This window comes from Acidobacteriota bacterium (assembly GCA_016196065.1).
In the GTDB taxonomy this organism is placed as follows: Bacteria; Acidobacteriota; Terriglobia; order Terriglobales; family Acidobacteriaceae; genus Acidiflorens.
The window spans coordinates 1-115343 of record JACPYL010000012.1; the positions used below are offsets into that span (position 1 = coordinate 1).

A 115343-nucleotide genomic window follows, 5' to 3' on the forward strand; every position below is an offset into this window, starting at 1 on the left:
GTTGCGGGACTTAACCCAACACCTCACGGCACGAGCTGACGACAGCCATGCAGCACCTATATAACAGTCCTTGCGGAACTCTTCATTTCTGAAGATGTCCATTACATTTCGAGCCTGGGTAAGGTTCTTCGCGTTGCATCGAATTAAACCACATGCTCCACTGCTTGTGCGGGCCCCCGTCAATTCTTTTGAGTTTCAGCCTTGCGACCGTACTCCCCAGGCGGATTGCTTATCGCGTTAGCTGCGGCACGATCGGATTGGGTACCGATCACACCAAGCAATCATCGTTTAGGGCTAGGACTACCAGGGTATCTAATCCTGTTTGCTCCCCTAGCTTTCGCGCCTCAGCGTCAGTAGTGGTCCAGTGCGCCGCTTTCGCCACAGGTGTTCCTCCCGATATCTACGCATTTCACCGCTACACCGGGAATTCCACGCACCTCTCCCACCCTCCAGCACGGCAGTTTCGCCTGCAGGCTCTGAGTTAAGCCCAGAGGTTTCACAGGTGACTTACCGTACCGCCTACGCGCCCTTTACGCCCAATAATTCCGAACAACGCTCGCACCCTCTGTATTACCGCGGCTGCTGGCACAGAGTTAGCCGGTGCTTCTTCCACCGGTACCATCATTATTTTCCCGGTCGAAAGGAGTTTACACCCCAAGGGGCTTCATCCTCCACGCGGCGTTGCTGCGTCAGGGTTTCCCCCATTGCGCAAAATTCCCCACTGCTGCCTCCCGTAGGAGTCTGGACCGTGTTTCAGTTCCAGTGTGTCCGTGCGCCCTCTCAGGCCGGATACCGATCTTCGCCTTGGTAAGCCATTACCTTACCAACTAGCTAATCAGCCGCGACCCCCTCCAAAAGCGGATTTCTCCTTTGATCTTTCGATATTATGCGGTATTAGCCTCGGTTTCCCGAGGTTATCCCCCACTCAAGGGTAGGTAGTCACGTGTTACTCACCCGGTCGCCACTGTACTCATGGATTGCTCCACTTTCTCGTTCGACTTGCATGTGTTAGGCACGCCGCCAGCGTTGATTCTGAGCCAAGATCAAACTCTCGTTTGAAACCTGACGTCGATCTGGGTAGATCGACCACCTCCGCCCAGCTGAGGGCAGAGGTCTATTTTGTGAGTACGCTCAGACTTTAGCCCGAACATTTCATTCTCACGACTGGCACGTTCAACCTTATTGTCAAAGACCGAATCGCTTTCCGCCTAAGCGGTGCGCTTTCTGGTCCGCACCAGACTCCCACTAGGAGAATCTCGTACGTCCTCGAAACCTGTTAACCCTATCGTGTCGCAACCAACACTGTCAACCCTTTGAAATCACAGGATTTCCACCTGTTATCCACAGCAGGGAGCGTCTAAACCGGCGAGAAAAACTCAAGCGCGGGATACTCGAAACGACAGCGCAGCTACACTCTTCCGCTTGTTGATGGCGTTGCGTTTTCGGCACGCGCCAAAACGGAAGAAGGTCAATACTAAAAAGATCGCTTGGAGGTTCTGCTTTTCGCGAAACCCTTCAGGAACCTTGTTCCCGAATGCGGACTCCGAAGAAAGGGAGTCAATTAGAGGCTTTCAGAGTTTGATGCCACAGTTCGCTGCAAGGATGCAGACAAACCTAGACACTTGTTCACTTGTCCTCGACTTCAAAAGTTATACCAGAACGATAGTAGTTGTGCAAGGGGGAATCTAAGGAGTCAATCTGAGGGCAAAGGTGAGAGGGCAGATTGCAGAGTTAAAAGACCTTTTCACCCCTCGTCCCGGAGGACACACTTTCGCGGAACACACTGCTCCACGATGTTCACCTCTGCAATCTGACCTCTCACCTCCGCCCTCGCTATTTTGCGGTAGCTATAATCGAATCTGCCCGTGATCTCCGTCCTCCAACTCGGCCGCATCGACTACGCCGCCGGACTGCGCATCCAGCAGGAACTGGTCGAACTCCGTAAAGCCGGACGTATCGGCGACGTGCTGCTCCTCCTCGAACACACGCCCGTCATCACCCTGGGACGCAACGCAAAAACCACGAACATCCTGCTGTCGACCGAGCAGCTCGCCTTGCGCGGAGTCGAAGTCTTCGAATGCGACCGCGGCGGCGACGTCACCTTTCACGGCCCCGGACAACTCGTCGGCTACCCGATTTTCGATCTCCGCGGATACATCAGCTCGCAGGAAATCAGGTCTCAGGTGTCAGGTCTTAGCTCTCAGGAAAAGCCCGCCCGCAAAACCATGGGCGCGATCGACTACGTTCGCTGCCTGGAAGAAGTCTTAATTCGAACCTGCGCGGATTTTTCCATCGCCACGAAGCGCGTGGCAGGACTGACCGGCGTCTGGACCGAAGGGGATGATGTGGCTGATGTGGGGACAGGTCTTCGACCTGTCCAGGACAGGTCAGAGACCTGTCCCCACACAGCCACAGAAGCCAAGATCGCCGCCATCGGCATCCACATCTCGCGCTCCGTCACATCGCACGGCTTCGCGCTGAACGTCAACACTGACCTCAGCTACTTCAGTCTGATCGTCCCGTGCGGAATCACATCGAAGCCGGTGACTTCAATGCAAAAGCAACTAGGCCAAACGGTTATGCTTGCGGAAGTCTCAAGATCCCTTGCAGCCAGTTTCGGCATTGTGTTCACCCGGAAAATCCGGGAAGTGCAGACTATCGAGGCACTCCACGAAAGAGCGGTCGGTACGCCACTGATCTTTCCGACCAACCTACGCCAGCTTCACGCTCACTCCGAAGAAGACTCCTGCGTGTGACGCTCGTAACGTTAATCCTGCCTCTTCGCATTCTGCTTTTCTGAGTTGAACGCATAATTGAGTCGCAATCTTTCGTACCGTCAGATGATCTTCTCTCGACTCAAAGCGCTTGCCCTTCTAATGCTTGCCCTCCATTCAGCGACTCACGCTGTGGCACAACCGCAGCGCGCCGCAAACGTGTTAGACCAACAACTACTGAGCGCCGCCGACGACATGAGCGTCGCGGGTGTGCGTGACTCGCTTGAGAACGGCGCTCATATCGAAGCCCGGGGGCGAAACGGTTCGACCGCGTTGATCCTCGCAACAGAGCGAGGATCGGCGGATATAGTAAAACTCCTGCTCGATAGAGGTGCCAATGCCAATGCCCGAGATCGAAGTGGCGATACTGCGTTGGTTGAAGCTGCGAGAAGCGGGAACAATGAGCTGCTAGAGCTTCTTCTCAAGGTCTCGGATTCGCGAAACAAGAATCTCGCCCTCTTCGCGGCCGCGACGGGTGGGCCCGTAGTCATTGTCATGGAGGACCAACCCGCCGGCGCTCTGGTCACCGGGCCCCCCATGGAAGCCCCCTGGATCAAGACCAACAGGCTTCTCCTTGAAAGTGGGGCCGATCTCGAGACCCGCGATCCGTTACAGGGGACGCCCCTCATGGTAGCCGCCTCCCACGGGCAAACGGACATTTTTGAGTTCTTACTGAACAGAGGCGCCAGCATTCACGCTAGGGACAAGTACGGCAACACGGCGTTGATCTTGGCGGCGTGCGAGTGCGCCGCAGCAACGATGAATAGCACATACGACATCGTGAAAATGCTGCTGATTAAAGGCGCCAACCCAAATGCCCAAGCGAACGATGGCACAACCGCGCTAATGAATGCAGCGGGCGGCTTCGGCGGTTCAGCGATTGTGGAACTACTGCTCAACAGCGGAGCCGATCCAGCGGCGAAGAACAAAAAGGGAAATACAGCCCTGAGCCTCGCCATCAAAGCCAATCAGCCAGACAAAATTGAAATATTGAAGCGAGTGGCTGCGCACCGTCATTGAGGAACTAGTCGTCAACGCCTAGATCACTAGCTCGCCTCTCCCCTCTCGCGTTACCATCGTCTGTCGCCAAAAGCGCTTCTTACGACGATGGCCCCAAAGAAGAAAGCCCGCTCAGCCGCCCGGAAGCCCAAAGCCCGCAGCCCGCAGCCCGCGGCTCGCAGCTCCCTCCGCACCTACTCCATCCCCGACCACCGCCTGGAAAAGCCCGCCTTCACCCTGCGCCAGGTCCGCGTCGGCGACCAGGTCCGCTACGAAGTCGAAAGCCGCGATCTTTCTCAGAAGGATCTCTCCAAACCCGCGCCTCCACTGCGCGAATCGAAATATTTGAGCAAGCAGCAGCTCATCGAAATCTATCGCTGGATGCTCCTCAACCGCCGCATGGAGTCCGCCCTCGAAGCGCTCTACAAACAGAGCAAAGTTGTCGGCGGCGTCTACTTCGGTCTCGGACAGGAAGCCTGCTCCTGCGCCTCCGCTTTCGCTCTTCAGAAAGATGACTGGCTCGCGCCCATGATTCGCAATCAGGGATCGGTGCTGGTGCGCGGATTTTCGCCGCGCGACATCATGATGCAGTACATGGCAAAAGCGGGATCGCCTACTAAGGGACGCGACGCCTCCACTCACTTCGGCGATCACGAGACACGAAATGTCGTCTCGCCGATCTCAACTCTCGGCGACCTGATCCCCGTGCTCGCGGGCGTTGCGCTGGGTGCGCGCATGCAAGGCAGGAACCTCGCCGTCATGACTTACATCGGCGATGGAGGGCAATCCACCGGCGTTACCTACGAAGGCCTGAACTTCGCCGCCGTGCAGGATCTCGGACTTGTGCTCATCGTCGAAAGCAACATGTGGGCTTACTCCACGCCATCGAACATGCAGTTCCGCGTAGAAGACCTCGCCGAGCGTGCGATAGCCTACGGCATTCCCGGCATCATCGTCGACGGCACCGACGCCTGCCAGGTCTACGACGCCTGCCACGAAGCCTGTGAACGCGCCCGCCGCGGCGAAGGCCCCACGCTGATCGAAGCCAAGATGATGCGCATGAAAGGCCACGCCATCCACGACGCGGCGGAGTATGTCCCGAAGCCGCTGTTTGAATACTGGAAGAAACGCGATCCGATCGCGCGGCTAGAGAACTATCTCGTCAATACGAAGAAGTGGCTGACTGCGGATGCCAATCAAAAACTAATCGCCGAAGTAGAAGCGCAACTCGAAGCCGACCGCGAATTCGCCGTGAACTCTCCGATGCCGACACCCGAATCCGCCGCCCCCGGCGCCTACTGCGAAAACGGCTGCCACGAGATCAAACCGAAGTACGCGATGCCGAAGGTGCGCGGCGGCAAGAATGTGGGTCTGAAGAATTCCGACGCAGCGGTGCATTTGAAGTAAAAGCCTGACCCATCTGATTCGCTTCTACCGTTTGAGAACTGTCATCTTAGGAACTGTCGCCTTGTAGAACTGTCACCTTAAGAACTGTCATCCTGAACGAAGTGAAGGACCTGTTTTCTTGTGCAGCGAAGGAAAGCAGATCCTTCACTTCGTTCAGGATGACAGCTCTCAAAAGGCTACCCACGGTCCTTCGATGCTATCCTGCTGCCCATGATTCGCCTGCAACCGCTTCTCGCACTTGTTTTACTAACCACTGCCCTTGCCCAGCCCCCCACCTTCAAATACATCCGCATCGGCAGCCCCACCGACGTCACCACCAAAGCCACCGCTGGATACGCTCTCCTCGGCGGCGGTGAAGACCTCGACGAAGCATTCAAGTTTCTCTGCGACAAAAGTGGCGGCGGAGACTTTCTCGTCGTCCGCGCCGCCGGCGAGGACGCCTACAACGACTACATCAACAAGCTCTGCAAGCTGAATTCTGTCGCCACCCTCATCATTCCCGACCGCGACTCCACCTCCGATCCCAAAATCGTCGACATCATCCATCACGCCGAAGCCGTCTTCATTGCCGGAGGCGATCAGGCCCGCTACATCAATTGGTGGATGGGCACTCCCGTACAGGACGCTCTCAACGCTCACATCGCCGCCGGCAAGCCGATCGGTGGAACCAGCGCCGGCCTGGCCGTGATGGGCCAGTACATCTATTCCGCGCAAGGTGACGCCCCCGATGATGACGGCCTTCAGTCCAGTCAGGCGATGCTCAATCCGTTCATGCCGCGGGTCACCGTGCGCCGTGACTTCGTCAAGATCGACCTCTTGCAGAACACGCTCACCGACACTCACTTTGCCAAACGTGACCGTATGGGACGCACGCTCACCTTCCTTGCCCGCATTATGAAAGACGGGTGGTCTCCTGCCCCGCGCGAAATCGCCATCGACGAAAAGAGCGCCGTCCTGGTTGAACGCAACGGCAAAGCCCGCGTGATTGGCTCCGGCAAGGGTGCCTATTTCCTCTCCGTCCCCCGCGGAGGCCCCGACGTCTGCCGCGAAAACACCCCGCTCACATTTAAGGACATCGCCGTCTATCGCGGCCCGGCCGGATCATCCTTCAACCTGAAGGACTGGACCGGCAAGGGTGGTCTCGCCTATTCCCTCTCAGTTGTAGATGGAAAGATTCAGAGCACCCAAAAAAGTGGTGAGGTCTATTAGCCCGATAGCCCGATTCACACCATCGAAAAAACAGGACGCTCCAGCCATGTTTTTAGCTTGACCCCGCACCTTGCCTCTGAGAGACTTCGGCTGCTTTCGGGGTACTGGAAAAGAAGCCGTGTCCGCGATGGACAACCTCCCCGGCCAATTCGCTTTTTTTCCCTGATCGAAAACTTGGATCGAAATTGCCATCAACGCCTCCCGCTTACGGGTGTGTTGTGTTGTGGCTTTTTCCACTTTCTTCTTTCGTGAGCACGCCTCCAAAGCAGCGGCGCACCGAACCTGGGTCCTGCCCGCGATTCGCAGTTCTTGTTATTACAGACGATACGGATACCTGGAGATCTGCTTTGGAGGCGAGAATGAGATTCCCACTCAATTTTCATATCCCGAACTTGGCCCGGCGCGCGGGCATCAACGCGGCAACTCTCCTGGTTCTCCTGATCACTGGAGTCCTTTGGGCCCAGACCGGCACATCCAACATCCGCGGCATCATCACGGACGCTCAGGGACGGGTCGTCGCTGGGGCAACCGTCACCATCACTGACAATCAGACTGGATTTTCCCGCGATACCAAGACCGGCAGTCAAGGCGAGTATCAGTTTCTACAACTGCCGCCTGCGGTGTATGCCGTGTCGGTAGCCGCCACCGGATTTGCAACCCTGAAAGAGGAAGGCGTCCGGCTCATGGTGGACACTCCCGCAACCCTCAACCTCACCGTTGCGGTGCAGGGCCAGTCCGTAATTGTCGACGTGGAAGGCACAGCACCCCTGGTCAACACGACGGATGCAACTCTGGGCCATGCCTTCGGCACCGAGAAATTGGAGAACTTGCCTTTCGAAGGTCGCGATCCAGTCGGCATTCTGAGCCTGCAGCCCGGAGTGGTCTTTATCGCTCCCAAAGGGCAAGTCAGCGAACTGCAAGACAGCCGCGGCGGGTCCGTGAATGGCGCGCGCAGCGACCAGACCAATGTGACCCTCGACGGTATCGACAATAACGACCAACTCCAGGGATTTGCCTTTCAGGGAGCGGTCCGTTCGACGCTGGACTCTCTACAGGAGTTCAGAGTGACCACCAGCAACTCCAACGCCGATGCCGGCCGCTCATCTGGAGCGCAGGTGAGCCTGATTACCAAGAGTGGTACTAACCACCTCCACGGCTCAGCCTACGCATATAACCGCTCCAAGATCGGAGAAGCCAACGATTGGTTCAATAAAAAAGCGCAGCTTGGTTCAGGCCTTCCCAACGTGCCACCGCATCTTGTCCGCAACACGTTCGGCGCAACTTTTGGCGGCCCGATCGTAAAAGATCGTCTCTTCTTCTTCCTCGCCTACGAAGGCCAAAGAACCCGAGAGAACCAGCAAATCACGCGTGTCGTCCCCAGCGATGATCTACGCAATGGGATCGTGAGCTACGTTTGCGACGCGGCCGATCCCAATTGTCCATCCAACGGCATTTTCACATTGCAAGCGTCTGATTTGGCACAGCTCGATCCAAACTGCAGCACGCCGGTCCCAGGATTTCCCAATGGGACCTGCCCGTTGGGTCCGGGAGCCAATTCTGCCGTAATGGAAATCTTTCAAAAATATCCTGAGCCCAATACGGATTCTGTTGGCGACGGCCTGAACTTTCGAGGCTTCACCTTCTCGGGTCCCGCGCCTGGAAAAACCGACACCTACATCGCCAAGATTGATCTCAACCTGACGAGAAATGGCAACCACCGGTTGTTCGTGCGTGGCGGCTTGAACAACGATCACGGTCCGCTGGCCAAGGAGAGCGTTTCGCAAACCGGTGACGCCGGACCCGAATTTCCCGGGATGCCGACCAACCTCGTGGGAACCAACAACTCCAAAGGTCTGACGGTCGGATACACGGCGCTCCTGCGCAACAACCTCATCAACAATTTCCGCTACGGCTTCATCCGCCAGGGAACCAGTGAAGCGGGGCTGAAAGACAGTCACTTCGTTCAGTTCCGTGGCCTGGACAACATCCAGGGATTCGACACCTCCCTCAACACTCACGTACCGGTACAAAATTTCGTCGATGACATCACCTGGACGAAAGGAAAACACAACCTGCAGTTCGGCGGAAATTACCGGAGAATCGACAACGTTCGTTCATCTAATTCCACGTCGTTCTTTACTGCGACCACCAATGTGTCGTGGTTGGATAACGCAGCCATCGCCAATACCGGATCCAGCTTGGATCCAGGCGCTCTGCAATTCGCCGATCTTGGTTTTCCGGCCGTGGCCGAGAGTTTCTCCAGTTCCTACGACTCCCCCGTGGCAGCGCTAGCCGGACTTGTCACCGAAGTGGACGCAAACTACAACCTCACCAAAACTCTCGCTTCTCTGCCCGAAGGCGCCTTCGTGCCGCGGCATTTCCGGTCCAATGAGTTCGAGCTCTACGGACAGGACACCTGGCGCGTGACTTCCAACTTTACTTTGACGTTCGGCCTACGCTACACCCTGCTGCAGCCTCCCTACGAGACGACCGGCACCCAGGTCGCCCCCAACGTGAGCCTGAATGACTGGTTTAATAAGCGCGGCCAGGCCATGCTCGCCGGTCAAACCTATAACCCCCTCGTGCAGTTCGATCTCTCAGGACAGGCCAACGGAGGAAAGCCCTATTGGGATTGGGACTACAAGAACTTTGCACCCCGCATTGCCTTCGCCTGGTCGCCCAGCGCCGATAGCGGCTTCTTGCGCAAGATGTTCGGAGGTCCCGGTAAGACTTCCATTCGCGGCGGTTACGGCATTTACTACGATCACTTCGGGGAAGGCATCACAAACAGCTTTGATCGTCAGGGATCATTCGGCTTAACGACAGCCATATCAAACCCGGCAGCAATCCAGAACGTAGACACCACTGCGCGGTTCAGCGAGTTGCTCACCATTCCCACGGTAAGCGCACAGACAACCGACGACTGTCCTGTATCGCCGTGCTCGATCGTGGCGCCCCCGCCGACGGGAAGTTTCCCGGTCACCCCGCCGACGACCGCGTTTGCGATCACCTGGGGACTGGACGACAAACTCAAGACTCCCTATTCGCACGTAATCGATTTCTCCCTCACGCGCGAACTGCCTCGCGGCTTCGTGGTGGAGGCCTCCTACGTCGGACGTATGGCTCACCGTCTCCTGCAGGAAGAAGACTTGGCCATGCCTTTGGATATCGTGGACCCCGCGTCGAAGACGGATTACTTCTCTGCAGCCACGCAGCTTGCCAAGGCCACCAATGCCGGCACCGATATCAGCGCCCTCGCTCCTATTCCTTATTGGGAGAATTTGTTCCCGGGAGCTGCCGGAAACCTCGGATTTGGGCCTCCGGGTGACATAAATAACTTAGGCTGCGCTCCAGGTAACAATGTTAACGCGGCCAATTACACCGCGACTCAGGCGATGTACGACATGTATTCCTGTTTCACGGGGAACGAAACCACCGGTCTGTTTGTTGCCGACTTGCTCTGTTTACCCGCCTGTTCCCAACTACCCGGACAGCCGGTTGGCGGACAGCCTTTTAACTATTTCGACAATCAGTGGTCGTCACTCTACGCGTGGCGAAGCGTCGGAAACAGCAACTATCACGCCGCCCAATTCAGCCTGCGCCATGCCATGACGCACGGGCTGCAGTTTGATCTCAACTACACCTTCTCCAAGTCCATCGACGTAGGATCGAATGCGGAGCGTATCAACCAGTTCGAGGGTGGCGGCTTCGCCAGCCAGATTATCAACTCCTGGTCCCCCAAGCAGCTGCGTGCCGTCTCGGATTTCGACACCCGTCACCAGATCAACGCCAACTGGGTTTATGAGCTTCCCTTCGGCCGCGGTAAATCCTACGCCTCCGGAATCGGTCGCGTAGCCAACGCCATCGTTGGCGGATGGCAATTCTCCGGATTAATGCGCTGGAGCAGTGGCTTGCCCTTCACTGTCGGCTCTGGACTTGGTTTCTGGCCCACCAACTGGGAACTGACTTCCTCCGCGGTCATGGACGGCCCCCGTCCCAAGACCGGCACCTACATGAAAGACGGCAACCCCAACGTGTTCAAGGACCGCGATACCGCGAATCAATCTTTCCGTTTCGCGTATCCGGGTGAGTCCGGAATGCGAAACCTGTTGCGCGGCCCCGGTATTTTCGGAATCGATACCGGACTTGGCAAATCCTGGAAGATCACCGAGTCGCAAGCGGTGAAGTTCTCCTGGGAAGTCTTCAACGCCACCAACTCGGTCCGCTTCGACGCTGCCAGTGCAAACCTGTCGAAAGCGAACAGCAGCTCATTTGGTAACTACATCCAGACCCTGAGTCAGAAGCGCGTCATGCAGTTCTCACTGCGTTACAGCTTCTAATTCACAACGTGCATTTTTGGAAGGCGGCCCCATCCACAGGGCCGCGTTCTTTTTTTGTCCCGAGGTCATCCCTGTTAGGTCAAATCAATCCCTAAAGTCATTCCACTTCCAACTTCGTTTCAAATTCAATCTCAACTCTTGACGCAGACCCTCGCCTCTGACAAACTTCCCGCTGGCTTTCGCAACACGGAGCATTCAAATACCTGCTCAACCAAATCCCGTTTCTTGTCCGCTCCGTTCGTCTCCCCTCATTGACGTCGGCAAACTAGCCTCCGGTCTGTGATCTTGGATTGCTGCTTCTGATCCGCCCCGGTATCCCACTTTCATTTCGTGGCAACGCACGGTGGCAGCGCTCTTTTTGCAACATCAGAAAAATATTTCCGAATTAGTCTTTCCGATTTCGGAAGGAGAAAAACATCATGGCCTTCTCTAAGAATCTGCCCCGGATTATTTTGTTTCTCGCTTTGTCCTCCCTCGTCTTCGCGCAATCTCCGCAAGGACGCATTTCGGGCCGCGTTACCGATGCGACTGGAGCCGTCGTCTCCGGCGCCAAGGTCACCATCCTCAACACTGCAACCGGCATCACCCGCGTCGTCACGACTTCGGCCGGAGACTATTCCGCGCCCAATCTGGACCCCGGCAATTACACCGTCACTGTCGAAGCCACCGGCTTCAAGAAGACGATGAGCGCTCCACTCGTCCTGGAAGTTTCCCGCGACGTCCGCGCGGATCTCCAGCTTCAGCCCGGTGCCGTGACCGAAACCATGACCGTCACAGCTGAAGGCACACTCGCCGATACCACCGACACCACGCTCAATGGCGTCCTGTCCAACAAGGCGATCATCGACTTGCCCGTCCAGGGGCGTGACTTCCAGGCTCTCCTTGAACTCCACCCCGGCGTGCAGAGAACTCCCGGCGGTGGTTTTCATTCCGTAACTTCGAACGGCAATCGCACCGACGACAACAATTACTTCATCGACGGCGCCGACGACAACGATATCTACTACGGGGACACGGTCGTAAACGGCGCTGGCATTGAGGGCACACCCGCCAGTTTCCTGCCGCTCGATTCCATCCTCGAATTCAATACTCAGGAGAGCCCTTCCGCGGACTACGGCGCGAAACCCGGTGTCGTCATGAACATCGGCCTCAAGTCCGGCACCAATGACATCCACGGCAGCGCCTACTATTTTCACCGCAACTCGGCCTTCGACGCCCGCAACTACTTCAATCCCACCGGGCCCATCTCCGCTGTTCTCATGCACCAGTTCGGCGCATCCTTCGGCGGGCCGATCAAGAAGAACAAATGGTTCTATTTCCTCAACTATGAAGGAATTCGCGACCGGATCGGAAATCCCGGAATCGTAGACAGCCCCGTCATGTCTTCTCTGGCCGAGCAACTCGGGGGCATCGCCGATGAAGATGGCGCTCCTCTCTCCGCTCTTTACAGCGTCCCCGACGCGATCGCCTACTACAGCGATCCTTTCAACGTCGCCTACTGCAACGAAAACATCGGCGGCACTTGCGCCGTGAGCCCGCTCAGCCAGTCGTTGTCCTCGCTCTTTTTGCCCAATCCCGGGTTCACGACCTGCCCACTCACCTTGGATTGCGATCCGGCCGCCATCAACTTCAATTTTAATAACAAGAATCGCGGAGACAACCTGGTCGCGAAGACCGACTACACACTGAACAACCACAACATCCTCACCGGCCGCTTTATCTACAGCAATACCAATCAGACGGAAGAAGATTTCATCGTGTTGCGTCCCGAATGGCTTTCCTCGGCGCAACCTACCACCCAGGTGTTTGGCCTGAGCCTGGCCTCCACCTTCGGTTCCGGATGGACCAACGAAGCGCGCTTCAGCTTCAACCGCTTCAGTGAAGCCATCAATCCCGCCGACCACAATGTGGATCCCCTCAAGTACGGACTCAATACCGGCGTCACGGATCCTCGCCGCTTTGGGTTCCCCCGCATCAGCCCCGGCGGCGAATTTAATTCCATGGGCGGTAATTCCAGCTGGCCGCTCTTTACCACGCCCAGCGCGACCAACATCATTTCCGACACCGCCACTTACAACCATGGACGCCACTCCATCCGTTTTGGCGGACAATACCGCTTCGGCAATGTCGACTACTTCCGTGCCGGCAACGGCCGTGGACGAATCGACTTCCGCCACCTCGACCGCTTCATCGACGGCAACGTACGCCGCTGGCGCTTCCTCTACGGCGATCCCACCCGCGAGCTCAGCCAGAAATCGTTAGGCTTCTTTGTACAGGACGACTTCCGCGTCCGCTCCAACGTTACCCTCAACCTCGGACTGCGCTACGACATCACCTATCCCATCAAGGACGCGCACAACCAGCTCGCCAACTATGTTCCTGAAGTGAACGGTCAACCCGGCGGCATCGTCCAGGTCGGCCAGGGCATCAGCTCTCCCTATCCCACCAACTACAACAACTTGTCGCCCCGCGTCGGCGTCGCCTGGGACGTGTTCGGCAAAGGCAAGACCGTGGTTCGCGCCGGATTCGGCATGATCTTCGAACAGCCCTCGATCCGCACTTTCGCCTTCAACGGCGGCGGTCTGAACCTCAATCCGAGCGGCATCCCCTATGCCGTCGACTACAGCGGCAACCTGGTGCAGCCCAAGGGAAACATCACTTCCTTCCTGCAAATATCAAGCGACTCCAGCCTCATTAACTGGTCGCCCGAGGGCCCGATCTTTCCCTCTGGTGCATCCGTCAATTTCTGCGACGTGGCCGACAACATTGCCAGCCAGTGCGATGTGTTTGGCGTAGATCAACATCTGAAAACGCCCTACGTCATGAACTGGAATTTGAACATCCAGCAGGAATTGACCAAGTCGACGCTGCTGCAGATCGCCTACGTCGCCAACCGCGGCGTCAAACTCTACAGCGTAACGGACATCAACCAAGTCAACCCTGCTCTCGACGACGGCTCCGAAGCCTTTGGCCGCCCTCTCACTACCAATTGTCCTGAGCCCGTCGGCCTGGGAAACGGAGGTCCTTGCTTCCCCTACATCGGCTTCCTCAGCTTCCTCAGCAATCACGCCAACTCGAGTTTCAATTCGCTGCAAATCACGCTGACCAAGCGTTACTCGCACGGACTGTACTTGCTCGCCGGATACACCTACGCCCACGCCATCGACACCGCGACTAGTAATTTGGCGGGCGTGCCTCCTAACAGCCTCAACTACAACTCCGAGCGCGGCAATGGCGACTACGATATGCGCCATCGCTTTACGTTGTCCGCTACCTACGATCTGCCTTCGATGAAGTCCAAATGGCAGATGCTGGAGGGCTGGCAGACCGCGACCGTCATCAACGTGCAAGGATCGTTGCCCTACACCCTCAGCGATTTCGGCGACGATATCAGCGGCACCGGGGAATTCAACGATCGCTGGAACATGTCCGGACCGCCGAAAAACATCCACTGGTCAGCAAAACAATCAATCCCTTACATTTCCGACTTCTCGACCGACGACAGCGGGAATGTAACCGGAAATCAGCAGTGTATCGATGCCGCGGGAGGGCCGACCACCGATGCCGCTCAGCAACTACTGAGCTTCGGCTGCTTCGTTTCCGGCAACACCGTGATTACACCACCTGTGTTCGGTGCACAGGGCAACATGCACCGCAACATCTTCCGCGGCCCGACCTTCACCAACGTCGATTTCTCGCTCTCGAAGATATGGAAGCTCAGCGAGCGCGTCAAAATGCAATTCCGCGGCGAAGTATTCAACATCTTCAACCACTCGAACTTCGACTACTTCACGTTAAACACCGATCTCTCCAGCCCCTTCGACGTGGGTTTGGCGAGGTTCACCCCGGATGTGGGCAATTCCAATCCGGTAATCGGCTCCGGCGGCTCAAGGCACATCCAACTCGGCTTCAAGGTCATCTGGTAGCCGGTTTCGGAGTCTCGGGAAGAGGTTTGCTAAAATCGTAGTAGTCGATGGCAGCCTCTTCCCAACTCGTTCAGATCGAACTCGGGCCACCGGTCCGCAAGCCCAAGCCAGACTGGCTGCGCGCGAAAGCGCCGGTCGGGGATAACTTTCACAATTTAAAGAAGCTGGCGCGCGGCCTTGGACTTCACACCGTCTGCGAGTCGGCCCAATGCCCGAACATCGGCGAATGTTGGAATCACAAAACCGCGACTTTCATGTTGCTCGGCGACATCTGCACCCGCCGCTGCGGATTCTGCGCCGTGCCCAAGGGGCGTCCCGAGCCGATCGATTGGGATGAGCCGCGACGGGTCGCGGAAGCCGTGGTCACTCTCGGCCTGAAGCACGCCGTCATCACCAGCGTGAATCGCGATGACGACAATGTTGGCGGCGCGAAAATCTTTGCTGAGACCATCCGCGAGATTCGTGAACTTGTTCCCGACTGCCGCGTCGAAGTCCTGATCCCCGATTTCCAGGGACTCGAAGAGCCGCTCCGTATTGTCCTCGAAGCCAAGCCCAACGTGCTCAACCACAATACCGAGTCCGTCCCTCGCCTCTATCGCGTCGTCCGCTCTGGAGCGCGCTACCAGCGCACTCTCGACCTGCTTGCCAACGCGAAGAAGTGGGATCCCGACATGGTCACCAAGAGCGGCGTCATGGTCGGCCTCGGAGAAACTACCGAAGAATTAATCGACGTCTTCCGTGACCTCGGCGCCCGTGGCGTCGATATTCTTACCGTCGGACAATATCTGCGGCCTTCAAAAGATCATCTTCCCATGGCGCGCTTCTACGCCCCCGACGAATTTGTTTTCCTCAAAGAGCAAGCTCTGAAGTTTGGCTTCAAGCACGTCGAATCCGGACCCATGGTGCGGTCCAGTTATCACGCGCACGAGCAGGCGGATGTCGCTGCCCGCTAGAACTTCGTCGCTCGTCAATCGTCGTTCGTCGTTCGCCTTTTTTTTCTGGCTGCCGTTATCGGTCCATTTGCGATTTGCAGTTCTGTCGTGCCTTTCCTTTGCGCGCTCCGTCGCAACCTCTCAAGCACCATCGCCTTTGGGTGGCGCAGCGCTTCAGCGCTGCGATCAGACGCCCTTCAATTTGCCGGCTTTAGCCGCCGAGGTTCGGCCGCGCTCACCGAGAATTGAATGGGGCTTCAGCCCCGGTGCGTGGAGCGCATGACCACCATCCTCCTCGTCCTCCTCGGCCTTTTCGCCGGACTCGTCGGCGCCCTCTCCGGCACCGGCGGCGGACTCATCCTCGCTCCCATGCTCGCTCTTTACTTCGGACTCCCCATCCACCAGGCTATCGGCACCAGCCTGGTCGCGGTCATCACCACCTCGGCTGCCAGCTCTTCAGTTCACTTGCAACGGCACACCGCCGACATCCGCCTTGGCATGACCCTCGAACTCGCTACCGCCTTCGGCGCAGCCGTCACCGCATATCTTGTCGGCTACATCAACCGCACAGCGCTGGAAATTTTGTTCGCCGCATTCCTCTTGTATGGCGCCTTCACTATCCTGCGCAAAGGCGGCAAGACCGAAGATGCGCAGGACGAACTTGTTCCCGCCAATGGCGACGCCTTGTTCCCACCCTATGAGCCAAAACGCCTTCCCCTCGGCATGGGAGCGTCGCTCGTCGCAGGCGGCCTCTCCGGACTCCTCGGCATCGGCGGCGGCCCGATCAAAGTTCCGGTGATGTATCTCTTCATGGGCGTGCCGTTGATCGTCGCGACCGCTACCTCAAATTTGATGATGGGAGTCACCGCCGCCGCGAGCGCCTTCGTCTATTACCGCCGCGGAGACATCCTTCCCGCGGTCGCCGCCCCGCTGGTCGTTGGAGTTTTCGTAGGATCGCTCACGGGAGCGCGCCTCTCGCCGCGCATTCATCACAAGTGGGTCGCGCGCCTTCTTGTCACCATCATGCTTTATCTGTCGGTTCACATGCTCGTGCACATCGTGGGGAAATTCCTGTGAACGAAAGACGCGAACCCGGATTCGATCGCGCGCTGGCCTACGTGCTCAGCATCGGCGCATACGCAGGATTTTTCGTGATGGCCGCTGGAGCAGTCGCGTACATCCTGGTCGGCGGAGTCGTTGCCGCTCGCCTCGAATTGACGGGAGTGCTGATTTTGCTGGCGACACCTGTAGTCCGCGTTTTCGTCGCCATGGTCCTGTTCTTCCGCGAACGAGATTCCCGGTACGGATGGATCTCTGCCGGAGTCCTCCTCATTCTCTTGCTGGGATCCGTCTTCGGAATCGGCGAACGCTAATCACCTGATCAATCCGTAGACACGCGGCTTGCCGCGTCTCATAGAAACTCATCCCAACTGAAATTAGCCCTTGCGGAAGATTCTCGTTACGATTCGCCGCGCACGCGCTTCAGGAACGCTTTGCCCCTGCGTTCGAACACCGCCGTCTGCTCCGCTAACACACGATCGCGTAAACTCGCTGGCTCGATCACTTCCACATTCGCGCCCAACCCGAGCACCACAAACCGCGCTTCGTCTTCATGATTGAATCGCACAACCAGCGTGATCCAGCCTTCGGCATCGGGAGTCTCGTTCGGCTGTATCTCCGCCGCCAGTTGCCACATCTTGATCCACTCCGCCGACCGTGGCTCCAGTCGCAGCGTTGCCATGTGTGTCCGCCACCCTTCCTGAAATTGCTTGGTCGACGATTCCCAATACTCTGCCAGATCAAAACCTGTCGGCCGCTCACAGGCTTGCTCGAGCACTCGTACCTCCTGAATTCTCGAAACTCGAAATGTCCGTAATCCTTTCGGAGTATTTGCCACCAGGTACCACGAACTTCCTTTCGCAACCAGCCCGAGCGGATCGACGATACGTTCCGCTGCTTCTCTCCCGCTGGGCTTGTACCGCATCGATAGCTTGCGATCCCGCGCCACTGCGTCCTGCACGATGGGCAACATCACAGGACTCTCCGTGCTTCCGCGCCATGCCGTCGTATCCACATGCAGGCGTTGACGGATCGACGCCGCCTGTTCCCGCAACGAGTCCGGAAGAGCGGCCATGAGTTTTCCGAGCGCACGCTCTGCAGCGGCCGCGAGCTTGCGGTCTCCGATCACGCGCGGTTGCGCCATCAGCAGCGCGCGCAACTCCGCTTCATCAAGTCCTGGAACCTGCGTGCGCCAACCATCGTCAAGTTTCCATCCGCCTTGCGCTCCGCGCAATGCGAACACCGGAACTTTGGCCGCACTCAGCGATTCCATGTCTCGATGCACGGTTCGTTCCGACACTTCGAGCCGTTCTGCGATTTCGCGACCGGTCAACTGGCCGTACGCTTGCAGCATCAGAAGTTCGGACAACAACCGGTCCGCTTTCATCGGGAAGGCGCTCCAAAAACTATTTTCAGGGTCACATTTCAATTATGACATTCCTTGTCATATATGACGCCTTACCCTTGCAATCGCACCTTGAGGCAACCAGCCTCGTGGGAAGGATCCAATGAAAATGACGGAACTGTTCTTAGGCGAACTCGACCGGGAGGCAGCCGTGACCCGTCGAGCACTCGAACGTGTACCCGAAGGCCGCTACGACTGGAAGCCCCATCCGAAGTCGATGGCTCTGGGAAATCTTGCGCAGCTTTGCGCATCGATGCCGTCGTGGATCCCGATGATCGTGAATCAGGACGAACTCGACATCGCGCCCGCGGATGGCAAGAAATACGAGCAGGCGAAGTTGAGTACCCGCAAGGAACTAGTTGAGGCGCATGACAAGAATGTCGCGGCTGCGCGCGAGGCGCTTTCGAAAACTGCTGACGATCATCTGATGAAGAAATGGAAGATGCTGGTGGGTGGACGGGTGGTCGATGAAAATCCGCGACACATCGTCCTGCGCGACAGTGTGTTCAATCATCTCGCGCATCATCGCGGGCAACTTACTGTCTATCTCCGACTCAACGATGCGTCGGTGCCGGAGATATACGGGCCGTCAGCAGATGAAGGAAAGTTCTAAACTTCGCTTCGAGCTCCGAGCTCCGAGCTTGAATCAACAGCCTTTCGCTCGTAGCCCGTAGCTCGTAGCTTCTCTGCGAACTCCGAGGCGCTGACAGCAGAAAACCTACCAGACTCGGCAGGCGTTCTGATTCACCATCGGCGCATCGGCTTTGCACTGATACGCTTCGCGGAATTCGGGCATGTTCGATACTGTACCGTTCACGCGATTCTTACCGGGTGAGTGCGGATCAATTGCCACCAGCATGCGCGCGATGGCTTCTGTCCGGTTCTGGCACCAGACGTTGGCCCATCCGAGGAAGAAGCGCTGCTTCGCAGTGAGGCCATCCACTGCGGGCGGCTCCTTGCCGGCGAACGAGTTCAGCATCGCCATGTAGGCGATGCGCATGCCGCCGTTGTCGGCGGTGTTCTCGCCAAGCGTCAGCTTGCCGTTCAACTTCTGATCGTCCACGGCCACGAAGCTGCCGTATTGATCTTTCACGCAATTGGTCCGCTCTTCGAATTTCTTCTTGTCGTCGGCGGTCCACCAGTCGCGCAGGTTTCCGGCGGCATCGAACTGGCTGCCCTGATCGTCGAAGCCGTGCGTGAGTTCATGACCAATCACTGCGCCAATGCCGCCAAAGTTCATGGCGTCGTCGGCTTTGTTGTCATAGAACGGCGGTTGCAAGATTCCGGCCGGGAACGTGATGTTGTTCTCGAGCGGATTGTAACTGGCGTTCACGGTCATCGGCGGATACGGCCAATCCCGCTTGTCGAGGGCAGTCTCGATCTTGTTGAGGCGGCGTTGCAGGTCATGCGCGTTGGCGCGTTGTGAATTGCCCAGCGCGTCGCCCCGCTTGATCTCCAACTTCGAATAGTCGCGCCACTTGTCGGTGTAGCCGATGCGGTTGGTGATCGCGGCCAGTTTGACCAGCGCCTGCTTCTTGGTGTCTTCGCCCATCCAGGGAAGCGACTTGATGTCATCCGACAGAGATTTCTCGAGGGCGTCGACCATGGACAGCGTGCGCGCTTTGCCTTCGGCTCCGAAAGTTTGTTGCACGTAGACTTCGCCGATTGCGTCGCCCAGATCGCCATTGGCATAACCGACGCAGCGTTTCCAGCGCGGGCGCAATTCTTTCGTGCCCTGCAGAGTCTTGCTGAAGTAATCGTAATTCTCGTTCACGAACGCACTCGACAGAACCGCCGCATTGGCGTGGACGACGTGCCAGCGCATGTAGGTCTTCCAGTCGTCGAGGGAATGAGCTTCGATGACGGTTTGCATCTGTTTGATGAAGTCAGTTTCGTCTACGTTGAGCGCATCGAATTTTGGCGCACCAACGCCGGCGAAGTAGACGTCCCAGTGAAACGCCGGGCTGAGGGCGGCAAGTTCCTGCTTGCTGATCTTGTGGTAGACCTTCTGCGGATCGCGGCGGCTGGTCTGGTCGAGAGCACCTTTGGCCAGGCCAGTTTCGATGTCCATCACAACCTTGGCCTCTGCCGCAGCTTTGTCAGGAGCATCTCCGAGCAGGATGAACATTTTCGCGACGTGCTCGACATACTTCTTGCGGAGGTCGGCGGACTTGGTGTCATCCTTGAAGTAATAGTCGCGGTCGGGCAGGCCGAGTCCGCCCTGATCCAAATCGGCGATGATCTGGCTGGCGTTCTTGAAGTCGGAACCGGAACCGAAGGAGAACAGCACATTCGCGCCTTCGCGATGCAATTGCAGGACCTGCTTCGCGAGGTCGTCCTTCGATTTCAGCGCGGCGATGTCTTTCAGATCACGCTGGAGCGGCGTCGCTCCGGCTTTTTCGATGGCACTCTCGTCCATGCAGCTACCGTAGTAGTCGCCAATTTTCTGTTCGGTCGGGGTTCGCCCCGCGGACTTGGCAGCAGCCTTCTCCAGGATGTCGCGGACGATGTACTCGCCGCGTTCCTGCAACTCATTGAACCGGCCCCAGGTGGCGCGATCCGCGGGCACCGGGTTTTGCGCCTGCCACTTGCTGCAGGCATAGGCATAAAAATCGGTGCAGGGATCGATGGTCTTATCGAGCATGTCGGCCGAGAAACGGACTTCAGCCTTGTTGGGAGCTGCAGCGCCACCTTGCGCCCAGACCGCAGGCACAAGAAGGAGACAAACAACTAAGAGTCTTGAAATTGAATTCATGGATTTCCTCAAATCGAGATGTCGACAGCAGGAGTGCACGATTAGATACGACGACGGTGCGGGAACAGTTCCCGGACAAACCATTGTAGAGGCTGGAGGGCGGATTCTGCATGCCGGCTTCTTGCTGAATTGCCTCAACCAGATGCCAGCGTCTATCAGCAGGCCAGGAACAGCAGGTCCCTCGCTTCGCTCAGGATGACAATTCGCTGAGGGGCGAGCTGTTTACCTCCGCAATCTGACCTCTTACCTCTGACCTGGTCAGAACACCTTGACGTGGAACGTCAGGTACTTCTTCGGATTCTCGCGAATTGCTTTTACCAGTTCCCGTGTTTCCACCAGCATCTGATTGCTGTTGTTATACAGGGCTGGATCCTTGAACAACATTCCTACCGACCCTTCGCCCTTCTGCAGGCGATCGGAGAGTTCAGCAAGATTGTTCATGGTGAGCTGCAGCTTGTCGGCGAATTCCTTGTCATGAGCGAATTTGCCCAAGGCGCCCTTGCCGGCGTTGATGTCGTCGGTCAGCTGCTTGACGTTGGCGATGGTCTTGTTCGCGTTGTTGTAAAGTTCTTCGTCTTTCAGCAGTTTGCCGGCTGTGCCCTTGCCTTGCTGCAGTTCATCGACGAGCAGATTCACCTTGTCGATGGCGGCGATGGCTTTCTTGTACGCTTCATCGCTCGTCAGCAGCGGACCAATGGATCCTTTCCCGCTCTGGATATCGGTCATCAATCCTTTGAACTCGCCCACCGTCTGGTTCAAGCGGTCGTAAAGTCCTGGATCATAAATCAGTTTACCGATGGATCCCTGCCCGCTCTCAACAAAGGCCACGATTCTGTCCAGGCGTTTGAGGAGCGCGTCCATGTTCTGCAACGTGCTCTGGCTGGCGCGAACGACGTCCTGAATATCCGGGTGATCGCGGGTAGCGAGAGTGTCGCCGTCGACGGCCTGCGGCCCCTTGGCAGTGTTGCTGCTGATATCGATGTAGGTCTCGCCCAACACTCCGGCGGTGGCCAGCGAGGTTACGGAATCTTTGTGCAGGTTGAACGCATACTTGGTGTTGACCTTCATCACCACTTCCACGGGTGCCAGGGCGTGGCCGGGCACCAGCCGGATGCTCTGCACATTGCCGATGTCGACGCCTTCCAGACGCACGGGCGCGCCAACGCGCAGTCCGCCTGAGTTGTCGAAATAAGAAGTAAGGGAGATCTTTTGGGTGAACACTCCGCCCGTGCCGCTCATGAGAAAAATGAGCACGCTGAGGATAATGACGGCGAACAGGACGGTGAGTCCTACCCGGAGTTGCGACCACTTGAGCTGTTTTTGGCTAGGCACGGTAGTTAGCGAAACAACAGGCTGACATCATAACAAAAGCCGCGCATATTGCATGGTCTTAAGAGCGTTCATGCCGCAGACGGGCGGAGCGTTCTCGCCAGCCCCATTGCCAGGAGGTAAGCGACCGCGCCACAGGCAAGGGTGGTGTTCAGTCCCCAATAGATCGCGATCACCATGGCCAGCACCGATCCGAGCACGCTGGAAGCCGCGTTCATCGCCCAGGCCCACTCCACCGCGTTCCCGGTTGTTTCGCCTTGTACGAGGGATTCTGCCCCGGCCAGCGCTCGCAGTCCGGTTGGGAATGGCATTCCCATCGCCAATCCTAGCGGGATCAGCAGCAGGGCGCTGATCAGCAGTTTCACGACAAAAGGCAGGCCGACCAGAGCATTCAACAACCCCGGTAGCACGACGACGTGAATACAAATCGCCGCCACCAGCAGCAAGAGAGGGATCCAAACCCTGGCCGGCTCGGTCAGCCAGCGCCTTGAGACCAGGCTTCCGCCACCGCTCGACAGCAAAAGCAGAAAGATGACGACCGTCAACGCGTAGGTGGGATGCCCGAGAAAGAGGACGAAGCGCTGGATGAACGCGATTTCAACGAGGATGAATCCCAGCCCGACGGCGACGAAATAAAGGAGCTGAATCCAACTTCCACCGGATTTTGCATGGCCACTGCCGAAGATCATGGGAAGAATGAGGAAGACGAGAACCGCCGCCAGCGAGATCAGGAACACCATGCCCAGCACGGCGACACCGAGGTTCACTTTCCAGTCGATTCCTTCGCGGAGGCCTTCGTCCCCAAAAGCCTGCTTGAGCTTGAGCGTGAAAAAGAAGAAGGGCGCGTTGTCGCTCACGGGAGCCACGTTGTACGCATAGTCTTTGGCAAACGCCCACGGATCGTTCTTTGCGATGAGTGCGGAAAACGGATTGGCTCCCGGAGCGGATGGCAGGTAGAGCGGCTCGAGGTCGCCATATTTTTCAAGGTGCCCCACGACGGCTGCTTCCTCTTCCGCGGTGAAACCGGACTTCTTTGCCAACACCACGACGGGGATACCGTCCTCGTCGAGTTCACCCTCCGACACTACGATGAAATTTCGCGCGGGATTCGCAACGCCGAGTTGATGGAGAGCTTCCATCGCAACCGAAACCACCCGCAGAGCTTCGCGCGGCTGATGAAATTCCCAGCGCGTGATGGCGATCATGCCATCCGGTTTCAGGTGCTGAAAGTATTCGCGGAATGCGTCCGCCGTATACAGGCTGTTCTCGCTGAGCGCGAACGCGCCAGCCGCAGTCGAAGCCCAGGTATCGACGAGGGTCATCTGGACGACGTCATACTGGTCTTTCGAATTGCGCACGAACGAACGGCCGTCGGTAACGTGAATGTGGACATCCGGACGCTGGTAGAGATGGTAAGAATATTCGGCATAGCGATCGCCCATCACGGTATTGGCGATGATGGGATTGATTTCGATGCCGGTTACGTTCGGACTGCCGTTAGCCACGGCGCGCAGGACGTCGACGCCGCCGCCTGGTCCGATAATCGCAAATTCGCCATGCGGCCGAAGAACGTTTGCCAATGCCGGCGGCGCGGACATCAGGTTCTTCTGCCATTCGCTGCCGGGCCAGTGATTCAGGTCGGCATTCATGATGTAGGTGGACGCGTCGGCGTCGATCACAACTGCCTTGGCGCCGCCCTGGTTATCGACTTCCACGCGGGAAATTGCGTTCCACTGCGCGAACTCCACCCACGAGCGATCGCGAAACATACCCTTCGCATAGATCACGTCGATCCATCGTCCGGCGTGATTGAAAAGAATCAGCAGCAAGAGGAGAGCAGGGACAATCGACTGCAGGTTGAAGCCGTAGAAAAACGGAAACGGCCCGTGCTTGGTGTGCTTCCGTTTCCAGACGATCGCCGCCACTCCCGAAGTCAACCCGGCGAACAGCACGGCGTTTGGGCCACCCATCCAATTGAGAATCGGGACCACCGCCAGGCAAGCTACCGCTCCTCCGAGTAAGTCCGCTCCGTAGAGGCGCGTCACGTGGCGGGTTTCGCGGGCGAAGACGACCGAGAAAATCAGCCCCGTAAAAAAGAAGGGCACGGTCGAGGACAAATAGATTGCGGTGAGGCGCAGCAAGTTCCATTGCGAAAGCTCAAGCGAGACGGGCACGTGCAGGACAATTTCCAGTGTCAAGAAAATGCTGACCGCATTGATCGTGCATAGAACGGCTGCCAGCCGCCGCGTTTCAAAGCGCGTGAGCCAGCGTCTGCGCAGGTAGGCAAACACTCCGCCGGCGCCGAGGCCGAGCAGAGCCACCGAAATCGCCAGGAATGCGAAGTGATAAAACAGCACGACCGAAAACAGACGGGTCAGCGCGAGTTCGAGCAACAACGCTGAGAAACTGGTCAGCGCGATGGCGACAAGCAGTGCGGAACTCGTGCGTTCAGGAGGAGGGGGAATTAAATTTGTGGCCATTGATCGTCGGAGGGAGGATAGCAGATCAGTTCTCAGTTCTTAGCCGTCAGTTCAGCTATTTGGGGCGAGCCCGCCTCAGCTCTCGAGAATCACGTGCGCCAGTGCCTGTTCGGAAGTATGTGTAATCGAGAGTGCAATGTTGTGCGTCCCGAGTTTCTCCGCAAACATTGCGGCCTGACCGTGAAACTGAATGGTCGGCCTTTGTCCGCGCGGCCGCACGACTTCAACATCGCGCCAGCGGACGCCATGATTCCATCCCGTGCCCAGCGCTTTCATGCCGGCTTCTTTTGCGGCGAAGCGGGCAGCATAGCTTTCGTAGCGGGTGACGTTCTTGCGCTCGCAGTAAGCGATCTCGCCCTCGGTGAAGATGCGGTGGAGAAACCGGTCTCCAAAGCGCTCGATGGATTCTCGAATGCGGTCTACTTCTGCGATGTCTACGCCGGTACCGACAATCATGGGAACCATTTTCAATTGCCGCTCCACGAGTTGGCAATTTCGATTTCTGCGACAGCTCAGAAAAGCCCGGTCGCCAGGATCGACCCGGTGCCCGTTGAGCGCCTAGTCGCGTTCCCACCGGTTGCCGACTTCCATGCGCATCCCGGCGCTCGAACCCGTCGCCCCTTCGGCTTCGCGCTTCTTCTGCCAATCGGATTCCGCCAGCACCGGAATTGCTTCGAGCTTGTTTTTCTTCAATGCCGGATTGAGCGTCGCCAATTCCTTCTGCGTGCCCTTCTGGAAGTCGGTGACGATGTCCTCCAGTTCGTGCCCCAGCGTCTCCGTGCGAGCGGCCTGGTAATCGGTGGGACGTCCCTCATAGCCGTTGATGCTGCCGTAGAGCTGTCCCAGTAACTCGCGGATGCGCTCTTCACCGGTAATCGCGCCACCTTCTTTGGTGGCAACGATCTTCGACCGCCATTCGTCACACTTCGCGCCCAGCGCAGTGAGCTGTGCCCGCAGCGGACTCTTCTCCGGCAACTTCGCCGCGCGTTCATTGGCAGCACGATGTACGCCTTCGATCGCGTCCACCGTGTAGGTCATGTGCTCGATCAGCTTGTAGACCTTCATCGTGAGATCGAATTGCGCCTTGCGGTCTTCGATCGAATACTTCGCGCGCGGATCGAGCACAACGTTAATTTTTTGGGTGTAGACGTTGTCGCCCTTCGTCATCTTCACGGTATAGGTACCCGGCAATACTCGCGGTCCCTGCGCAGCTTCGAAGAGCGCATTCGCCGCCGGTGGAACGACTGGTCCCTTGGTCCGCATCGACCAGCTTGCCCGGTTCAACCCGCGATGCTTGCTGCCCGTGATGTTGTCGACGACTTTCCCGCTCTCGTCGAGGATCTCGATTTTCAGGTCGCCGAAAATGTGGCGTCCGCGCTGGTAATAAGTAATCTGCGCTTCATTGGGACGGCTGCGGCCACTAAACATTTCGTCGCCTTCTGGCCATCCGGCATTCGCCTGGAAGTACTGGATTGCGTCCTTGCCCGGCATGAGTGCCGCTTCTTTCGACATCAAGTCTGGAGTCAATGCACGCAGCGGAGAAATATCGTCGATGATCCAGATGCCGCGTCCATGGGTAGCCAGTACCAGGTCGCTTTCGCGAGCGTGGACGACCATGTCATGAACCGGCACGGAGGCCGGGAAGTCGCTGCCTTTGTATTGCGCCCAGCGCTGGCCGCCGTCAACGGAAATCCACAGCCCAAACTCCGTTCCCAGGAATAGCAGGTTGGGATTGACCGTGTCTTCCTTGATCACGTGCGCATAGCCTTTGACTCCGCTCGCCTGTACTCCCAACGCGGTCCAGGTCTTGCCGTAGTCCGCCGTCTTGTAGGCGTACGGTTTCAGGTCGCCGAATGTGTGGCGATCGAAAGTCGCGTAGGCGGTCCCTTCCTCGAAGCGGCTGGCTTCTACGGTCGATACCCAGGAATTCTTCGGCAGATCCGTGATGTTGCCGACAACGTTCGTCCAATTCTTGGCGCCATCGCGCGTGATCTGGACGTTCCCGTCATCGGTGCCAACCCAGATGATCTGTCCACTTTTCGGCGATTCGGAAATCGAAAAAATCGTGGTGTGCATTTCCGCTGCCGAGTTGTCGATCGTGATGCCGCCCGATTCTTCCTGTTTCTGCTTTTCCGGATCGTTGGTGGTCAGGTCCGGAGAGATGCGGTCCCATGTTTGTCCATGATCGCGAGAGCGGAACAAAAATTGCCCTCCGAGGTAAATCGTGCCCTTTTCGTTCGGACTCACATGGATCGGAGAATTCCAGTTAAAGCGCAATTTCTTCTCGCCATAATTCGGCAACGGCTTGATGTTGCGGCCGTCATGCGTGTAGCGATTGACGCGTCCTATTTCCGCTCCTTGCGCCTCGGCATAGATGTAGTCGGGATCGGCGGGATCTTCGAACATCCAGAAGCCGTCGCCGCCAAACATGTTTTCCCAGCGCGAATAGGACACGCCGCCCGGATACGACGAGTCCCCCACCCACGAACTGTTGTCCTGCAACCCGCCATACACGTGGTAAGGATCGGAGTTGTCCGTGCTCACGTGGTAGAACTGCGAGACCGGCAGGTTCATCTGGTGCTTCCACAGGTTGCCGCCGTCTTCGCTGCGCCACAGTCCGCCGTCATCGCCGGCGATCACCACACTGGGGTTGTTGGGATTGATCCACACATCGTGGAAGTCGCCATGCGCTCCACCCGAAACGCGGCTGAAACTCTTGCCGCCGTCGTTGCTGAGCAGCAGGATCAGGTCAGGTTTGAAGATGCGTTTTTCATCCTTCGGATCGACGATCAAGTTCCCGAAATAAAATGGACGCCAGATCATGTAGTTGCTGGCATCCAGCCTGTTCCAGGTCGCGCCGCCATCATCCGATCGATACAGCGCGCTCTTCTTCGATTCGATATTCGCGTACACCACCTGCGGCTTCGACGGTGCGACGGCGACTGCAATTCGTCCCCAGGGCTTGGCCGGCAGGCCTTTCGCGTTGCTGTCGGTGATTTCGGTCCAGTGATCACCGCCGTCAGTCGACTTGAAGAGTCCACTGCCCGGGCCGCCGGAACGGAACGTCCAGCCCTGGCGACGGACGTCCCAGGTCGATGCATAAATCGTTTGCGGTTCGTTGACGCTGCGGCTCATCAAGCCGCAACCGGTGGACGCATTCACTCCCGCCAATACTTTCTTCCAGGACTTCCCGCCGTCGGTCGTCTTGAAAACTCCGCGTTCGTCATTGTCGTTCCATAGATGTCCGACCGCGCACACCAATACCGTGTTGCCGTCCTTGGGATCGACCAGGATCTTCGCGATGTGCTCGGTGTCCTTCAGCCCAACGTTGGTCCAGTTCTCGCCGCCGTCGGTGGATTTGTAAACGCCGTCGCCGACCGAGACGCTATTACGGGTCCACGGTTCGCCAGTTCCCACCCAGACCGTCTTCGCGTTCGACGGATCAATCGCCACTGCGCCGATCGACTGCACGGTCTCGCGGTCGAAGACCGGCTTGTAGGTCGTGCCGCCGTTCACCGACTTCCAGACTCCGCCGCTGGCTGCGCCCACGAACACCGTGATTCGGCCGTCGGCTTCCACGGCATCAATCGCGGCAATGCGGCCGCTCATGACCGCCGAGCCGATGTTGCGGGCAGGCAGGCCTGACACCGTCGCGGCGTCGAATTTGTAGCTGGGCTGGGCAACCGATACTCCTGCCAGGAGCGTCGCGCACAGAGCAGCGTAGGCAACGGACCAGATCAGCTTTGACAAAGACTGTGACCGGCAAATGCGAGCATTCATGTTCAGGAGTCCTCTTCGATGGTGAGCTTGAGCCAATATGATTTCGGTTTTCAGCATGTCGAGCGCAGGCTACTTCTTGTCCGCGGCCGGCTTGGCCGCCTTCAGCGACGCCGGTACCGCAAAATCGGCGGGATCGATGGCAGTGTTTGCTTCGACCTTTTCAACCGTGAGCGTCTGCGCGCCGGGATTGCTCTTCGTTCCAATGCTGATGGAAAAGGGATACATCACGCCGTTGACCGGCTTATACGAGCCGAAGTCGACGACTCGCTCGCGCACCGATCCGCGGATGAACTGCTGCACTTCTTTGCGGATTTCCAGGAAGGTATCCGGATCGAGATAGTAGTAAAGGATGTCGGCATTCTTCAGCGTCACCTTCAGGCGCAGCGCGTCGTCGCCGTCCACCACGTCGTGGCCGAGATACTCGACCGTGTTGCCCTTTTCTTTGTAGTCGACCATCGGATTATCGAAATCCGAGTCCAACTGCATGTCGCGGAGGTCGTCCTCTCCCATCAGTTCGGGATCTTTGTGTCCCTGAAATGGTTGGATCTGCCAGGCTGTTGACCCGTCATAGGCCTGGACCGCGGTCATGCCCTGGATCGTAAAGGTCTCGCGCACCATGTTCGGGCGCATGTTTTCCTGCATGCCCTGTGCCCGGAAACCTCCACCCAGGTCAAGCTTGCCGGTCTGGCGAAGGCTCTTGATGGCTTTGATCTTGTCGATTCCGCCTTTGGCCTGAATATTCTTGCTGATCAGTTCGTCGGCGGTTTGAGTGTAGGCAACGACACTGAGGCACGAGACAGCGAGCAGCACAATCACTGCATGACGCATGAAGCGGACTCCTGGTTTGAGGGGCTTTGGAAGACCCGGGAACGAAGACAAACTACTGTACTCGCTAGTAGACGCCTCTGCCAACAAGAGGTGAGCACAAATTGTTAGGTGGGAGTCTGGTGTTGAGAAATTCTCGGCAGGCATGTTCCGGAGGGACGACCGAAAATAGCCCGCCAGTTCACTGGCGGGTAGTATGCGTATTGCGGATTTCGAGTGCCGGAGGCACGACTGAAAATTGTGCCATCATGGCCATCGCTGGGCAGTCGTCCCGCTGGGACTCTGATTCTGGTCGCAATCTCACCCGGCGTTGAAACGCCGGGCTATTGTCGACTGTCCTTCCGGGCAACTTTTGCGGCTTCTACTCCGGCAATCGGCTGTGCCGTGCTACTCCGCTGCGGACATCGTCCGGAGAGCGCACTTCAAGCTCACGCGGGGCGGCTTCGATTTGAGCGTTTCCGCCGCGAATGAAACCTCTGACTTCGCCGGTCTTCGCATCCCGCAACATCAACACAGGATACTTGTCAGCATCCCACACGATCTGCATGGCTCCGTTTGGCAAGTCCTGCATGTGAATGTCGCTCTGGAAGTCGGTTGCCGCTGCGATTGCCCTGCGAGCCAGCTCCTGGTTCCCTGACTTCACATGCGTGCTCTGGATCGCAAACAACACTTCTGGCTTGAGCGGAACCACGAACGAGAACATTTGCAGCGAGGCATCGTCTCCTCCATCTGCAACTTCCGGTGCGCTGAAGCTCACACTGGCAACGGGATGTCCCATTGAGTCCAGCGCTTCCCAAGTGTACGCACCGGGGGTCGCCAGACTGCTGTTGGCTGGAACACGGAATGCCGGTTCCAGGATGACCTGCCCGTTCAAGATGCGCCCCCAGACTAGGAGGCCATCTCCGGAAATCCCTTGCACATCGGGTTGAATGTCACCAATCGGGCTTCCGAGGCGAAAGTTGTATTCCGAAACGTAAACGTAGTCGCTGATCCACTGCGGTGAACAGTAGCCCATGATGTCGGTATAGGCGGCTGATCCTTTCAAGTTGTTGCTGGCCGCGAACACGTCCCAACCCGGAACGCCGATAATGGCTCCCGGATAAGGATAGTTCGGATCAGGACCTCCCGCGCCGCCGCAAGGGCTGTGCGGGCGATTGAAGTTGTGCCCCTCTTCGTGCGCGAACACGGAGGCGAAACTGCCATTTGCATCCCAGCCGATTGCCGCCGGAAATCCGATCCAGCCGAGGCCGGCGATGCCGCTGCTGTAACTGGCATGGAGTGCGCCGTAGTAATAGCGGTCCGTGACGTTATCGGCGGAACGCTTCGCGGTGACTTCGTTGAGGATGGTGCTCCATACATTGATGTCGTTGGTTACGGAACTCACGCTCGAAACCATCGTGCTCCCCACGATCACGTCGATCGCGTCGGGTACGGGATGGATGCGCTTGGCAAAGTCAACCCAATCGGCCTTGGTGCGCGGCGCATTCTGCACGTTGCCGGTGTTGGCGCCGTTCTGCACAGGGACCAGCGTAACCTTCCAGGGCTTCAGGTTTTGCACGGTCGGAGTCTGCGAGAACGTGTTGTTGGTGTCGTCCGCTTCCGGTACTGCATTCGTCGGATCGACCGTGGCCACAATTTGTGTCGAAGGCAGAATCCACGTCTTGTCCACGGCCGCGTTCCATGACGCTCCCGCATTTTCCGGATCGATGCTGAGCGGCACGGACGCTGCGCTCGCCGGGATGGTGAGCGTGTGCGTCGTCGGTCCAGTCGTGAAATCCACTTTCACGTCCGGAGTCGCCGTGTTGGCCTGATTCGCTTTCACGAACACGCGAACCCATGCGCTGCGATTCTGTAATAGCGGCACGACTGGATTCGGATATTCCTGCGTCGCCTGCGTGATGTAGAGCCCTTCAATACTGAGATCGAGGGTCGCGCTTCCGTTCGTGACCGTGAAGTTGCCGGGCGAAGTTGCCGTGCCGGCAGGTGTCGTGACTGTGACTTTGCCGGTCGTCGTGGCTGCGGCCACCGTCGCCGTGACCTGGGTTGCGCTATTCACCGTAAAGCTGGCCGCTGCCTTGGCGTTGAATGCCACGGCGGTGGCTCCGCTGAAATTGGTGCCCGTAATCACCACTGCTGTCCCAACCGGCCCGCTCCCCGGATTCAATGCGGTGATGGTGGGCGCCGCCAGAATCGTGAAATTGCCGCTCGAAACCGCGCTGCCCACGGGCGTAGTGACCGTGACCTTTCCCGTCGTGGTGCCGTTCGCTACGGTTGCCGTGATCTGCGTCGCGCTATTGACCGTAAAGCTGGCGGCTGCCGTGGTGTTAAATTTCACAGCCGAAGTTCCGGTAAAGTTCGTTCCCGTGATCACGACTGACGTTCCTGCAACGCCGCTGGTCGGAGCGAAACTCGAAATCGTAGGCGTGTTGGTGATCGTGAAGTTGGTACCCGAGAGCGCGCTGCCTCCTGGGGTGGTGACGGTGATCTTTCCCGTCGTTGTGCCGTTTGCAACCACAGCCGTAATCTGCGTCGCGCTATCCACCGTGAAGCTGGCGGCCGCGACCGAATTGAACTTCACCGAAGTGGCGCCCGTGAAGTTCGTTCCCGTAATCGTGACCGAGGCTCCGGCAATTCCGCTGGTCGGATTGAAGCTGGAAATCGTCGGCGGCGTTCCAACCGTAAAGTTCGTGCTCGAGGTGCCGGTGCCCCCCGAATTGGTGACCGAAATTTTGCCGGTCGTGGAGCCGGCGGCGACCGTGGCCGTAATCTGGCTCGCGCTGTCGACGGAGAAGTTCCCCGCCGCGGTACCGTTGAATTTGACCGAGGTCGCGCCCGTAAAATTCGATCCGCTCAAGACCACGATCGTTCCCGCATCGCCGGATGTGGGCGCAAAGGTGGAGATGCTTGGGGTGGTCGGCGGTGGCGGGGTGCCATTCGACGCCGCGCTTCCGCAAGCCACCATTGCCAGCAATAGCGTTGCAGAAAGCAGTGCCAATCCCACACGCCGGGCGGGCGTCAAAACTAAGGATGCAGCTAACTCATTGTTAATAAAGGAAGAGTGGTTGGAGCGCGCAGTAATTCCCGGCTGTGTGAGCATGGAACATTGTTGGTGGTTTGGAAGGGAAGCTCAATATTGCTTGAGTGCTAAGACTTTAGGTCCAAAATGCGGCTCATCCGCGAGAATTTGGACGTACCGGCGGCTATCGAGACTGGCATCTCGCCGCCTACTCTGGGGGCAGGTCCCGCAATGCCTGCAATAGTTCCTCGACGTTCGGCAACTGGTCAATGGGATAGACCCTGACGAATGCGATCTTCCCCGATTTATCTACCACGAACGCCGCCCGCTCGCTGATTCCCGGAACGGGGGTTCCTTCGCGAAGGATGCCGAATTTTTTTGTAACCTCGCCGTGCGGATAAAAGTCGGAGCAAAGCGGGATCTTCACGGAGCCGACTTCCCGCTCCCGCCACTCTTGATGACTCGGAATGGAATCGACGCTGATGTCCAGAACCTGGGCATTGAGAGCCGCGAATTCTTTGCTGCGCGCATCGAATTCCGGCACCTGCACTGCTCAAGTCGGTGTCCAGTCCAGCGGATGAAACGTGACCACCAGGTTCTGCTTGCCCAGATAATCACGGGAACGGACCGTGATCAGCTCTTCGCCCGCGACGGCAGGCAATTCAAAATCGGGCGCGATATCTCCGGGATTCAGCGGCATGGGGATGAACGGAATTGTACTTGACGGAACCCAGTGATTGCAGAGGAAGCCGCGCGCTGGCAGAGATGAGGTTCGTAGCCCGCGGCTCGTAGCTCTTCGCGCGGCAAGATTTCGTGCAATAGAAAGGCGGCCCGGGTAGGCCGCCTCCATTGAATTTTTGTTGGGTGGTTTGTTAGACGCCTTTTACGTTCTCCGCCTGCCAGCCTTTTGGACCCTTCACGACATCAAACTGAACGGCCTGACCTTCCTGAAGGCTGCGAAAACCGTTGCTTTGGATGGCGGAGAAGTGCACAAATACGTCTTCCCCGTTCTGGCGGCTGATGAAACCATAGCCTTTGGCATCGTTAAACCACTTTACTGTTCCGTTTTCCATACTCGTGTTCGTGTTCCTTTGTGTTGAAATATGCGCTGAGTGTTCGCAGGGAAGTGCAGGCAGGTCACGCTGTAAAGCGGGGTACTGCTTACAACCGCAAAAATCAAACGCAGTGAAATTGTATCCAATTTACGCAATAGAACGCTACCAATTTTGCCCTTACTAAGGTAAGTAACAGGATATCAACGGCTTCCGGTCCGTCCCCATTGCAACTTCTGGGGGCGTCAACCATCCAAGGAGTTATGGCATTGAAGACAAAAACCAGGGCAGGCCGCTTCGCAGCGACCGCAGTTTTGATGGCCGCGGCTGTATTTTCAGCCCGCGCAGGAATCATCGACGACGTGCGCGTTCAGGTCGGAGAGAACAGCTATTCCGCCGCCGAAAGCGAACTGCGCGACTACCGCGCTCATCACGGAGTCACTCCCGAGTACGTGGAAGCCTATTCCTGGGTAGCTCGTGGTGCCGCTTCTATGAAGCAATGGAGCCAGGCTGCGAACTACGCCCGCGAAACCCGCAGCCTCTCAGAGCAACTGCTTACCAAACAAAAATTGGACGCTGAGCCTCATCTACCCATCGCCCTCGGAGCCGCCTACGAAGTGCAGGCCCAGTCGCTGGCGGAAACCGGGAAGCGCAACGAAGCGACGGCGCTGCTCCGCGGTGCCCTGGCAAAATACGGAACCACGTCGATCGCCGCCCGGCTGCAGAAAAATCTGAACCTGATTTCCTTTGTCGGACAGCCCGCTCCAGCCCTGCAGGCAACACAATTTCTGGGCGCGAAGCCTCCCACCCTGGCGTCGCTGAAAGGATCGCCTGTCCTTTTGTTTTTCTGGGCACACTGGTGTGGAGACTGCAAGGCTGAAGTCCCAATCATCGCGCGCTTGAAGCAGGAATTCGCGTCCTCCGGGCTTACCGTGATTGGTCCCACGCAACTCTACGGATACGCCGCCCAGGGCAACGACGCCACGCCTGCACAGGAAAAGAGCTACATCGAGTCCGTTCGCCAACGTTACTACGCAAGCTTGCCCGATATGCCCGTTCCTCTTAGTAAGCAGAATTTCAACACCTACGGAGCCAGCACCACGCCGACGCTCGTGATCCTGAATCGCGCGGGACAAGTGGCGATGTATCATCCGGGGGCAATGCCGTACGACGAACTGCGAGCGGCGATCGAGAAGGCGAGTCGCTGAGGAGAAATTGCAGCGGGCTATACGGAAGTCTATGGTCGTAGTAAGTAGCCAACTCGCAACCAGAAGCCAATTCGTACTCAGTGACGAAGTTGCATTCAGTGGCGAACTCGCACTCAGGGCCGAGTAGAAAGCCGAGCAAGTTCAGATCAAGCCGCGCAGCGGCGACACAGGAAAGCCCGGCATGGAAGTGCCGGGTAAGTGAATGGGCAAGACGTGAGTCCCGCCAGGGACGGCACCCTGGCCGCGACCGAAGGAGACAACCATGATCAGCAAAATGAAACTTGGCGTCACCGTCATCGCTATCTTCATATTGAGTGCATCCGCACTGGCCCAGAGCCGTAGCAGCCGGATTGGCGACGATTACGCCCGGGCCGCTCTGCGCGCCATCATTTACACAGCGCAAAGCGGGATCACCGTGCAGCGCATTTCCGCGTTCTTGAATGAAGCGGACGTAGAAGCCAGCACTCCCGCAGAGGAAGCTTCCCTCAAGGAACTCAACCGCATCCTTGGAGAGTGGATCAGGCACCCCAGCGTCGATCGCCAGAATTGCTTCCTGGCTCTCAAAGTGAACCTCAAGGCCCGTAACGGGGATACGCCCGAGGCCTGTAAGTAAGGCAAGTCGCTGCGGGGAGCAATGACCTGATTCCTGTCGACGTGCTCTTCTATTGCTTGGTCACCGGAGGCTTCGCGTCTGTCTTCGCCGGTGTTGCCGCTTCGCCCTCCTTTAGTTCCTCATTCACAACTCGGAGCTTCTGCTCTCTGGATTCTTCTTTGCCCTCGTTGATCTCAGTGATCGGGATGTAAGCCCATCCCTTCTGGAGGCGGAAATGAATTGAGTCGCCCACCTGGATCTTCTTCGTCCCACCACATTCCCCCGGCGTGCGCGAAAAAATGTGCGGAGTTTTGCCGCAATCCAAGTCGTAAGTCTTGGTCTCGGTCTGCACGGTATAGATCCGGGTGTACTTGATGCTTTTTACGGCCATGGTCGTACCGTTTGCCTGCGCGTAAGTCGTCACCGGAACTTGATTCACGGTGGTGGCAGTGATCTTCCCCTCTTCCGGGTAGGTCGGGTCTTTCTTGCCCGCGGAAGCTGTGCCCGCCAACATAGAGGCCGCCAGAATCAGTACAACTACCACACTGCGCGACCGACCGCCCCGCTCCGCGTTTTCAGACATTTTCGATCTCCTTGTGTCGCAGGCACTCCTTGGATCTGTATTACCCGGTGCTGATCAATTCGCTTTGGGTTGCGGTTTTGCTTCTTCCCGCAGGATCCGCAAGCGCTGCTCGCCCGAAGGCTCCACCGTGGTCGCGACCGGCAAATAGGCCCAGCTCTTTTCCATTCGGAAGTGGATCGAGTCTCCGATCTGCAACTTCTTGTCTCCGCCACACTCTCCCGGCGTACGAGAAAAGATCGGGTGCTTGCCACAGTCCAACTCGTAGATCTTGCTTTCCGTCGAAATCTTGTAGGTGCGGGTTCCTGTCACTTGATTGATCGCCGTACCGAATACCTTGCCCTCCTCGGGATAGGTCTTCGGGTCCTTTGCCATCGCTCCCGCCGGAAAAATCATCAACGTGAGCGCGGAAACGATCAAAGTCGCGAGTAAGTGACTGATAGGTGTTCGGGTAGGTCGCATGACATGGTCCTCCGCGTGAAATCAATGGAACAACTGGCGAGCGGGTCGGGCCTATGACGGCGAAGATCACCGCAGGCAGGATTTCCACTTCTATTATCACCCGCAAAGCAAGAAACACAGATTGGATATTTCGGTTCGAACTCGACTCGATGCTCCCGGACCAAGAAATTGATGACGATGTGTTGACACAGAGAAGAGACTAACGCAATGGCTGAGAACCACGACACAGACGTACTGGCACAAATTGTTTGAGAAGTTGAGCGACGTGATGGGGACGCTGCCTACGTCGCTCTTGAAGTTGCGAAGCAACTATTGATTCATCTGCAAACTGCCCATTTCATCTTTGATCGGCCTACCTTGCAGGACTGCCAAAGCTAGTACGAGGAGCAGTCTTAATCGCAATCGCGTTGGCCTTATCGAGAGCATCGGCGATACGGGTAAGCTCGGCAGCTATTTCAGCCAGGGTTTTTACGATGACCGCCTCTTGTCCAGGAGTCATTAAGTATTGTCCTCTTTTCTGGGGAAGGCGGGACTTGTACTAGAGCCTGTCGAGTGCCGACTTGATTACCGTTGTTCAAGGTATTGACGGTAAAGGGCAAAAAACGATTGAAGATGCACCCTAAAGAGTGCATCATATATATGGAATTGCCCGCTTAGCCGAACTGTCACCGTATGGTGTGCGTGCCCGAAAGGGATAGGCTAGCGGGTTTATTTTTTTCCACTATCTCGGCCAAATTTTCAGCATCATTTCCCGGTGTGAAATAACCCTCCGATATACCAAGTGGTCACCCTTGTTTTTCTTCAAGTATCGAGAGACCGATCCGCATACCATATCGGCTAGTTGCAGAAGATTGTTCGCCTTGGATTCGTTCGTTTTTATTTTGTGTACTAGTGGTTCCTCTCCTTTAGCATTAACGCGCTTCCCTAGATATTTCTTGAGCTCTCGCTGGAATTCCCGGTTCCCGCATCTGTCGAAAATCACAATTGCATTTTTCAGATAAGGCTTTAGATTCTCGAACAGCAAGTTAACTGCATATTTGTAAAAAGAATTCTTGTATTGGAATCCTTCGCCGTACAGTTTTGCCTTGTTGAACACGAATGACATGTAGAAATATTGAAATTTCCCTGTTTCCGTGAGAAAGCGCTCACGGACCTCGCGACAGCACGAGTTAAAGTGGAATTCGAAGTATGGATTATTTGAAAGCTCCCTCCTCAGTAGATCTATCCGCAAATCACAGGCAGTGGCTTCGTCCCTATCACTAAAAGTCACTGCCGTTACAACAAAATAAGGCGACGAATCCTGCTTTCCTTTCATGCCAGGGTCGCCGGACTCGTCGATAAAAACCAGCATTTGTGGGAGCCAAATCCGATCTGGGGAAGGCGAGGATTGTACCAGAGGGCTGGATCTTACCAAGTGGGTATCTGTGGCAATCTAACAGCCATAACCTGTAGAGGTATCTTGACCGGCACAACGGCGGAAGCACGTTAAGCATCCCGTAGGAACTTTCTAGACGCCAGACACTGCTCCGGCTGCTAGGACCGGCCCTTGAATCGCTCCCGCAGTTGGGACTTGAGAAGCTTCCCAGTAGACGTGTGCGGTAGCTCGGATACGAAGACGAACTCGTCCGGCAACTGCCACTTCGCGAACTTCTCTGCCAGGAAATTCCTCAGCTCGTCGGGAGTTACTTTCTCGCCTTCCTTGAGGACGACCAGCGCTAGCGGCCGCTCCACCCACTTCTCATGAGGTACCGCGACGACCGCGGCCTCCATCACTGCGGGATGGCCGACTATCGCGTTCTCCAGGTCGACCGAACTGATCCACTCTCCGCCGGACTTGATCAGGTCCTTAGTGCGGTCGGTGATCTTCATGTAGCCTTCGGGGTCGATCGTGACGACGTCTCCGGTTCGCAGCCAGCCGTCCTCGCACCAGCGATGGCCTTCCTCGGGAAGACTGTAGTAACTGGCGGCGATGAAGGGTCCGCGGATTTCGAGTTCGCCTTGAGTCTGGCCATCCCATGGAACTTCGCCGTGCTCTCCGGTGGCGCGAATCTCGGTAAATGGAGAAGGCAAGCCCTGGGACGCGCGCACTTGGTAAGTGCGGTCTTCCGGCCAGTCCGCCATGTGCGGTTTCAAGGTGCTCACCGTCGCAATCGGCGTGGTCTCGGTCATGCCCCACGGCTGGATGACGCGTACTCCGAATTTGTCGAAGCGCCGGAAAAGACTCTCTGGAGCAGCCGACCCAGCCACAATGATTCGTAGTCCCGGCTCAAGTTGCCAGCGCTGCGGTTGTCGTTCGAGTGCGTCAATCACGCCCAGCCAGATCGTCGGCACGCCTCCGGTCAGCGTCACGCGCTCAGACGAGAGCAAATCCAGTAAGCGCTCGGCCTGGAGGTTCGGTCCCGGAAGCACGAGTTTGCTGCCGTTCATCACCGCTGCGTGCGGCATTCCCCAGGCGTTGGCGTGGAACATCGACATGGCGGGCAGCAGGCAATCGTGTCGCGAAATGCAGAAGTTGTCAGGCAGAGAGATCGAGTAGGAGTGCAGCGCAATCGCACGGTGCGAATAGGCCACGCCTTTCGATTTTCCGGTTGTGCCCGAGGTGTAGCACATGCCGGCTGCATCGTTTTCGTCGATGTCAGGATAAACCGGATTGCCGCTGCTCTTTCCAAGAAACGTCTCGTAGTCCTCGTATCCGCGCGGCACGGCCCTTCCGCTGAACGGCACGACATAGACGCGCTCGATCTTCACCTTGTCCCGTATCTGTTCGTAAAGAGGGAGAAGCACATCGTCCACAATCAGCCATCGGTCTTCGGCATGATTGACGATGTGGGCCAGTTCATCAGGATGAAGGCGCAGATTCAGCGTGTGCAGCACGCCCCCCACGCTCGGCACTCCGAAATACGTTTCCAGGTGAGCAGAGTGATTCCACATCAGCGTCGCGACGCGATCGCCTTTCTCCAAGCCGAGAGCCTGTAAGCCCGCTGCCAGCGCCCGTGCGCGCTGGTACATCTCGCGATACGTGTAGCGATGGATGGAGTTATCGGGCCGGCTGGAAACAATTTCAACCGTGGGAAACAGTTTCCCGGCTCGCTCCAGTAATGAAGCGAGCGTGAGGGGAAACGGCATCATGGTTCCCTTCATACTTTTGTCCCCGATTCCGGAGCCTGCGCAAACTGTCGGGCATTTTACCCTGAGCTGGCAACGGGGCCACCACTACTTTGGCGGAATGGCGTATTCGGTGTGCAAATGCATTTGCCAGCGGCCGTCACGACGAAGCCAGACCGTGGAGATATTGGTTTCGCCTGACATCGTTCGGGTACCGCAAGTTGGTGCCTCGGTGGCGTGATACACCAGCGTCGCAATGTCAGGAGTCAGGAACGTGACGTGCGGATCGACAATCTTGACCGGCGCCAGCGTACATTGCGCATGGAATTTCTTGACGAAGTCGAGCACCTGATCCCGATTCCATATCTCACTCTCGACACTGATGAAGTCCGGGAGAAGCAACTTGGAAAGATCGGGGGTGTTGCCGTCGACATATGCGCGCCAGAAGGCGTTTTCCTGGGCGAGGATTGCTTCCGTCGAGTTGGTCGTTTGTGCAAGCAGTGGCATTGCTGCCAGGAGCAAGGTTGAGAACAAGAGTCGAAGCATAGTCAGATTGAATCCTCGGTAGTTGTCCGGCCAGGCGTTGGGTCAAGCGCCGCATGTGCTGGCGACGGCACTGAGGGGCTCGACGATCGAACCGACCTTCTCAGTAGAATGAACAACAGCAGTGCAAACCAATTGATGCCGATCCCCCACGCGTTGTCTTGCAACAACGCAAACTCCCAGCTGCTGCCCAGAAAAAATGCCCATCCAAAATGAACGCCGAAATTACCAGCGTGTGCGGGGCCACTCATGCTGAGAACGGTATTAACGCCGGCTGCAAACTTGTAGACAATTACAGGCGACGTAATCCAGGGAATCTGGATTGCTATCGCTGCGAGCAGTGGGCGCGTCCGCTGAGGATCGTTCACAAACGCCAAGCCGCTGACAGTCACGAATACGTATAAGCCGGCGAATACGACAAAGGCGAACTTGTGATTCGCGGAGTTAGGCAAGGACTGCAACGTCAGAACAGCGCCGGTGAATCCTCCCCCGACGGTAATCAAGATCAGCGTCAAACGCAGCCAGGTCTTCATTCGGTTGCCTTGAGCGAAAAGATGGTCCCTACTTCAGCCCCGTCACCACGTAGGCCTGCGACAGCACGCGCGTGTAGACATAGGCGTACGCCGAGCTGTCGGCTGAAAAACGGGGTGCGCCCATCGACGAGATGCCCGATGTTTCCGACCCAAAAGTCTTCCACAAATCCATCTTGCCGGTTGTGGTGTTCACTTTGTAGACCTTCGCGGTGGCCTGCTGTCCCCGGCCGGAGGCTACGTAGATGGAAGTGCCGTCGGGCGTCCAGCCGGTACTGTAATACTTGGAATCGAGGCCGGAGATTGGCTTGAGCGTGTTGTCTTCCAGGTTCCAAACCCCGAATTTTCCGTCTGGTCCCACCACCACCGTGCTGCGGCCGTCCGGCGACAGACGCACTCCGACAGTACCCTCGGGCGTGATCGGCTTCGACGTGCCATTACTCAAATCGATGATGTAGTTACGTGCGCCGTGGCCCGCTTCGATTCCGCCAGCCAGCAAGCGTTTGCCGTCGAGGAGAAACGCCACCCGGCCATAGCTGATGGAGTCGTGCGTGAGCTGGCGAGTCTCCCCAGCACCGGTCGGCACCAGACTCAGCTGCCCGCCTTTGGCGGGTTTCGTGATGACCCATTTTGCGTCCGGCGAAATCGCCATGCCGCTTCCTTCGCCGATGCGCGACGGAGGCGATCCGTCGGTGTCACGCAAGAACACGGTGTAGTTCGGCCCGCCGCCATCGCCCTCTTCGTCGAACAGGAGTTTCTTCCCGTCGCGGCTGATGTCGTTCATGATCGACCAGCCAAACCATCCCAGCTCGTGCTCTTCTTTGCCCCCCGGAGCCATTCCGCGAATTCCGATCCGCTGCTGGTTCGCCACCATCAGCGTGGTTCCGTTCTGGATGTCTTCGAGCCAGGCTCCCCCGGGAATATTGGTGATGGTCCGCTGTTTGCCGGAAAGAGTGACCGCACGCGGATTGGAATTGCTGCCGCTGCCGCTGGAGGTGAACCACACCTCATCGCCACTCGGCGACCACAGTACGCCCTGCAGTGAGGTCCAGCCGGTCGAAAGCTGTTTCTGTTTGTTGTTGTCGGAGCCGTCCGCGCGAATCACGGATACACCACCTTGATCGTCGCCATTGGTGTTGCCGTGATCGGCAAACGCAACCCACTTACCGTCTGGCGAAATCTTCGGGTGGCTGATCCAGTTGATGCTGTCAAGCAGCACCTTGCCAATGGGATATTCCAAACGCCAGTGATTGTTTTCCGGCACGTAACGCACAACCGCGAGACTGTCGCCGCTGGGAGACCAGTCCGCGTCCTGCACATTCTCGAGGATTTCGCGCGGAGGCCCTCCGCTGAGCGGAACCCGCGCCAGCGTACCGGTGCGAGCATAGCCGCCGTAGAACGTCGAGTTCATCCGGATCGCCAGTTCTCCACCCTTGGAAATAGAGAGCAATTCGGCGTCTTTCAGGTTGAGTTCGCGCGCGCCCGGATCGTCCGTGCGGGCCAGGTAAAGCTGGAAGCCACTGCCCTCCCACGAAGCGCTGTAGACGATGCTGCCATCGGGAGTAAAGCGGGCGTTGCCGATCAGGCCGGTGCGAAACGTGATCTGTTTGTACTCAGCGAGCGGAGCCTGGCCACCAGCCCTGCCCAGCCACCAACCAAGACCGAGCATGACCACGGCAAGGGCGATTCCAGCCACGAGATACAACAACTTCTTTCGATCGGGCGCCGCTGCTTCCAGCGGCGTAGCGCGTGTCGAGGTGCTAGAAACTCCCGTCAGATGTTCCAGGTCGAATGCGATGTCGCTGGCAGCATGAAAGCGCGCTTCGGGATTCTTCTCCAGGCAATGGTGCACGATGCGCTCAAGCGCTGGCGAAACATTGCGATTGGTTTCGGCGAGTTCCGGCGGCTCCTCTTTCAGGATCGCGCTCATCGTGTCGGCGGGCGACTCGCCGTGAAATGCGCGCTTGCCGGAGATCATCTCGTACAAGATCGCGCCGAAACTGAAAATGTCCGATCGCGGATCGAGCGCCTGTCCGCGTACCTGCTCGGGCGACATGTAGCCGGCTGTCCCAAGTACGACGCCAGCTTCGGTGCCATGAGTGACGGTCGCCATCGACGTATTCGAACCCGAATCGCTTTGCGTCAATTTCGCCAGGCCGAAATCGAGGATCTTCAACCGGCCGTCTTTGGTGAGGAACAGATTCTCGGGCTTCAGATCGCGGTGAACGATTCCTTTTTCGTGCGCTGCGGCGAGTCCGCGCGCCATCTGCATCGCAAAATCGAGAGCCTTGCGCACCGGAATCGCTCCGCTACGCAAGCGCTCGCGCAGAGTTTCGCCTTCGAGCAGTTCCGAGACGACGTAAGGCCGGGTCGCGCCCGCGCCAATATCCGCACCAATATCAAAGACCGCGAGAATGTTGGGATGATTTAGAGCAGCCGTCGCCAGGGCTTCCTGCTCAAAGCGGCGAAGCCGGTCCGCGTCCAGCGAAAGCGCCTGCGGCAAGACTTTGATTGCAACTTCGCGCTTAAGACGGGAGTCACGCGCGCGATACACCTCGCCCATGCCGCCCGCGCCGATCAGGGAAACGATTTCGTAGGGTCCAAGCTTGGTTCCGGGAGTCAGGTTCATCAGTGGGCCACGATTATAACCTTCAGAGCAAACAACGGAAGGGGGAGGGGTTTCACAAAAAACAAATGCGGCCCGGGCCAGCCACCCAAGCCGCATCGTTTGTCGCGAAATTCTGGATGCCGTCGAAGCTTACGCCCCGAAAATCCGGTTCAGCGCGTCCATCCTGCCTTGGAAGGGAGGATTTCGTTGGAGGCCGCAACGCCCGGGCGCCAATTCACCGAAGTGAACCGCTCTTCCCCCGATGATTCACTCTCGAGGAATCACCGGCAACGCTGAAACCAGAGTCGGCAGTGCTTCAGAATGTCCGCGCTCTGACTGCATGTACCTTGCGGGATCACGCGCATCCGCGCAAGCGCAAAGACTTCCTCGCCTGTGAAGAAACTGTGGAGGTCAGGGATTTCTTGTGGAAAGGCACAGGAAAAGTAGGGCTGTACAGCAGGTCAGAGGTAAGAGGTTGGATTGCAAATGTGAAAAACACAAGTGGCAAACGGTTTTCACCTCTACAATCTGACCTCACACCTCTGACCTCGTCTCACACTGCGTTACACTAGGCCCGATGATCGCGCATCTTCGCGGAACGCTGCTCAGCAAGCATCCCAATCAGGCGATTGTGGAAACGCACGGCGTCGGCTATGACGTCGTGATCAGCGTGCCGACATTTTCGGAGCTTCCCGCCGCCGGCGCGGAAGTCGCACTGCACATTCACACTCACGTTCGCGAAGACGCGCTCAGTCTCTACGGATTCCAGCGGCTCGCGGAGAAACATCTTTTCGAAAAGCTGCTCACCGTGAGTGGGATCGGCCCGAAGCTCGCGATCACCATCCTGAGCGGCATGCCCGCAGATGAAATGGTGGGCGCCATCCGCAGCGGAGATCTCGCGCGCCTTACGCGCATTCCCGGCATCGGCAAGAAGACCGCCGAACGCATGGTCCTCGAACTCCGCGACAAACTTCCCGCACCGACTGGAACGACCGAAGTCAGCATGACCGCCGCCAGTCCAGTAGAAGAAGACGTTCTCTCCGCCCTGGTCAATCTCGGGTATCAACGCCCCGCCGCTGAGAAGGCTCTGCAGGCAGTAACCCGCGGCAACAAAAGTACGCAGAATTTTGAAGTTCTATTCAGAGAAGTACTGGCAGGATTGTCGAAATAAGCGATACAAACGCGGCAGGCGGCTTCTCTACAGAACGCTCTACTAGTTCCCTACGAACCGCAAATACAAATCGCGATCTCCGCGGCAGTGCTCCGCCATCGCTTTTACTTTCTGCCAGGCTTCCATCTGCGATTCATCGCGCGCGCGGTCCTTCACGCGATCCCATTCGCTGAGAAATACTGCCATTTGCAGATGGTTGAAGACAGTCTTGCCGAACGGGTCAATGCCACTCAGCAGCGGGAACGCGCTGTCGCCGTTGCCCGGAACAATTGCGTGCAGCATCACCCACTCGCCGCGCTCGCCCAGATCATCTTCCAGCTTTACAACCAGAGACATAGCTCACACTCCTGCCAGATTAACCACTGGCCGAACTGTAGCAGCCTCTGCTTGGATTTTCCAAGTGTGGAGATAGGTCATGGTGGAAGGTGACAGGTATCAGGTGACAGGTGTCAGATCTAAGGCCTCAGGTTCTACGATCTCATGTCAGAAAAGCTGAGGCCCAAAACCTGAGACCTGACACCTGCCCTTTTACGCTTCTGCCATATGCGACCCGTGTTGAAAGTGATATTGCAGAATCTTCGCTGCCAGCGCCGGACTCACTCCCTTGCCCGGCGTGCCAATCGCGCGGACTACTTCTCCACGACACACAACTTCCGTTGCCGCCAGTCCAGCAATCTCGGCTGGAAGCACGAGATTGATTTCCAGCTGTGCGTTGGGTTGAAGAATTTCTTCCGCCTGGAACAGCAGTCCGGAGCGGCTGATATTTTCCGTAGTCCCTTGCAGCCAGCGCTGCTCGCCCAGCAAGCGATAGCGGAGCGGCAGATGCAGGTTGAACCGGCGTGCGCGGAACGGTGGAATCTTCTTTCCAGTCAAAACAGTGGCAGTGCTGCGGCTTGGCATGGTGGCCTCCTCGGGGATTGGCTCGGAGTCCAGAACTTCTCGAACTTTGTCCTTCAAAGCGGGAAGGCTGAACGGTTTTTGTAACAGGTTGATGCCGGCATCGAGCGTGCCATTGTGACCAATCGCATTCTCGGTGTATCCCGACATGTAGAGGACCCGGATATCTGGAAGCGCAGACGAAATGGCCACCGCCAGTTCGCGCCCATTCATTCCAGGCATGACAACATCGGTTAGGACAAGATTGATCTGTCCCTTGTGCCCTTCAACAATCTGCAGAGCGGCGGCGCCATCTTCTGCTTCGAGAATCTTGTAGCCCTGCGTTTCCAGATACTGCCGCGCCAGCCGCCGCAAGTTGATTTCATCCTCGACCAGCAGAATCGTTTCCTGCCCGCGTTGGCGACGCGGAAATCCCAGCGCTTCCTGGGCCGCAACCGCATCCTCTTTTCCGTCCACGCGCGGGAAATACGTGCGGAAGGTTGTGCCGCGGTTCGGTTGGCTTTCCACAAAAATGTACGCACCGCTCTGCTTCACAATTCCATACACCGTTGATAAACCCAGTCCCGTGCCCTTCGCGCCCTTGGTCGTGAAGAACGGTTCAAAAATGCGGGACTGCGTTTCCAGATCCATCCCCAGGCCCGTATCGCTGATCGCCAGCATCACGTAATCGCCCGCTTCAAGCGGAGCATGGGTACGCGCAAAATTTTCGTCGAGGAAAACATTCGACGTTTCGATCGTGAGCTTGCCGCCTTCCGGCATCGCGTCGCGGGCATTCACGGCCAGGTTCATGATCACCTGATCGATTTGTCCGGGATCAGCGCGCACCGCGCCAATAGTGGGCGTCGGTACCATCACCAGATCGATGTCCTCGCCGATCATGCGCGTCAGCATCTTCAGGTTTTCCGTGACCACTTCGTTCAGGTCGAGCACCTTGGGAGCCAGCATCTGCTTGCGGCTGAAGGCCAGGAGCTGCCGTGTCAAAGACGTCGCCCGCTGCGCTGCGTTGGCAATTTCCTGCGCCGGTCCGCGCAACGATAGATCCGGACCAAGCCGCTCCAGCAGAAATTCCGAATAGCCGGAAATCACCATCAACAGATTGTTGAAATCGTGCGCGATCCCACCGGCAAGCCGGCCGATGGCTTCCATCTTCTGCGCCTGACGAAGTTGCTGTTCCAGCCCTCGCCGTTCTGTGATGTCTTCCATGAATATTTGAAATGTCGGTCCAGTCCGGCCGTTAGGAATGACTCGCCCGGACATCCGGGCAAGAATGGTCGAACCGTCCGGCCGGGCCAGTTCGGTCGGAAGATTGTTGAATTCTTTCCCTGCGTGAAAGTAGTCTGCGGTCTGAAACCACTGCTGCGCGTCGACGTACAGTCCGCCCAGATGCCTGCCGACCACTTCATCCGCACTGGAAAATCCCAGCATCGCGCTTAACGCCGGGTTCGCATCCAGCAGCACGCCCAGGCTGTCGCAACGGCAAATCCCGTACGGCGCATTGGTGACGAGAGAACGAAAATTGCTCTCCGAACGCCGCAAGCTTTCCTGGGTCGCGCGCAGCGCGCCGTTGAACCAGCAGATCAGCAACGCCACGGCGAAGAACAGCACCATGTGCGCGACCGCTTTGCGGAATTCCGGCGCATTGTGGTAACCGACAAGCGAGTAGTAGGCGCTCACGGTCAGCGCGAATGAAGTAGCAGCCAGTCCGGGCTTCCAACCTCCGTACCAGGCGCTCACCATTACGGCGACGGCGAAAACAACCAGGCGGCTTTCCGCCATGTCCGATAGAAATAGAGTCGGGATCAGCGCCAGTACGGTGCTGAGGAGCGCCACGCCGTAGCGCAGAATAGGCGCACGTGCGGGAGCGATTGCGAAAGTGCGGATGAGGGGGAGCTTCATTCGCATGACCTCATAGTATGCGGGTTCGTGTTAGAGGAGCGAGTTACGCCAGTCCAGCCCGTCTTATCATCTCGCCCAAATGCCTATTGCCCGATAGGACAGCATGGCAGGCTCGACTTACAGAGAGGCAACTGGCGAATTGAACAGCCTATGCTGAGATGCCAAATTCAGAAAAATCAGTGGTACACGTTGTCATTCGTCGAACAAAGACTTGCAACTCCCGCCGGAAACCATGAAACTGACGGCGCAGCCCCGGTCAATCACCAATGAACATCGGACTTTTCGGTGGCAGCTTCGATCCCATCCATCGTGGGCATCTCGCCCTGGCGCAGGCGGCGGCGGAACGTTTTGAGCTGCGGCAGGTACTTTTCGTGCCGGCCAACGTGCCTCCCCATAAACAGAAACAACCCGTGACCGCCTTTGTCCATCGCTATGCCATGGTGGCCCTGGCGACCGCGGACCAGAAGCACTTCGTGCCCTCAATGTTGGAAGCGCCCGCAGAATTGCGCGCCCCTGGACCAACCAAAACCTCGCTGCCCGCGCCCCCCAATTACACGATCGACACCGTGCGCCGCCTGAAACAAACGCTCAAGAAAGCTGACCGCCTCTTCCTGCTGATTGGTATCGACGCGTTCCGTGACATCGCGAAATGGTATGAAGCAAGAGCCCTGCTCGCGGAGTGTGACTTCGTGGTGGCGAGCCGTCCAGGATTCTCCTTGCGCGATGTAGCGGAATCCTTGCCTGAAAGCGTACGCCCTCCCGCCGCCGTAACCAAGCCATTTCAAAAGCAAGCCGCCAGCGGAGACCTGGTCCTGCCCGGCGTCACTCTTCACTTACTCGAAGGTGTGCAGCAAAATGTCTCCGCCACGATGATTCGTGCAGCCGCTGCCCAGGGCAAGCCTCTCGGAAGATGGCTCGACCCCCGCGTAGCCGACTACGTCCGCAAGACCGGACTCTATCGCTAAGGTCAGAGTTAAGAGGTGAGGTTGCAGAGGTGCTGGGGCCACGAGCTCCCAGCGTCCTGGTCGCTCGAAGCCCGCAGCTCGCCGCCCGAAGCCCCTTCCCACGGTACAATCAATCTATCTACCTATGAAGAAAGAGACCGTTCTCAAACGCCAGGTCCACGAAGCCATTCTCGCTTGCCAGGATAAGAAAGCCGAACAAGTCAGCATCCTCGAGTTGGAAAAAGATTCCGGAGCGTTCACCGACTATTTCGTAGTCTGCAGCGGGACCAATCCCCGGCAGGTGCAGGCAATCGCCGATGCCGTCGACGAGCGCCTCGAAGGCCTCGGCATCCGTACCGCGCATAAAGAAGGCTACAAGCAGGCGGAGTGGGTGCTGCTCGACTATGTCGATTTCGTCGTCCACATTTTCACCGAGAACGCCCGCCAGTACTACGATCTGGAACGCCTGTGGAAGTCGGCCACCAAGCTGGAGCCATCGCAGTTGCTCCCCAAGCGCCGCGCCGCCGCCAAGCCATCGACGACCACGGCGGGCAAGAAGAAACGAGCCTAGATTGCCTCCTTCCAATTCACCTTCGCCCTCACCGTCGTGGGGATCGTCCTACCGGTTGATCGCGGCGGAGAAGTGGAAAGCGAAGTCGGCGGTAATGGGCAGCGCCGTCACCGAAGCGATAGTCAACTACGCCGCGCCCCAACCCGGCATGAAGATTCTCGATCTCGCCAGCGGCACCGGCGAGCCCGGCATCAGCCTGGCGCAACGAGTGGGCCCGGACGGGTCGGTAACCGCCGTCGACTTGAGCGCCGAACTTCTGGAGTTGGCCGCGCAGAGAGCGCAGAACAAGAACCTGCAAAACTTCTCTACCCAACAAGCCGACGCCCACAACTTGCCCTTCCCGGACAAGAGTTTCGATCTGGCGACCTGCCGCTTTGCCGTGATGTTTTTTGGCGACGTCAAACAAGCCCTCGCTGAACTACAGCGCGTGCTTAAGCCGGGTGCCCGTGCCTGCTTTGTCGTCTGGGGATCGTTCGAACAGCCCTACTGGCAGACGACGATGAAGATTGTGCACCGACACGTTGGGGGAGAATTGCTGCAGCCAGGTAGCGGCGACCCCTTTCGATTCTCGGCGACAAACTCGCTTTCGGAAACTCTGCGTTCGGCAGGATTCAAGGCTGTGGAAGAATCCGAGCAGAATGTCCCTTGGACCTGGCGCGGCAGCGCTGAGGAAGTCTTTGAATACGCGAGCGCCGTGGCCACCCCTTTCCGCACCATGCTCGACCGGGTTCCTGAAAAAGCGTGGGCGCGAATTTTGCCGGAAGCCCATAAGGCCATCAATCAATACCGCGTCGGAGACGAAATTCAGTTCGGAGCCAGAGTGATCTTTGCGTCCGGCAAAGCCTGACAGCGAATAAGCAATCGTCGAAGGACGAACGACGTTTTCAGGCATACAGGTCTCAGGTGCTAGGTCTTAGGCTCCAGGTTTTCCTGAGACCTAACACCTAAGGCCTGACACCTGCTTCTTTGAGTTCATGATTCAATATCGCTGCAGCAAACAGAATGAAATTAAAGATCGCATGGATCGGCAAAACCAAGGAGCCCGCCCTCCAGACTCTCACCGACCTGTACCTGAAGCGCATCGCGCACTATGCCGAATCCGCGGGCGTTGTGGCTAAAGACGAGGCCGCTATCCTGTCTCTTGCGCGCGGCGATCGTCAAAAAGAACGTCATAAGCTGATCCTGCTCGATTCGCGCGGCAAGCAGCTTTCCTCCGAGGAATTATCCGGGTTTCTGGACCGCGAACAAATCCAAGCCATCCCGTTGCTCTTCGCCATCGGAGGAGCGGACGGCTTCAGCCCAGAAGCCCGAACCCAGGCCGCTTTCACACTATCGCTAGGCAAGATGACCCTTCCCCACGAATTGGCACGTGTCGTTCTTCTGGAACAGCTTTATCGCGCCTTCACCATCCTGAAAAATCATCCCTATCACCTCGGACATTAACTACTCAGTAATCAGTCATCGCCCATCCGTCCGATTCCACGCAGCTAACAATCCTGGACCGTATGCACCTCTGGCAGGTTTCACTTCCGGGGAAGATGGCTTACAGTAGGTTTCGTCAGGCAAGCACAGTCCTGAATACTGGTAAGAAGGCCCTCCCCAATGAAAAACCCTTACGACGTACTGCGCGCAAAAGAACAGGAACTGGTGCGGGTCCGCAAAGAAATGGAAGCGCTCCGCATCGCAGCCCGGCTCCTCGGCGCCGAAGATCCGGCTGCCAACGATGAGCAGCAGATCAAAATGCGTCACGTAGTCGAAATGCCCTAATAGATTTCGATTGTCTTCCCCGTCTCACCGGAGGCGGATGGCCCCAAAAAGCCATCCGCCTTTTTTCGTCGGACTCAAGATTGATTTCCCGCGTGTGCATCTCCTGCTTGTCCCTTCGTGGTAAAAGCTTCTGCCTCAGACACTTGCCCGCAGGGTGTGGCGCAGACTCCCTCATCCGCGTAGAATTGCGAATTCGGTCCTATGTCAGACATCCGCCGCGGTCTCATCATTGTGAATACCGGACCCGGCAAAGGAAAAACCACCGCTGCCATGGGGACCGCGTTACGTGCCGTCGGCCAGGGAATGCGCGTTCTGATGCTGCAATTCCTTAAGGGCTCATGGCATTACGGAGAACTTGACGCCGTGAAAGCGTTCGGCGATAAGTTCCTGCTGAAGCAAATGGGCCGGGGCTTCGTAAAAGTAGGCGCGGAAAAGCCGGATCCCGAAGATGTACGCATGGTGGAAACAGCCTGGGCCGAAGCTGATCAGGCCATCCAATCCGGCGAGTGGGATTTGGTGGTGCTCGACGAAATCAATTACGCCATCAGCTATGGCATGCTGGACCCGGCAAAAGTAGTCGAGTCATTAAAAAAGAAGCCGGAGATGGTTCACGTAATCCTGACCGGAAGGAATGCCCATCCGACCATCGTCGAGATTGCCGACACCGTAACCGAAATGCGCCAAGTCAAACACGCCTACGAAAAAGGCGTGATGGCGCAACGGGGAATCGAATACTAGTTCCGTTTTCCAGTTCTGAGGCAAGGTGTTGGGGTGACTGAGACTGAGAACCAGCAACTGAGAACTGTTTCCAATGACTTGGTTCAAACGCCAATCCGGTGAGCTCGACACTTCGGGCGAGAAAAAAGTCCGCACCGAAGGACTGTGGGTTAAGTGCGACGAGTGCCGCCAGATCATCTGGAAGAAAGATCTCGAAGAAAACCTGAACGTCTGCCCGAAATGCGATAAGCATTTCCGCATCGACGCCCGTACCCGCCTCGCCCAGCTCCTCGACGATGATCAATACGAAGTCTTCGACAGCGACCTGGTCTCCACCGACCCCTTGAAGTTCGTCGACCTGAAAGCCTATTCCTCGCGCCTGAAGCAGGCGAAGAAGGACACCGGGCTCAAGGACGCCATCATCAACGCCCATGGCAAGCTGAATGGACGGCCGGTGATCATCAGTGCGATGGAATACGCCTTCATCGGCGGCAGCATGGGAGCGGTCGTCGGCGAAGCAATCACGCGGGCCGTCGAAAAAGCTACCGCGACGAAAACTCCGATCATCATCATCTCCGCTTCCGGCGGTGCCCGCATGATGGAAGGCGCAGTCAGCCTGATGCAGCTCGCCAAGATTTCCGCCGCGCTCGCCCGACTGGACACAGCGCGCGTCCCCTACATTTCCGTTCTCACCGACCCGACCACTGGCGGCACCACCGCCTCATTTGCCATGCTCGGCGACCTGAACGTGGCCGAACCCGGTGCGCTTATCGGCTTTGCGGGACCGCGCGTCATCGAGCAGACCATCCGCCAAAAGCTGCCGCAGGGATTTCAGCGCTCCGAATTTCTCCTCGAGCACGGCATGCTTGACGCCGTGATCCACCGTAAAAACATGAAGGCCTACATCGGACGGGCATTGGATTTCATGGCGCAAGCAGCGTAGCCAGTCGTTGGTCGATCGCCGTTCGTCCTTCGCAAACCCGGTCTCGGCAAGATCCTGCCGCTCTGCTTAATTCTCCTGCATAGCCCTTTGACCCTGTCAGGACACCTTTGGATGCGAGCGTGTCGAAGCCGCCACCCAGAGTTGATACCCTTTATCATTAGGCCTTTGACCTTGCGAACGGCCAACGGCGAGCGACCCACGACTGTGTCTTACGAAACCGCCATCGCGCAGATGTACGCGTTGGGCCACGAACTGGCCACGACGCCGTCGCACAAGTTCGACCTGGCGCACGTGCGTGTGTTGCTCGGAGCGCTCGGTCATCCGGAAAAGAAGCTCACATCCGTTCTGATCGCCGGCACCAACGGCAAAGGATCAACTTCCGCGACTCTGGCCGCGATCCTGCAAGCCTCAGGGCTGAAGACAGGCCTCTACACTTCTCCCCATCTCGTGCGGATCAACGAACGCATTCAACTCGATGGCTCGCCCATTCCGGACGACGATTTTGCGATGCTCCACGATGTCGTCGGCCGCACCGCCGAGCGGCTGGTCAGCGAAGGCGACTTGCCCTGGCATCCCAGCTTTTTCGAGATGCTGACGGCAATGGCATTCGAATATTTCTCCCGCACCAGGCCCGACATCGTCGTCCTCGAAGTCGGCATGGGCGGGCGTCTCGACGCGACTAACGTAGTTGAGCCGAAGCTGAGCATCATCACGGATATCGCGCTCGATCACCAGCAGTACCTGGGCGGCACCGTCCGCGAGATCGCCCGCGAAAAGGCCGGCATCATCCGGCCCGGCAGCGTAGTCGTGACGCTGCCCCAGATGCCGGAAGCGAACGACGTCATCGGCAACGCGATCCTCGATCAGGGCGCGCGCGCAATCAGCGCCGTCCAGTACGTACCGCCAGTTTCACCCGGCAGTTCGGAATTCTGGGCGAAGGCCAACAACGATCCCGCCGACAAACAATCCGGAACCCCTCGCTCGCGTTACCCGCTCCAGGTCATGGGACAACAGATTCTGGTGGAGTCGCCGCTGCTCGGGCGTCACCAGCTTCGCAACATTGCTCTGGCCGTGGCTTCTGCGGAGGAACTTCACAACCAGGGATTCGCACAAATCACGCCGCGTTCCATCGAACAGGGCATTCGCGACACGCGCTGGCCCGGACGCTTTCAGGTTGTCCCTGCCGCCGCCGGCTCGCCCGAGATTGTCCTCGATGTGGCCCACAATCCCGCCGGGGCATGGGCCTTGCGGTCGACGTTATCGGCTGCCTATGAAGATCGAAAAGTCACGCTGGTCTTTGGCGTGATGCGCGACAAAGCAATCTCGGAAGTCGCGGAGATTCTCTTCCCGATCGCCGACCACGTGATCCTGACCCAGGCCAACAACCCGCGCTCTGCAACCTCGGCAGAGATCCGGCAAGCCGCATCGCGTGTCGAAACCGACATTGATGAAGCGCTAGATGTACCCTCCGCACTGGCGAAAGCTCGCCAGATTGCAGGACCCGGGGGCCTGGTTGTGGTAACCGGTTCGATTTACATTGTCGGAGAAATGATGCGTACGCTGAAGCTGCGCATCTAAATTAGAAGCGCAAAGTTAAGGGACGAGCGTTTTGACCGAATTGACCACCATCGCCGAAGTAGACAAAGCGCCATCGCCCTCTGCGACCGCGCCCGCCCCGGCGCGCCCGGCCACGGACGACCGCCGTTACGGATGGCCCAGCCGCCTGCGCTCTTACTTCTATTTCAATCCCCTGATCTGGGCCTACACGCTTTTTCTCGGGACTGTCTCCCTGATCGTCTCCCTCTTCGATCGCGACGGACGCCTGCAACACAAGCTCGCGTTCCTCTGGTCGTGGCTGATCATGAAAACGATCCAGTCTCCGGTAACCGTAACTGGCATGGAGAAGGTAACCGGCACCGCGCCGCGCCTGTACGCCGCCACGCACGCGTCGGCGCTCGACATTCCGATTCTCTACGTTAATTTGCCGTTTCAGTTCCGCATCATCTTCAAAAGCGAACTGCTTGGCTACCCGTTCGTCGGATGGCATCTCCGCCGCTCCGGGCAAGTCTGCATCAACCAGCAGAATCCGGCGGCGTCTATCGGTTCCATCAAGTCCGCGCTCAAGAGCCTGCGAAATGGCGTGCCCCTCGTGATCTTCCCCGAAGGCGGACGCACTCCGAATGGAGAGATTCTCCCGTTTCTGCCCGGAGCATTTTTCCTCGCCATCAAAGCGCATGCGGACATCATCCCCATCGCGCTCGTTGGAACGTTTGATTTACTGCCGATGAACACCTATCACATCAAGAGCCGTCCGCTCGAAATGCGCGTCGGCGAACCAATCTCGACCGCCGGACTGACTCTCCGCGATATGGAAGCCGTATCCGCGAAAGTCAAAGCCGCAATCGAAGACCTTCGAGCAGCGCCTTCCCAACAACTGCCATCCTGAGCGCAGACAACACCGCCCGTCCGGAAGCGACTTGTAACTGAATGGATCGGCAGTGACCAGCGGTCAGTGAGTGTAATTGCGATGTTACGCCAACTGACATCAGACTATTGCACAAAGTCCTTGAGAATCGATTTAACCCAGTCGCGAGTCTCCTCGTCGGAACGGCCTGTAGACTGCGCAATCCATACGTCATCGTACAAAGTTCCCAAACTGCTGATTTGATCCGCGTAGTCTGAGCGAACCCACAGTGACTCAAAATCACGAATGTGCCGAAGCGGATCATCTCCGCTGTTTAGAATCTCTCTGGCAATCTGCTTCGCCACGCGCACAGCCGCCTCTCCAATCGGAATCTGAGTTAGTCCCAGTTCCTGCATCACACGGGGAAGCACTTCGGCAACCTCGAAGTAGGTAGGGTGTTCGAGAACAGCCAAGCGCCTTATCGCCTTGCCGTCAAGACCTGCTTCAAGCGCACCCAAGGCGATCTGCGGCATCTCGGCAGAAGCAATTAGATTGAGAGCGAGTCTTGCCTCGATTAGGTCTCGATCAAATGCCACGCCGCGATTTTACGCGATCTGTTGTAGTTGCTGTTAACAGGCGATTTCACCAACAACTGCCCTCAGCCGGGCCGGGTAGTTGGTGTAGTGGCGATGTTACGCCAACTAGATCGGGGCGTCCCTTCATTCACGATAGCAGTGAGGTTCGGATTCCCGACAAGAGTCGTCGGAAAATTAATTGGGGTGCCGCTGCGCACGCCTTGCTCGAAGATCATTAAAGAAGAACTTCAGGAATCGATATGTCTCAAACGTCGAGGCACACGCCAGCAACAAAGTAATAACCAAGCCGATTGTATTCCAGCCCTTCCCGACATCAGTGCGAGAATAGTCTTCAGCGATGAGGACGACGCCCCGCGCAAATGCCACGGATGCGAGCGCCATCAGTATCCCGATCACGAGTGAGAATCCAGCTTTGAAGTCCAATGCACCTACCACCCATCAATCACTCTAGATCGCCATCGCTTCGGGAACAAGATTACGTGCGGTGTACGCAGTCAATTGTTGAAATCAGGCGATTACACCACCTACGATCGGGAAACCGGCCCTGTTGAATTCGCCCTGCGCCGCACTAGAAGCATCCCAATAGTCAGGAAAGCAGCTGGCAAAACAAAACTCCCGACAACAACTCCTGATGATTGGTGATATCGCGATTCTTCGCCATCTATCATCCTGATGACGACTAGAATTGATGCTTCGCTATGCGCGGAGCTGCTCTCGCAATCGTTGTTGTCGCCTTCACCACCGCTGCCATCGTGTGGGCATCCCTACACGTAATCCGAGAGGCGGAGAAGATGCAGCGTGACGCGAAGCTGCTTCGCCGCCGCCTTCTCTTTCTCGGTACGCTCTATGTTTGCAGCGCGTCGTGGGGAGCCTTCCAAGTAGCCACCGGCAAAGAACCGCCAGTAACCCTGACCGGAGTGGCCGTCGCAGCCGTTGTAGCGTGTCTCCTGATTAGAGGCGCAGCCAAGGCGAACAGCAATCCTCGTTAGCTGCACCCTGCCTGCAGAGTGTTCTGAGTGTAATTGCGATTTATCGACAATTATCGACGCCGTTCGGTGAAGTACTCGTCCTCCCGAAAATTTGACCACCAAACCGCTCGAAGTCTCGCACCGTATGCTGCCCTTCGTTTAGGAGCAATCCATCAACCGACCTAACGTTGTAGCTTCGCTCCTTGCCGAAGTCGCTAAAAACGTTGTACTCCACTTCGACAGTGCGCCCATCCTTAGAAGAGAGCCGTTGGCGTAATTCATCCGATTGGAAGGCGTCGTAGCAATAGCTGTCCCCGAGGCGACGGTACAAGACGATCGGCTGCGAATTTCCCGACCACTCCGGCCCCACTTCTCCCCATGGCGCGTGACCATTTATCGCCACGTTCATCTGATAAGAGTGGATAGACGTTTTGTTAGTAAACAGGCGCTCGGTTGCGAATACGGAGGTCGCAAAAGCGAGGGAAAGAACAACGGGCAGTTGCCACTTACGGTACCCACGCAAGGCTCCGACCACGAGCACCGAAGCAGCGATCAGCCCCGCCATCACCAGTGCCGCCCAGATTCGAGAAGATGCCCACATACCGGGAACGTACCGCATCAAAGCAACGAGCGAGATCAGAGGCCCGATGCTAAGCGCAGCAGCTAAGGATGGTCTCCAAAGCCACACAATCCCGACGAGTGGCAGGGCACAATAGCACAAAAAATACCACATGCTTGGGGCCGCCCCGAGCGCCGACATCAGAATTAACAGGGAACCGCCAATGATGAAGAGCGGAGCACCGACTGCCCGCAGGGCTAGGGGTGATACCTCTGGCGACATAGCGCTTTCATTCTAGCTGTTGTAAACAAGCGATTACACCAACAACTGCCCGACGCCCTGCCATGTGGGTTCTTGGTGAAATCGCGATTTTTCGCCAAGTAGGGAACGTTATCGCTTTTCGCCTGCCAACCGTAAGAACATTTTGAGACGCCGGGCAATCACTATTTGTCATGACAGTGGTTTCCCTTTGGCTTGAGGAAATGGCGAACTGCGAAGGCCCCGACCTCTTCACCCACACGTTTTCCGCGCAAGGTGGACGTTCGCCAGTGAATGCCGCCGAACACGCGAGCATCGACCACGCCGTCAGCAATGTCTTCGAAAGTGGTGTAGGTCTCAATGACACCGGGCGCTGTAGCGCTGGCGAGTTTCATGACTACACCCGGACGCCGCCCGAACACGTGCTCAAGCACCTCCTCCGCCGCCCCTGCATACGTCGTATGGCCCGCAATGTAATCGGGAAATGGCGGCGTGCCTAGAAGTGGTGTCCACTCCGGGTCCGCGACCGTATTGGGGTTCCCGTCGGAATCTGCGGCTCGGATGGCCGTCACGGGACGCCACTGGCTATAAGCAAACTTTGCATCCCACGATGCAATGAATGCGTCCGCTCCGGTCAGGTTCAGAAGGGCGAACGCGCGCGCGTTTTGGGATAGCGTAAGACCGTGCGCCGCAGCCACCTGGCGTGCAGCAGGGTTCCATATTTGCGGGGCGGTCGATACCCAGAAACGAGCGAGATCCGTTTGGTCCTGAGTACGCGTGGCGCTCGTAGCGGATCCAATGTCTTTAATCTCATTGAAGTCGTGCGTGTAGCGAGGACCCCTCAAAGACGGAGGCGGGTCGGGCCGGAACTGCGAGCCTTTTCGGAGGAAGAACGGTTGGACCGTTCCCCAGCCAGGATCGAGCGCGGCGCGAAATTGCGGTGGCGTCGGATTCCAGTCGCCAGGCTGGGAACCGGGCGTGTACGGTGCGACAATCGCCTCTTCTGCGCCATCGGTAGCGCGCTTCGCTAGGATCTGGGCCGCGACTGCTTCGCCGACCGCAATGCCGTCGGTCTTCGCTGGCCCGTCAGGGATCAATGCAAGAGACGCCGCAAAAGCGGTGTCCAACGCTACTTGTTGGTCGGGGTAGAGCTTGAGGAGCGCGAAGTGCGCTGCTGCCGCTGCGGCAGCGTCAGGCGATGCTCCCTTAGGAGCGCTGAGCTTGACAGCATACGGAAGGAACTCGTCGGTGATCGAGTTCACTGCGTCAAACATTCCAGCATGAACCATCGCTAGATTGCGCGACTCGACTGGCGGGTTGAATGCTGCCGCAGCAGTCGTATTCAACGCAGTAATGTTCCAGTCGAGAACCGTGTCGGCTCGGGCAATGATCGCGCTATACAGGATCACTCCGCTCAATGCCACCAATCCAACAATTCCTCGTCTGTTTCGCGAGCCCATTGTGCCCCAATTCTTTTCCATCATAGGAATTACCTCCTCCGAGTAGGTCGAGCAATGTTAATGATCGGGTAGGCGATGCAGGAACCGGACGTGCTCCAGAAGAAAGATCCGGTCCTGTCGCCCCATGATTCGACGCGACCACTACTTTCCGATCTGCACGGATAGCGTCCTGAAGCTGAAGAACATAGTCGTCGGCCCACCAATGCCGCCCTCGCATACGGTAAATGTGTTCTTGCCCTTGACGAGCACCCCATCGGCGGGGAGGACGAGCCATTGATAGGTCGTGCTCAAAAGACCAGTGCCGCCTTTAAAGTTGACAAAAGGCGCGTCGCCAGCGCCGAAGAACAAACATGGGCCTCCGTTTACACTCAGGTTGAAGGCGGATTCAGCCGAAACTTCGTAGTCGACGCTCCAGGTCACAATCACAGGAACGATAACGCTCGGCTCGGTCACCGAGACCGTGGGGCCGATCGGGACACAGCAAGTAGCTGTAACTGTCGGGTTCGTCAGGAGTCGCGCCACCTGGGTGGGCGGAACCGCAAAGGCTGAGTTTGAACCTGCCCAAATCAGGCAGGCTAGGGTTGCAGCAAAGATCATGTTGCGCTTAATTACATGCGAAATTGGTTTCACGACATCCTCCAAGGAAATGAACTGGGGCAACGGTACCCCTCTGCAAATAGCGCTGATAGTCCTAGAATCGGACTAACCCAGTCCGATTTTCGGACTAGATCGACTGGTTGCAGTTGGAGGAACATTCCTTATGGCCAAATACCATCAGTATTGCCCAGTCGCTCGCGCTGCTGAAATCTTTGCTGACCGCTGGACCCCATTAATCATGAGGGAACTGCTGGCAGGCAGCCGTCACTTTAACGAGATTCAGCGCGGGTTGCCTGGAATCTCGCGCTCGCTTCTCGTGTCTCGACTTCGGCACCTTGAGGATGGCGGTGTCGTTGAACGGCGCGCAGGTGGCCGGCCAAACTTCACCGAGTACCTTCTCACCGAAGCGGGGATCGATCTCAGGGACGTGATCGAACACTTAGGCGCATGGGGAGTCAAATGGGCTTTCACCGAGCCTACCGCCGAGGAACTGGACCCCGCGCTCTTGCTCTGGAAGATCCATCAGCGCATTGATCGCCCGGAACTCCCACTCGGACGCACTGTTGTCCAGTTTGATCTCACCGGGCGAAAAGGGCGAAGGCTGTGGCTTATCCTGAGTCAACGAGAGGTCTCAGTTTGTTTGAAACCTCCGGGTTTTGATTCGGACTTGATCCTGCGAGCGGATGTTTCTCTGCTCTACCGCGTTTGGTTAGGTGATATCGATTATCAAGCGGCCGTTCGTCGGGGAGAAATCGTTCTGGACGGCCCACGCGAACTGGCGCGCGGACTCCCCAGGTGGTTCATGTGGAGCCCGATGGCCCACTTCGTTAGAACTCAACACTAACAGTTGCTCTGCTGGCTCAGTAGTTCTGCCAAGTTAGATCGGTAGCGATCTGCATTGGGCGACTCTCGGCGGGATCACGTATTCCAAAGTCCACTTTGATGATCGAGATGCGACGGTCTGTTCCGCTGAGGTTCGAGAATTTCTCACCCCACTGCGCCTCCCGCTCGCTGACAACTCCCGCGCTCGTCCGTCATAATTATTGGTTCTTTGGAGGCCTTATGAAGTCCCTCGGTCTATTACTCTTACTTGCAGTCCTTACTATGAACGCATATTCCCAATCCACTCCACCCACCCTCGCGGAAGCTCAGGAATTCATGAGCAAGGCTGAAGCGCAATTTGCCGAAACGTCCGAAAAGGTGCAGCGCGCCACCTGGGTGCAGGAAAACTTCATCACTTCCGACACGGAGGCCATGGCTGCGGGCGCAATCGATGAGGCCACTGCTCTCATCACTACCCTCGTCGAGCAGAGCAAGCGTTTCGACGGCCTGAACATGCCGCCCGATCTCGCCCGCAAATTCCTATTGCTCAAACTGTCGTTGACCGCCCCTGCGCCGAACGATCCCGCGCTTCGCAAAGAGATGACCACCATCGGGGTCGCGCTCGATTCCGACTACGGTAAAGGAAAGTATTGCCGCAAGAATGGCGAGTGCCTCGACATCACCGCCATCGAGCGCATCATGGCGCACAGCCGCGATCCCGAGGAGCTGAAAGAAATGTGGACCGGCTGGCACTCCATTTCTCCGCCCATGCGGACCCGTTATTCCCGCTTCGTCGATCTCTCCAATCAAGGCGCTCGCGAGATGGGATTCAAAGACGTCGGCGCACTCTGGCGCGCCGGATACGACATGCCTCCCGATGAGTTCTCCGCCGACCTCGAGCGCTTGTGGAACCAGGTCCGCCCGCTGTATTTGTCTCTGCACACATTCATTCGTGCGAAGCTGGTGGAAAAATACGGACCGAACGTGGTCCCGCCCGATGGCCCGATCCCCGCTCATCTGCTCGGCAACATCTGGGCGCAGGAGTGGGGCAACGTCTATGACCTCACGGGAGTGAAAGAAGAGAAGGGCGTCGATGTCACCGAACTCCTCAAGAAGAAAAATGTCGACGCCAAAGGCATGGTGAAGTATGGCGAAGGCTTCTTCACTTCTCTGGGCTTCGAAAAACTTCCGCCCACTTTCTGGGAGCGTTCCCTCTTCGTAAAACCCGCCGACCGGGACGTCATCTGCCACGCCAGCGCGTGGGACATCGACAGCAAAGACGATCTGCGAATCAAAATGTGCATCCAGGTCCATGGCGATGACTTCGTCGTCATCCACCACGAACTCGGCCATAACTTCTACCAGCGTGCCTACAAGAATCAGCCGCCGCTATTTCAGAACGGGGCCAACGACGGCTTCCACGAAGCGATCGGCGATGCCATCGCTTTGGCGATCACTCCCGAGTATCTCCACAAAGTCGGCCTTCTCGAAAATGTCCCTCAAGGCACGAACGATATCCCGGAACTCCTGAAGCAGGCGCTCGATCGCGTCGCCTTCCTGCCCTTCGGCCTGTTGATCGACCAATGGCGCTGGAAAGTTTTCTCTGGCGAGATCAAGCCCGCCGACTACAACAAAGGCTGGTGGGACCTCCGCCTGAAGTATCAAGGCGTTGCGCCGCCCACGCCGCGCAGCGAAGCCAACTTCGATCCCGGCGCGAAATATCACGTCGCCTCGAACACACCGTACACGCGCTACTTCCTCGCCCACATTCTGGAATTCCAGTTCTACCGCGCCTTGTGCCGCGAGTCCGGATACAACGGCCCGCTCCACAAATGCACCTTCTACGGATCCAAGCCAGCCGGAGCGAAATTCAACAAGATGCTCGAAATGGGCCAAAGCAGGCCCTGGCCCGAAGCTCTGGAAGCACTCACTGGCGAACGTCAGACCGATGCTGGAGCACTCCTCGAATACTTCGCTCCGCTGAAGAAGTGGTTGGACGAACAGAACAAGGGAAAGAAATTAGGTTGGTAACAACACAAACGGGAGGGCACGAGTTTACTCGTGCCGCTCCCCGTTTCAGATAGATTGCCCTTTAGGGCCTGCGGTCGGATTCCATCACGAGCGGAACGCCCGGGCCAGCGCCAGCACATTCCACGCCGCGGATGCGATCAACAATCCGGCCAGTGACGCTGTCACCACCGCACCTTGCCGCGTTTCCAGCAAGTCGGCGAATACGCCCGCGACAAACACAAACAGAAACACCAGTGCCGCCAGTTGAAATCCCTCGCCCGGAAAGCTGGGCGCGGCCATGCCCATCACCAGCAACACCACCGCAATTCCCAACGGAGCGATGTTGCCAAAGTAGCGTGCCCGTTTCCATCCCGCAAATACTCCGAGCGCCACCGGCAGTAGTAAGAGCATCGGAGGGCTGCCCCGAAAGATCGTCTCCACGGCGTGCCGGTACGACACTGGAGCGGCGAGCGCCCGAGGATTGAAATCCAGCCAGCGCGCATGCACAATGCCCTGCCAGAACAATGTTGGATGAAAGAAGTACGCGGCGAACACGATCGCTCCGGCCACAGCACACGCCGCGCCCCAGATGACGAGCACTGCCTGTCGCCGCACCGGAGCGACCCATAGCATCAGCAACAGTGCGAGCAACGCCAGCACTCCGAGAGAGAACTGATGTCCTGCCGCAAGCGCCAGCGATAGTCCCATCAGCAAAATACGCCGCCAGTTCCACAACACCACTTCGCGCGGAGCATACAGCGTGTGTGCGACCGCGATCCCGGTCCATATCGCTCCGAATCCGCCCCACACTCCGCCCATCTCACCCAGGCTCTGCGATCCCGCCACTCCCACGATGATCGCCGGCGAAAAGCAATAGAGCATCAGCGCGATGTATCCGCCCCCGTTGCCATATAGCCGGCGCGCAACATACCAGAGGGATCCGCCCAGCATCACGCCAAAAAACAGATAGGGAACCGCCGCCAGCACCTGCCATTGCGGTGGCCCGATCGGCCCCGAAGCCAGACGCAGCAGAAACGGCCCTCCCGCAATCAGGTAGTACAGCGGTGAGCGGTCCGAGTCATATCCATCACGCTCGCGCACATGTTCGCCCGATGACCCGCCCGTTGCCGCGTTCGAGAGCTGCGATCCCGGCGTGCCTGCCACCACGCCGTCTATCCATTGTTGCGCGCCCATGTGGATTCGTACCGCCTGCCCCGACCCCGACTCCTTATCAAGTCGCGCCTGCGCTGCCACCAGCCACAAACACTGCAACAAACACACGCCCAGCAGCGCAGCCGCCACAAATTGTGGCCTGCCAATCGCACCGGATTGAAAAAATCGCCGCATGAAGGGAGACCGAGTGTTTTACCATGTCCGGGACCATCATGGATACGCACCCTTCCCCGCCACCAGCGCCCGAGCCCGCGCAGACCGCAATCGTCGACTCGCCTCCGCCGCCAGTTCCGCAATTTATTGTTCTGGCGCGAAGAGAGAATCCTCTGTTCGCAATTTTTGTCGGCCCCCACGGCATGTACCCCGGCACGCGCTGGTTGATCTACCTTCTTCTCGGCGGAATCCTCGTAGGAGTAGTCGGCGCGATCTCGCATTTTGTCCACCGTGCGCATGACGCCTCGATCTGGTGGGGACTCGTCTCGGAAGCCGCGATCATGCTCGCCGTCATCCTTCCCGCCTTCGTGATGGCGCTCATCGAGAAGCGTCCCTTCGGCACCTTCGGCCTGCCTAAACAAAATGCCTTTCGCCGTAATTTTTGGATCGGCACTCTCTGGGGATTCGTCTCGCTCAGCGTGCTGATGATCGCCCTTCGCCTCTCCGGAGCTTTCAGTTTCGGAACCCTTTCCATCCACGGATCGCAGATCGCGAAATACGGGATCTACTACTTGATCTTCTTTCTGCTCGTTGGTTTCTTTGAGGACTTCCTCTTTCGCGGCTACTCGCAGTGGGTGTTCTCTCAGGGAATGCATTTCTGGCCAGCGGCCGCGCTACTGTCGGTAGCCTTCGGCGCTGTCCATAGTTCGAACCCCGGCGAAAGCAAAGCCGGACTCGTCGCCGCCGCCCTCATCGGATTTTTCTTCTGCCTCACCCTGCGCCGCACTGGCGACCTCTGGTGGGCCGTCGGTTTTCACATGTCGTGGGATTGGGGCGAGAGCTATTTTTATTCCGTCCCCGACAGCGGCGGCATGATGCCCGGCCATCTGCTCAACTCATCCTTCCACGGCCCCGCCTGGCTCACCGGAGGCTCCGTCGGCCCCGAAGGCAGTCTGCTCGTCTTCGCCGTGATCGTCGCTTTGTGGGTGGCGTTCGACCGGATGTATCCGGAAGTAAAGTACGCCGCCGAGCACTGACAGAATATAGAAGGTCGGCGGCACTCAAAATTCGAACACTCCGCGATGCTATCCTCTCTTCGCCATGCCTAGCCTTCGCTTCCTCGTCCTGCTCTGCGTTACCGGAATCGCCGTCGCCCAGGAGCCATTCCTCTCCACCACACATTGGACCGCGGTTCGCAACGAGTCGAGCGGCGCCGCCCCTTACGAGAATCTTCGCTACCTGACCACCCTGCATCGCGTTCCGGCAACCACAGATTTCGATCAGGCCGCGCAATTCGTCCTGCAAAAAGCGCGCGAGTACGGACTCGCTGACGCCCGCAGTGAGCAGTTCCCCATCGACGGCACAAAAACTTACGGCCTCATGCGCTCCTATCTCGGCTGGAATGTGGAAGCCGGAACCTTGTGGGAGGAGAGCCCGCAGCATCTTCTACTTGGCGATTGGAAGACCGATCCGATTCGTCTCGCCGACTACAGCCACTCTGCCGACGTCACCACCGCCCTCGTCGATGTCGGCAACGGCACTCACGAAGAGGACTACCGCGATAAAGATGTGCGCGGCAAGATCGTTCTCGCCGATGGCGTACTCGCTCGCGTGCAGGCAATGGCTGTGATCGCCCGCGGAGCTGCGGGCATCGTCAGCGACATGCCCAATCAAACCACCGCCTGGTCCGGCCTCGATCCAACTCTCGTTCGCTGGGGACACCTCGACGCGCGTCAGCCTTCCGGCTTCGCGTTCATGGTCTCGCGCCAGACCGCGCAATGTCTGCGTACCCGATTGCAGGCCGGTGAAAAAATAACCCTGAAGGCCGAAGTGAAAGCCACGGTCGGCCCCGGCCACTGGACCGTCGTCACCGCCACCATCCCCGGCTCGGATCCCGCTGCCGGAGAAATCGTCTACAGCTGTCACCTCGACCACGAGCGTCCCGGCGCCAATGACAACGGCAGCGGATGCGTCACCATTCTCGAGTCCGCGCGCGTGTTGTCCCGCCTGATTGCATCCGGCGCTCTGCCGCGTCCACGCCGCACGCTGCGTTTCGTCTGGGGACCGGAAGTCGAAGGCACGATGGCCTTCCTCGCGACGCATCCTGAAATCAAGCAGCGCCTCCGCGCCAACATTCACATGGACATGGTGGGCGGCGACTATTTCCGCAACAAGTCTGTCTTTCACGTCACCGCCACGCCCTGGTCGCTGCCCAGTTTCGTGACCGACGTCGGCGCAACATTTCTCGACACGATCCGGACCGCCGCCACCGATTACGCCGGGAGTGCCGCGAGCCCTGAAGCCGCCGTTGTCGAAACTCGCACCAGCGAACAAGGCACGCGCAACGAATTCATCGCCGACGTCACGCCGTATTCCGCGGGCAGCGATCACGACGACTACGATTCCTCCACCATCGCCGCGCCTTCGCTCTATTTGCGCGACTGGCCTGACCTCTACATTCACACCGACCACGACAGCCTCGCGCAGATCGATCCCACAAAGCTGCGGCGTGTCGCTCTGTTGGGCGCAGCATCGGGCTACGTATACGCCAGCGTCGACGCCTCACAACTTCCGAAGCTGCTCCCGTTCCTCACCGCCGCTTCTGAAACTCGCCTCGCCCGAACTTTTCAAGACGCCCAGAAGCTTGTCGATGACCCCAATCTCGGAGTCGACGCCGCATGGTACGAAGCACGCAACCTCATCAACCAGTCACTCCACCGTGAGAATGCCGCGCTGCATTCACTAGTCGATCTCGCGGGCGGAACTGCTGGCTCTGAAGCAAACAACGTCAAAGCTCTCGCGACGCAAGCAACATCATTCAACGATTGGATCGACGCTCGAGCGAAACTTCGCGGAGCCAAGGGACCAGCACCCACCGCCGCCTGGCTTCAATCACCTGACGCACATCGCATCCCCGCGCGCATCGGAGACTTCGGACCTCTCACCTATCAGAACGACAACGTCCTCCTCGCGCGTCTCGGCAAAGAACGCTATGGGAAGATCAAACTCCTCAACAGCGAAGCCACTCCTTTACTGAACGCACAAGACCAGTCCGACCTCTACGCCTATGAGATCGTAAATTTCGTGGATGGCAAGCGAACCGCTGCAGAAATCCGCGACGCCGTCTCTGCCGAATATGGGCCTTTGCTTCTGAACCTCGTGACGGACTACCTGGAAGCATGCGCCGAAGCCAAAGTGATCCAATGGAAGTGATCGCGTAGCGCCGGCTGCCCCGCGGGATGTCGTGGCGCGTCCTCGCCCCCACATCTGGCAATCGGTGCTGGCGCAACGGCGCAAGCTCTCACGCCCCACGCGGCCTTTGCCTTATACTCCGGCAATGCGGCGAAATTTCCTGATCGTTTTTTACTTGTTGATCGCGTCCTACTTTGCAGTCGATGGTGCCTTTGCCCAGCCTAGTCCCGATTGGACCGAGCCGTTCCCGCCCTTTCGCATCGCCGGAAACCTGTACTACGTAGGCAGCAAGGGCCTCGCGAACTATCTCGTCACGACTCCGCAGGGAAACATTCTCATCAACAGCGATCTCGAAGCCAATGTTCCCCTGATCCAGGCGAGCATCGAAAAACTCGGCTTCAAATTCCAGGACACAAAGATTCTGGTCATCAGTCACGCCCACTGGGACCACGATGCGGGCAGCGCGCTGCTCAAAGAGAAGACTGGCGCCACGTACATGGTGATGGACGCCGATGTGCCCGTCGTCGAGTCCGGCGGCAAATCTGACTTCGCCTATGGCAACGTTGCTGCCAACCTCTACCGTCCCGCCAAGGTCGATCGCATACTCCACGACGGCGACGAAGTTCGGTTGGGCGATACCGTTCTCGTTGCCCACCTCACGCCCGGACACACCAAGGGCTGCACGACCTGGACGATGAAAGTGATGGAAAACAAAAAGACCTATGACGTGGTGATTGTCGGAAGCCCCAACGTGAATACCGGCTACAAGCTCATCGACAACGCGGCCTACCCGCAGATCGCCGCCGATTACGAACGCTCGTTTCGAGTTTTGAAATCCCTGCCAGCCGATATCTTTCTCGGCGCCCACGGCGCCTACTTCGGACTGGAAGAAAAATATCCTCTCCTGAAAGAAGGACACGCCAATCCCTTTGTCGATCCCACAGGCTACAAGCGCTTCGTTACTGAAAAAGAAAAAGACTTTCAGACAGAATTAGCCCGGCAAAAACTAGCTGCGAAGTAGTGGGGATAGTTCTGCCGCAGCATGCGCAGGCCAGCAAGCCGACGAGCATTCCTCCGTGCTCTTCGTGTCCTCCGTGGTAAAGCCCCTAGAAGTTGAGATCGCAGCAGGCCAGCAGTTACTTCCCAATACAAAACGTCCCAAAAATTAAATGCAGGATGTCATCCGAAGTCGTCGCCCCGGTGATCTCATCCAGCGGACGCAGCGCACTATAAAGATCGAGCAGCATCATTTCGTGCGGCACTCGGGCAGTGACCGCATTCCGAGCCGCTTCGAGCGCAGCCAGCGAATCGCCCACCAGTTTCTGATGCCGCACATTGGTAAGAAATCCGCTTTCAATCTGCGGACCAGCATCTCCTCCTACCCGTCGTAAGATTGCGGCGCGTAGCTCTGGGATGCCATCGCCTGTCAGCGCCGAAGTCCGGACGCGATCCAACTGAGAACCGGAAATTGGGAACTGAGAATTGCCTTTGTCCGATTTATTCTCCACCACGATTGCCGCCCGCCCCTCCACCTGCTTCAACAGCTCGCCATCTTCCTCGGACACCGCTTGCGTCGCATCGAGTACCACCAGCACCAGGTCTGCGTCGGCCAGCGCTTCCATCGATTTGCGAATGCCGATACTCTCCGCCTCATCCAGCGCCCGCCGGATTCCCGCCGTATCCACCAGTTCCACAGGAATTCCACCGATTGCCACCGTCTCGCTCACCAGGTCGCGCGTCGTGCCCGGTTGCGCCGTAACAATCGCGCGTTCCCGCTCCACCAGCCGGTTGAACAAACTCGACTTCCCTACATTCGGACGCCCCACAATGGCCAGCGTCAACCCCTCATGCACCAGCTGTCCATACGCAAAACTCGCCGCCAGTCCTTCCAGCGGCCGCCGCACATCAGCAATCTGATCGAGGATGGTCGCGTCCGGCGCAATCGAAATATCGTCCTCGGCGAAATCAATCCCCGCTTCGAGCAGCGCAATCAGTCCGACCAGTGTGTGCTTGATCGGCTTGATGCGCTTTGACAACGATCCTTCCAGCTGCTGCGCCGCCACTTTCGCCTGAAACAGCGTCTGTGAATCAATCAGATCCCGGACCGCCTCCGCCTGCGTCAAGTCCAGCCGCCCGTTAAGAAATGCCCGCATCGTGAACTCGCCCGGCTCTGCCAATCGCGCCCCGCCAGCCAGGCAAAGCTCGACAATATGCCGCAACACCACCGGCGACCCATGCGCTGAAATTTCAACAATGTCGTCAGTCGTATAAGAGTGCGGCTTCGCAAAGTAAGTAACCACCACTTCATCGATCCGTTGCTCTTGTAGAGCGGGCGCCCCCGCCCGCTGCTGTTGGTGTTGGTGTGGCCCTTGCTGTCCGCCCCTCTTGACCTCCCCAACGGAGCCTCCACTCAGAGTCTGCGCGGAAGTAGTAATTCTGCCGGCATTTTCGCGGGCGAGGGCGCCCGCGCCACATCTCTCCGGTTCCACCAATTCTCCAAATACGGCCCGCCCCGCTTCCAGCGGATGTTTCAACCGCAGCATCGGCTCGGCAATCGCCCGTGCCGCCGGACCAGCCAGCCGGACGACACCAATCCCGCCCCGCCCGGCAGGAGTCGCAATCGCCACGATTGTGTCGTCGAGATTCACAGCAACATTCTAGCCAGTGGTGGGGACACTCAGAGGCGGCATTTGGCCTTCATCACGGGTGCGCCTCCGATACACAAAGAAGCAATACAGCGCTGGCCCGCCGAGCGGCCAGAAGACATACAGAGCAACAAACCAGAAAGCACGAGCCAGCCAGTGCGACTGGTCAAAACCGAACCAGAAATAGAGCATCGCCACCCATAACAACGCCGTGGCTGCAATCCCCGGAATCCAGACCACAGTAAACAGCGCATCAGTCAGCGGCGGCAGCTTGTTCACATTCGCAAACAACTGTGCCGCCCGCGTGCCGAAGACCGTCCCCACGAAAATCAGGTTCAGGACGGCGCAAACCGTATAAACGCGCCGCGCCCTCCGGGACAGCATCCAGCTCCTCGTGATCGGCAGGATCAGCATCGCCCGGCAGATTACCACGCTCACCGTTTGCCGGATACGATGTTGCCCGTTTGCCCGCAGCCCGTGCCGTCATTTATACTTTTCGTTTGCCTTAGGGCAGTTGATTCAATCAGGGAGCAAGGATTTTTCATGCCGAAACGTACATTTCAACCCAACCGACGCAAGCGCGTAAAGGTACACGGGTTCCGCACCCGTATGAAGACCAAGAGCGGAGCCGCTGTCCTGTCGCGTCGCCGGGCCAAGGGACGCAAACGCGTCGCCGTGAAAGCGGGTTTCCGCGAGTAGTTTCCCCCGTAGCGCGGGCCAATAAGCCCGTCTTTTGTGCAGGATTATGAGTGTGTGAGCACCGACGCTCCGAACCGGAGTGGAGAGCAACGTGTCCAGCCAGCCGAAAGCAGTGCCGGGGCAGCATTCCCCCGCACCGCCCGGTTGCTGAAACACGCCGACTTCGAACGCGTCTACAAGCAGGGTCGCCGTCATTTTTCCTCCCACATGACCGTCTTTTACTTGCGGCAAACGGAGGGTGATGCGCGTACCGGATTCACCGTCGGTCGCGTTCTCGGAGGCGCCGTGCAGCGCAATCGCATCAAGCGCCGCATGCGTGACGCCGTCCGGCAACGGCGGACGATTCTCCAGGGCCCAGTCGACATCGTCATCAACCCGAAGAAGTCGGTATTGAAAGTCGAGTTCCCGATCCTGCTCGAGGAAGTGACCCGAGCGTTCGAATTGATTGCCCGCAAGCTGGCTGAGAACACGGCAGCCCAAAAGAAGACAGTCGAGAACTAGACCTCTCTACAGAACGTATCTAGGGAGACGGGTATCGAGTGTTGCATTTCTGAATGAAGAAGTTATGAAGACACTGGCACTCTGGACGCTGCGCTCGTACAAACAGTGGATTTCACCGCTGCTGCCGCCCTCGTGCCGCTACGTGCCGACCTGTTCCGAGTACGCCATCGAAGCCGTCGACCGGTTCGGAATCCTGCGTGGTGGTTTCATCGCGATCGCGAGATTACTGCGCTGCCACCCCTTTGTAAAAGGTGGATACGACCCAGTCCCGTCGGATTCTCAACCCGGACACTGGCATCATCACGCCCTGCAAACGACGAACGACGAACGACCAGCGACGTAAAAAGAAGAGACTCTATTGGCCGACTTTCAAAATCCGCAGCAGGAACCCGGAAACGAACGCAGACTTCTCATCGTCTTTGCGCTGACCTTCCTGGTCATCATGCTGTTCCAGCCGCTCCTGAAAAAATACGCGCCGCAACCGCCTGAGCCCAAGCCGGAAGCGACCCAGCCGCAGACGGTACAGACTTCGCCGGCTCAAACTCCATCAACGACCGGAGCCGCAGCCTCAGCATCCTCGGGTAGCGCGAAACCGGCAGCTACGCCGGTCAAGCAAGCCTCCGGTGAATCCGAAACCGTCATTGAGAACGACCTCTACCGCATTGTCTTCACCAATCGCGGCGGCATGGTTAAGTCCTGGGTCCTGAAAGATTACAAGGACAAACCCGAGGGTGGACCGCTCGAACTCGTCAACAAAGTGGCCGCCGATAAGTATGGCTACCCACTTTCGTTGTGGCTCTACGACGGGGGACTGCGCGACAAGGTGAACTCTGCCCTGTTTGTCCAATCTCAAACCCAACCCATTCTGCTCGGCGAGGAGTCCGCAAAGATTAGTGTTGATGCCAAAGGGCTTCAACAGGCCAGTCATGCCATTAGCGCTCCCGCGGAGATCAGCTTCGACTTTTCTGACGGCGACATCGCCGTCCACAAGACATTCAAGTTCGATCACAGCTATGTCGTCGACGTGCAGACCTCCGTCACCCAGAAGGGCGCGGTCGTCTCCGCGTTCCCCATGTGGCCAGAAGGATTCGGCGATCAAAATACCGGCGCCAACTATGCCGCCAGCCAGATTGCCTATCAGTACAACGGCAAAGTAGAACGGCTGGCCACCGGATGGTCCCTGTTCCCGGCGATCAAGATCATCGGCGGCAACACCGTTCCCGGACCGTTTCAGTGGGCCGCCGTCTCCGATCAGTACTTCGCCGCTGTCTTCCTTCCGCAGGATCCCCAGAACGCGGCACTAGTGACTCTCCGCAGTCCGCTCGAGATTCCTCACAATCCCTCTGACCCCAGCAACAAGCAGATAGATAAAGTGGACGTATTCGGAACCGCAGTCGGTAGCCTGAAAGGCGCAACCTCCGCCCGGCTCTATGTCGGCCCGAAAGCACTGCAGGTTCTGGAAAAAGTTCCCGCACCCGGAATTACTGGTGCCGACCCGGACCTGCGCTCCATCGTCGATTTCGGCTGGCTCGGTCTGATCGCGCGCCCTCTTTTCCTTTGGCTCAAGTGGACGCACGACCACATCATCGGCAACTGGGGATGGGCGATCGTTCTGCAAACGCTCATCATCAACCTGGCTCTGCTGCCGCTTCGTCTCTCGCAGATGAAGTCGATGCTCAAGATGCAGCGCATCGCGCCGCAGATCAAAGCGATCCAGGAAAAATACAAGAAGTACACCCTGCGCGATCCGCGCAAAGCAGAGATGAACACGGAAGTCGCCGCCCTCTACAAGAAAGAAGGCGTCAACCCCGCCGGCGGATGCTTGCCCCTGCTCATCCAGATGCCTTTCCTGTTTGCCTACTACCGCATGCTGGGTGTCGCCATCGACCTCCGCCACGCGCCCTGGGGATGGGTCCACGACTTGTCCGCGCCCGACCCGCACTATATTCTGCCGATCGCCATTGTTGTGACCATGTTCTTCATGCAGCGCATCACGCCGCAAGCCGGCATGGATCCCGCGCAGCAGAAGATGATGAATTTCTTCATGCCCGTGATGCTCGGCTACATCAGCTTGAACCTGGCCGCCGGGCTCTGCCTGTATTGGTCGATGGGCAACCTGATCAGCATGGTGCAGCAGTCCGTAATGAACCGCACCGAACTCGGCCGGGAAATGCGCGAGATGATGGAGAAGCGCGCGAGAAAGAAAGAGAAATAAGCTTCTAGCTACTGGCTTCTGGCTACTGGCTTCTTGTTTCTAGCTCTTAAGCTTTGTGGCGTCACGTTCGTGGCTCTTTAGATTTCTAGCTGGGCTGTTTAGATGTGTAGCTCTGTGGCCGGTGCAGCTCTTCAAGATTTCTGGCTCTGTGGCCGGTGCAGATCTGCGAGATTTCCAGCTCTGCGGCCGGTACAGCTCTTCAGATTTCGGACTCTGCGGGCCGGTGCAGCTCTTCGGATTTCCAGCTCTGCGGCTGTGCAGGAAACAGTGCGCCAACGGCGCTCCAGCCGCGAAGCGGCGGGGCAGGAAAGCCCGGCACGGAAGTGCCGGGTAAGTTGCCGCGAGAAGGTTGAGTCCTTTTAGGGACGGCACCCGTGGTGCGACGAAAGACTCCAGCCGCGAAGCGGCGGGACAGGAAAGCCCGGCACGGAAGTGCCGGGTAGGTTGCCGCGAGAAGGTTGAGTCCCTTTAGGGACGGCACCCGTAGTGCGAGGAAAGACTCCAGCCGCGAAGCGGCGAAATATTACAGCCCACGGCGCAAGCCGTGTGTAGCAACGCGAGATTGATCGAGCCCCGAAGGGGCGAAAGAATCTGTACAGGCCGAGAGCCAACTATGCCAATCGCCGACAAAGTCGCCGCCGCCAAGAAAATTGGAGAATTCCTCCAAGCCGTCATCACTCACGGCGGATTCAAACTCAAATACCGCATCACCGTCGATCCTCCCATCGCCGAACAGCGCGAATGGGAACATCCCGAAATCCTCGTCGAATTCGCCGGACCGGATTCCGCCCTGCTCCTCGAACGGGGAGGCGAACTCCTGCGCTCCTTCGAACTGCTGGGAACGGAAATCCTTCGCTTGCAAGGCAACGAGCACGAGAAGATTTGGTTCGACTGCAAAAACTTTCGCTCGCTGCGCATTGAGGAACTCCAGATGGCCGCTCGCACCGCCGCTGAAAAAGTTCGTCATACAGGTGAGCCCTATCGCTTTTCGCCGATGTCGTCGCGCGAGCGCCGCATGGTTCACCTCGCATTGCGCGAGGAAAAAGATTTGCGCACTGAGAGCGATGGCGAAGGCGGACGCCGCTGCGTAGTCGTCTATCCCGGAGACCACAAATCCACCGCCAGGCCCGAACGACCGGAACGCCGCCGCATCTCATGAATTCTCGGTAGAGACGAGGCAAGCCTCGTCTCTACACCACGGCCTTGAACGGAAACAATCACGTTACGTAACCAAGTTGCACCCTTTGCGCGGCAGTTATTTTCTCGCCACTTGACAGCGAGAAAAATTAGCGTTCCCATAGAGCGCTCACGTTGAAAATGTTTGTCAGCATCACCGACGCGACAATTTTTTTTATGCTAGTATGCCGTTCGTCTCCGTTGTAAATTTCACCAAGGCAACCAGTGGCTGCGAAAGCAAAAGCTGTTCTGCGGTAAAGAAGAATTCACAGTTAAAGATTTCGGATTTCTCCCGGGCGCGCCCTCACCGGACACCCGAGTTTTCTTAAAAAAAATGTCTGTTTCCAGTTCCGCCATCATCCCGAATCCGTGGGTGCGCATCCTCGATGCGCTCGAAAAGAAAATCAATCGGCACTCCTACGACACCTGGCTGAAGCCGACCCGCTATAGTCATGCCAGAGATGGAGTGCTCTTCATCCGTGTTCCCACCGCTGAATTCCGTAGCGTGGGCGACAAGTACGCCGACCTCATTCAGGAAGCCATCGACAATCTCGGCCTCGAATATCAGGATGTAAAGTTCGTGACTGCCGAAGACGATCCTTCGAACACGCCGATTCGCCACAACGGCGGCCTTTCAATGTCCGGCTCCGGATCACAGCCCCAGTCTGCCTCCACTTCCTTCCAGACTCAGGCCCGCTTTGACTGGGACAGCGCCGCGCAACTGAACCCGCGCTACACTTTCGACGCTTTCGTCATTGGCAGCGGCAACCAGTTTGCCCACGCCGCCTGCCAGGCTGTCGCCGAGCGCCCGTCCAAGGCTTACAACCCGCTCTTCCTGTACGGGGGCGTTGGCATGGGCAAGACCCACCTGATGCAGGCCATCGGACACGAAGTCAAAATGCGCACGCCGCAAGCGTCCATCTGCTACGTCTCCAGCGAGAAGTTCACCAACGAGATGATCAACTCGCTGCGCTACGACAAGATGACCAGCTTCCGCGACAAGTTCCGCAACGTGGACGTCCTGCTCATCGACGACATCCAGTTCCTCGCGCAGAAGGAACGCACGCAGGAAGAGTTCTTCCACACCTTCAACGCTCTGCACGAATCCATGAAGCAGATCGTGATCGCCAGCGACCGCCCGCCAAAAGAACTGGCGGAAGTAGAAGACCGCTTGCGCAGCCGCTTCGAGTGGGGACTGATCGCCGATATCCAGCCTCCCGACCTCGAGACCAAGGTTGCCATCCTGCAAAAGAAAGCCGAGCAGGAGAAGGTCACGCTGCCGACCGAAGTCGCGCTCTTCATCGCCTCCAACATCCGCTCGAACGTTCGCGAGTTGGAAGGCGCTCTGATCCGCCTGGTCGCGCACTCGTCCTTGATCGGCGCCGAGATCACTCTGCCCTACACCCAGCAGGTGCTGAAGAATTTCATCGACTCACAAGCACGTAGAGTGACCATTGAGTCCATCCAGAAGGCCGTAGCGGAACAGTTCGGTCTGCGCCTGGTTGAGATCAAGGCAAAAAACAATTCGCGCTCGATCGTCTACCCACGGCAGATTGCGATGTACCTTTCCAAGCATCTGACCGAAGCTTCGCTCCCCGAGATCGGACGCCAGTTCGGCGGTAAGCACCACACCACCGTTCTGCACTCGGTCGACAAGATCGAAGAAGTCCGCAAAGGCGATAAAGATTTAAACAGGCTGCTCAATAAATTGACCGAGCAGTTGGGCGCATGAATCGCGGTTTCCACCAGTTTTTCCACCTAACGGTCCATTCTTCCTGCCCTCGGGCAGTGGATCGTCTGTGGAACCTGTGCCAGACTGGAACGGAACTTCGGAAACAGTCTTTTCTTAGTGTGATCTCCGGCGTCCAGCCGCCCGATTTTTCACACGAAGGGTTGTCACCGATCTGATTGCAGCAGCAGGAGGTGGACTCTTTTTCCACTTCTCCGGCCTACCTGCTGTTACTGCTGGTTTTATCGGTTATGCTTTTGATATAAGGAAGTAACAGAAGTAGCAGTCGGGAGAGTCATTATGCCGGTGGACGTAGCCCCTGTCGTGGCCACAGCGACAACGACCATGGAAATCACCATCAGCAAATTTGAGTTGCTGCGTGAGCTGACCGCAACCCAGGGCGTCGTGGAGCGCAAGACTACGATCCCCATTCTCTCCAACTACCTCTTCGAAGCCGCCGCGGACAAACTGCAACTCACCGCCACCGATCTCGACCTGAGCCTGCGCACCGCCTGTAACGCGAAAGTAAAAAAAGAAGGCGCCTGCACCATCCCCGCGCGCAAGCTTTACGACTACGTAAAACTTCTTCCCGACGCCGACATCACCATCAAACTGCTCGAGAATCACTGGGTCAGCATCCGCTGTGGACGATCCAATACGAAAATGGTCGGCATGGCGCGCTCGAATTTTCCCGCGCTGCCCGTATTTCCGACTGCCGGCGTCATCAAGATTCCGACTGCGGTCCTGCGCTCCATGATCTCCAAGACCGGATTCGCCATCGCCCATGAAGAATCGCGCTACACCCTGAACGGCGCGCTCATGGTGCTGAAGAGCGAATCGATCACCATGGTCGCGACCGACGGACATCGCTTAGCCCACATCGAGCGTGCCGGAGAAAAATTCGACGGCGTCTCCGGTGAAATGAAAACGCTCATCCCGAAAAAGGCGATGGACGAACTCAAGACTCTGCTCGACTCCACCGACGCCGAGACCATCGATTTCGCGAAAGACGAATCAACCCTGTATTTCCGCGTGGGCCAGCGCCTGCTTACCTCGCGCCAGCTCACGGGACAATTCCCCAACTACGAAGCCGTCCTGCCGAAGGAAATCACCAAGTCCATCAGCGTGCCCGGCGCCGAACTCGGAGCCGCCATCTCCCGCGTCGCCCAGTTTGCCGACGAACGCTCCCATGCCGTCCGCCTGCGCCTGGAAAAAGATGAGCTGAAACTCTCGGCATCATCCACCGACTCCGGCGAGTCGGAGGATTCCATTGAAGTCGCCTACGCCGGCGACCCCGTGACCATCGGCTTCAACGCCCAATATCTGATCGACTTCATCAAGGCCACCGGCTCCACCGAAGTAAAACTGGAATTGAAAGACGCCCAGTCCGCCGGCCAGTTCCGCCCCGCCGAAGGCGACGACTACAAGTACCGCTACATCGTCATGCCGATGCGGATCTGAGACCGTTCGACTGACATCGGATCCGGCAAGAATATCAAGAGGGGAGAAGGGATTCGGTCCCTCCTCCCCTTTGTTTTTCTGCCTCAAACGCGCGGGATAGATAGCGGCCTAACATCGCCAATTGGCTTGACCAACTCTCCGCTCGCAAGTTACATTTGGCGCCGAATTCTATTTAGGAGGCACCCTATGCTTTCAGGCTTTAAGCAATTCATTCTGCGCGGCAACGTAGTAGATCTGGCAGTCGGCGTCGTGATCGGCGCTGCTTTTGGCGGAGTGGTCACCGCTCTGGTCAAATCTCTGATCGAGCCGCTCATTGCCCTTCTCGTAGGCAAGCCCGATTTCACCGCGATCACCTTTACCGTCGGCACCACCGTCTTCCCGATCGGCGCGTTCATCACCGCCCTTGTGAATTTCCTGTTGGTCGCCGCCGCGATTTACTTCTTCGTCGTGACTCCGATCAACGCCCTGATCGCCCGTACGCGCAAAGATCCAGCGCCGGCCGATCCGACCACCAAGAAGTGCCCGGAATGCCTGAGCGAGATTCCCCTCGACGCCCGCCGCTGTGCCCATTGCTCACAGCCGGTGGCAAGCCGAGCAGCCTAACGCCCGTCAGGGGATGTTTCTCGATCGTGGTGCGAGTGCCAAGCGGGTTTTGACTTAAGTGGAAGAGCGGCCCTTCAGGGTCGCGTTAGGATTCCAATAACAAGGGCCTTCAGGCCCCGAGATCATCGGGGCTTGCAGCGCCCCATCCCCCCGCCCTTGGCGAAATCGCCCAATTTCCTGTAAAATCACTCTTTACCTGTCAAGCGGCATCAAGCCCCAAAAGGATTCAGGAGTTATGGCACGAGTCTGTGAAATCTGCGGCAAGGGGCCGCAGTTCGGAAACAACATCAGCCACGCCCACAACGTGACCAAACGGCGCTGGAACGTCAATCTGCGCCCCGTTCATGCCAAGGTTGGCGCCGCCACCAAGCGGATGCGCGTGTGCACGTCCTGCTTGCGTAGCGGTAAAGTCGTCAAGGCGTAAGTTGTAGCCTGGTTCGATTTCCACCCCTTAATTCAGTGGAACTGTCATCCCGACCCTGAGCTTGCCGAAGGGCCAGGGATCCGCATTTCCTCGCCCGGGAGCGAGCTGCGCTAGCGCACGCTCACCAGCACCACGTCAAAGATCAGCGTCGCATCCGGCGGAATCAGCCCGGGATATCCCTTCGGACCATATGCCAGGTTCCCCGGAATCCGCAGCTGCCGCTTCCCGCCGACTTTCATTCCGGCAACGCCTTCGTCCCAACCCTTGATGACCTGCCCGGCGCCAATCAAGAAATCAAATGGACGTCCCGTCCCCACCGAGCTATCGAACTTTTTCCCGCTCGTTAGCCAGCCCGTGTAGTCGACCTTCACATGCTGGCCGCTATGCGCCTCAGCGCCTGTGCCTGCCTTGATGTCCCAGTACTGGAGTCCACTCGCCGTCTTGACCCCGTCTCCCATAACCTTCGTCGGCCCCGCCGCAGGACGCGCCACCGGCCGGTGCACCGCCGGCTTACTCGCCGTCGGTTTGCTCGCCGTTGTAGGAGCCTTCTTGGTTGTAGTTCCCGTCTGCGCGAAAGCAAAAGTTGCCATCCCGAATAGAACCGCCACCACAAATGTTTTCATGATCTCTTCTCCGACTTCCGAGTTTGAAACCTCTGCAATCCGACCTCTAACCTCTGACCTTAAACCAGCGCGATCACATCGATCTCGACCAGCACATCTTTCGGAAGCCGCGCCGCCTCCACCGTCGTACGCGCCGGGAAAGCAGCGGTGAAATAACGACCATACACTTCATTCATTGCCGCGAAGTCTCCCATATTCTTCAGGAAGACCGTGCACCGGACCGCCTTATCCAGACTGGTGCCCGCCGCCTTGAGCAGCCCGGCAAGGTTCTTGAAGACACGCTCCGTTTGCACCGAGACGTCTCCCGCAACCACTTGTTGAGTCGCTGGATCGATCGCCACCTGGCCGGACGTAAATACAAATCCATTGGCTCGAATCGCCTGCGAATAAGGACCGATCGCCTTGGGAGCCTGATCGGTAGCAATCACATCACGCATAAATCCTCCCGACGCAGAAGTAGCGTCGCTTTCTTCGACAAAAATCAATCCCCAGGCACGAAGTGAGATTAACGCAGATTCCCCAAACCGAAGTCAACCAATCCCCTCACTTCAGCCTCCCTTAGTGAACCTTCGTGAAACCTCAGTGTCCTTCGTGGTAGAGCCTTTGAATTTAAACGGGCCTTCCTTACCGGTGCGCCTCCAGCCATGACTGCAAAATCAGCGTCGCCGCCATCCGGTCCACCGCCTTGGCCCGCTTCTCAATCGAGAGATCTGTTTCCCGCAACAGCCGGTTCGCTTCCGTCGACGTCCACCGCTCGTCCCACAAGTGGACCGTGACCCCCAGGTGGTGCCGCAAATCGTCGGCGAAGACGCGCATCTTTTCCGACTGCGTCCCTTCCGCTCCACTCAACCGCAGCGGCAGTCCAACCACCACTTCCTCGATCTGATACTTGGCCAGCAGCCGCCGCAGCACTTCGAGATCCGTGCGCTTATTCTTCCGCTGGATCGTATCGATTCCCTGCGCCGTGATTCCCAACTGGTCCGAGACCGCCACCCCAATACGCCGCGCGCCCACGTCGAGAGCCATGATGCGAGTGCGCAAGACGGAATCGGTCATAAGGCATTGTAAATTGCATCCCGCTGGAGACCGGCGATTTCAATAGCCGCGCCCACAGTTTCCTGATCGCCCTTCGCAATCCGTTCGTGCAAAACTTCGCACAGTCAGGCAGAATGATGCCCGGCGCGCAATGGACTCCGTCGACACACACCGCAGGCATCACTGGTCGCTGACGCTGCTCGGCATCGGCCTGATCATCGTGTTCGCCTACTACGGAGAATCCGTTCTGGCCGTGATGTTCTTCTCCATCCTCCTGACATTCATTCTGGATCCGCTCGTCGAACTCTTCAGCATCCATCTGCGTCTTCCGCGCGCTCTCGGCTCGCTGACGGCCGTCCTCATCCTGCTCGCGATCCTGTACGGAATTTCTTATGCCTCCTACAGCCGCGCTGTCGCCTTTGTTGACTCCGTGCCGCAGTATTCCCAGAAAATTCGCTCGATGCTGAAGCCCTTTCGCCAGCAGGCCGAGAAATTGGAGAAGACGCAGGAAGCCGTTGGCGAGCCCGAACCAACCAACGTGCTCGCCGTGCGGCAGGTCACCAGCTGGGCCGATATGCTCACGCACGGCGTCAGTACGCTGACCGAAGTCCTGCTCGCGGCTTCGTTCGTTCCGTTTCTTGCTTATTTTCTGTTGACCTGGAAGCATCACGCGCGTTCCGCGACCGTCATGCTCTTTCCACTCGAGCATCGCCACACCGCGTACGTCACGCTCGGCCTGATCGGCAAGATGTTGCAGAGCTTCATCGTCGGTAATCTCCTGATTGGCCTGCTCATCTCCGGCATCAGCGTCATCATTTTCTGGCTGCTCGGAGTTCCGTTCTTCTATTTCATCGGATTCGCCAGCGGCTTCCTCAGCCTCGTGCCTTATTTGGGCCTGGTTCTCGCGATGGTGCCTCCCATCCTCGTTGGCCTCGGACAACTCGATGCCAGCGACTTGTTGGCAGTAGTCTTCGTCGTCATCCTCCTCCATCTGTTCGCCCTGAATGTCCTGTATCCAAAAATGCTAGGCGCTCGCCTCAAGCTCAACCCTCTGGCGGTCACCATCGCACTCCTTTTCTGGGGATGGATCTGGGGCGCCATCGGATTAGTTCTCGCCATTCCCATCACTGGAGCACTGAAGATCATCTTCGACCACGTGGAATCCATGAAAGCTTTCGCAGCATGGCTCGGCGAATAAGCCCTCGCGCCGATTACCAGTAACGTAGATTGCCGGCTGCACCTGACATCCAACTGATTACTCCGAGTGACCGATGGTCCCCTGACAAACACAGAATTTTGTTGTATCGTCTGATTTCGCGTGTCTGAGGGGGCAGCGGAGCGAGGGGTTCGTTTTGTCCAGAAAGTTTGGATTGAAGGCCTGTGTGTCCCTGGGGGCAGTGTTCTTTCTGCCGATGATGGTTCGGGCGCTTCCGCCCGGATTTCCCTCTGCCTCACCTTCCTCGCAAGTCCAATCAGAAGCCGCCACTCCCGCACCCCAGCGACTTTCCACCGATTCCGAAGGCGGCCTGGTCATTCCCCGCCTTTCCCGCGCTCCAACTCTTGAAGAGTTCCTCACCATGCAGCCGGAAGGCGAAGCTGCGCTCGCCATGGCTAAGGTCACAAAGTTTGTCCAGCGCGATCCCCACGACGGCGAACCCGTTACCCAACCCACCGAAGCCTATCTCGGATACGACGACAAGAATCTCTACGTCGTCTTCGTCTGTCACGACGATCCCGCGAAAATTCGCGCCCACGAAACTCGACGCGAAGGCTTCGATGGCACCGACGACGATGTCGCCATCATGCTCGACACGTTTCACGATCGCCGTCGTGCTTATGAATTTGAAGTCAATCCCAAAGGCATTCAGTGGGACGCCGTTTGGACCGAAGCTTCATTCGCTGACACCGGCGGCAACTTCGACACCTCGTTCGATACCGTGTGGAATTCCAAAGGAAAAGTTACCAGCCAGGGCTACGTCGCCTGGATGGCCATCCCATTTCGCAGCCTGCGCTTCAGTTCCGCACACGATCAGACGTGGGGCATCATCCTGCTGCGCGAAATTATTCGCGATAACGAGAAGTCGTTCTGGCCGCACATCTCCGTCAACCGTGAAGGTCGGCTCGGCCAGGCTGGAACCGCCAAGGGGCTCAGTGGGATTTCTCCGGGCCGCAACATTCAGCTCATTCCTTACACGCTGTTGAATTCCTTCCACAGCGTCGACGACCGCGTCGCGGGAGGCACGCCTTGCCCCACGCCGCTTCTGCCCGATCGCAATTGCGCCGCGTTTCAGAATCGCGATATCGGCGGAACCTTCGGCCTCGACGGCAAGCTGATTCTCAAGGACAGCCTGGTGCTCGACGTGACCGCCAATCCTGACTTCAGCCAGGTCGAATCCGACCAGCCCCAGGTTACCGTCAACCAGCGCTACGAAGTCTACTTTCCCGAGAAGCGTCCGTTCTTCATCGAGAACGCCGACTACTTCCGCACACCGATCGACCTGTTCTTCACGCGACGCATCGTCAATCCCACCGGCGGAATTCGTTTGACCGGCAAAGTCGGACCCTACTCGCTCGGAATTTTATCCAGCGACGATCGCGGCCCCGGATTGACCCGGGATCCCAACGATAGAGATCTCTTCAAGTCGCGCGACTATTTCACCATCGCGCGCGTCTCACGCGACATCTTCAAGCAGTCCAGCATCGGTGCGATTTTTACAGATTGGGAATCCCCGGCGACTTCGAACGTCAACCTCGACCGCCGCAGCGATTTCAATCGCGTCGGCGGCATCGACTCGCGGCTCAAGTTTTCCACGAACTGGACTGCGGACCTTCAAGCCGTGGTGAGTTCCACAAATTTCGGCGGTTTCTACTCATTCGGCGAAAACTACAAAGCCGACGTGACCTACACCAGCCGCCATCTGAATCACACCGGCACATTCAACGACGTTAGCCCCGGTTTCACTACCGTCCCCGGATTCGTCACGCGTCCCGACATCCGTGAGTATCGCGATGACACGGCTTATTTCTTTCGCCCGAAACATGGACCAGTCGTCAGCTGGGGGCCGGAACTGTCCGGCCATTGGACGTGGGACCACAACGGTTTGCGTCTCGATACCGACTACTTGCCTAGTCTGAACGTCAACCTCAAGCGCCAGACGCGCATCAGCATCTTCCCGTATGAAGAATTCCGCGAGCGCCTCCGCCCATCGGACTATCCGGGAGTACTCGACAGCAGCGTGGATTTTCACGAGCACTCGAGCGGTCTAAACGTCTCCAGTTCGCCGTTTGCGCAGTTAACTCTCGGTGGGTACTACTTCTGGGGTGATGCCGTAAATTTCATTCCCGGATCAGTCGATCCATTCAGCAAACCGTATCTGGCCCGCTCGGACCTGGGCGCTGGAGTGTTGACCGTGCGTCCGATCACGCCCCTCAGGATCGACAACACATATTTATTCAGCCGTCTGCGCACGCGCGAAACCAACGCGAATGTTTTTAATAATCACATCATCCGCAGCCAGTGGAACCTGCAAATCAATCGGCAACTGTCCTTGCGCGCGATCATGCAATACAGCGCCACGCTCACGCAGAATCAACCTGGAAATGAACTCAACATCTTCACGTTTCTGCCCACGACGAAGAACTTCAATACCGATTTTCTGATTACCTACCTCGTGCATCCCGGCACGGCAGTCTATGTCGGCTACAACAGCAACCAGCAGAACCTCGACCCCGCCCTCGCCCTCGGCGAATTCGGAAGCGTCGCTCGTTCCAATCGCCTCATCAACGACGGACGCCTCTTCTTCGTAAAAGTCTCCTACCTCTTCCGCTTCTGACCAGTCGTAACCTTCGCGCCCACGCAATGCCCGCGCGATTCCACGCAATCCTATACGCCAAAGGCCCACGCCCAACGGCCGACGCCTAACGCCCCACACACACCTAAGGCCCGCACAGCCCACGCTCCCCGTGCCGCACAACTGCGTTTGCATGCCTGGAAATTTTTTAAGCCTGTGCCCGCCATAGCCGCGAAGTGGCGCAAGATTGCAGCCCACGGCGTAAGCCGTGGGTCTAGTTTGTGAGGATGCACCAAGCCCCGAAGGGGCGAAAGAAACTTGGGTGGCGCAGCGGTTTACCGCTGCGGTCAGCATCACCTATTGGACGGGGCTTTAGCCCCCGCCCTTTCCACCACTCGAATCCAAATTCCCATTCCCTCCGCCCCAACATCCGCCGGCGCCGCAAATCCCCGCATCCACACCAGACTCCCGCCCGCCACGACTACCGGCCAGTTCCCCTTTGCCTCGCCGACAATATGCCGATTGCTGAGCAGGTCTTTTACCTTCTTTTCTGCCTTCGTGTGCGCCGGCCAGAAGCGATCCCCCGCGCGCCAGTTGCGCACCGTGACTTCTCCCGTCAACTTTGCTGGATCAAGCAATCCACCACGCTCGTCCTGCGGAACCGCATCCTGTTCCACCAACATCGCTTCCATCCGAATCCCCAATTCCGGGACATCAACCGCGCCCGGAACGGACAATCGGTATTCATAGTCCGACAATCTCGGATCGCGGCCCGCTTCCAGGCAAATCTCGCGCTGCGTGCGACGCACGAACCGCCCACCGCCCGGCAGTTCCACTCGCTTGCCCGCCGGACCGAACGCAAGTTCCCGCACTTCTTCAATCAAACGAAACGAAACCGTCGGATCCGCTGCATTCGCTTCCAGCCATCCCCGAATCAACCGCCGCTGCCCCGCGACCGGCTGCGTCGTCAACGCGCTCACCTCCAGACGACCTCCTTCCTCTGTTGGACGAACCTCCGGATGCCCCTCCACCCAATGCTCTTCTTCCCCACGCGCGATTTCCGCTAGGTCCGCAAGATTCTCCACCGCCGCCGTCCCGAAATCTTTCTTCAACACTGGCAGCAAGCGATGCCGAACCCGATTGCGCAAAAATGACAGATCGCGATTGGAAGAATCTTCCCGCCAAGTCTGTCCGCGCTCTCGCAGATAACTCTCCACGTCGGCCCGCCGAAAACCAAGCAGCGGACGCACCACCTCACCGCCCGTCTCCTCCAGCTTCAGCCGCGGATGAATCCCGGCCAGCCCTCGAATCCCCGCCCCGCGCAACATTCGGAGCAGCACCGTCTCCGCCTGATCATCCAGCGTGTGCGCAGTAGCGACCTTCGTCACGCGACCCTCTGCCGCCAGCTTCCGAAAGAAGTCATAGCGCAGTTTCCGCGCGCCCGCTTCAATTCCAGACGTCCGATCAATCATTCCCGCGACATCCTTATGCAATTCCAGCCCTTGCTGACGAGCCAGCTCGGCTACAAAACGCTCGTCTTCATCGGACTCCTGTCCGCGCAGCTTGTGATTGACGTGCACCACTGACAATCCGATTCCTAGCTCCGCTCGCAATTCGACCAGCAGAAGCAGGAGCCCCACCGAATCTGCGCCCCCAGACACGGCCACGCCCAGCCGATCTCCCGCCCGGATCAGTTCCTGCTTGCGAATTGTTTTCAGCAGCCGCTCCGCCAGATCGTGCACGGGGAAATGGTAACGCAGGAAGCGTTGTCAGGTTTGTCGGATATGGCAAGCCAGCAATGACCCAGAAAAGACTGCGGCATGCGACCGTGCGAACAGCTAGAAGACTTGAGCAGACTATCTATTCGGTAGGAGAAAACTTGATCTGTACGACTTCCCGGGTCTCGCGCGTGGACTTTTCCCATCGCCACCGCCGCACCGCGTTCGCCGCAGCCTGGGCCAGAACGGGGTGCCCTCCCAGGACGTCAACGGTCTTTACGCTTCCATCCGGGGCGACCAGCGCTTCCATCTTCACCGTACCCGACACTCCCATGCTTCGGGCCAGTGTCGGACAAGGCGGTGCTACATGCTCCAGCAACGTTCGCTTTGCGGCAGCCTCCTGCGCCCAGGCGTCCTTTGACCCCGAAAGTAAGGCGGCAGCAACAACAATCACGCCCACCACAATCGGACGTGCCAAAATTTTCATATACCTAAAATCTAAGGGAAACAGCGACCCGGCAGAAGATTACACAGGTAATCGCTGCGGTGAAACGAAAGCCTGCGTGCCCGTTGCTGATTAGGGTTGTTGCAGAAAGCATCGCCGCTGGACGTGCTCCCACCCCGTTCCCTGTAGTATCCTTTTTTCAACGTGGGGCAGCCCGCAAGGGCTACCAAGAAACTTCATCAGAAGATATGCAGCGCTGGATTGCCAGGCTTCTCGTGTTGGTGATGATCGTCCCGGCCTTCGGGCCGCTGGCGATGGCTCGCGCCTCCGAGACCATGGCGCCGCACTGTTCCCGGCAGCCCGCCCAGCCCGTGATGCAGTGTCATCAAGGCATGGCGATGCCGATGTCCTCTGCGCCGTCATCTCCCGAAACATCGTTCCAGTCCGTCAATTCCTGTTGTCAGAATCATGATTGCTGCCGTGGACTCGCCACCTCTCAGTGGGCGCAAGCGCCATCGCAGCAGACCATCCAGCACGTACTACCGACCTCCGAGACCCAGCGTATCTCGATCGCGCTCCTGACTTTCAGCAATATCTCCGACAGCGATTCCGCCCGCGCTCCGCCCCTGCTCTAACTCCTCATAACCGGACGCATCCCGATGCAAACCGCACCAGCTGAAAGCAGCCTGCATAGGCCGCCTTTGTCTGTGTCGAAGTTTTGCATGGGATATGCGCACGCAGAACCAGCCAGCCACAGAGCGGAGTCATCCGTGAGCCCAGCGCGTCAGTGCTGGGTCCGCTCGATGAAAAGACGAGCTAAGGACTGAACATGAGCACCCACAACACGATCCGGACCACTCTCATCCCGGCGCTGGTAACCCTGATCTTTGCAATCATCCCGCCTGCTGCCCACGCCTCCATCCTCGGATCCGTCCGCGGCCTCATCCACGATCCCCAGCACCGTCCCGTCACCGGTGCGACCGTGAAACTCCACGCCACGAACTCGCAGTTCGAACAGACCGCCACCAGCACCGATGCCGGAGAATTCACATTCGAGAAGATTCCCATCGGTGAGTACACCGTGGATGTTCAATCCACCGGCTTTCGCACCGAGCAGCAGCATCTCGCACTCTCCTCCAGTCGTGACGTCCGCCTTCATTTTTCTCTCACATTGGCCGCCACGACGGAGACTGTGGAAGTCCAGGATGCACCCATGACCGTGAATCCGACTTCATCCACCACTGCCACCTTGATCAGCCGCGCAGACATCGCCCAGACTCCCGGTGCCGACCAATCCAATTCGCTGGCCATGATCACCAGCACCGTGCCCAGCGCCTATATCGTCCACGACCAGCTTCACATCCGCGGCGGACACCAAGTCTCCTGGCTCCTCGACGGCGTGCCCGTCCCCAACACCAACATCGCCTCCAACGTCGGACCGCAATTCGATCCTAAAGACATCGACTACCTTGAAGTGCAGCGTGGCGGATACAACGCCGAATACGGAGACCGCAGCTACGGCGTCTTCAACGTCGTGACCCGTTCTGGCTTCGAGCGCAACCGCCAGGCCGAACTCACCACCAGTTACGGGAGCTTCAACAACACTGACAATCAAATCAGTTTCGGCGACCACTCCGAGCGCCTCGCCTACTACGGCAGCTTTTCCGGATATCGCAACGACCTCGGCCTCGAAACTCCCATCACCCGCGTGCAGCACGATCAGGCGGCCGGTCTCGGTGGATTCGGCTCCATCATTTTCAACAAGACTGCGAACGATCAGTTGAGGTTCGTCACCTCCGTCCGCGGCGATCATTACCAGGTCCCGATTGATCCCAACGATCCCGCCACTGCTGACAATCGTGACGTCGAAAATGAACGCGATGCCTTCGTCAATTTTTCCTGGATTCACACCGCCGGCCCTGGCTTGACCTTCACCGTCTCGCCCTTCTACCACTTCAACCGCGCCCACTACGCCGGCAACTTTGTTGGCACCTTCAATGGAAATCCTGCTGACGCCGTCGCCATTCCCGAAGACGATCGCGGCTCCAACTACTTCGGCGGCACGGCCATGCTGGCCATCCAGCGCGGTAAGCACAACGCTCGCATCGGACTGCAATCCTGGGGACAACGTGACAATCAACTTTTCGGCGTGGCCAGCAGCGATCCCGAACAGACTCCACTCCACATCCGCGACACCGCCTGGGGATCGGTCTCCGCGATCTTTCTTGAAGACCAGGTTCACCTGACCGACTGGCTGACCGTCAACGCCGGAGTCCGCCTCACCCGCTTTCAAGGCCCGCGCCAGCTCGATGGCGAAACTTCACAATCCATCAGAGTGAATGACAACGCCGCCGACCCGCGTATCGGCGCAGCCCTCCGCATCCCGAAACTGAACTGGGTTGCCCGCGCATTTTATGGGCGCTACTATCAGGCTCCGCCGCTGCTCACCGTTACCGGAGCGTTGCTCAATCAATGCACCGACGCCGGATGCAACTTTGCGCCCCTGCACGGAGAGCGTGACGAGCAACGTGAGTTCGGCCTCGCCATCCCCGTCAAAGGCTGGACCATCGACCTCTCCAACTTCCGCACCGGAGCCAAGAACTTCTTCGACCATGACGCGCTCGGCAATTCCAACATCTTCTTCCCGCTCACCCTCGATCACGCGCGCATTCGCGGATGGGAAGTCAGCGCCTCATCTCCACGTCTTGCGAATCGCGTTTCCTGGCGCCTCGCCTATTCCCATCAGCACGCCGATTGGAATGGCATCGTCACCGGCGGCCTCATCACCGGAGACGTTTGCGAAGATCCGCTCTGCCAGCTCGACCACGATCAGCGCGACACTCTTTCCACCGGCGCGAACGTGAATTTGCCCTGGCACGCCTGGGCTGACTTCGGCATCAGCTACGGTTCTGGCTTCGTGGACGGCGACGGCCCCACCCACCTGCCATCCCACACCACCTACGACCTCTCGCTCGGCAAATCCTTCGGCGAAAACTGGAGCGTCCGTTTCACCGGACTAAATCTAACCAACCATCACTATCTCCTCGACAACAGCAACACCTTCGGCGGCACCCATTTCGCGAATCCCCGCGAAGTAAGCGTGCAGCTGAAATACCGCTTCCATTTCTGAAGACTGGAAAGAGAGGCTGGAAATAGAAGGCTCGAAACATAACAGGCAAGAGCCTAAATTGCAGACCGAACATAGCCCAGCGCTTCAGCGCTGGGTAAAACGGAGGACACGCCTCAAGTCCCGGAGGGACGACTGGAGATAGCCCGGCGTTTAAGTGCCGGGTCCGGTCAGCCGCATCCATTACTCAATAAATCTCGCCTCTGACCCCCGAATTGACGCTGCCCAAGCAACCTCCGTATAATTCTATGCGTCCACACCATCTAGACGGTTCTGTGGGATATCGCCACGCCTGACGTTCGGCGTGAAGAGCCGGCACCGAGCATTTCCGGAACTATTCCGAAGGAGTTCAAAGGATCAATGACCAGCAAGTTTATGAGAATTCTTGTGGCTGCAGTGTTCGCACTATCCCTGAGCGCATGGGCGCAGACCGCCGCGGACAACGCCGGCGCCCCCAACGCACCATCCTCTGCTGCTGCCACCCCGCTCGCCACCGGCACCAAGGTTGGCACCATTAACATTGAAGGCGCAATCTTCAACTGCAACGAAGGTCGCCGTGACGCCGAAGCCCTCAGCAAGAAGCTCGAACCCAAGCAGGCCGAACTGAAGGGGGTCAGCGACGAAATCGAAGGCCTCAAGAAGCAGCTCAGCACCCAGGGCGACAAGATGAACGAGGAAGCCGCCGCCACCCTTCGCAAACAGATCGAGACCAAGCAAAAAGCATTCGAACGCTCGGTCCAGGACGCCCGCGAAGAAGCGCAGGGCCAGCAGGGCGAGATCATGCAGCGCGTGCTCGGCAAGATGGCGCCCGTGATCGCGAAGTACGCTGCCGACAACGGCTACGGACTTCTCATCGACACCTCTCAACAATGGCCGCAAGGTCCCGTAATCATGGCTGGACCCTCCGTTGACCTCACCACCCAGATCATCGAAGCCTACAACATTAAGTCGGGAGTGCCCGCACCGCCAGCATCCGCTGGAGGAACGAAGCCTGCGGCGAAGCCCGCAACCTCGCCTGCGAAACCGGCGGCTGCCCCGGCTCCCAAGCCTGCCACGAGCAATCCGCCGAAGCAGTAACGACACCAATCATCGAACGATAGTTCCCAAGGCCGCGTGCAAGCGCGGCCTGTTTCTTTTTCTCTCCGCATCGTTTCTGCAGGAGCAAACTCCGCCGCACAGGTGTCTGTAGCACTAACGGGGCCCGTTCGGAGGACATCATGTTCAACACGCTCGAAACTTCCTGGGATCACTCCGCCCGCCGCGGTTGGTCCGCTCTCGCATCCTTCACCGCGCAAGCCATGGCATTGAGTTTGTTGTTGCTCATCCCGCTGTTGATCGTTCCAGGCCCGCCGCACCTCATGTTCTGGGAGAGGGTCATTCTTCCGCCTCCCGGCCGAACTGCGCCGCCCGTGCTTCGTCAGCATCCCGCAGAGCAAGCCACCACCAATCTCAATGGAGAACACGTGATTGCGCCACCCAGTATTCCGGACACGATCGCCGATGTGCACGATAGGCCGGTTGCGGACACGCCTGACCTCAGAAATTTGCCACTAGATGGTGGAATAGGACCGGCTCGACGTGGCGTCGACAATTCAGTCGGAAATTCCATCGCGGTCGTTCCGCCCAAGCCCCCAGCTCCCACGCACCCTCTGAAGATTTCTCACTGGGCGGAAGGCAATCTCATCTTTCGCGTGCAGCCCGTCTATCCACCACTCGCTCGCCAGGCGCGCATTCAAGGAACGGTGCAACTGCGAGCCATCATCAGCAAACAAGGGACAATCGAAAATCTGATCTTGGAGAGCGGACATCCCATGCTCGCCGGAGCCGCCATCGACGCCGTCCGTCAATGGCGCTATCGTCCCTACCTCCTCAACGACGACCCCATAGAAATCGAAACCGAAATCACCGTGAACTTCTTGTTGTCGGGGAACTAGAAGCGAGCCGCGGAGCGGCGCAAGATTACAGCCCACGGCGCAAGCCGTGGGTTAGCGCCGGAAAGTCTCTAGCCCCGGGGGCGATAGCAACAAGTCTCGCCTGGTGGGAGTGGCTCAGTTTGAAAGAGATTCGTATCAGGGCATCGCTTCAGCGATGCCGCGAAATACGAAAATCAAGCGGCTTGAGCCGCTGGGCTTGAGGGCAAGGCAGCGGCTGAAGCCGGTTCGCGGTTGTTTCTTTGGCATGCCTGAAGGCATGCGCTGATACGAATCTCTTTCAACCTGAGCCACTACCCGCCCGTTTATAATCGCCCCAGTGAACGCCCCGCGCCGTGACCGCTCTCCGACAACGACCAGCCCCAACTGGGCTGAAGTTTCCCTCGACGCTCTCCGCCACAACTACCGCGCTGTCGGCAAGCATGTCGGGGAGAATGTCCGCATCTGCGCCGTCGTCAAGGCCGACGCCTACGGACACGGCTCCGCCCGCTGCGCCCAGGCTCTCGAATCCGAAGGCGCGCCCTGGTTCGGAGTCACCGGCACCGAAGAAGCCATGGCTCTCCGCCAGGCCGGAATCAAGGCCCGCCTTCTCTTGATGACCGGCATCTGGAAAGGCGAAGAAGACGAAGTTGTCGCCAACCAGCTCACGCCGATCGTCTGGGAAAAATGGCACATCGATCGGCTCGAAGCCGCCGCCTCAAGAAAACAGACCACACTCCCCGTCCATCTCAAGATCGATACCGGGATGACCCGCCTCGGCGTATGCCCTGAAGCGTTGCCCGCGATCATTGCCGCGCTCGCTTCCAGCCCTCATCTCAAACTCGAAGGCGTGAGCACGCACTTCGCAACCGTCCGCGATCCCGAGAAGACGCGTAAACAAACCGCGCTCTTCGAAGGCGCTCTCGCCATTCTCGCCGCAAACAAATTGCAGCCCGCACTCATCCACATGGCGAACTCCGCCGCGACGCTCGCCCGTTCCGAAACCTGGAAGACCTTGATCCGTCCCGGCATCGCCCTCTACGGATACTCCAAAATTCGCACCGCCGGCACCAAACCTGTCGACGTCGCGACGCCGCTTCATCCCGTACTTGCCTGGAAGACCCGCCTGATCGCTCTGAAAGACGTTGCTCCCGGACAAGCCATCGGCTACGGCGGCACATTCGTCACCCAGCAGCGCAGCCGCATCGCGATCCTGCCCGTGGGCTACGCCGACGGCTTTCACCGCCTCCTCTCCAATCGCGGACGCGTCATCGTTCGCGGTGAATTCGCTCCCGTCGTCGGAAGCGTCTCCATGGACCTCACCACCGTTGACGTCACCAGCATTCCCGGCATCGATATCGGCGACGAAGTGATCCTGATGGGAGAAAGCAATAACAAAATCATCGATGCCGGAGAACACGCCCGCATCTGCGAAACCATCCCCTACGAAATCCTCTGCAGCATCTCCAAACGAGTCCCCAGAATCTACCTGTAGAGACCCTAGAGTAGAGACCCGGCTTGCCGCGTCTCCCCGCTGCTAAAATCAAGCTGATGCCCTCGCGCTACGCCCAATGGATGTATAACTGGGAAACCCGTCTCACCTCGGTCGATAACAACCGCGTGATCCGCCCCTTGGACTGGGGCGTCGAATGGACCCAGCACTGGCCCGGCCGCAATGGAGGCCCCTCCAGCCACTCGCCCGCCGACCTGCTCGCCTATTTCAAAACTTTCAACGACCACATCATCGAGAACAGCGACGCCTTCTACTCCTACCAGAAGCCAACCGACTTCCGTCTCGAGCGCCGTGAAGTCCAGGTCTTCAGCACTCGCGCCGTTCCCGACCCAAAGTTAGAAGAGAAAGTTCGTGGCACGTACGCCGACTTCCTCCGCTTCACTTCGCCCGTACGAACTCCCTATCCCGAGAACGATCTAGCCAACGCCCGCTGGTTTCCCGCTGAAGAAAAAAAACATGCAGGACAATCCCGCCGCGCCGTAGTCCTTCTCCCGCACTGGAACGCCGACGCCCTCGCCTATAACTCCCTGTGCCGCGCCTTCAACTGGATGGGCATCTCCGTCCTGCGTCTAAGCCTGCCGCATCACGACATTCGCCGTCCCAAAGAAATTCATCGCGCCGACTACGCCGTCTCCGCCAACATTGGCCGCACCATGGACGCCATGCGCCAGGGCGTCATCGACGTCCGCTGTTGTCTCGACTGGCTCGAATCGCAAGGCTACAACCGCTTCGGCATCGTCGGTACCAGCCTCGGATCCTGTTACGCCTTCATTGCCACCGCCCACGATCCGCGCATCAGCGTTGCCGCCTTCAATCACGCTTCTACTTATGTCGCCGACGTAGTCTGGCACGGACAATCCACCCGCCACGTTCGCGAGGGATTGGAGCCCGCGATTCAACTCGACGATCTTCGCAACGTATGGCGTGCCGTCAGCCCGATGGTCTACTTCGACAAATTTTCCCGATGGCCCCGCAAATCGCTGATCATCTATGCGCGCTACGATCTGACCTTCTTACCCGAGTTATCCGAAGCCGTCGTCGACGAATTCGCCCGCCACAAACTCAACCACAAAGTAGTCGTCCTCCCCTGCGGCCACTACACCATGGGAGAAACTCCCTTCAAATACATGGACGGCTGGCAACTAGGAAACTTCCTGAGAACCGCCTTCGACTAACAAAAAACCTATGTGGCGCGGGCGCCCCCGCCCGCGAACCCATGAAGTCTCACGAGGTCCTTACTGCACAGTGAAACTTCCCCTGGCAATTGCCGAACCGCCCTTGGTCTTCAACGAGACCTTAGCCGGTGAGGTGACGCCTGCCGGCACCGTTGCCGTCACCGCCGTGTCGGAAACCACGTTGAAAACGCCCGGCCCCAGAACCACACGGCCAATGGTGACGCTCGTGGTCTGCTTCAGGCTCATGCCGGTAATTGTGATCACAGTTCCCACCGGCCCGCTCTTCGGATTAAAGTCCGAGATGGAGGGAAGCACTTTGAACGTCTGCGGCGTTACCAGGTCGCCGGTTGGCATGCTGACTTTGACTGGGCCAGTCATCGCGCCCGCCAGGGGCGAAATGATCGCCGCGGTATCGTTGATCGGGATGAGCTTCCCCGGCCCGCCTCCAAACGTGACCCCGGTAGCGCTTAAGAAACCTTGTCCCAGGATTCCCGCCGCATCCCCAACGTGACCCGACGTGATGATGACGAGTGAGATGAAGGGCTTCAGACTGGCGTCATAACTGTAAAGAACGCCGTAGGCCGGCTGTTGGCTTCCTCCGTGATTCGTCGTGCCGTAGATGATCCCATTGGTATGCAACACAGGTGTGGACATCGGCGTGTCGCCGCTGGATGTGCCAAAGTCGTGCAGCACGGTAAAGGTTGTTCCCTGCGTATTGATCTTGAACAGAGTGCCTTGGCTGTTGGCTCCTCCCCTCGTGGCGACGCTGTACAGGAACCCGTCACTTCCCTGGACCATTCCGGCCGGCGGATTCTCGCCCTCGATAGCCTGAAAGCTGTGCAGCGTCTTGTAACCACCGCCGGTGGCCGACATCACGAATACGCTCCCGAACCCGTTCGCGCCTCCCCAATTTGTAGTGCCGTAGAGCTTTCCGTCCGCCGCTTGCAGGACGGGGCCAGCAGGGTTCTTTCCCTCGGTTCCAGAGGTGCCAAAACTGTGGACGATCTTCAGTACTCCCTTTGTCGTCAGCCGGAACACTGTGCCTTGATTAAACGTGCCACCATTCGGAGTCGTCCCATAAAGATTTCCATCCGTACCCAGAATGAGGGGCGCAATTGTCTGTGAGGGTAGCGTTGCGATAACCGAGAACGCCCCGGTGGACAAATTGATCTTGTACGCTTTGCCCGGATTCGTCCCGTTGTCGGTAACTCCGTAAATATTCCCATCTGGTGCCTGGATGGGTGGAGCCCAGGGGAATGCGCCGTCGGTGCCATCGGTGAAGTTGTACAGGATGGTCATGACTCCGTCGCGATACTTGAAAACTGTGCCTTTATCCGACGTGCCGCCTCGTTCCGTCGCCCCGTAGAAGTTGCCGTCCCATCCGAAACTCAGTCCCGACTGCGGCGTGTTCCCATCCGGTTTGCCGAGAAAGTCGTAGAGATCGAGCACGGTTCCGTCGGGTGCGATGCTGAAGACCGAGCCATCGTGGGACAGCTGCGTTTGCAGCGTTCCATAGAGGCTGCCGTCCAATCCTTGTGTGAGCAATGCGGGGCCCATCGGATTGGCTCCTTCCTGGTGCCAGTCAAAGTTGTGCACTTCGGTGTACTGCGCGTGCAGCAGCGGACTGACAGCAAGAAGAACGAATGCAAGAACGAAACGGATGGATCGGGCGGCTACGAAGGGACTCATATGCTACTCCTTATTGAGTAATGTGCGAAACCAGACCCAATTGGCTCACGCTCCACAAAAAAAAGCCGGCACGAAATCGTTAATTTCGACCTAACCCCCGTATTTTCAGCTCACAGAAAAACATGTGGCGCGGGCGCCCCCGCCCGCGAACCCCGAATCTCTCCCCCGCCCCGACAGGGACCACGAGTGCACCCGTCCTACATGACGTTGGAAGTACATCAATCATCCCGTAGCCGCCAGCGTCAAAATCCTTTTTCAAAACGCAAGCTCGTCGGCGTAGCCTGCCAAAGTGCTCGATGAGAGGAGCGGTCATGAAAAGGCTAAAGCTCGCAGTATTGGTCTGCGCCACAGTCACGCTGATGTTGGGGGATACGACCAGGAAAGAGATCATCGCGTGCACTCCGCAACAAGTGCGATGGTTCACGCCGTCGTACTACACCGATGGCCGCGAGCGAGCGCAGTTATTCGGCGACTCAAGCCGCGGCGGTGCATGGATCGATCGTGTCAGGATGCCCGCCGGCAAACGCGTCCTCGCGCATACGCACCCGCAGGACGAACTCGTCACGGTCATCGAAGGAACTTGGTATGTGGGCCAGGGAACAAGATTCAACTCCAAAGAGCTGAAAGCGTATCCGCCGGGCAGTTTCATCGTCATTCCGGCCGGCATAGCTCATTTTGTTGAGGCGAAGGACGGTACCGTAATCGTTCAACTCAACGGCAATGGCAAATTTCACACGGACTATGTTGAGAAATAGAGATTGCCAAGCCATGCATTTGTGTTCGCGGGCGCCCCCGCCCGCGAACACTATACCGCTCCTCAACTTCAACAGGGTGCACTCGTTCCCCCGCCCATCTTGCTCTTGGGTGGCGCAGCGGTTCACCGCTGCGATCAAGACTGTCTTTGTATGAAATGAGACCATAGCCCCCGCCCGCGAACTCTATACCGCTCCTCAACTTCAACAGGGAGTAACTCGTTCCCCCGCCCATTTTGCTTTTGGGTGGCGCAGCGGTTCACCGCTGCGATCAAGACTGTCTTTCTAGGAGAGAGGGCTTTAGCCCCGCCGGCCCCGACTATAGATCGGAGCGCAGCCGCCAGTGCACTACCGTTTAGAGAGGACAAGAACGGGAGGGCACGACTTCAGTCGTGCCGCCGAGTTCGCTAGAGACGAGGGGCTTTAGCCCCGGAGGTAATAGGAGTTACATTAAGGGACGCCTTCCCCGTTGCGCGGCATCTCGAAGATCACGACCAAGAGGGAGTAATTGCAGTGGAACCATTTCGAATTCAAGTCGCGGATGACGTGCTCAATGATTTGCGGGGACGGTTGCGCCAAACAAGATGGCCCGACCAGGTACCCGGCATCGACTGGAAACAAGGCACCGAGTTGAACTGGCTGCGACGCCTCGTGTCCTACTGGGCCGACGAGTTCGACTGGCGTAGCTGGGAGCGAAGGCTCAACGCGCTGAACCACTTCACCTGGGAGGGCATCCACTTTGTGCACCAGCGTGCGACATCCGGTAGTGGTGTGCCGCTCATTCTCACGCACGGCTGGCCCGGCAGTTTCCTCGATTACGTGCCGATGCTGCCGATGCTCGAACACTTCGACGTGGTCGTACCCTCCCTGCCCGGTTATGGTTTTTCGCCGCGTCCACCCAAAGTCGGCATCAACTATCGGTACGTCGCGGATCGCTTGCACCGGCTCATGTCTGAGCTTGGGTATTCGCGTTACGCCGCGAGCGGTTATGACTTTGGCGCCGGAGTAACGACGATCCTTGCGTTCGACCATCCCCAGTCGGTGGTCGGGATCCATCTCACCACACTGGAATCGGATCTCGCCCCCGTGGTGGACGACAAGGATCTATCCGATGCTGAGCGTTCGTACCTCGCGGTGAATCGGGCCTGGGATGTGACGGAGCGCGGATACAGCGCGATCCAGTCCACCAAGCCGCAGACGGTTGGCTATGGACTCAACGACTCCCCGGCAGGGCTCGCGGCGTATCTCGGCGAGAAGTGGCACTCGTGGAGCGACGTTACCCCGGCCGACGACTTCCTCTGCGCCACGTTCACTCTGTACTGGATCACCCAGAGCATCACTTCGTCGATGCGCGACTATTGGGACAATCGCTGGCACCCGGTCGATCCCGCTTACATCAGCACGCCCACCGCGTTTGGTCTGTTCGCGCACCAGAAAGTTCCCGAGGGTGACCTGCCTCGCTCGTATTTGGAACGCCTATACAACATCCAGCGCTGGACCGTCTTTCCGCGCGGCGGCCACTTCGCCCACGCTGAGGAACCAGCAGCAGTAGCAGCAGACCTGACCACCTTCTTCCGTACCCTAAGCTGAGGGCCATGCAACAAGTCGGAGCCCTGGCACGAGGAAGATTTGAAAAGCCTATGTGGCGCGGGCGCCCCCGCCCGCGAACTCTATACCGCCCCTCGACTTCAAGAGGGGCTGCTCGCCCCAGAACCCTAGCTCCATCCCGTAGCTCTGAAAGCCAACCACGCTTACCCTAGATTCGCGAGCAACTTGGCGCCCGCACCCTCGGGTTGCCCGGGCCACCCGCCAGCCAGCAGGAAAGCGACGATTATTGTCGTTCCGTGTGAATCGGATTCAATATTAAAACTCCCGCCCAGATCGGCAACACGCTCGCGCATCCCGCTAAGACCGACTCCCACATTGGTGATATGTAGGTCAGAACTTTGCATCAACCTCGCGGGCATGCCCTGTCCGAAATCTTGCACCCTTAGCAGTGCCTGGTTTTCTGTGATGGTCAGGCCGATCTCCACTGAAGAACTGCCGGAATGTCGGTGGACATTCGTGAGACTCTCTTGCAAGATGCGGAAGAGTGCGATTTCTGTTAATTCGGGGAGTCGATCCATACCGTCGGGTAAGGCCAGCCTGACTTCAATCCCGCTTCGTTTTGCGAATTCATCCGTGAACCAGCGGGCTGCGGAAGCAAACCCAACCTCATCCAACAGGGGAGGATGTAAGAGGCAAGAAAGAGTACGGGTTTCGACGATGCTGCGTTCGACCGATTCCAAAGCGTCTGCCAATGCTTCGGTTTGGCTCGGTGCAGCGGAACCACTCAGGGAGTCCAAATTCATTTTTATGCTGACCAAATACTGCCCCAAACTGTCGTGAAGATTGCGAGCAATTCTCCTGCGCTCTTCATCCTGCAAACGCATAAGCTGGACCGAGAGGTGCCTGAGCATGGCGGTGCGACTCTGGACCGCAGACTCAAGTTCTCCGTTTGCAAGGCGCAACTCACTTTCGCTTTTCCGGAGCGCTTCTTCCGCCCGTTGGCGTTCCGTTACGCTTTCCCGCAAGGCTTCCTCCGCCCGCTTGCGCTCAGTGACATTGTAGAAACAGTTGATCGCGCCCCGGATTTCTCCTTGGTCATCCGTGAGCGGAGCGATATTCACAATGACGACAATGCGTGAGCCATCGGGCCGTTCAATATGTACTTCCGCATCATGCATCCACGGTATCTTGCCACTCAACACGTCCCCCATAGGGCATTGCTCGTGCGGCATGAAACTACCGTCTGGGCGGTACATCTTGAACGAGCCGCAAAACCGCTCGTCGGTATCACCGCGTTCCGGCTTGCGGCCCCACAGTTCCGCTGCGCGATTGTTGTAATCCCGGATTACGCCGGAAACATCACAGGAATAGACGGCGACGGGGGCCAAATCGAACAAGGTACGATAGCGCCCTTCACTTTCGAGCAGATCGTGTTCGGCCCGCTGGAGATCGACAGCCCTTTCATCTCGGAGCGTTCGATTGAGCTTCGTAGTTGAGGCTCCGCCTACCTCGGTCATCCAGCAGTTCACGGAAGCGGGCATCGATTGTGGAGCTTGCTGCTTGAATGTGCTCATGAGTAAAACAGATAATGCACCAAGGCCGTGGACAGGTATGCTCACTTTTGATCATGGCTCCTTCAACAAGAGCGATAGGATCCTTTTCTTAAACACGGGCCGAGCTTCGAGCCTGAGCAGTGGACCTCGAGGAGTTGGTTTCAAGCCTCTCTCATCAAGAAAAGGGATCCAGCCTCAGCTTTCGCGCCCTCCGGCCGCGCAGGGGAAGCCGCCAAGACCCTCGTGATTTCCTGGAGAAGCTTTTTGATCGGCTGTCCCTTTTGCCAAAAAGCATCGGCCTTAATCACGGCCATATCTTGCCCAAGAACGTACCCTCCGCTCATGGCGACGATTGCGATGTGCGGAAAGCGCTGGCGTACGATCGTCAGAAATTCAAGTCCTGACATCCGAGGCATATGCAAATCCGAGATGATTACATCAGGCAAGGATTGGCTGAGCGCGAGTATTCCGTCCAGTCCGTCTGCGGCGGTGAGAACGTCATAGCCCTCGTTCTCTAGAATGGCTTTGGTGGTTTCGCGTATCGCAGGTTCATCGTCCACCACCAGAATGCGGTAGCGAAACTGAGGCACGACCCTTGCTTCTAACGGCGAGACGGATTCGGCAGATTGTATTTTCGATGGTTCAAGACTTGGTGATGACATTTTGGGTGCATTCGATTCCGGGGAGATCGATTTACCCCTAAGTTCGTGGCGGAAACGCGTGTGGGAGAGCTTCTTCCCATCATGGTTTGTCCATTCCCCAAATGGTAATCGGCTTACATGACTAAGGTCTGTTCAATAGAGATCAACTTGGAGAGAGTGCACAGGAATCGACAGGGCTGTTGCAGGACGAACTGACCTTCTTAGTGAGGCAATTGCCAGAATTGGAATTACGTTTTGAACTGGGCCATATGGCTGTGGAATCTCAAGAAGCGGATCGACGAGAGTCTTCGCTCTTACTTATCGAGGCGCGCCCGGCAAAAGCCAGACCTACTCGATCTCGTTCCACACGTACAGGAATTCGGTATCGCTGGCGGTGGCTACTTTGCGGCCACCTTTGTGAATGGCTCGATTTAACGCAGACCGCACGTTTTCTTTGCTCTCGTCTAACGCCGCCAATGGCACTCGGAGCGCAACCCCAGCGGGGAGCTGATCGAGGTCGGAGAAAATCTGCGTCACAATTTGCTTGTGCTTTCCGTTCCGGCCCTGCGGTACATCCACTTGCGCCATCGTCTTGAAATTCATTGCGATCTTTTCGCGTGGTGTGCCCATCGGAGACCTCTCGCAGAAGCAATTTCGCTAACCTGACGTAACCCTATCGTAATACAACCTGACACTGTCGTACAGCACACATTTCGACGCGCTAGGACCCCGTAGGGGGGGTACGTCCCGTCTCGTTGAGAGCTGTATAACCCCATTAACATCAGCAATTTAACGCCATAATGCGGACGAAAGATTATCCAAAAGATATAACCCGTATTGATTCGGGACTGCTACGGTGTGAAAGAGATAGATAGGAGAAATTCAGTGAGCGAGCCGAAAACACATTTCGAACAGATTCCCGTAGAAGTGGTGAAGAAGATTGCTGCCATCCTTCCGGCAAAGGAACTCCCGAACGACGATGCAACCGGCGATGACACGGCAGAGATCGAAACCGAGGGCAAAGTTACCGCTGCGGACGAACGTTGGCGCGAAGTAGCGCAGAAAGTCCAGCACGAAGCGGACCCGCAAAAGATGATCGGATTGGTGCAGGAACTTATTGCCACATTTGACAACGAAAACAAACGCCTGGCGCACAGGCAGTACCCTGCAAGGCAGTCCGGCGCCTCCGCGGAGCAATCATGAGGGCCGTTGTGACCGCGAAGAAACTGGCCAAATTCGATCCCGACGCTTTCCTTTCTACCATCGCTGGTGGCAGAAAGGTTGCAACCTTCCTCAAAAAGCAGGCGATATTCCTGCAGGATGATTCCTCGGACGCTGTTTTCTATATCCACAAAGGAAAAGTAAAACTCAGCGTCGTGTCAAAGAGCGGGAAGGAAGCCACCATCGGCATTCTAGGTGAGAAGGATTTCTTCGGTGAGGGGTGCCTCACGGCGCAAGCTGTGCGTCTGTGCTCCGCGACCGCGCTCACCGATTGCTCGGTTATGCGGATCGAGAGGAAAGCCATGATGGAAGTGCTTCACCGGGAACACATGTTTTCCGATATGTTCGTCGCGTATCTGCTGACGCGCAACATCCGCTACGAGGCGGACCTGGTGGACCAGCTCTTTAATTCCAGTGAGAAACGGCTGGCTCGTGTTCTGCTTTTGCTGGCTCGCTTTGGCAAGAACGAAGCTCCGGAGGTTTCAATTCCCAAGATCAGTCAGGAAACTCTGGCGGCGATGGTGGGCACGACTCGTTCGCGGGTGAGCTTTTTCATGAACCGGTTCAGAAAGTTAGGCTTCATCCAGTACAACGGCGTGCTTGAGGTGCACAGCTCACTTCTCAACGTTGTTCTTCACGACTAGCACGGTGTTTCGCACCCTGGGACTGCGCACTCGTGCCGACATCACCACCCTGGGTTTCGCCATTTCCCGGGTGACTTCGGCGAGTGTGGCTTTAGCTTCTTGCTCTCTTGTCTCTCTCTTGCCCATACTTTTGATCGTTGCATGTCTCCAGGGCATCCGCTGAGCAATTTAGATCAATACGGATGATTGTTCGCGGCGGTATAATGAAGTTTGAGGTGGCTACCACGTTCTCCTCTTTCAGGTCTTCTGACCTAAGCCAGTCCATCTGAAGTTCTCCCCGACCTTAGGTTCGTCTTTCGAGGAAGCGGTGTTTCCATGCTTTTTGAAGCGATCCGTCATGAAGTAGATCAACTCCATAGCGTCAGCTCGCGTCTTGAGGGACTGGCTGAGCAACACCCACCGGTAGCAGAAGCACTCATTACTATCGCGGGAAACGTTCGAAACACGGCCACAATATTGGCCGTCGTCGTGGCGACGAAAGGGCCCAAGCCGATGTAAGCCCGCCAGGCAGTCTTCATGAAATAAAAATGGCGCAGTCTCGTTGGCTGCGCCATCCCGACTGACGGTCATTTCGGGGGAAGGCTGGACCGTAGCTCGTTCGACCCCTTCGGCTGAAACAAAGATAGAATCCTGGCAGATATTCTGTCTGTTCAATCTTGCACACGAAACAAAAAAAGGCGCAGTCACGATGGACTGCGCCCTTCCAGAGTAGCGGTCTTGGGGAAAGACCGTTGCTTGACTCTCAACCCAATGAACAGTACAAGGCGTACGAATTCCCGTCTGTTCAAAATTAGACAGCTCCGAATATTTGTACCGCCTAGCAGACGCCTTGACCTCACTCAAGACCCGTAATCCCGACGCCCACACTCAAGAACTGTCATCCCGACGCCCACACTCAAGAACCGTCATCCCGCCGCCTCACTCAAGAACTGTCATCCCGAACGGAGTGAGGGATCTGCAGTTCCGCAGCGCGCCCAATACCACGACCCTTCCATCACCAAGTGGGACACCTTCCACTACATCTACGCCGTCCTGCACCACCCCGAGTGCCGCGAGCGCTACGCCGCCAACCTCCGCCGCGAATTGCCGCGCATTCCATTCGCCGCGGCCTCGCTCAAGAACTGTCATCCCGAACGAAGTGAGGGATCTGCAGTTCCGCCGCGCGCTGACAAACTGCAGATCTCGCGCCGCTCGGGATGACAGATCAAAAAAGGGATGATCCCAAGCTTTTGGGCGGCGCAGCAGTTCACCGCTGCGATGCGGCATCCGCTTTTGGGTGGCGCAGCGGTTTACCGCTGCGATTAAGGCGCTTTTTTGAGGTGGGGGCTTCAGCCCCCGAAGGCCTCGACCACAGAATGGATTGCACGCGAAGTGCAGTCTTAAGAGAGACAGAGTCTCCCCACTTGTTACTGTTCAGGTTCCGCCCTCGGTTCGGGCGACCGCATGGAATCTTTACAGTTAATCGACAAAAGGCAATTCCCACTCTGACTTCGATAAGCGGGTTTCATGAGAAAAGAATTTCCACAATTGTGGCGCGAAGCCACCGTACTGCCCCACTTTGTACTCGCTTGGTTCCCAGGTACAAACTAGCGGCCAGGAGCTAGTAGCTAGAAGCGTTCCCGTCACTTCCCCCGCAACATTCCCACTACCCGGTCAAAATCTTCCAAAGTCCCATATTCAATCGTGATTTTCCCTTTCCCTCTGCGATCCCGAATCCGCACCCGCATACCCAGGACGGTCTCCAGCGACCGTTGTGCTGCCCGCACATTCGGATCCACCCATCTCGCCCCTTTGCCCGGACCACGATCCCCTTCCGGTCGCTCCATCGGGACATTCATGTCCAGGACCGCATCTTCCAACTGCAGCACCGACATCTTCTTCTTTACGACCAGCGCCGCCAGCTTTGAGATCTGCGACTCGTCATGCAGCACCAGCAACTCGCGCGCATGGCTATACGTCAGATCACCGCGCTCGATCAGATACTGCACATCCTCCGGCAACTTCAGCAGCCGCAGATAATTCGATACTGTTTCCCGCGACGTCCCCACCCGGCGTCCGATTTCTTCCTGGGTCAAACCAAATTCCGTGCTCAGATGCGCGAACGCCTGCGCCTGCTCCAGGCAATCCAGATCCTGCCGCTGCAGGTTCTCGACAATCGTCATCTCGGCTGCTTGCTGTTCCGACACGCGCTTCACGATTGCCGGAATCGTCGACTTCCCAGCCAGCTTCGAAGCCCGCAATCGCCGCTCGCCCAGGATCAGCACATAGCGCCCGTCCAATCCCGGACGCACCACAATCGGCTGAATCACTCCTTGTACCTGGATCGACCGCGCCAATTCCTTCAGCAAATCATCATCAAATCCTGTTCTGGTCTGATGCGGATTGTTCTCGATCGCATCCAGGGCCAACTCCATCGGCTGTCCATCCGGAGCTCTCTGCGCCGCCATCGCCTGCAAATCAACCGATTCGGGTTGCGTCGAGTCGCCAGGGGAGCCCGAAGCCAACACCGTAGCGCCGGCGCCCTCGCCGGCTGTCGCGGGGGCACCCTGCCCGCGCAGACGATCTGCATCAGACACAGAACTCGCGTGGGAATCATCCTTGCGCGCGCTTTGCGCCGTGGTGGGATCGGTCACCACAACTCTCGGCCCCGGTAACAGCGACTCCAACCCGCGCCCCAAAGCCCGCCGCTTCTCCACGGCCTTCTCCGCCACCTTCTCTACCCCAACCTTCTCAACAGGAATTGCCATCACGCTTCCTCTCCGCAACGATTTCCGAAAAGCTCACATCACCCGCCAGATTCCCTTCGTGCCCCTTCGTGAACCCTTAGTGCCCTTCGTGGTGAGGGTTTGACTTTAAGATCGATATCAATAAATATAGATGACCATCGATCTAAGCCGCCCCCGCCTCATCCCGCGCCGCCAGGTGCCGGTCCAGCAGTTCTTTCGCCAGCCGGATATAACTCTCCGCCCCCCGCGACCGGACGTCATACAGCAACGCCGGCTTCCCGTAACTCGGCGCCTCTGCCAGCCGGATATTCCTCGGGATCGTTGTCGTACACAACTTCTCCCCAAAATATTTCTTCAACTCCTCCGCCACCTGCTGCGCGAGGTTTGTCCGCTCATCGAACATAGTGAGCACCACCCCATCGACAGCCAGGGAAGGATTCAATGCGACCCGGATCCTCTCGATTGTATCCAGCAACTCACTGACTCCTTCCAGCGCAAAATACTCCGCCTGCATCGGAATCAGGACTCCATTCGCCGCCACCAATCCATTCAGCGTGAGTAGATCCAGCGCCGGTGGACAATCCAGCACGATGAATTCAAACCGATCTTTCACCAGGTCGAGGGCATCCCGCAGCCGATACTCGCGCCGATCCGCATCGACCAGCTCGAGGTTTGCGCCAATCAAGTTCTTGTGCGAAGGGATCAGCCACAGCTGTTCAAGTTCCGTAAGCTGAAGCGCCTCTTCCGCGGAGGCCGCGCCCATGATCACGTCGTAGGTACTGATTCGATCCGGATCTTTCCGCATGCCCAGGCCGCTACTGGCATTGGATTGCGGATCGCAATCCACCAGCAGCGTGTTGACTTCAGCAGCAGCAAGAGAAGAAGCAAGGTTGATGGCAGTCGTAGTCTTGCCGACGCCACCCTTCTGGTTGGCAACCGCGATAATACGTCCCATGATTTTTGTGAGCGGAGAACTCGCGGGCCAGAATAGTTCCAACCGATATGTGAATGCAATGCCGCATTTTGGTGCAGCATGTTCCACGTGGAACATTTTGAAATCACATGTGCAAGTTTGGTGGGAGTGTTCCACGTGGAACACTGCGGCTGTTTCCAGGAGGACGAGGAGGGTAGCCCTCCCACATTTAGAATGGAAGTTTCGGATGTCGTAAGGCGAAATGTTCCACGCGGAACATTGGGAGGCGAATAGTCTCACAATGAGATTACTGCAATATTTTCCCACTATAGCCTTAATAGACGGGAGTTTTTCCACTTCGCTGCCATTTTTACCCAGAATTTAGAAACAAAATTCCCACAATCACTGGGGAATACTGATCGACAACATTCTGGATTGTGACTCAGGTACCGGAATGGGGGGTACCCAATGGAGGCCGAGGCCTTCGAGGGAGGGGAGTTGGGAGGAGCCGATCAGGAGGACGATCCGGCCGGTTGAGGAGGCCAGGCGGGCGGCAACGGGGAGGATGGTTTCGAAGTGCTCTACGGCTCTGAGGGTGACGACGTCGGACTTGGTGGTGAGGGTTTCGGCGCGGGCGGTTATTACATTGACGTCCGTCAATGTAAGGGCACGGATGACTTCGCGAAGAAAGGCGGCTTTCTTGTGATTCGATTCGACGAGGGTCAGGGAGATGTGAGGCGCCCAGATTTTGATCGGAAGGCCAGGGAAGCCGGCGCCGGAACCGATGTCGAGGACGGTGCTTGGGTGGTGTGTGGTTGCGCCGGGGTCAGCGGGCGTGGGCGCCCGATCCACACAAGCTGCGTTGGGAAAAAGGTGGCGGGCGAGAAAAAGCGATTCTCCGAAATGGCGGGCCACGATCTGGTCGGCGTCGCGGATCGCGGTGAGGTTGATGCGGGAATTCCAGCGGAGTAGTAGATCGATGTACGTCGATATTTGACCGAGCTGCACTTTGGGGAGTGTCCTATCCAAGAATGGATGGAGCAGGGCGGCGATGCGGGCGGGGTCCATGGACGCTTAGGGATTATAAGGTCAGAGGTGTGAGGGTAGATTGAGGAAGGTAGGGGCGGGAATCCTCGGGGGCTAAAGCCCAACTAGTGGTGTCAGCGGATCGCAGCGGTGAACCGCTGCGCCACTCAAAATCGGAAGCGTAACGTATCGGGTCAAGATGCTTCGCCGTACAAAAACACATCTGGGTGAGTGAACATCGGCACGGCCTGAAGAAGTGGTGGTGCATTCTGTCGTCCCTTCGGGGCCGCCCCTCTTGGGGCTGATGAAGGCGCTCATGCCTAGGGTGGAATAGTGGACTGGGGCTGGAGCCTCAGGGAAAGCCCGATCGGTGGGGGCAAGCTGATCGCAGCGGTGAACCGCTGCGCCGCCCAAAATCACACCCAGCGTATCGGCGAATCAAAATGCTGTGGCCATGCAAAATTACATGTGAGTGAAGTGAACATCGGCACGGCGTGAAGAAGTGGCGCTGCATCTGTCGTCCCTGCGGGACTTGTTCATCTACCGCGCTCCAGCCCAGCGCTGAAGCGCTGGGCTAACTTAAGCCGCCCCTCAGGGGCTGATGACGGTGCTCATGCCTCACGGCGAAATAAATAATGGATTGGCGCCGGAAACGTCAGGGGCTAAAGCCCGGTCAGAGGGGACGGGGATCGCAGCGGTGAACCGCTGCGCCCACCCAAAAACAAAAAGCGTAACGTATCGGCGAATCAAAGCGCCGCGGCCATGCAAAATCACGTATGAGTGAAGTGAACATCGGAACGGCCCTGAAGGAGGATAGACAACCCCTTCAACTACCACCTTTTCTACTCGATGGAATCTAGATGCAGGCCGTCTTTGTGCGACGAAAAGGTGAGTCTCCAGTTATTGGTTCGCGTACTCAGGGAGACCAATCGACTCCTCCCGCGCTTCCGGTAGCGTATCCGGTAGTCGACTTCGGCCAAACGATATCTAATCGCTGGCTTGCTGAAAAAGCGCTGCCGAATTTCTCGGTGCATGAGAAAGAGGTAGAGAACGCTCGCCGATCCGAGTTGCGAATCGTGGAGTGCAGGCACTGATTTCAGCAGACTGTTCATGACAGCGAGGTTGTTTGGCAGGCTCGGGGACGGCATTGAGACCATTCCTTCTCCGGCGGCCCAGATCAACTGCACGGGAGATTCGCTTGTAGCCTTCACAATGGTGCAGACATACGAGTAGTCGACGTGAATTGCTGTGTGGAAACGCAGCATCTCAGCATTTGGAAGCCAAGGCACATCCACGGCCTCGCACCAGCTAAATCCGGTTCGTTCGTCCCCAAGCAAGCGGATTACCTCCGGGGATGATCCGACCGAATTTTCGTTAGCCGTGCATGGACGAACAAACGCATCGCTTGAACCTGTCGCCTGCGCGGTCACAAACGTGGTGCTTGCCAGGGATAGTACAAACACAAGCGAAGACCATAACGTTCTTCCGCATTTCGGCATCATTCGATCTCCCGGAGAAACAGGTCTCATCCATTTAGACACCACAACTGCATTCACATGGGTGCATTCATTTGGGAACAATGCGATGGTTGTTGACAACCCGCACACTGGCTCGTAGTTGGCGATTACACTCATTGACCGTGGGTCACTGCCTATCACCTGGTTGCAGTCGTTGCGGGGCGGAGTAGCCAGGGTAGTACCAGCGATTCCAAGTTGATGAACAGCCACTGCGCCACTCAAAGACAAGAAGCGTAACGTGTCGGCGGGTCAAAACGCTGCGCCACCCAAAAGCAAAAGACGGCTGCCGTTTTATTGCTTGGCTGATCCGCTCACTTCATTCCACAGGAAGCCTAGTTCGTCCGCGGTGTCGGTGATTGCCTGGGTGATGGAAACGCCGGAGCTGTGTCCGCTGATGGTTTGGTAGTGCAGAAGGATTGGGCGATCATTCGCGTTTGACGACTGCACCAGAGCAGTCATCTTGCGGGCATGGAGAGGATCGACGCGGGTGTCGCTGTCTCCGGTGTTGAACATGATGGCGGGAAACTTCGTCCCTGGCTTCACGTTGTGATAGGGAGAATATTTCAGCAGGTAGGGGAACTGCTCGGCTTTTTCTGCGGATCCATATTCGGTCGTCCACCACTTGCCGACCAGGAAATTCTGATAGCGCAGCATGTCGAGCAGCGGATAGCCGCACCAGATTGCGCCAAACATTTCTGGATGCTGCGTCATGGCGGCGCCCATGAGCAGGCCGCCGTTCGAACGTCCGCGAATCGCCAGCTTCGGAACGGAAGTGTATTTCTCATCGACCAGATACTGGGCCGCGCCGAAAAAGTCGTCGAAGGAATTCTGCTTGTTCTCGAACATGGCGCCCTTGTGCCACTTCTCGCCATACTCGCCGCCGCCGCGCAGGTTCGGCTGTGCGTAGAATCCGCCCTGCTCCATCCACCAGGCAAACTCCGGATTCCAGTTCGGCTCCATATTCACGAGGAACCCACCGTAAGCCCACATCAACGCAGGAGTGGTGCCGTCACGTTTCACGCCCTTCTTCGAAGAGATGAACATCGGCACGCGCGTCCCGTCTTTCGAAGTGTAGAAGACCTGCTTCACCTCATATTGGTCGGAATCGAACGGCACGCTGGGCTTGGCGAAGACTTCCGTCTTGCCGCTCGCGACGTCATAGCGATAAATCGCCGGCGGGATAATGAACGACTCAAAGCTATAGAAGCCTTCCGTGTTCCTGGCATCGGAATGTCCAAACAATATGGAACCCGCCCCTAGCGTGGGATACGCGACGTTGCCGGCCGACTTTCCGTCCAAAGCGAAGATGCGGGTTTCCGTTACCACGTCGTGCAGGCCGGTGACGAACAGCTTGCCGCCGACAATCGAAATGTCGGAGATGACGTCCTTGCCCTCGGGGACGATGGTCTTCCAGTTCGACGGCTCGGGATGGGCGGTGTCGAGTTTCACCACACGATAGTTCGGAGCCTGGTAGTCGGTCATCACGTAGAAGTCGTCGCCATAATTCACCGGCGAAAACCGGCTATCGATCCCGCGGATCAGCGGACAAATTGGAGAGTCCTTCTTGCGCAGGTCTTTGAAATAGAAATCCTCGCGCGTAGCCGGGACGCCGTGCACCACGCCGATCGTAACGAAGCGCTCGTTCTCGGTGATGTCCATGCCGATCAGATCCATCGGCCCGAAAGTTTCGTCGCCGAAAGTCTTGCCGAAAATGAGTTCATCGCCGGCCGCCGGCGATCCCAGCTTGTGATAGAAGACGAGCGACCCGGTCGGATCAAAGCGTGCGTAGTAGAGGCCCTGCTTGTCGGGACTGAGGGAAATGCCGGAATAACGCGCGGAAGGCAAAGTGTCGGGCAGTTCACGATTCTTGGTGAGGTCAGTTTCATTGATTTCGAGGACGTGCACCGACTCCTCGTCCGCGCCGCCCGACCGGACGCCATACACCAGGAGCGTGCCATCCTTCGACACGTCATTAACGTGCACGGAAGTATTTTGATCGGCGCTCAGCTTGGTGGCGTCGATCAGGCGCTCGTCCGCGCCATGCAGGCCGCGGCGCATGTAGATCGATCCCTGATTCTCGTCTGCCAGGCGTTTCTTGAAAAAGTAAATTCCGCCGCGCTCGAGCGGGATGCTGTAACTCTCCACGCGTTCCAGTTTGGCAAGCTCACTCATGATCGCCGGACGAATTTTTACCTGCGAAAGATACTGCTCGGTGTACTTCATCTGCTCATCGATCCAGGCGCGAGTGGCCGGAGCTTTCCCGTCCTCGAGCCAGCGGTACGGATCGGTGATTGAAGTGCCGTGAAGGTCCTCGGTAACCGGCTGAGTTGCAGTAGCAGGCGGAGGCGGAAGTGTGATTCCATTGCCCCCTTTGACTGCAGAAGGATTGTCGGCGGCGAAGGAGAGATAAGAAAAGAGCGGGAGCATAAGAAAGAAGATAAGCCGGAGAGTTGCCGAGTGAGCAGCGTTCATAAGCTCGATATTCTATAGCGCCGCGGAATCGGCCGCCATCACGTGGGTAGGTTCACGTCAAGGCGTGCCAGCACTCCGATCACCTGAGCCACCCGCCGCAGAATGTATCCCTCAGGCGCTGAAGCGCTCGTCAAAAAGAGGCTTGGCGGCACGAGTGAACTCAGGCCCTCCCCCAACGGCTCTTGATTCGCTCCGCAGAAGGGGGCCATTCGCCGTGGATTTGTATCCCACACGAAGAGGACCATTTTTGGCCTAAGTTGGAAGAAAATACGTCATCAGAAAAAAATCAGATTTTTGTGAATACTTCCAGAGCCCGAATCTGCTATTCAGGAGCGGCCTTCTATTGAGCCAAGCGTAATTGTGTCGGAGCAATTCCCTAGCATGCGCAAATCGATGAAAATTCTGAGAGTTGGGCTGGTTGGTTGCGTCTTGGCCGCACTGCCCGCGTATTCGGTAGCCCAGGGGCTGAACGATGCCGTTGCATCCGGGAAGGTCGATGAAGCCATTCGCGCGCAGATGCAGGCACAGAAGATTCCCGGGGTGAGCCTGGCCGTCATCCGCGACGGCAAAATTATCAAGGCGACGGGCTATGGTCTGGCGAACATCGAACTCAACGTTCCCGTCACGCCGGCGTCGATCTTCCAATCCGGGTCGATCGGCAAGCAATTTACGGCGACAGCCATATTGATGCTGGTGGAAGACGGCAAAGTCGGGCTGGATGACAGCATCACGAAATATTTTCCCGAAGCTCCGCCGGCGTGGAATGCGATCACGATCCGACATCTCTTAAGTCATACCTCAGGGCTGCCGGATGTTTGGGGCCAAACCGAGCAGGACGCTTATACCAAGGGAATCGTTGATTCCCGCCGCGACTACACCGAAGACGAACTGCTTCAGCGATACGTCAAACTGCAACCGCAGTTCCCACCCGGTGACCGATGGGAGTATTGCAGCACGGGGTACCAGCTTCTTGGTTTCCTGATTCATCGCCTGACCGGCAAGGTGCACTTCGATTTCATTCGGGAGCGTATTTTCCAGCCCCTCGGCATGGACACCGCCCGTGTCATCAGTGAAGCCGATATCGTCCTCAACCGCAGCGGTGGTTACATCATGGTCAAGGGAGAGCTGAAGAACCAGGACTGGATCGCCCCGTCTCTGAATACCACGGCTGATGGGTCCTACTACATGACCGTGCTTGATCTCGCGAAATGGGATGCCGCGCTCTACACCGAGAAAATCTTAAAAAAATCCCGTCGGGAGCAGATGTTTACTCCAGCAAAACTCAACGCCGGCAAAACTTACCCAGACCCCTACGGCTTCGGATGGCAAATCAACAATGCAAACGGACATCGTGTTGTGTGGCACACCGGGGGGAACCAGGGGTTCTTCGTCATCATCTCCCGCTATCTGGACGACCGGCTGACCATTGTCGCCATGACGAACCTCGATGAATTTCACTGTGACGTGGTCAAGATGGCAGGGGCGGTCGCGTCTATTTACATTCCGGAGACGGCGGGAGCGAATCCGGTCAAAGACTGGTAGCAAGGAGATCAACGATGAGTGACACACCTTCGAAACGCGCGCTATCTCGTCGCGAGGCCATCAAGGCGTTGGGCGTCGGCGGCGCCGCTGCCATCGCCGTTGATCCGCTACTAGCCCAAGGCCCCGCACAAAGCTCGGCCCATCGGGTCGACGTGGTGATCGTCGGAGCGGGCTTTGCCGGGATGATGGCGGCGCGCAGCCTGATCCGCTCGGGCAAGAAAGTAGTTGTGCTGGAAGCGCGCAACCGTGTCGGCGGACGGGCAAAGCCGGCCATGCTAGCGGGGCATCCCATCGATGGCGGGGCCATGTGGGTGGGGCCGACACAAACCCGGCTGCTGGAAACGATCAAAGAGTATGGCCTGCACACTCGTCCACAGTTCCTGAAGGGCAAGAACATTCTGGAAGTAAATGGCAAGCGCGTCACGGCCGACGGTGAAACTGCCGGCTGGGAGGCTGCGACTCAGGCGGAGTGCGATCGTGTTACCGCCGAACTGGACCGCCTGTCGGCGCAAGTGGTGCTGGAGGCCCCTTGGACAACGCCGCAAGCGGAGACTCTCGACCGCCTCACCGTGGAAGAATGGCTGAAGGCCAATACGAAAGACAAGATTGTGCTCCGGTACTTCGAGAGTGCAACCCGTGCCCTTTTTACCGCCGACCCCTACCAGATGTCCTTCCTGTATTTCCTTTTCTATCTCCGTTCGGGCGACAACTTCAATGCTCTGTACGGGTTCGACGAAAATTCAGCGCAGGCATTCCTGGTGAACGAGAGCATGCATCAGGTCGCGGTGAAAGTCGCTGCGAAACTCGGGGACGCGATACGACTGGAAACGCCAGTCACCGCGATCGCGCAGGATGGCGCCGGCGTCACCGTGGTTTCCGGGAAAGGCGAATGGCGTGGGGACTACGCGATTGTGGCAGTCCCGCTGCCGCTTTCGGTGCGCATGACCTACACCCCGCCTCTCCCTTCCCATCGCGATGCGCTCGCGCAGCACATGCCGATGGGTTCGGTCATCAAGTACTGGGTGGCATACGAGAAGCCATTCTGGCGCGAGCGCGGACTGAACGGACTGCTGGGGAGCGACGAACCACCTTCGAATCTGGTTGCGGCTGACACCACGCCAGCGGCGGGAGTCCCAGGGTTCTTAACGGCATTCATCGACGCGGCCGGCGCGCTGGAATGGTCAGGTCGACCGATGGAAGAACGTAAAAAGATGATCGTGGATCGGATCGTCAGTTTTCTCGGGCCGGAAGCGGCAAATCCCATCGACTACGAAGATCAGGACTGGCCCTCGGACCCGTGGAGCCGAGGTTGTTTCGGGGCCAGCATGGGTCCCGGAGTGATGACGACGCTGGGCAAAATAATTCGCGAGCCTCATGGACGCATCCACTGGGCTGGGTCAGAAACATCGACCAGGTGGATGGGTTATATCGACGGCGCGATTCGCTCGGGAGAGCGGGCGGCCGCAGAGATTCTGGCGAATTACAAACCGAAATGAGTTTGTTAGGTTCTGTATCGAGATGGAAAACCTGTCCCCGGAATTTCCCCTCGGGTGCTGAAGCACCGTCAATATGAGCGACTTGGCGGCACGAGTGAACTCGTGCCCTCCCGAAACTCGTGCCCTTTCCGATAGTCTCGTGGCCTCCCAGAGTCTCTTGATTCGTGAATTTCCTCGGACCGTGAAGGCTGGGTTCTCCCCAGGGTGCGGTCCACAGTGAGCCGTTTACGGAAGAAGGAACGAGCCAAGAAAAGTTCACCTCAGGCGCTGAAGCGCTCGTCAAATAAACGAGTTGGTGGCACGAGTGAACTCGTGCCCTCCCGAAAATCTCGTGTCCAAAACCCGTGTCCTGGCCCAAACCTCTTGATTCGCGCGGTTCGGGAAGATTGTCCAACGGGTGAATTTGGTTGGGTTCGGGAGAAGTTATAATACTGACGGTTCGTGGTATCGCCTTTGAACCGCGCATCCGCGCGGGAGGGTGAAAGGTCGCAATCGCCGACGGGGGTTGTCCGGGCGAGGCCGATCGGGGTGGACTTCCTTTTATGCATCGTGATTTCCCCAGGTCGGCCGGGCTTGTGGTGGCAGGACTCGCTGCGCTCCTTTCCGTCAGTTGCTCCAATACCAATTCCAGCGCGGCGGCTACGGACGCTTCCAAGACTATTCCGGTTCGCATCTTCACCGTCCAAGAAGAGACGACACTCCGTCGCGTGCAGGCGGTGGGATCGTTGTTCGCGTATGAAGAAAGCACGCTAAGCGCCGAGGTGGAGGGCATCGTTTCCAAGGTGCTGGTGGATGTGGGCGACACGGTGCGCGAAGGGCAGCCGCTGATCCTGCTGGACCAGCGCGAGTTGCAGTTCGAGGTGGACCGTCAACAGGGGTTGGTGCGACAGGTGCGCGCGCAACTGGGGATTGGGGCAAATGAGCAGCCTTTGGATCCGAAGAAAATGGCGGCAGTGCAGCGCGCGGAGGCAGATCTGTTTGATGCGGAGCGAAAGTATGGACGCGCCAAAGAACTTTTCAAAGACGCTCTGATCTCACAGCAGCAGCTGGACGAAGTGGCCAGCCGCTATCAGAGCATGAAGGCGACCTACGATTTGTCGTTGCAGGAGGCGGACCGGCTCAAGGCGTTGCTGACGTCAAGCGAGGCGAGCGAAAGGCTGGCGGAAAAGAAACTGGCTGATGCGACGATTCGCGCGCCGTTTTCGGGGGACATCAAGACGCGGAACGTGCATCCCGGAGAATATCTGCGGATCCAGAGTCCGGTGATGGTGCTGGTGCGCACCGATCAATTGCGCGCGAAGTTGGCGGTGCCGGAGCGCTGGGCAGGATGGGTAAAGGAAGGCGCGACGGTCGATCTGCAAGTGGAAGCGTTTCCTGGCGAGACATTTCAGGGACGGGTGTCGAGAATCAATCCGTCGGTTTCGCAGGACTCGCGCACTTTTGAGGCGGAGGCGCTGCTCGACAATCGGAACGGACGGCTCAAGCCCGGCTTCTTTGTGCAAGCGTCGCTGCCGAGCAAGAAGGAAGAGACAGCGATGTTCGTTCCGGACGTGGCGGTCAACTATCGCTACGGTGTTTATAAAGTTTTCGTGTTGAACGGCAATCGCGTCGCCGAGAAACAGATTCGTCCAGCGGGGCAGACCGAAGACGAGAAGGGCCGGCGATTTGAAATCGCAGAGGGACTGAAGCCCGGTGACCGCGTGGCGGCCCGGGATTCAGGAGAGTTGCACGACGGCGATACCGTTCGCGAGCAGTCTGGAACGTCAACACCTGTAGCAAAATAACCGGAATATCACTCACCTATGAAGGTCACCGAAATCTGCGTCAAGCATCCGGTATTCACTGTGATGCTGATCGCATTTCTGGTGACGCTGGGCGCGTTTTCCTATCGCGGGCTGGCGGTCGATCTGTTTCCGAGAGCAGATCCGGCCACGGTGAACGTGGAGGTACGTTTGCCGGGAGCGACTCCTGAAGAAATGATTACCGGAGTTGTGCTGCCGCTGGAAGACGCAATCTCTTCGGTGAGCGGCGTGGACGAGATCAGCGTTTACTCCACGGAAGGGTTTGCTGATATTACGTGTACGTTCGTTCTGGAGCGCGACATCGAGGGCGCGGCGCAGGACATTCGGGAAAAGGTCGCGGCTGCCATCAATCAACTGCCGCGTGACACGCTGCCTCCGGTGATCACGAAACAGGATCCGCAATCGGATCCGATCATGACGCTGCTGGTGAGCGGTCCGATGAGCCGCCGCGAGTTGACGGAGATTGCCGACAAGCAGGTGCGGCGCGCGATTCAGACTGTCGATGGCGTCGGCAGCGTGGACTTGAATGGCGGACAGCAGCGGCAGATCCGCGTTTTGCTCGACGCGCAGAAACTGACTTCGCACAACTTCACAGTTCTCGACGTGCGCCAGGCGCTGCAGCGCGAAAACATCGAAGCGCCGGGCGGGCGCATGATTACCGGCCCGCAGGAATTGGGATTGCGGACGCTGGGACGCGTCACTTCGGCGGACCAGTTCAGTGATGTGGTGGTGGGAACGCAAGGCGGAATTCCGATCCGCGTTCGCGACGTCGCGCAGGTCGAGGACAGCGCACAGGAACTTCGCACGTGGTCGGCACTGTTCCGGAAGAACGAGGCGGCACAGGACATCGTCAGCATTCAGGTGCTTCGTCAATCGGGCGCGAATACCGTCAAGGTCGCAGACAACGTCAGGAGCAAAGTAGCGGAGTTGCAATCCCAGTTGCCGCCCGGGGTGAAGTTGCTGGTGATCCACGATATTTCGGACTTCATCAAGGCGT

General features: G+C 57.8%; 95 protein-coding genes and 1 rRNA gene (1 of these 96 running past the window's edge). 54 read left to right on the forward strand and 42 right to left on the reverse strand.

Annotated elements, in window-relative coordinates:
• Positions 1 to 1053: ribosomal RNA gene (locus tag HY010_12115) — 16S ribosomal RNA — on the reverse strand; the annotation flags it as partial.
• An 812-nt stretch (positions 1054 to 1865) separates the two neighbouring features.
• Between HY010_12115 and HY010_12120 the strand changes: the two genes are divergently transcribed.
• The 9 genes from HY010_12120 (at position 1866) to HY010_12160 (ending at position 16960) form a co-directional block, all read left to right on the forward strand.
• Positions 1866 to 2756, forward strand: coding sequence for a lipoyl(octanoyl) transferase (locus HY010_12120; protein ID MBI3476469.1), 891 nt, complete (start codon positions 1866 to 1868; stop codon positions 2754 to 2756).
• A gap of 57 nt (positions 2757 to 2813) precedes the next feature.
• Positions 2814 to 3794 (forward strand): ankyrin repeat domain-containing protein, encoded by a 981-nt coding sequence (locus HY010_12125; GenBank protein ID MBI3476470.1) that lies wholly within the window; start codon positions 2814 to 2816, stop codon positions 3792 to 3794.
• An 87-nt stretch (positions 3795 to 3881) separates the two neighbouring features.
• Positions 3882 to 5180 (forward strand): thiamine pyrophosphate-dependent dehydrogenase E1 component subunit alpha, encoded by a 1299-nt coding sequence (locus HY010_12130; protein ID MBI3476471.1) that lies wholly within the window; start codon positions 3882 to 3884, stop codon positions 5178 to 5180.
• A 210-nt stretch (positions 5181 to 5390) separates the two neighbouring features.
• Positions 5391 to 6389 (forward strand): cyanophycinase, encoded by a 999-nt coding sequence (locus HY010_12135; GenBank protein MBI3476472.1) that lies wholly within the window; start codon positions 5391 to 5393, stop codon positions 6387 to 6389.
• Positions 6390 to 6748: 359 nt separating this feature from the next.
• Positions 6749 to 10729 carry a TonB-dependent receptor gene (locus tag HY010_12140; GenBank protein MBI3476473.1) on the forward strand — a complete coding sequence of 1327 codons (3981 nt, stop codon included), beginning with the start codon at positions 6749 to 6751 and terminating at the stop codon, positions 10727 to 10729.
• A gap of 419 nt (positions 10730 to 11148) precedes the next feature.
• Positions 11149 to 14655, forward strand: a complete 3507-nt coding sequence (locus tag HY010_12145) for a TonB-dependent receptor (GenBank protein MBI3476474.1) — start codon at positions 11149 to 11151, stop codon at positions 14653 to 14655.
• 47 nt (positions 14656 to 14702) lie between these two features.
• On the forward strand, positions 14703 to 15608 hold the full coding sequence (lipA, locus tag HY010_12150; protein ID MBI3476475.1) for a lipoyl synthase: 906 nt from the start codon (positions 14703 to 14705) through the stop codon (positions 15606 to 15608).
• A gap of 228 nt (positions 15609 to 15836) precedes the next feature.
• Entirely contained in the window at positions 15837 to 16664 is an 828-nt protein-coding gene (locus HY010_12155) for a sulfite exporter TauE/SafE family protein (protein MBI3476476.1), read from the forward strand.
• Positions 16661 to 16960 carry a DUF1634 domain-containing protein gene (locus HY010_12160; GenBank protein MBI3476477.1) on the forward strand — a complete coding sequence of 100 codons (300 nt, stop codon included), beginning with the start codon at positions 16661 to 16663 and terminating at the stop codon, positions 16958 to 16960. Before HY010_12155 ends, HY010_12160 begins: the two co-directional genes overlap by 4 nt.
• Positions 16961 to 17046: 86 nt before the next feature.
• Here HY010_12160 and HY010_12165 read toward each other — a convergent pair whose 3' ends face one another.
• Positions 17047 to 18033 carry a YafY family transcriptional regulator gene (locus tag HY010_12165; protein MBI3476478.1) on the reverse strand — a complete coding sequence of 329 codons (987 nt, stop codon included), beginning with the start codon at positions 18031 to 18033 and terminating at the stop codon, positions 17047 to 17049.
• A 121-nt stretch (positions 18034 to 18154) separates the two neighbouring features.
• Here HY010_12165 and HY010_12170 point away from each other — a divergent pair, with 121 nt between their 5' ends.
• The gene (locus tag HY010_12170) at positions 18155 to 18664 is read left to right on the forward strand and encodes a damage-inducible protein DinB (protein MBI3476479.1); all 510 of its coding nucleotides are present in this window, start codon (positions 18155 to 18157) and stop codon (positions 18662 to 18664) included.
• A 105-nt stretch (positions 18665 to 18769) separates the two neighbouring features.
• On the opposite strand, the gene HY010_12175 is transcribed toward HY010_12170, so the two are convergent.
• From HY010_12175 to HY010_12220, 10 genes are all read right to left on the reverse strand, one after another.
• Positions 18770 to 20806: a M13 family metallopeptidase gene (locus HY010_12175; protein ID MBI3476480.1), complete on the reverse strand. Its 2037-nt coding sequence runs from the start codon at positions 20804 to 20806 to the stop codon at positions 18770 to 18772.
• A gap of 258 nt (positions 20807 to 21064) precedes the next feature.
• Positions 21065 to 22138: an MCE family protein gene (locus HY010_12180; protein MBI3476481.1), complete on the reverse strand. Its 1074-nt coding sequence runs from the start codon at positions 22136 to 22138 to the stop codon at positions 21065 to 21067.
• Between the two features lie 68 nt (positions 22139 to 22206).
• Positions 22207 to 24615 (reverse strand): hypothetical protein, encoded by a 2409-nt coding sequence (locus tag HY010_12185; GenBank protein ID MBI3476482.1) that lies wholly within the window; start codon positions 24613 to 24615, stop codon positions 22207 to 22209.
• A 75-nt stretch (positions 24616 to 24690) separates the two neighbouring features.
• Positions 24691 to 25071 carry a holo-ACP synthase gene (gene acpS / locus HY010_12190; GenBank protein MBI3476483.1) on the reverse strand — a complete coding sequence of 127 codons (381 nt, stop codon included), beginning with the start codon at positions 25069 to 25071 and terminating at the stop codon, positions 24691 to 24693.
• Positions 25072 to 25173: 102 nt separating this feature from the next.
• Entirely contained in the window at positions 25174 to 28395 is a 3222-nt protein-coding gene (locus tag HY010_12195; GenBank protein MBI3476484.1) for a sialidase, read from the reverse strand.
• Between the two features lie 69 nt (positions 28396 to 28464).
• Positions 28465 to 29223: a hypothetical protein gene (locus HY010_12200; GenBank protein MBI3476485.1), complete on the reverse strand. Its 759-nt coding sequence runs from the start codon at positions 29221 to 29223 to the stop codon at positions 28465 to 28467.
• 358 nt (positions 29224 to 29581) lie between these two features.
• Positions 29582 to 32317, reverse strand: coding sequence for a hypothetical protein (locus HY010_12205; GenBank protein MBI3476486.1), 2736 nt, complete (start codon positions 32315 to 32317; stop codon positions 29582 to 29584).
• A gap of 127 nt (positions 32318 to 32444) precedes the next feature.
• A complete protein-coding gene (locus tag HY010_12210; GenBank protein ID MBI3476487.1) occupies positions 32445 to 32780 on the reverse strand; it encodes a redoxin domain-containing protein in 336 nt (111 codons plus the stop codon).
• Between the two features lie 9 nt (positions 32781 to 32789).
• The gene (locus tag HY010_12215) at positions 32790 to 32936 is read right to left on the reverse strand and encodes a redoxin domain-containing protein (protein MBI3476488.1); all 147 of its coding nucleotides are present in this window, start codon (positions 32934 to 32936) and stop codon (positions 32790 to 32792) included.
• Between the two features lie 172 nt (positions 32937 to 33108).
• Positions 33109 to 33309 carry a cold-shock protein gene (locus HY010_12220; protein ID MBI3476489.1) on the reverse strand — a complete coding sequence of 67 codons (201 nt, stop codon included), beginning with the start codon at positions 33307 to 33309 and terminating at the stop codon, positions 33109 to 33111.
• Positions 33310 to 33557: 248 nt separating this feature from the next.
• On the opposite strand from HY010_12220, the gene HY010_12225 reads away from it, so the two are divergent.
• Both HY010_12225 and HY010_12230 read left to right on the forward strand, forming a co-directional pair.
• Positions 33558 to 34496: a TlpA family protein disulfide reductase gene (locus tag HY010_12225; GenBank protein MBI3476490.1), complete on the forward strand. Its 939-nt coding sequence runs from the start codon at positions 33558 to 33560 to the stop codon at positions 34494 to 34496.
• Positions 34497 to 34758: 262 nt separating this feature from the next.
• Positions 34759 to 35109, forward strand: a complete 351-nt coding sequence (locus HY010_12230; GenBank protein MBI3476491.1) for a hypothetical protein — start codon at positions 34759 to 34761, stop codon at positions 35107 to 35109.
• 49 nt (positions 35110 to 35158) lie between these two features.
• On the opposite strand, the gene HY010_12235 is transcribed toward HY010_12230, so the two are convergent.
• The 7 genes from HY010_12235 to HY010_12265 form a co-directional block, all read right to left on the reverse strand.
• Positions 35159 to 35671, reverse strand: a complete 513-nt coding sequence (locus HY010_12235; protein MBI3476492.1) for a hypothetical protein — start codon at positions 35669 to 35671, stop codon at positions 35159 to 35161.
• Positions 35672 to 35725: 54 nt separating this feature from the next.
• Positions 35726 to 36130 carry a hypothetical protein gene (locus HY010_12240; GenBank protein MBI3476493.1) on the reverse strand — a complete coding sequence of 135 codons (405 nt, stop codon included), beginning with the start codon at positions 36128 to 36130 and terminating at the stop codon, positions 35726 to 35728.
• Between the two features lie 721 nt (positions 36131 to 36851).
• Complete coding sequence (locus HY010_12245; GenBank protein MBI3476494.1) at positions 36852 to 37481, reverse strand: DUF3800 domain-containing protein; 630 nt, start codon at positions 37479 to 37481, stop codon at positions 36852 to 36854.
• A gap of 182 nt (positions 37482 to 37663) precedes the next feature.
• On the reverse strand, positions 37664 to 39271 hold the full coding sequence (locus tag HY010_12250; protein ID MBI3476495.1) for a long-chain fatty acid--CoA ligase: 1608 nt from the start codon (positions 39269 to 39271) through the stop codon (positions 37664 to 37666).
• A 72-nt stretch (positions 39272 to 39343) separates the two neighbouring features.
• Positions 39344 to 39781: a nuclear transport factor 2 family protein gene (locus HY010_12255; GenBank protein ID MBI3476496.1), complete on the reverse strand. Its 438-nt coding sequence runs from the start codon at positions 39779 to 39781 to the stop codon at positions 39344 to 39346.
• 2 nt (positions 39782 to 39783) lie between these two features.
• Positions 39784 to 40311 (reverse strand): hypothetical protein, encoded by a 528-nt coding sequence (locus HY010_12260; GenBank protein MBI3476497.1) that lies wholly within the window; start codon positions 40309 to 40311, stop codon positions 39784 to 39786.
• A gap of 28 nt (positions 40312 to 40339) precedes the next feature.
• Entirely contained in the window at positions 40340 to 42937 is a 2598-nt protein-coding gene (locus tag HY010_12265; protein MBI3476498.1) for a protein kinase, read from the reverse strand.
• A gap of 556 nt (positions 42938 to 43493) precedes the next feature.
• On the opposite strand from HY010_12265, the gene ruvA reads away from it, so the two are divergent.
• Positions 43494 to 44087: a Holliday junction branch migration protein RuvA gene (gene ruvA, locus HY010_12270; protein MBI3476499.1), complete on the forward strand. Its 594-nt coding sequence runs from the start codon at positions 43494 to 43496 to the stop codon at positions 44085 to 44087.
• A 42-nt stretch (positions 44088 to 44129) separates the two neighbouring features.
• On the opposite strand, the gene HY010_12275 is transcribed toward ruvA, so the two are convergent.
• Together HY010_12275 and HY010_12280 are read right to left on the reverse strand one after the other, a co-directional pair.
• The gene (locus tag HY010_12275; protein MBI3476500.1) at positions 44130 to 44423 is read right to left on the reverse strand and encodes a hypothetical protein; all 294 of its coding nucleotides are present in this window, start codon (positions 44421 to 44423) and stop codon (positions 44130 to 44132) included.
• Positions 44424 to 44615: 192 nt separating this feature from the next.
• Positions 44616 to 46880, reverse strand: coding sequence for a response regulator (locus tag HY010_12280; protein ID MBI3476501.1), 2265 nt, complete (start codon positions 46878 to 46880; stop codon positions 44616 to 44618).
• Positions 46881 to 47146: 266 nt separating this feature from the next.
• Here HY010_12280 and nadD point away from each other — a divergent pair, with 266 nt between their 5' ends.
• The 9 genes from nadD to HY010_12325 all read left to right on the forward strand — a co-directional run bounded on the left by nadD (position 47147) and on the right by HY010_12325 (position 54268).
• Complete coding sequence (gene nadD, locus HY010_12285) at positions 47147 to 47845, forward strand: nicotinate (nicotinamide) nucleotide adenylyltransferase (GenBank protein ID MBI3476502.1); 699 nt, start codon at positions 47147 to 47149, stop codon at positions 47843 to 47845.
• A gap of 124 nt (positions 47846 to 47969) precedes the next feature.
• Positions 47970 to 48395 carry a ribosome silencing factor gene (gene rsfS, locus HY010_12290; protein ID MBI3476503.1) on the forward strand — a complete coding sequence of 142 codons (426 nt, stop codon included), beginning with the start codon at positions 47970 to 47972 and terminating at the stop codon, positions 48393 to 48395.
• Between the two features lies 1 nt (position 48396).
• Complete coding sequence (locus tag HY010_12295; GenBank protein ID MBI3476504.1) at positions 48397 to 49242, forward strand: methyltransferase domain-containing protein; 846 nt, start codon at positions 48397 to 48399, stop codon at positions 49240 to 49242.
• Between the two features lie 155 nt (positions 49243 to 49397).
• Positions 49398 to 49838 (forward strand): 23S rRNA (pseudouridine(1915)-N(3))-methyltransferase RlmH, encoded by a 441-nt coding sequence (locus HY010_12300; protein ID MBI3476505.1) that lies wholly within the window; start codon positions 49398 to 49400, stop codon positions 49836 to 49838.
• Positions 49839 to 49997: 159 nt separating this feature from the next.
• Positions 49998 to 50162, forward strand: a complete 165-nt coding sequence (locus HY010_12305; protein ID MBI3476506.1) for a hypothetical protein — start codon at positions 49998 to 50000, stop codon at positions 50160 to 50162.
• A 201-nt stretch (positions 50163 to 50363) separates the two neighbouring features.
• Positions 50364 to 50900: a cob(I)yrinic acid a,c-diamide adenosyltransferase gene (gene cobO, locus HY010_12310; protein ID MBI3476507.1), complete on the forward strand. Its 537-nt coding sequence runs from the start codon at positions 50364 to 50366 to the stop codon at positions 50898 to 50900.
• Positions 50901 to 50973: 73 nt separating this feature from the next.
• The gene (locus tag HY010_12315; GenBank protein ID MBI3476508.1) at positions 50974 to 51822 is read left to right on the forward strand and encodes an acetyl-CoA carboxylase carboxyltransferase subunit beta; all 849 of its coding nucleotides are present in this window, start codon (positions 50974 to 50976) and stop codon (positions 51820 to 51822) included.
• Positions 51823 to 52026: 204 nt separating this feature from the next.
• On the forward strand, positions 52027 to 53400 hold the full coding sequence (locus HY010_12320) for a bifunctional folylpolyglutamate synthase/dihydrofolate synthase (GenBank protein ID MBI3476509.1): 1374 nt from the start codon (positions 52027 to 52029) through the stop codon (positions 53398 to 53400).
• Between the two features lie 31 nt (positions 53401 to 53431).
• Positions 53432 to 54268, forward strand: coding sequence for a 1-acyl-sn-glycerol-3-phosphate acyltransferase (locus HY010_12325; protein MBI3476510.1), 837 nt, complete (start codon positions 53432 to 53434; stop codon positions 54266 to 54268).
• 104 nt (positions 54269 to 54372) lie between these two features.
• Here the strand turns inward: HY010_12325 and HY010_12330 are convergent, their stop codons facing one another.
• On the reverse strand, positions 54373 to 54822 hold the full coding sequence (locus HY010_12330; protein ID MBI3476511.1) for a hypothetical protein: 450 nt from the start codon (positions 54820 to 54822) through the stop codon (positions 54373 to 54375).
• A 698-nt stretch (positions 54823 to 55520) separates the two neighbouring features.
• On the opposite strand from HY010_12330, the gene HY010_12335 reads away from it, so the two are divergent.
• The gene (locus HY010_12335) at positions 55521 to 55811 is read left to right on the forward strand and encodes a hypothetical protein (protein MBI3476512.1); all 291 of its coding nucleotides are present in this window, start codon (positions 55521 to 55523) and stop codon (positions 55809 to 55811) included.
• A gap of 40 nt (positions 55812 to 55851) precedes the next feature.
• Here HY010_12335 and HY010_12340 read toward each other — a convergent pair whose 3' ends face one another.
• From HY010_12340 to HY010_12350, 3 genes are all read right to left on the reverse strand, one after another.
• Positions 55852 to 56391 (reverse strand): hypothetical protein, encoded by a 540-nt coding sequence (locus HY010_12340; protein MBI3476513.1) that lies wholly within the window; start codon positions 56389 to 56391, stop codon positions 55852 to 55854.
• Between the two features lie 401 nt (positions 56392 to 56792).
• On the reverse strand, positions 56793 to 58091 hold the full coding sequence (locus HY010_12345) for a vanadium-dependent haloperoxidase (protein ID MBI3476514.1): 1299 nt from the start codon (positions 58089 to 58091) through the stop codon (positions 56793 to 56795).
• Positions 58092 to 58208: 117 nt separating this feature from the next.
• Entirely contained in the window at positions 58209 to 58697 is a 489-nt protein-coding gene (locus HY010_12350) for a hypothetical protein (protein MBI3476515.1), read from the reverse strand.
• Between the two features lie 130 nt (positions 58698 to 58827).
• On the opposite strand from HY010_12350, the gene HY010_12355 reads away from it, so the two are divergent.
• Positions 58828 to 59508 carry a transcriptional regulator gene (locus tag HY010_12355; protein MBI3476516.1) on the forward strand — a complete coding sequence of 227 codons (681 nt, stop codon included), beginning with the start codon at positions 58828 to 58830 and terminating at the stop codon, positions 59506 to 59508.
• Positions 59509 to 59726: 218 nt separating this feature from the next.
• Positions 59727 to 61517, forward strand: a complete 1791-nt coding sequence (locus tag HY010_12360; GenBank protein ID MBI3476517.1) for a M2 family metallopeptidase — start codon at positions 59727 to 59729, stop codon at positions 61515 to 61517.
• Between the two features lie 84 nt (positions 61518 to 61601).
• Here the strand turns inward: HY010_12360 and HY010_12365 are convergent, their stop codons facing one another.
• A complete protein-coding gene (locus HY010_12365; protein MBI3476518.1) occupies positions 61602 to 62843 on the reverse strand; it encodes a hypothetical protein in 1242 nt (413 codons plus the stop codon).
• A gap of 23 nt (positions 62844 to 62866) precedes the next feature.
• Between HY010_12365 and HY010_12370 the strand changes: the two genes are divergently transcribed.
• The 3 genes from HY010_12370 to bla all read left to right on the forward strand — a co-directional run bounded on the left by HY010_12370 (position 62867) and on the right by bla (position 67035).
• Complete coding sequence (locus tag HY010_12370) at positions 62867 to 63859, forward strand: CPBP family intramembrane metalloprotease (GenBank protein ID MBI3476519.1); 993 nt, start codon at positions 62867 to 62869, stop codon at positions 63857 to 63859.
• 64 nt (positions 63860 to 63923) lie between these two features.
• Positions 63924 to 66035 (forward strand): M28 family peptidase, encoded by a 2112-nt coding sequence (locus HY010_12375; protein ID MBI3476520.1) that lies wholly within the window; start codon positions 63924 to 63926, stop codon positions 66033 to 66035.
• Between the two features lie 124 nt (positions 66036 to 66159).
• Entirely contained in the window at positions 66160 to 67035 is an 876-nt protein-coding gene (bla, locus tag HY010_12380; GenBank protein ID MBI3476521.1) for a subclass B3 metallo-beta-lactamase, read from the forward strand.
• 115 nt (positions 67036 to 67150) lie between these two features.
• Here bla and mnmE read toward each other — a convergent pair whose 3' ends face one another.
• Complete coding sequence (gene mnmE / locus HY010_12385; GenBank protein MBI3476522.1) at positions 67151 to 68662, reverse strand: tRNA uridine-5-carboxymethylaminomethyl(34) synthesis GTPase MnmE; 1512 nt, start codon at positions 68660 to 68662, stop codon at positions 67151 to 67153.
• Between the two features lie 9 nt (positions 68663 to 68671).
• Positions 68672 to 69043, reverse strand: a complete 372-nt coding sequence (locus HY010_12390; GenBank protein MBI3476523.1) for a hypothetical protein — start codon at positions 69041 to 69043, stop codon at positions 68672 to 68674.
• A gap of 159 nt (positions 69044 to 69202) precedes the next feature.
• Between HY010_12390 and rpmH the strand changes: the two genes are divergently transcribed.
• The 9 genes from rpmH (at position 69203) to HY010_12435 (ending at position 77467) form a co-directional block, all read left to right on the forward strand.
• Positions 69203 to 69358 (forward strand): 50S ribosomal protein L34, encoded by a 156-nt coding sequence (gene rpmH, locus HY010_12395; GenBank protein ID MBI3476524.1) that lies wholly within the window; start codon positions 69203 to 69205, stop codon positions 69356 to 69358.
• Positions 69359 to 69412: 54 nt separating this feature from the next.
• The gene (gene rnpA / locus HY010_12400) at positions 69413 to 69859 is read left to right on the forward strand and encodes a ribonuclease P protein component (GenBank protein ID MBI3476525.1); all 447 of its coding nucleotides are present in this window, start codon (positions 69413 to 69415) and stop codon (positions 69857 to 69859) included.
• 64 nt (positions 69860 to 69923) lie between these two features.
• On the forward strand, positions 69924 to 70202 hold the full coding sequence (yidD, locus tag HY010_12405; GenBank protein ID MBI3476526.1) for a membrane protein insertion efficiency factor YidD: 279 nt from the start codon (positions 69924 to 69926) through the stop codon (positions 70200 to 70202).
• Between the two features lie 15 nt (positions 70203 to 70217).
• Positions 70218 to 72074, forward strand: a complete 1857-nt coding sequence (gene yidC, locus HY010_12410; GenBank protein MBI3476527.1) for a membrane protein insertase YidC — start codon at positions 70218 to 70220, stop codon at positions 72072 to 72074.
• Positions 72075 to 72687: 613 nt separating this feature from the next.
• Entirely contained in the window at positions 72688 to 73233 is a 546-nt protein-coding gene (locus HY010_12415) for a single-stranded DNA-binding protein (protein MBI3476528.1), read from the forward strand.
• Positions 73234 to 73584: 351 nt separating this feature from the next.
• Positions 73585 to 74982 (forward strand): chromosomal replication initiator protein DnaA, encoded by a 1398-nt coding sequence (gene dnaA / locus HY010_12420; GenBank protein MBI3476529.1) that lies wholly within the window; start codon positions 73585 to 73587, stop codon positions 74980 to 74982.
• A gap of 342 nt (positions 74983 to 75324) precedes the next feature.
• Positions 75325 to 76440: a DNA polymerase III subunit beta gene (locus HY010_12425; protein MBI3476530.1), complete on the forward strand. Its 1116-nt coding sequence runs from the start codon at positions 75325 to 75327 to the stop codon at positions 76438 to 76440.
• 186 nt (positions 76441 to 76626) lie between these two features.
• Positions 76627 to 77043, forward strand: coding sequence for a large conductance mechanosensitive channel protein MscL (gene mscL / locus HY010_12430; GenBank protein MBI3476531.1), 417 nt, complete (start codon positions 76627 to 76629; stop codon positions 77041 to 77043).
• Between the two features lie 235 nt (positions 77044 to 77278).
• On the forward strand, positions 77279 to 77467 hold the full coding sequence (locus tag HY010_12435) for a 50S ribosomal protein L28 (GenBank protein MBI3476532.1): 189 nt from the start codon (positions 77279 to 77281) through the stop codon (positions 77465 to 77467).
• Positions 77468 to 77577: 110 nt separating this feature from the next.
• On the opposite strand, the gene HY010_12440 is transcribed toward HY010_12435, so the two are convergent.
• The 3 genes from HY010_12440 to ruvX form a co-directional block, all read right to left on the reverse strand.
• A complete protein-coding gene (locus tag HY010_12440; protein ID MBI3476533.1) occupies positions 77578 to 77925 on the reverse strand; it encodes an FKBP-type peptidyl-prolyl cis-trans isomerase in 348 nt (115 codons plus the stop codon).
• Between the two features lie 224 nt (positions 77926 to 78149).
• Entirely contained in the window at positions 78150 to 78527 is a 378-nt protein-coding gene (locus HY010_12445) for a RidA family protein (GenBank protein MBI3476534.1), read from the reverse strand.
• A gap of 187 nt (positions 78528 to 78714) precedes the next feature.
• The gene (gene ruvX / locus HY010_12450) at positions 78715 to 79146 is read right to left on the reverse strand and encodes a Holliday junction resolvase RuvX (GenBank protein MBI3476535.1); all 432 of its coding nucleotides are present in this window, start codon (positions 79144 to 79146) and stop codon (positions 78715 to 78717) included.
• A 130-nt stretch (positions 79147 to 79276) separates the two neighbouring features.
• Between ruvX and HY010_12455 the strand changes: the two genes are divergently transcribed.
• Both HY010_12455 and HY010_12460 read left to right on the forward strand, forming a co-directional pair.
• Entirely contained in the window at positions 79277 to 80323 is a 1047-nt protein-coding gene (locus tag HY010_12455; protein MBI3476536.1) for an AI-2E family transporter, read from the forward strand.
• Between the two features lie 154 nt (positions 80324 to 80477).
• Positions 80478 to 82958 (forward strand): carbohydrate binding family 9 domain-containing protein, encoded by a 2481-nt coding sequence (locus HY010_12460; GenBank protein ID MBI3476537.1) that lies wholly within the window; start codon positions 80478 to 80480, stop codon positions 82956 to 82958.
• Positions 82959 to 83269: 311 nt separating this feature from the next.
• Here the strand turns inward: HY010_12460 and tilS are convergent, their stop codons facing one another.
• On the reverse strand, positions 83270 to 84658 hold the full coding sequence (tilS, locus tag HY010_12465) for a tRNA lysidine(34) synthetase TilS (GenBank protein MBI3476538.1): 1389 nt from the start codon (positions 84656 to 84658) through the stop codon (positions 83270 to 83272).
• 118 nt (positions 84659 to 84776) lie between these two features.
• Positions 84777 to 85121: an energy transducer TonB gene (locus HY010_12470; protein ID MBI3476539.1), complete on the reverse strand. Its 345-nt coding sequence runs from the start codon at positions 85119 to 85121 to the stop codon at positions 84777 to 84779.
• 206 nt (positions 85122 to 85327) lie between these two features.
• Here HY010_12470 and HY010_12475 point away from each other — a divergent pair, with 206 nt between their 5' ends.
• The 6 genes from HY010_12475 to HY010_12500 all read left to right on the forward strand — a co-directional run bounded on the left by HY010_12475 (position 85328) and on the right by HY010_12500 (position 92804).
• Positions 85328 to 85714, forward strand: a complete 387-nt coding sequence (locus HY010_12475) for a hypothetical protein (protein MBI3476540.1) — start codon at positions 85328 to 85330, stop codon at positions 85712 to 85714.
• Positions 85715 to 85908: 194 nt separating this feature from the next.
• Positions 85909 to 88209, forward strand: a complete 2301-nt coding sequence (locus tag HY010_12480; protein ID MBI3476541.1) for a TonB-dependent receptor — start codon at positions 85909 to 85911, stop codon at positions 88207 to 88209.
• 357 nt (positions 88210 to 88566) lie between these two features.
• Positions 88567 to 89283 carry an OmpH family outer membrane protein gene (locus tag HY010_12485; GenBank protein ID MBI3476542.1) on the forward strand — a complete coding sequence of 239 codons (717 nt, stop codon included), beginning with the start codon at positions 88567 to 88569 and terminating at the stop codon, positions 89281 to 89283.
• A 140-nt stretch (positions 89284 to 89423) separates the two neighbouring features.
• Positions 89424 to 90140 carry an energy transducer TonB gene (locus tag HY010_12490; GenBank protein MBI3476543.1) on the forward strand — a complete coding sequence of 239 codons (717 nt, stop codon included), beginning with the start codon at positions 89424 to 89426 and terminating at the stop codon, positions 90138 to 90140.
• 316 nt (positions 90141 to 90456) lie between these two features.
• A complete protein-coding gene (alr, locus tag HY010_12495; protein MBI3476544.1) occupies positions 90457 to 91611 on the forward strand; it encodes an alanine racemase in 1155 nt (384 codons plus the stop codon).
• A gap of 56 nt (positions 91612 to 91667) precedes the next feature.
• On the forward strand, positions 91668 to 92804 hold the full coding sequence (locus HY010_12500) for an abhydrolase domain-containing 18 (GenBank protein ID MBI3476545.1): 1137 nt from the start codon (positions 91668 to 91670) through the stop codon (positions 92802 to 92804).
• 60 nt (positions 92805 to 92864) lie between these two features.
• On the opposite strand, the gene HY010_12505 is transcribed toward HY010_12500, so the two are convergent.
• Entirely contained in the window at positions 92865 to 94493 is a 1629-nt protein-coding gene (locus HY010_12505; protein MBI3476546.1) for an IPT/TIG domain-containing protein, read from the reverse strand.
• Positions 94494 to 94804: 311 nt separating this feature from the next.
• Here HY010_12505 and HY010_12510 point away from each other — a divergent pair, with 311 nt between their 5' ends.
• Both HY010_12510 and HY010_12515 read left to right on the forward strand, forming a co-directional pair.
• A complete protein-coding gene (locus tag HY010_12510; GenBank protein MBI3476547.1) occupies positions 94805 to 95248 on the forward strand; it encodes a cupin domain-containing protein in 444 nt (147 codons plus the stop codon).
• 504 nt (positions 95249 to 95752) lie between these two features.
• Positions 95753 to 96835, forward strand: coding sequence for an epoxide hydrolase (locus tag HY010_12515; protein MBI3476548.1), 1083 nt, complete (start codon positions 95753 to 95755; stop codon positions 96833 to 96835).
• A gap of 161 nt (positions 96836 to 96996) precedes the next feature.
• Here the strand turns inward: HY010_12515 and HY010_12520 are convergent, their stop codons facing one another.
• The 3 genes from HY010_12520 to HY010_12530 all read right to left on the reverse strand — a co-directional run bounded on the left by HY010_12520 (position 96997) and on the right by HY010_12530 (position 99617).
• On the reverse strand, positions 96997 to 98367 hold the full coding sequence (locus HY010_12520) for a PAS domain S-box protein (protein MBI3476549.1): 1371 nt from the start codon (positions 98365 to 98367) through the stop codon (positions 96997 to 96999).
• Between the two features lie 140 nt (positions 98368 to 98507).
• Positions 98508 to 98936, reverse strand: coding sequence for a response regulator (locus HY010_12525; GenBank protein MBI3476550.1), 429 nt, complete (start codon positions 98934 to 98936; stop codon positions 98508 to 98510).
• Positions 98937 to 99335: 399 nt separating this feature from the next.
• Positions 99336 to 99617: a hypothetical protein gene (locus HY010_12530; protein MBI3476551.1), complete on the reverse strand. Its 282-nt coding sequence runs from the start codon at positions 99615 to 99617 to the stop codon at positions 99336 to 99338.
• 255 nt (positions 99618 to 99872) lie between these two features.
• Here HY010_12530 and HY010_12535 point away from each other — a divergent pair, with 255 nt between their 5' ends.
• From HY010_12535 to HY010_12545, 3 genes are all read left to right on the forward strand, one after another.
• Positions 99873 to 100190 (forward strand): hypothetical protein, encoded by a 318-nt coding sequence (locus HY010_12535; protein MBI3476552.1) that lies wholly within the window; start codon positions 99873 to 99875, stop codon positions 100188 to 100190.
• Entirely contained in the window at positions 100187 to 100852 is a 666-nt protein-coding gene (locus tag HY010_12540) for a Crp/Fnr family transcriptional regulator (GenBank protein ID MBI3476553.1), read from the forward strand. Before HY010_12535 ends, HY010_12540 begins: the two co-directional genes overlap by 4 nt.
• An 879-nt stretch (positions 100853 to 101731) precedes the next feature.
• Positions 101732 to 102052 carry a hypothetical protein gene (locus HY010_12545; GenBank protein ID MBI3476554.1) on the forward strand — a complete coding sequence of 107 codons (321 nt, stop codon included), beginning with the start codon at positions 101732 to 101734 and terminating at the stop codon, positions 102050 to 102052.
• Positions 102053 to 102474: 422 nt separating this feature from the next.
• On the opposite strand, the gene HY010_12550 is transcribed toward HY010_12545, so the two are convergent.
• The 5 genes from HY010_12550 to HY010_12570 form a co-directional block, all read right to left on the reverse strand.
• Positions 102475 to 103299, reverse strand: coding sequence for a ParB/RepB/Spo0J family partition protein (locus tag HY010_12550; protein MBI3476555.1), 825 nt, complete (start codon positions 103297 to 103299; stop codon positions 102475 to 102477).
• A 442-nt stretch (positions 103300 to 103741) separates the two neighbouring features.
• Entirely contained in the window at positions 103742 to 104533 is a 792-nt protein-coding gene (locus tag HY010_12555; GenBank protein MBI3476556.1) for a ParA family protein, read from the reverse strand.
• Between the two features lie 360 nt (positions 104534 to 104893).
• Positions 104894 to 105559 (reverse strand): 16S rRNA (guanine(527)-N(7))-methyltransferase RsmG, encoded by a 666-nt coding sequence (gene rsmG, locus HY010_12560; protein ID MBI3476557.1) that lies wholly within the window; start codon positions 105557 to 105559, stop codon positions 104894 to 104896.
• Positions 105560 to 106359: 800 nt separating this feature from the next.
• Positions 106360 to 106806: a hypothetical protein gene (locus HY010_12565; protein MBI3476558.1), complete on the reverse strand. Its 447-nt coding sequence runs from the start codon at positions 106804 to 106806 to the stop codon at positions 106360 to 106362.
• Positions 106807 to 107325: 519 nt separating this feature from the next.
• Positions 107326 to 109506 carry a S9 family peptidase gene (locus HY010_12570; GenBank protein MBI3476559.1) on the reverse strand — a complete coding sequence of 727 codons (2181 nt, stop codon included), beginning with the start codon at positions 109504 to 109506 and terminating at the stop codon, positions 107326 to 107328.
• A gap of 381 nt (positions 109507 to 109887) precedes the next feature.
• Between HY010_12570 and HY010_12575 the strand changes: the two genes are divergently transcribed.
• The 4 genes from HY010_12575 to HY010_12590 all read left to right on the forward strand — a co-directional run.
• Positions 109888 to 111048, forward strand: coding sequence for a beta-lactamase family protein (locus tag HY010_12575; GenBank protein ID MBI3476560.1), 1161 nt, complete (start codon positions 109888 to 109890; stop codon positions 111046 to 111048).
• Positions 111049 to 111062: 14 nt separating this feature from the next.
• Positions 111063 to 112544 carry a flavin monoamine oxidase family protein gene (locus HY010_12580; protein ID MBI3476561.1) on the forward strand — a complete coding sequence of 494 codons (1482 nt, stop codon included), beginning with the start codon at positions 111063 to 111065 and terminating at the stop codon, positions 112542 to 112544.
• A 542-nt stretch (positions 112545 to 113086) separates the two neighbouring features.
• Entirely contained in the window at positions 113087 to 114328 is a 1242-nt protein-coding gene (locus HY010_12585) for an efflux RND transporter periplasmic adaptor subunit (protein ID MBI3476562.1), read from the forward strand.
• Positions 114329 to 114346: 18 nt separating this feature from the next.
• Positions 114347 to 115343: the 5' end (the start) of an efflux RND transporter permease subunit gene (locus HY010_12590; GenBank protein ID MBI3476563.1), read on the forward strand. 2108 nt of this gene lie beyond the right edge of the window; only the first 997 of its 3105 coding nucleotides appear in the window; it begins with the start codon at positions 114347 to 114349; the stop codon falls past the right edge of the window.

Coding starts and splice junctions, on each gene's coding strand:
- HY010_12510 (MBI3476547.1), top strand. CDS start 94,805: ATGAAAAGGCTAAAGCTCGCAGTATTGGTCTGCGCCACAGTCACGCTG.
- HY010_12335 (MBI3476512.1), top strand. CDS start 55,521: ATGCGCGGAGCTGCTCTCGCAATCGTTGTTGTCGCCTTCACCACCGCT.
- HY010_12550 (MBI3476555.1), bottom strand. CDS start 103,299: ATGGCGGCGCAGAGAGCTCCGGATGGACAGCCGATGGAGTTGGCCCTG.
- HY010_12490 (MBI3476543.1), top strand. CDS start 89,424: ATGTTCAACACGCTCGAAACTTCCTGGGATCACTCCGCCCGCCGCGGT.
- HY010_12305 (MBI3476506.1), top strand. CDS start 49,998: ATGAAAAACCCTTACGACGTACTGCGCGCAAAAGAACAGGAACTGGTG.
- HY010_12265 (MBI3476498.1), bottom strand. CDS start 42,937: ATGAACCTGACTCCCGGAACCAAGCTTGGACCCTACGAAATCGTTTCC.
- HY010_12215 (MBI3476488.1), bottom strand. CDS start 32,936: ATGCCGCTGAATCCCGGAGATATCGCGCCCGATTTTGAATTGCCTGCC.
- HY010_12575 (MBI3476560.1), top strand. CDS start 109,888: ATGCGCAAATCGATGAAAATTCTGAGAGTTGGGCTGGTTGGTTGCGTC.
- HY010_12375 (MBI3476520.1), top strand. CDS start 63,924: ATGCCTAGCCTTCGCTTCCTCGTCCTGCTCTGCGTTACCGGAATCGCC.
- HY010_12280 (MBI3476501.1), bottom strand. CDS start 46,880: ATGAAGCTCCCCCTCATCCGCACTTTCGCAATCGCTCCCGCACGTGCG.
- HY010_12435 (MBI3476532.1), top strand. CDS start 77,279: ATGGCACGAGTCTGTGAAATCTGCGGCAAGGGGCCGCAGTTCGGAAAC.
- rsmG (MBI3476557.1), bottom strand. CDS start 105,559: ATGGACCCCGCCCGCATCGCCGCCCTGCTCCATCCATTCTTGGATAGG.
- HY010_12175 (MBI3476480.1), bottom strand. CDS start 20,806: ATGAATTCAATTTCAAGACTCTTAGTTGTTTGTCTCCTTCTTGTGCCT.
- HY010_12250 (MBI3476495.1), bottom strand. CDS start 39,271: ATGAAGGGAACCATGATGCCGTTTCCCCTCACGCTCGCTTCATTACTG.
- HY010_12485 (MBI3476542.1), top strand. CDS start 88,567: ATGACCAGCAAGTTTATGAGAATTCTTGTGGCTGCAGTGTTCGCACTA.
- HY010_12200 (MBI3476485.1), bottom strand. CDS start 29,223: ATGCGTCATGCAGTGATTGTGCTGCTCGCTGTCTCGTGCCTCAGTGTC.
- HY010_12480 (MBI3476541.1), top strand. CDS start 85,909: ATGAGCACCCACAACACGATCCGGACCACTCTCATCCCGGCGCTGGTA.
- HY010_12530 (MBI3476551.1), bottom strand. CDS start 99,617: ATGGGCACACCACGCGAAAAGATCGCAATGAATTTCAAGACGATGGCG.
- HY010_12345 (MBI3476514.1), bottom strand. CDS start 58,091: ATGATGGAAAAGAATTGGGGCACAATGGGCTCGCGAAACAGACGAGGA.
- HY010_12245 (MBI3476494.1), bottom strand. CDS start 37,481: ATGCTGGTTTTTATCGACGAGTCCGGCGACCCTGGCATGAAAGGAAAG.
- HY010_12315 (MBI3476508.1), top strand. CDS start 50,974: ATGACTTGGTTCAAACGCCAATCCGGTGAGCTCGACACTTCGGGCGAG.
- cobO (MBI3476507.1), top strand. CDS start 50,364: ATGTCAGACATCCGCCGCGGTCTCATCATTGTGAATACCGGACCCGGC.
- HY010_12300 (MBI3476505.1), top strand. CDS start 49,398: ATGAAATTAAAGATCGCATGGATCGGCAAAACCAAGGAGCCCGCCCTC.
- HY010_12470 (MBI3476539.1), bottom strand. CDS start 85,121: ATGAAAATTTTGGCACGTCCGATTGTGGTGGGCGTGATTGTTGTTGCT.
- ruvX (MBI3476535.1), bottom strand. CDS start 79,146: ATGACCGATTCCGTCTTGCGCACTCGCATCATGGCTCTCGACGTGGGC.
- HY010_12170 (MBI3476479.1), top strand. CDS start 18,155: ATGAAAATGACGGAACTGTTCTTAGGCGAACTCGACCGGGAGGCAGCC.
- HY010_12445 (MBI3476534.1), bottom strand. CDS start 78,527: ATGCGTGATGTGATTGCTACCGATCAGGCTCCCAAGGCGATCGGTCCT.
- HY010_12570 (MBI3476559.1), bottom strand. CDS start 109,506: ATGAACGCTGCTCACTCGGCAACTCTCCGGCTTATCTTCTTTCTTATG.
- HY010_12155 (MBI3476476.1), top strand. CDS start 15,837: ATGGGGCTTCAGCCCCGGTGCGTGGAGCGCATGACCACCATCCTCCTC.
- HY010_12580 (MBI3476561.1), top strand. CDS start 111,063: ATGAGTGACACACCTTCGAAACGCGCGCTATCTCGTCGCGAGGCCATC.
- HY010_12205 (MBI3476486.1), bottom strand. CDS start 32,317: ATGCTCACACAGCCGGGAATTACTGCGCGCTCCAACCACTCTTCCTTT.
- dnaA (MBI3476529.1), top strand. CDS start 73,585: ATGTCTGTTTCCAGTTCCGCCATCATCCCGAATCCGTGGGTGCGCATC.
- HY010_12185 (MBI3476482.1), bottom strand. CDS start 24,615: ATGGCCACAAATTTAATTCCCCCTCCTCCTGAACGCACGAGTTCCGCA.
- HY010_12390 (MBI3476523.1), bottom strand. CDS start 69,043: ATGCTGTCCCGGAGGGCGCGGCGCGTTTATACGGTTTGCGCCGTCCTG.
- ruvA (MBI3476499.1), top strand. CDS start 43,494: ATGATCGCGCATCTTCGCGGAACGCTGCTCAGCAAGCATCCCAATCAG.
- nadD (MBI3476502.1), top strand. CDS start 47,147: ATGAACATCGGACTTTTCGGTGGCAGCTTCGATCCCATCCATCGTGGG.
- lipA (MBI3476475.1), top strand. CDS start 14,703: ATGGCAGCCTCTTCCCAACTCGTTCAGATCGAACTCGGGCCACCGGTC.
- HY010_12255 (MBI3476496.1), bottom strand. CDS start 39,781: ATGCTTCGACTCTTGTTCTCAACCTTGCTCCTGGCAGCAATGCCACTG.
- bla (MBI3476521.1), top strand. CDS start 66,160: ATGCGGCGAAATTTCCTGATCGTTTTTTACTTGTTGATCGCGTCCTAC.
- HY010_12555 (MBI3476556.1), bottom strand. CDS start 104,533: ATGGGACGTATTATCGCGGTTGCCAACCAGAAGGGTGGCGTCGGCAAG.
- HY010_12260 (MBI3476497.1), bottom strand. CDS start 40,311: ATGAAGACCTGGCTGCGTTTGACGCTGATCTTGATTACCGTCGGGGGA.
- HY010_12440 (MBI3476533.1), bottom strand. CDS start 77,925: ATGGGAGACGGGGTCAAGACGGCGAGTGGACTCCAGTACTGGGACATC.
- HY010_12165 (MBI3476478.1), bottom strand. CDS start 18,033: ATGAAAGCGGACCGGTTGTTGTCCGAACTTCTGATGCTGCAAGCGTAC.
- acpS (MBI3476483.1), bottom strand. CDS start 25,071: ATGATTGTCGGTACCGGCGTAGACATCGCAGAAGTAGACCGCATTCGA.
- HY010_12475 (MBI3476540.1), top strand. CDS start 85,328: ATGCAGCGCTGGATTGCCAGGCTTCTCGTGTTGGTGATGATCGTCCCG.
- HY010_12355 (MBI3476516.1), top strand. CDS start 58,828: ATGGCCAAATACCATCAGTATTGCCCAGTCGCTCGCGCTGCTGAAATC.
- HY010_12130 (MBI3476471.1), top strand. CDS start 3,882: ATGGCCCCAAAGAAGAAAGCCCGCTCAGCCGCCCGGAAGCCCAAAGCC.
- HY010_12585 (MBI3476562.1), top strand. CDS start 113,087: ATGCATCGTGATTTCCCCAGGTCGGCCGGGCTTGTGGTGGCAGGACTC.
- HY010_12370 (MBI3476519.1), top strand. CDS start 62,867: ATGTCCGGGACCATCATGGATACGCACCCTTCCCCGCCACCAGCGCCC.
- rsfS (MBI3476503.1), top strand. CDS start 47,970: ATGAAGAAAGAGACCGTTCTCAAACGCCAGGTCCACGAAGCCATTCTC.
- HY010_12500 (MBI3476545.1), top strand. CDS start 91,668: ATGCCCTCGCGCTACGCCCAATGGATGTATAACTGGGAAACCCGTCTC.
- HY010_12505 (MBI3476546.1), bottom strand. CDS start 94,493: ATGAGTCCCTTCGTAGCCGCCCGATCCATCCGTTTCGTTCTTGCATTC.
- HY010_12340 (MBI3476513.1), bottom strand. CDS start 56,391: ATGTGGGCATCTTCTCGAATCTGGGCGGCACTGGTGATGGCGGGGCTG.
- HY010_12540 (MBI3476553.1), top strand. CDS start 100,187: ATGAGGGCCGTTGTGACCGCGAAGAAACTGGCCAAATTCGATCCCGAC.
- HY010_12240 (MBI3476493.1), bottom strand. CDS start 36,130: ATGCGACCTACCCGAACACCTATCAGTCACTTACTCGCGACTTTGATC.
- HY010_12195 (MBI3476484.1), bottom strand. CDS start 28,395: ATGAATGCTCGCATTTGCCGGTCACAGTCTTTGTCAAAGCTGATCTGG.
- HY010_12275 (MBI3476500.1), bottom strand. CDS start 44,423: ATGTCTCTGGTTGTAAAGCTGGAAGATGATCTGGGCGAGCGCGGCGAG.
- HY010_12520 (MBI3476549.1), bottom strand. CDS start 98,367: ATGAGCACATTCAAGCAGCAAGCTCCACAATCGATGCCCGCTTCCGTG.
- HY010_12135 (MBI3476472.1), top strand. CDS start 5,391: ATGATTCGCCTGCAACCGCTTCTCGCACTTGTTTTACTAACCACTGCC.
- rpmH (MBI3476524.1), top strand. CDS start 69,203: ATGCCGAAACGTACATTTCAACCCAACCGACGCAAGCGCGTAAAGGTA.
- HY010_12365 (MBI3476518.1), bottom strand. CDS start 62,843: ATGCGGCGATTTTTTCAATCCGGTGCGATTGGCAGGCCACAATTTGTG.
- HY010_12455 (MBI3476536.1), top strand. CDS start 79,277: ATGGACTCCGTCGACACACACCGCAGGCATCACTGGTCGCTGACGCTG.
- HY010_12425 (MBI3476530.1), top strand. CDS start 75,325: ATGGAAATCACCATCAGCAAATTTGAGTTGCTGCGTGAGCTGACCGCA.
- yidD (MBI3476526.1), top strand. CDS start 69,924: ATGAAGACACTGGCACTCTGGACGCTGCGCTCGTACAAACAGTGGATT.
- HY010_12360 (MBI3476517.1), top strand. CDS start 59,727: ATGAAGTCCCTCGGTCTATTACTCTTACTTGCAGTCCTTACTATGAAC.
- HY010_12230 (MBI3476491.1), top strand. CDS start 34,759: ATGATCAGCAAAATGAAACTTGGCGTCACCGTCATCGCTATCTTCATA.
- HY010_12220 (MBI3476489.1), bottom strand. CDS start 33,309: ATGGAAAACGGAACAGTAAAGTGGTTTAACGATGCCAAAGGCTATGGT.
- mscL (MBI3476531.1), top strand. CDS start 76,627: ATGCTTTCAGGCTTTAAGCAATTCATTCTGCGCGGCAACGTAGTAGAT.
- HY010_12140 (MBI3476473.1), top strand. CDS start 6,749: ATGAGATTCCCACTCAATTTTCATATCCCGAACTTGGCCCGGCGCGCG.
- HY010_12415 (MBI3476528.1), top strand. CDS start 72,688: ATGCCAATCGCCGACAAAGTCGCCGCCGCCAAGAAAATTGGAGAATTC.
- HY010_12235 (MBI3476492.1), bottom strand. CDS start 35,671: ATGTCTGAAAACGCGGAGCGGGGCGGTCGGTCGCGCAGTGTGGTAGTT.
- HY010_12145 (MBI3476474.1), top strand. CDS start 11,149: ATGGCCTTCTCTAAGAATCTGCCCCGGATTATTTTGTTTCTCGCTTTG.